We start from the raw sequence: 115343 nt of genomic DNA, 5'->3' as shown, positions 1-115343 counted from the left end.
TTGACCCTTAAAGTGCGTTCCTTTGAAGGCCATATGTTCCAAGAAATGGGCCAACCCCAATTGTTCTTCATTCTCCAAAACAGACCCTACATTTTGAACCAAGTAGTAACTGGCCACATTGGCCACAACATCGGTATGAAATAGATAATAGGTCATGCCATTGGCCAGCGTATCCGTGCGGACATCTTTTTGGGCAGGCATTGCACTATCCAAATCCTGTCCATGTAAGCCAGCGTTGGTCAACACGAATAGCATAACTGCGAATAAAGGTTTCTCTATAAACATTTCTTCTGGGATAGGGTACGTATGTTTTTGTGCCCTTTATATACATGGACGTCCGCGACATTGGAACAACCCAGAACCAAAGTGTTAAAAAAATGTTAATTATAAATACTTTCCATACACCTCGAAGGAGTTTAACAATGTGTACAAAAAGCAGTCTGGCATCGAACTTTGTAATTTTTTTTTTTTGGATCGTTACCAAACCGTAAAGGACTTTTTTCCATGCTTTGAATACGTTTTGGATAGTGGCATAGATACACAGTTCTTATCCATTAAAATATTCCGACAAAAAATACGGAATGAATGTTCCGTAATTGATTATATTTGCGGAACGATTATTCCATAATTAATTAAAATAACAAAAAATGAGTCGATTAAAAGACAAGATCGCCGTAGTTACAGGAGGTAGCGCGGGCATTGGATTTGCAACTGCAAAAACATTTATTGAAGAAGGTGCCCAAGTGGTCATCACGGGCCGTAATCAAAAAAACCTTGACGAGGCCGTGGGAAAACTCGGTGGACAAGCCACCGGTATTCGTGCCGATGCGGCAAAGCTTGCGGATACTGAAAATTTAGTGGCCCAGGTACAGTCAAAATTTGGAAAAGTTGACATATTGCTGGTCAATGCAGGTGTTTCGTTTCAAGAACCCGTTGGACAGCTTACCGAGGAGGTTTTCGATACTATTTCGGACATCAACTTTAAAGGTGCCGTGTTCACGACCGAAAAATTTGTTCCGATACTCAATGATGGTGCTGCCATCGTTCACCTAACTTCAGTCAGTGCCTATACCTATGCCACGGGAACCAGTATCTATTCCGCGAGCAAGGCTGCATTGACGGCCTACAGCAAATCCGCAGCCGTTGAACTGGCGCATAGAAAGATCAGGGTCAATACCGTGGCGCCTGCCATGACAGAAACGGACATGATCTACAGGGGAGACTTGGGAACCGAGGAAGTACACAATTTCCTAAAGGAGAAATTCATGCCCTTCAATAGATTTGCCCAACCTGAGGAAGTGGCCAAGTTGATCACCTATCTTTCCGCTGATGACGCTTCATTTATTTCGGGCGCTGAATTCACTATTGACAGTGGCGCTTCCGTGAATGCGGTACGCCTATAATTTTTTTATCAAAAAACGGAACATTCGTTCCCGAATTTTTATCTTTGTATGGTGGGGTTAACCTTCCATACAAAGATTTTACAATGGCAAGACCCAGGGTATTTGACGAACAAGAGGTCCTCGACAAGGCCATGGACCTGTTTTGGCGAAAAGGCTACAATGCCACTTCCGCACAGGATCTGGTCGACAATCTTGGTATCAGTCGCTCAAGCCTTTACGACACCTTTGGTGACAAGCATTCCCTTTTTGTCAAGGCACTGCTCCAATACCGAAAGGAAAAAATCGATCCCGCACTGCAGGGAACCGAAGCCATCGTGGATGTGGAAGCCTACATCCGATTCCTTTTCGGGTCCGTTAAGGAAGAGGCCCTATCCGACCATAGCTCCAAAGGTTGCTTTGTGGTGAATTCAGTGGTCGAATTGGCCCCGGTGGATTCCGATATCGCGACGATTGCCAATGCCATCATGCGTGATACGGAAGAGGCACTGTACAAGGTTATTCTGGAGGGACAGCGCAGGGGTGTATTTACAGATGAATATCCGGCCCGTTCCTTGGCCAGATTTATATTCAATGCACTTAACGGTCTGCGTGTGACGGTTAAATTTGATGCGGACAAGAAAATGTTCGAGGATATTGTCAATGTGTCACTATCGGCTTTAAGGGCTTGATTTTATTGCCCTCCCTATATAAAGCTTCCACGGGCACATAACAGGAATACCACCTTACGAAGACGTATTCCCGTTCAGCATGTAAAGCAAACAGCAATCCCCGACTATTTCTTCAAGGCCATTTGATCAAGTGAAGAAAAATTTGGAATTATTTTTTCACCAATTTCTTCTATCAATTCCCCTGCTGGTCGTGAGGCATATTTTAAGTTTAGCATGACATGGTTCACACCATACATTTCCAATAATTTTAAATGGGAATTTAAATATTCCAAACCTGATCTAAATCCGAGATGGAGAGGCGTTGGTTTGGTATTTGGGTCCGTTTTGAGGTCAATGTACAAAGATTGCATGAACGGTTTCCAATCGACTTGACTGTTTTTTAGTGCCTCCTTCCAGAGCTGCATCATGAGTTGCAGTTTTTTAAAATCCCTTGGATAGTATAACCAACCATCCGAATGTTTTGCTATCCAATCCAAGGATTGTCCAGAATGTCCGGTAACAAAAATTGGTGTCTTTTGACGATATTTTGGAAGTAGGTCAATCCCGCCATTGGTCCTGCCATAAAATTCTGAATTGTACTTTGGAAAATCTTCCTGTAAGGCCTTGATATACTGAAAACTGTCCCTAAAGAGTTCTGATTTATGTTCCAGTTGCCGATTGAATGCTGGATATTCAATAGGTCGGTCCCCAGAGGCAACACCCAACACCAAACGTTGATTTGAAAGTAGTTGAATACTGTTCATTGCCTTGACCGTGTGTACCGGATGACGTAATGGCAAAATGATACTGGCACTGCCCAAAGCAATTTTGGTGGTGTGATTCATTATGTGGGTCATATAGACCCAAGGATCATATAATTGTCCCGCATCACCAAAATTTGGATCATTGAACGGCACATCCCTAAACCATAAAGCTTTAAAACCGAGTTCTTCAGCTCGTTTGGCCAGTTGTTCTTGATTTTTCATGGTTGCAATGGAACCACTATAGGCTTCCAAGGGAAATACAAGTCCCAAGGTCAGTCGACCTTTGGTCGCAATTTCAGTAAATGCACTCATTTGAATAATTTAAATATTTGTTTCACCTGCTCATCGTACCAATATTCCCCATCCATAGTTTGGGAACTACCCTTCCGGACCCATTTTTCAAATGGTATTTTTGGGTCTCTTTTATTGGAGCATGCCCTTCCCACCAAAGGTTCCCTGGTTTAAAAAGGGGCCGCCCCAAACTTCAATCTTATTAAATGCTACAATTCCATTAAAAGTGAAAATAGTAGCTCCCTAAATCTTTATTGTGCCAATCGCACACCTGAAAATTGCCATCTTCGATCGGTCTGGAAAAAATTCCTGTACGTCCTGCGACTATGTCCTTTGGGTGTTGCCACCGACGCCCCTCGCAAGACCATTTGATCGACCATGAACTTCCCATTATATTCCCCTATGGCCCCCTTTGCCTTTTTGAACTTGGGATAGGGCAGATAGGCACTTTCCGTCCATTCCCATCGATGTCCCCATTTTATTTGATTGGAAGCCAACTCCCACTCCATTTCGGTGGGCAATCTTTTTCCTTTCCATGCAGCAAATGCGGCTGCTTCATAATAGCTGATATGGCAAACTGCTTCATTGGCATCAATATCCTCAAGGCCCTTGAAACCATATTTCATCCATTGTCCATCTATCCAATGCCAATACAAGGGCGCCTTGATCTGGTTCTTGTTCACCCAATCCCAACCCGATGCGTGCCAAAACCTGAAATCGGAATATCCACCATCTTCCATAAACTCCATATACGCGCCATTGCTGACTGGTTGCGGAGCAATCTCAAAAGCATCCAGATACACCAAATGTCTTCCCTTTTCATTGTCGAAACAAAAGCCTTTACCCTTATGCCCTATCCAACAGGCGCCTTCCGAAAAAGCAATGGGCGTTTCCCGTTCAATCTGTGGTTCATCAAAAATTGACTCATGGGAATAGGCAGGAAACAGGGGGTTGTGCCCCAAGATATATTTGATGTCCATATACAAAAGTTCCTGGTGTTGCTGTTCATGCTGTAGGCCCAATTCCAGAATATCGCACAGTTCCTTGGAAATGTCCGATTTCCCGAGCAGTAGATCGATATGCTCGTCCACGTAGTGTCGGTAACGAAACACTTCGGATACCGTAGGTCGGCTCATATTTCCCCTATCCGTTCGGATCACACGTGCCCCCAAGGTTTCGTAATAGCTGTTGAACACATAATTAAAGTTGGGGTCAAATTCCTTGTACCCGACCAAGTTGGGAAGCAGGACAAAGGTTTCAAAAAACCAGGTCGTATGTCCCAAATGCCATTTCGGGGGACTCACGTCCCCAATGGGCTGCACCACATAATCCTCCGTTTCCAATGGGGCACATATGGCCTCTGTTTGTTTTCTAACTCGTACATAGCGTTCCACCATTCGTTCTTCCCGAACTTTTTCTCTTGGCAATGTGTTCATAGCGTATTCCTTTACATTTCTTTTTTGATTTGCCAGACCGCATCCACAAACCACTTCTTGGAATCATGGATCATTCCGTAGAGATGGAATCCGGTCTGCTCGGCAAGGTTTTGGATTTCCGTTAGGTCGTACTTTTGGGATATCTCCGTACAGATAACTTCATTTTTATCAAATCCGATGGTATGTCCATCGATGCGCACTTCTTGTTTCCGTAAACTGACCAAAAAGCTCTTACATGCCCCACTGATGGGATCATAGGATGGATAATGTTCGAATTGGTCCAAATCAAAATCGGCCATCAGTTCCCGATTGATGCGTTCCAAAAGGTTCAAATTGAATTTCGAGGTCACCCCTGATGCATCATTGTAGGCATTCAATACCTGTTTTGGATCTTTTTTGAGGTCGAACCCGATCAGCACCATATCGCCCGGAGAGAGCAAGCTTTGCAATTGAGCACAAAAGCCCTTGCATTCATCCGGTTCCATATTCCCGATATTGGCACCCAAAAAAAGAACCACTTTTCGATTGTTGGAACGGGAACAGGCCTCTGCCAACATTTCCATATATTCCCCCTCAAAGCGTTGTACTTCCAAATCTGGGAATTCCGATTGCAAGGAACCGCCCAGAATATCAAGAATAGTACCCGAAATATCTATGGGCATATAGTTGAAATTTGTGTTTTCTTGGTAAAGGTGCCGTAGTAAATGAGTTGACTTGAACCCGTCACCTGCACCCAGTTCGATCAAATCGAAGGGTGTTCCGTCCATAGCGACCATCTTGCCGAGCTCATCGGTTTTATTCTTAAAAATGTCCAGCTCACAGCCCGTCAAATAGTATTCGGGAAGCACCATGATCTCCCTGAACAAGGCAGAACCTTTTTCATCATAAAAATATTTCGGGTGCAAATTTTTGGGAGAAGAAGACAACCCCTTCAGCACATCCTCCTTAAAGCGTACAAAGGTCTCCCTTTGAACTCCTGACACTAGCGTACTGCTTCCGTTTAAATCCAATTTTATCCTAATTTTTGGTTTCACTAATTTATAATCCACCGATTCAACCGGCCTTATCTTCGTCGGGAACAACTCCAAGTAGCCATAGATAAACTAAGGATTTTGTTCAATTATCAAAATCCAAGCCTGGTACATCCTTGAGCAAGGCATCAGACCTTGAGCTTGTTCAACATTTCATCCGTAATGCTTTCCGAATAAATGCCATAGCCATTGACCAGTTGCCCTTTTAACTTGTATTTATCCGAAGAAATGGCGTACAGGACGCTGGAGTCCCCGGGATCGCTCATTCCCTCGAAGCGGTAATATTCATCCACCTTAAATTCATCATGGAACACCTTGTATTCACCATTGCGGCATTCAAGGCAATTTTGTTTTAGGTTAAAATCCTCTACATAACCTTCATCCCTAAGTACGTTCATTGCTTGGCTCAACGTATCAAAATCTCTATTCATTATATTATTTTTATGGGTCACTATATTAATTGGTCTGGGTTTTGATCCATGCTGTAATAGCGTTAAGGACCACGGGGGCGATGGTCTGCTCAATTTTCGCATATTCCAGTGGGGACCCCGTTTCCGCTTCCTGAAAAAGATGGTTCAAACCCTTGAATTCCCTAGTGGTAACATTCGAATTTCCTCCCTTATTGATGGCCTTTTTAATGGCTGAAAGGTTCTCTTGGGGCGGAACCTGAAGATCCTTCTCACCATTGATGGCCAAAACAGGACATGTCACTTTACCCAGGTTACTCGATGGGTCGTAGCGTAGAAAATACTTTACCCATGGAGAGGTGAATTGGCCGATCTGTGCGCTAATGAGTTCCACCTTGGTCATGCCTTCCGGAACGGTTACTGCACCTTCTTCCTCCAAGATATCCCTGAGTTCCGATTTTAATCGCGTATCATCTTTGGAATTCACAATGGCATCAAACAGCTTTCCATTGGTCTCGAGCATCTGCTTGATTTCCGGTTCGGGCGTACCCAAAACCCTTTCGATCAATTCCTCCTGCAGTAACAATAACTTATCCCCTCGAATACCCGATCCTGCCATCAAGACCATAAAGGCAACGTCCTTGGAACCTGCCGCGACCATGGGTGCAATAAGCCCGCCTTCACTATGGCCAACGAGCCCGATGGCCTTGCCATCTATTTCCGATCTGGACTTCAGGTAGGTAATGGCACTTACCACATCAGTGGCAAAATCGGCACTGGTAGCGGAAGCAAAGTCACCGGTGGAAGCTCCAAAGCCCCTATCATCATACCGTAAAACCGCAATACCGTTTCTGGTCAAATGATCGGATAGTACCAAAAAGGGTTTGTGCCCCATCAATTCCTCATCCCTATTCTGAGGACCGCTTCCCGATATCAGGACAACGGCCGGAAAAGGACCTTTTTCCCGCGGGAGAGTCAAGGTTCCAGCAAGTGTGATATTGGCGTTCTTGTTTGGAAAGGTGACATTTTCAGCGATGTAAGGATAGGGCTCGGATGGTTCTTGAGGCCGAACAACAGCCATTTCCTCCATAGTTCGCTTCGTCAATGTCAACGGAAAATCTTGACTGTGCTGTGTAAAGGTTCCAACAATCGAACTGTCCTTTAGCACGCCCTGATAGGTAATCCGGGCTGACGGCAATCCAAAAGTGATCTTCGGTCCATCGACTTCCGTCGTTGTAACCGGCATGCCCTTAACGCCTTGGTCGGGACTGTCCAGAGTGGTAATATACCCCTCTGGGCCCTCGGTCACATTAAAGACGACCCGAAGACGCGTTCCTTGGACATCCAAGGTTCCGCCCCATGCACCCGTTACATCTTGGGCTACCAATGATGCTGTTGATAGCCATATGATCAATAATACTATACGTTTTTTCATATTACATTGATTTAAGGTAATATCAACACAAGTTATACTATTTATTTACCACGCCTTCCATAAAGGTCCGGATTTTAGGTATGATTTTATTTCCGTCCTCTTCCAGGGCAAAATGGCCGGTATCATAAATATTGTAGTCAATATTCTTCACATCTTTTTTAAAGGCTTCGGCGCCACTTTCGGGAAAATATTCGTCATTTTTTCCCCAAACAACCAATAGCGGCGGTTGATTGTCCCTAAGGTACTTTTGCCATTTTGGATATAGTTTCAAGTTGTTTTGATAGTCGTACCATAAATCCAAATTGACTTTATGGGCATGGGGACGGTTCATTCTCAAATAATCCAAATGCCAGCTATCGGGGTTCACATTTTCAGGATTGCGGGTTCCGTGGGTGTAGTCCCATCGTAAACCTTCCAATGTAAAAGCAGGTAACAATGCCTTTTCGGTACTGTCGTTCCTATTGGCCCAAAGGTCTTTGATTCCTTTCCATATTTCCCCAATACCTTCCTCATAGGCGTTTCCATTCTGTGTAATAATGGCCGTGATCTTTTCAGGATGCGCCGTAGCGATCCTAAAACCGACCGGAGCACCATAATCCTGCATCATTATCGCAAAAGAATCCAGACCTTTTAACTGTAAAAAAGTATCCATAGTTGCTGCAATGTTGTCAAAAGTGTATTCATAATCGTCCGGTGACGGAAAATCACTGTTCCCGAATCCAGGATAATCCGGAGCCACTAAATGGTATGCATCCGAAAGTTGGGCCAACACCTTTCGATATTGATGTGAAGAGGATGGGTATCCATGCAGCAGCACAATTGTGGGGTTTTCCGGGTTTCCAGCCTCTCGATAGGCAATGTTCAATCCTTGAACTTCCAGTGTTCTATATTTAATCTGTTCCATTTTGCTTTCATTTATCATTGTTTGCTTCTCTACAGTTGAATTCTCTTGACATCCCAATGTGAACATCAATAGTAACAGCAAATACGGTTTTACATTTTTCATGATTGGTTCGCTTTTCCGGTTATACATGCACCTGGCTTTCCACTCGTTGCTTCAAGTCGCTATTCATGCGCTCAAAACCTGACCTAGTACTGATTTCAAGTTGTTTTTTGAACAGGCTTACCAATAGCCCCCTAAAGGTTTCGCTATGGTTGAAAATGGTAGTGCCGTTTCCATTATCCACAAGTTCGAACGTATGTTCTCCATCAAATACACCTTTAAACCATAACTTTCCCAACCAACGAAATTCTTTGTTATGTTCAAAAACCAGTACTGTTGGTTTAAATGTCATATGCCTCCCTTCGGGCGATACAATGCTTACCAAGATTTGGCCACCAACTTTTGGTTTACCCGTAATCCTTTTTATAAAAGAATTCCAATCGGGGTAGTTTTCGAAGTCCATCAAGACCGCCCAAACTTTATTCGGTGGGGCATTTACAATGATTTGTGTCTTGATTTCCATAACGGTCAAATCAATTCTTGATTTTTATTTCAAATAAGAGGTTACCGAGATAGTTCCCGTAATCATTTTTTCAATGGGACATTTTGACCCCATCTCCAACAATCGTTCACGTTCTTCGGGTTGTAGGTTTCCGAACAGTTGGATTTCTTTCATAAAGGTCACCTCACCTGTGGCCATGTTCCTTTTAAAACCGACCTTGATCTCTACCTTTTCCAAATCCCATCCTTTCCTGTCCGCATACATTCGTAGGGTCATCGCCGTACAGGACGCCAATGAGGATTCAAGAAGTTCTGTGGGAGTAAACCCCAAATTTCCTCCACCCACATCCTCCGGTTCATCGGCGATGACAATGTGGTTTCCCGCTTGGATCTCCGTCTTATATTTTTGTTTCCCGATGGTGGCAACACTTGTTTTCATATGCTTTCAGATATATGGTTATTGATTTTGGCTAAAGTTTGTCATAGCCCTTGAATTTTTTACTTACGATGCGCTTCCACTCCGGGTGCCTTCGTATATAGGCAAATACAAACGGACAGAAGGGCAGTAATTCAATTTGCTTCTCTTCCAAATACCGCAAGGTCTTCTCGATAAGTGCACTGGCCGCACCCTGCCCAGATATCTCCGGGTCGGTCTCCGTATGTACCAAGGCAATTTGGTTGCCAAATTCCCCATAATTGGTGAATGCATATCGGCCCTCAATTGCTATTTCAAAACGTCTTTTTTCTTCGTTTTTGACCAGCGGTATATCCTTATATTCATATTCAGTTTTCATCAACCTGTTTATTCTCTATTATTTTAGATAAGCGGAATACATCCAAATCAGCTTTTCCTGCTCACTGATATAATCGTTCATCAAAGCATTGGTACCTGCATCGTTCAATGCTCCGGATTTATCCAATAAGATGCGTTGTTTGGATAAAAGGATTTGAAGCGATGCTATGATTTCCTGCACGGAACTAGGTCCGTCAGTGCTTTGGTCGCTTTCTTTGATTTTTGCCGTTTTCAAATAGGAGGTGAACGTATAATTCGGGGCAAAACCAAGGGTCAATATGCGTTCGGCCACTTCATCAATTTTATGGAAAAGGTCATTGTACAACTCCTCAAACTTTGAATGGAGCTCAAAAAACTTGTCCCCCTGAATGTTCCAATGATAGCCTCTGACATTCTGATAGAATACGGAATACTCGGCCAAGAGATCATTCAGTAAATTGGCCAATTCATTGCTTTTTTCGGTATTTAGTCCAATCTTGTTTATTTCCTTCATTTTTGTTTTTTTATACCCTTATAATTTCCCTCGTCCACGAATTACTTTTTAGGAGACGCCAGGGTTTCGAAAAACCCCTATATCATTACCACTAATTTCCAGTGGGCAATACCAAATGAAATCATAAGGTGGATATTTGATTTTTTCAGTAAATGACAGTGCCATTATAGCTGGCACTGCCATGATTTTTCAATGTATTGTGTTATTCTTCAAACAAGGCTTCGCGTAACATGGCCGAAGCCTGTATCAGCGCTTCCTGTACCCCGGGAATATGGGATAGAGGATTCAACATGCCATAATCGTGGATCATGCCCTGATACACCGTTGTGGTGGTGGGTACTCCCGCTTCATCAAGCTTTCTGCCATAGGCGACACCCTCATCGTAAAGGATATCGTTTTCAGCAACCTGGATCAACGCGGGCGGTAATCCTTTCAGCTCCTCCAGAGTGGCATTGACCGGGGAGACATATTTTTGCTTGCGATCTTCTGGATCGGGAATGTACATATCCCACATCCACTCCATGATCGGGGTGGTTAAAAACCTGCCTTGGCCATATTTTTTATAGGATGGACGGCTCGTATCGGAATCCACCAACGGCCACAGCAAAAGCTGAAAAGCAATTTTAGGGCCATTTTTCTCCTTGGCCATCAAGGAAACAACGGTGGACATGTTTCCACCCACACTGTTCCCAGCAACGGCCAATCTGGAGCCGTCGACACCGATTTCATTACCATGTTCCGCAACCCATTTGGTGGCCGCATAGCCCTGGTTGATGGCCACGGGAAACTGTGCATCCGGCGTTGGTGTATAATCGGGAAATACAGCCGCTGCCCCGCTTCCCACGACCAGATCCCTTACCAGTCGTTTGTGCGTCGGGTAATCGCCTAGCACCCATCCCCCACCATGGAAGAACATGAAAACGGGCAAGATGCCCTTTGCCCCTTTGGGCTTCATGATATGGATGGTGATGGTCTGGCCGTCTTGGGTAATCTCTCTTTCCGATTCTTCGATATCGCTATAGTCGTAGGATACCGATTTCTGGGCACCCACCAACACTTGACGGGCATCTAAAGGGGAAAGTTCCTCCAATGGTGGTCCATCTCCACTGTTCAATACCGCCAAAAATGCGCGGGTATCCTTTGAAATATTGGGGTCCTTTTCCCCTGGAACTGTTTGTGACATCATGCTGTTATTTAAAATGGTTAATAAGAAAAAAAATGCTGTTCCTGCTAATTTGAGCTGTTTCATAGTGTTTCTGTTTTTTGATTTAACATCGTATTAATCTATTTGCCTTAAGGGCCGTTTGACCTGGTCCACATAGCACCAGGCAAACCTGGACCAAGGTTTGGGCAAAATCGAGGTGACCACGGGGTGACCGGTTTCCTCAAAATGTTTTTGTGCATGCTGGTTCGGGGAAGCATTGCAGCACAGCACGGCTCCGCAGGTTTGACAAAGTCGCAAATGGTTCCATTTGCCCCCGGTCTCCACACAAGCCTCACATACCTTTTTACGGGTTGTCTTAAAATCTTCCCGGTCCAAATGCCCGCAATATTCTTCTACATTCTTCATAATACCCTAATCTTAGATATGTACTTTCAGATCGGCCAAATACTGGTGAATCTGGCTTATGGCCATGGAACCTTCCCCCACTGCGGAGGCGACTCTTTTCACGGAACCTTTCCTCACATCCCCGACCGCAAAGAATCCTGGTATGCTTGCTTCCAATGACTGTGGTTTGCGTTGATCGTATATGGAGCATTTGATCATGGCGGATTCCAAAACATCGGGACCGGTATAGACAAACCCCTTATCATCCATGGCCACGATCTGGTTCAGCCAATCGCTGCAGGGTCTTGCGCCAATGAAGGTGAACAGGTTGGAAATCCCAATGGTCTGGGTTTCCCCTTCTGACTCCAGTACCAGGGATTGTAAATGGTGCTCTCCGTTGAGTTGGACCACATTGCTGTTTTTATGGACAATGATATTGGGTGCGGAGTAAATACGCTGCACCAAATAATCGCTCATTTTGGACCCGAGGTCATCCCCGCGGATAATCACATGTACCTCAGCGGCATGGTCCGCCAAGAACAAGGCTGCCTGGCCTGCTGAGTTCCCACCGCCCACTACACCGACCAGTTCATTTTTACAGGCCGATGCGTTCATTCCCGTAGCGGAGTAGAATACGCCACTGCCCTCAAACCTTTCGATGTTCTCGATGGGCAATCTTCTATACTCGGCCCCAGTGGCAGCAATAATCGACCTTGCCTTGATCTTCTTGTTGTTGGAGGCACTCAACGTGAAATACTGTCCATTGTACTCCACCTGTTCCGCTTTGTGGGGTATGGAAATGTTACATCCAAATTTTTGTGCTTGGAGATAGGCCTTATTGGCAAGATCGTTCCCTGAAATCCCTGAAGGAAAACCGAGATAGTTTTCAATTTTTGAACTTTTACCTGCCTGTCCCCCTGGGGCATTGCCATCAATGGTCACTACGGACAAGCCCTCTGAAGCGGCATAAACACTGGCCGCCAAACCAGACGGCCCTGCCCCGACCACCAACACATCATAGATGTCGTCCCCAAAATCCATAAGTACCCCCGTCAATCGTGCCAGTTCGGCAAGGCTGGGATTTTTATATAGTTCCCCGGACATATTGATAAGTATGGGGAGTTCTTCCAAATCAAGATTAAAACTGTTCAATAATTCTTTGGCTTCCTCGGACGCATCGATATTGAGAAAGGAATGCCATATATGGTTCTTTTCCATAAAATCACGCAGGGCATAGGTGTCCTTGGACTTTTCAGATCCAATGATCTTGATACCCCCGACGTACTCCTTCAACATGACTTCCTGCCTTAGGAGAAATGCACTTAGAAGTATTTCCCCTATGCCACTGTGCTTGGATATGATTTCCTTTAAAACCTCTGGTTTGATCCGTAGGACAGAACTTCCCTCTAAAGCATGACCACTAAAGGGTATCCTTCTACTGGAGAGCATACTGTTGTCGCCCGTAAATTCATTGACCTCATGGGTCACGAGTACTTTATCACGATCATGGGTATCCTTAATGGCTACCTGACCCTCGAGTACGATGTAAAAATCATAGTCCCGATCGCCTACCTGGAAAAGTACCGTTTCGCTTTCAAAATTGATGATATCACCATACGCCTTAAGGGTAGTGATTTGTTTTTGTGTCAATATGGGAAATCTAGGGTCGGTCATCATAGTATTGTATTTTAGTATTAATGTGTTTTATTCTTATCATCAGCTATCGATGTTGTGCTTCCGCAAAAAAGCGTTGAGTTCCGGTACACTCGGGTTTTTGATAAAATCATTCCCTGCCATTACTGTGGGAAACTTGAGGACCCCATCATATAGCGACCGTATCTTTAGTTCTGCCACGGCATCCGTCTCCACGTTAAAATCTTCAAATGCTATCCATTTGCCCTGCAAATAATTGCGAATGGCAGCTGATTTGGGACACCAATCGGTCCCATATAATTGTAGTTCTGGCTTATCCATTTTTAATCATCATTTTTTGTAGGGTGGGATGTATCTTTTCTGCATTAGTAACTATAAAAGGGGTCACGGACATCAGGATGATGGATACCGCCAAAAATATCTGGTAATTGTTGGGACTGATCAATTCGTATTGCAATCCACTCTGTGCCAGGACAAAGGAAAACTCACCGATCTGCGCAATCGAAAATCCGACAGCAAGGGCCGTTTTCCATTCCAGCCCCAGCACCTTTACCGCCAAGATTCCGGCTACGGCCTTTACCGCAAAGGCGAACAAGGTCCAAAATACGATCCATCCCAAATCGGTCAGGAATATTTCATAGTTGAGCAACATGCCCATCGAGATAAAAAAGAAGCTCATGAACACATACCGAAAGGGTAAAAAACAGGTGATCGCCATGTGGTCATAATTGGTTTCCGCTATGATCAAACCTGCGATAAAGGCACCCAATGCAAGTGAAAGACCCAATTGCTCCGTGAGCAGTGCAATCCCAGTAACAAGAAAGATCAATGCGATCAAGAACACTTCCTGGCTTTGGATCTTCATGACGTTTTTCAGGAAATAGGGAATCACAAAACGGGCCAGTAGATAGGCAATTCCGCCCATCAATACCACTTTGCCCAATAGCCATCCAAAAGCGGACAACGGATTCCCTCCGACGCCAGCGATTATTGGGATCATCAGCATCAATGGTACGATCATGATGTCCTGGAACAACAAGACAGCCAAAATGAATTTCCCATGGGGCGTTACTATTTTATTGGTATCCTGCAATGTTTTTATGACAATGGCAGTACTGCTCAGTGCATAGAGAAACCCCCAAAAGATACTTTCCTCCCAACTGGGCCTCATGGTCAGCCATATGAGCACTGCGGTAAGCAGGATTGTAAAGAATACTTGCGCACTTCCCCCGCCGAGCACATAATGCTTGATTTTTTTGAGTTTATCGAACGAGAATTCAAGTCCGATGGTAAACAATAATAGGATGACCCCGATCTCAGCATACACATCGACCTCTTCCATATCGGTGAAAAAACTAGATGTATTGGGACTGAGCAATATTCCGGTGATCAAATATCCTATGATATATCGGATCTTAAGGAACCTGCATATAATGACCACAGCCGTGGCAACGCCAAAAATGGCACAGATGTTCAAAAGAATGTGGTGTTCCATGATAGTTGTTTTTACGACTCCCGGAAGCTAAGTGCTCCGGAAGGACAATTATTGATTTGATTTTTTAGAGCCTCCGCCGAGGCATTTTCCGGTGTTATCCAGGGTTTTGCCTTTGGGTCGTACACCTTGGGTAAGGTCTTGACACAGATGCCCGCGTGTATACATTTTTTGGGCTTCCAGATGACGGTCAGGTCCTCCCTTTGATATTCTTTGCTTATTTCCATGGTGTTCGATTATTTTAATACATCCTTGATCTCATCTATTTTTCTGAACATTGCCGAAGCAAAAGGGCACAACGGAATAATCTTGATGCTTTTTTCTCTTGCCATCCCAACAATTTTATAGAGCAACTGCTTGCCTATCCCTTTACCGCTATATTTCGGGTCAACATCTGTATGGTCTATGATGATCAATTCAGGACCTGCTATGGAAAAGGTCATGGACCCCACCCCTTTTCCGGTATCTTGGGCCACTGCCATCCCTTTGGATTCATATTCGATTACTTGTATTTCCATATTCTTTGCTTTTAAAATTTGACTTCTGTGGTCAACACCATATGGAATAATGTGTCGTCCATATTATTTTCTCGTAAAAAAGGACCTGGAAAAATCACATTGCCTTCCAGTTCCACTCCTATAGCATGGTTGAACCGATATCCCGCTATAAAACCCATTTGATTGGCAATAAACCTTTGATCGTTCAAACTTGGATAATCCAAGGTCATGGCGGCCCCGTATACCCCGTCCTCCAAGGAATAGCGCCAAAAAGCCGCATAGTCCACCTCCAGGCTCAGTTTATTGAACGTTGTGTTGACATAGGGGTGCACATCGATCAAGTTGGAGGGTCCGAAACGTGCCACCCTCCCAAAATAGGCGCCTCTTGGATACAGTGCATCAAAGGTGTTCATTTTGCCATCGGTGCTATTTTTATCACCACTGATGGCCTCGGTTTTGATGCCCACATCGAAGTCCTTGCCCAATACTTTTAGCTCAGCTTCGACTTGAAGGGACAAGGTCCATGCTGAAATATCCTGGTTCCCAAAGGAGCCCATTTGATACACTACCTCATTGTTATAGGTAAATCCTTTAACAGTGCCAACATGCCTGGCCCCAATCGATACCCTTCGCTCGTTGTCCGTCCCACTTTGGTAGATGGCCCCATCCTCTTTCTGATAAAGGACATAGGCATCCAAATAGTTGTCATCCGCAAAGTGGGTCGTGGTATACAGGCCGGAAAACGTTTCATCAAAAGTCCACTGGCCATTATCGAAAGCTCCAGGTTCCGGGCGCACCGGAACGGAGAAAAATGATAGGGCCTCAAAAACCTTTGTATGATACCGCAGTTCTGCCATATCAAAGGACCTTCTCACATTTGGACCTTCCCGAATATCCACCAATCTTCCGGAACCCAACCGTATATTGCGCCTACCCACTTCCAGAGTCCAAAGGGAGGAAATTTCATAGGCGACAAACAGTTGGTTTACATAAAGGACATCCTTATCGACCGGACTGAGATTGTTTTTTCCTTCAATCAAACTACTTCCCAATTCAGCAAAGGTCTCGAACCGATCACCAAGTTTAAGATGAGCATGGAACAACAACCTATTAAGAAACCATATGTTGTCCTGACGCCCCTCAGTACTGAACTCTTCATTGACAAAGGACTCTGCTTGACCTCTCCAACTACCCCCAAGGGTCAACTGGTTGTTTTCCGACACGTACAAATGTTTCAAAGAACGGTACCACGACAACCCATTTCGGTTATCCAACCTGGGCACACTATCGTTCTGTCGCAATAGGGCAAAACGATAAGTACCTTTCTCCTGCGCTAAAGCGACATCGGCTATAACAATCCAAAAGATTACTAATGATATCATGGCTTTCAGTACGTTCATAACAATTACATCATTTGGTCTACCTGCATATCCACTACATCATTAGTAAAAATCAGGTATTCCCTATTCCTTGATAAATTGCAGGTCGATAATCAATTTCACCGTATCGCTCACCACAATGCTACCGCTTTCGGTCACTGTACTCCAATTGAGGTTAAAATCCTTTCTATTGATTGCCCCGGTCATTTCGAACCCTGCCTTGGTCTGTCCATAGGGATCCACCGCTATTCCGTTGAAATCCACTTCCAATACAATTTCCTTGGTGACCTCCCTGATTGTCAAATCACCCGTCAACCTATTCCCGTCAAAGGATTTGGACTTAAAGGTGATTTCCGGATATTCCTTGACATTAAAGAAATCGTTCGACTTCAAATGGTTGTCCCTGTCCTTGTTTTTAGTATTGATGGAAGCCGATTTGGCCGAGAAATCGAAATCAGCGTCGATGAACCCTTCATTGTCGGAGACTATGGAGGCATCGAATTCTTCAAAATGGCCAGTTACGGTGGAAATCATCATATGCTTTACTTTAAAGCTGATTTCCGCATGTGCCACATCAATTTTCCAGTGGGTCTTTTGTTTTGTACTCATAAGATTTGTTGTTTACATTTTATGTTCAATTATTTACTTTGATATCCGCCATAATATTTTACCGGTGACCAATCTGGAATCACTTCCGGTACGGTTGGGTCCAGGGCACCGTACATGCCATCGGCATACACTACCTTGCCCGCGACTACGGTCAGTACCGATTTGAGTGTGTTGATTTCTTTTTCCGGTATGGTGAAGAAATCATCGGACAATAGGGTAAAATCCGCGTACATCCCATTTTCCAAGGTGCCTTTGACTGTTTCCTCATTGGAGATCCAGGCACTTCCCTTGGTATAGAGGTGCAATGCCTCTTCCCTGGTCAATCGGTTGGCCGGTTCGGCCAATGAATAATCCCCTACGGTTTTTCCAGTGATCAACCAGTACAGCGCAGGCCATGGATTATAGCTGGCTACCCGCGTTCCATCCGTGCCGGCCCCAACGGGAAGCCCCATATCCATCATTTTTCGGACGGGCGGGGCCTGTTTTGCCTTTTCCCCACCATAGCGCTCCACAAAAAATTCACCGGCATAGGCCAAACGGGCCTGAATGGCGATACCCCCGTTCAAATCCTTGATCCGTTGCAATTCCTTTTCCTGAACTGTTTCCGCATGGTCGAACAACCATCTTTTGGAAGCAAGCTTTCCTTCGGTTTCTTGATTGACCTCCTCCAACACATCCAACATATGGGCGATGGTCTCCCCGTAGGTGGCATGAATCCTGAACGGCCAGCCTTGGTCCACATGGAGTCGGATGACACTTTTGAGGTCTTCTCTCCATGTGGGTCGATTCTCCAACAAAGGTTGGGGCGCCAAAAAATTTTCAAAGTCACCGGCGCTCCACGCCAGGAACTCCCCTCCTCCTTCGAGCTCATAACCGTGATCCAAATGGATTTCCCCATTATGGCCCACTTTGTTGTTGGCCATCCACGCCTTGAATTCGGCATATTCCTTTCCCTTGTCCTGAGGAAACAAATAGTAGGATAAACGGATAGGCATTTCCCCTGCTTCTGCCAGACGTTTGGTCACTCTATAATCAATTGGGAACTTGTGCCCCCCTCCTCCGGCATCGATTCCACTGGTGATGCCGAAACTGTTCAATTCCCGGTAGAACTGTTTTGTGGAGTTTACCATTTCGTCCTCCGATAAAGCTGGCAATGAAGCGATCCGTGCATAGAGTATGGTCGGGTTGGGCTCGGCCAATAGCACTCCAGTAAGTTTACCGTCCGGCCCCTTCACAAAACTACTCCCTTCGGGAGCCTTGGTATTTTCATCGATCCCCAGGGCATCCAGACCAGCTTGGTTCAGCCATGCCCTACTATAAAGAAACAGTATTAAAGTGGGGACGTTCCCCGTAGCTTTATTGATTTCCTCCGGTGTGGGAAAGCGCTTTTCTTCAAATTGAAAGGGACTCCACCCCCCAATAACGCGGACCCATTGTCCCTCCGGGGTTCTTTCGGCCTGTTCCCTGAGCATTTCCAGGGCTCGTTTTAAGGATTTCACCCCATCCCAACGCAGTTCTGCATTATAGAAACGCCCCCCCCTGGTCAAATGCAGATGGGAATCGTTCAACCCTGGGATCAGCGTCCTGCCCTTGGCATCTATGGCAATGGTCTTTTTATTTTGCAAATCCATGATTTCCTCGGTGGTACCGGACGCAATAATCTTACCATCCTTGATGGCTATGGCCTCCTTAAAGGTTCGCCCTTCGTCCATAATGGCCACCTTGGCATTGACCACGATCAAGTCTGCAATTTCCGCACCCTCGCCTTTATCACGCTTACAGGCGATGCACAGAACTGTACACAAAAAAATGGTGAAATACCTCATAACTATTTGGCTATAAAGGATTTCTTCCTGTTTTCCAAGGAAGAAATCCTGGTTTGATGGATTAATGCTTTAACATTTCTCTGGCATACTGCACCCCGATACCGTAAGCACCGGCATATCGGACCACGAGATCGTTAACGGCCGTATAGGTCTCTTGACGCGCCCAATCCCTTTGTAGTTCCAACAGATATTGCAACGATGTCATGGGTTTGGCACCTGCCTGCACCATACGGGTCATAGCTTGATCGTGTGCTTCTTGGGTAACATCCCCAGAGGCATCGGTGATGACATAAACATCATAGCCCTCGGTCAAGGCGGACAGTACAGGCCCTACGATACAGACACTGGTCCAAAGACCGGCCATCACAATTTTCTTTTTGTTTTTGCCCGTAATGGCTTTATGGGCATTGACATCTTCCCAAGTGTTCATGGTCGTCCTGTCGACATACCCTGAAGTCGATTCTGGATAAAATTCTTGGATCTCGGGAAACACAGGACCGCTGAACGATTTTTCGGCCACCGTGGTGACTACTGTTGGCACCTTAAAAATTTTGGATGCGCCGGCCACAAGACCTACATTGTTCCTTAATTCGGTTGTTGAGATACTGTGGGTGGCAAAGGCCATTTGACCTTCATGATCGATCAACAGCAAAGCGTGATTGGTCGGGTTCAATAATTCGGGGCTTGGCTTTTGTGCCACCCCAATGGCGGTTAAAAAAAACGCACTTAGAAATACAATAATTCGTTTCATACTTGATTTGATTAGAGTGTCAATATTGACTTTTATATATATTAATTGTTGTGTCTATGCCATGGGAACCTCCATCAATAGGAGCTCCACATCTTTATCGGCTTGAATATCCAATTGATCTACCTCCCAGGTTCCAAAACCATCCCTACTGTCCAAGCCTTGCCCATTTACGGAAACTGTTCCATCGAGCACAAAAACATAAACCCCATTTTTCCTGGGATTGTTCAAAGGATATTTCAATCCTTTTCCTTTATCAAGCTTGGTCATATGGAACCAAGCATCCTGATGGATCCAAACTCCTTCATCCTCAGCGTTTGGTGATAATATCTGTTGGAATTGATTGTGTCGATCATGGTCATCCAAGGTAATCTGATCGTAACGCGGTGTAACACTTTCTTCATTTGGGACAATCCATATCTGAAGGAATTTCACCTCTTTATCGGTATTCTTATTGAACTCGGAATGAGATATTCCAGTTCCAGCACTCAATACCTGGATATCCCCGGATTTGATCACGGCCACATTGCCCATACTGTCCTTATGCTCCAAATCCCCTTCCAAGGGTATGGAAATGATTTCCATATTCTTGTGGGGATGCGTGCCAAAGCCCATTCCCGGGGCGACCGTGTCATCGTTCAGGACCCGCAAGGCACCAAATTGCATGCGTTCCGGATCATAGTAATTGGCAAAACTGAAGGAGTGTCTGGAATGTAGCCAACCATGGTTGGCATTGCCCCTTGTTTCCGCTTTATGTAAAATTGTCTTCATAATATTGATCCTTCTATGAGTTTCTATGATGCCATGAGTAGGACGAAATCCATGCCAATGTTTTAAATAGCTGTATTACAGATACTTATAAAAAAATCAATACAATAAAGCTTTCCCTCTTTTAATACTTTTCTAATATTTTAGAATTTATCAAGAATAACCGGCACCCATTTGCATCATTTGAAGTATGGTCACGCACTAGGTTTACAGTAAAAAGGATGTTGTCAGCAATTAATGGGTTGTTACAGATCATTGAAATATCTTGTGTACAGAACCTTTACAACCTGTGTGGCTATAGGTTACAAGTTGAGACCGCCAAGGCACATCACTTTTAGATCACACTTCAATATTGACGCGGTGCATATTCTGCGGGCATCATGTGCTCGAGAAAGCTCAAAAACGCACCTTTCTTTTAAAGATTCCTTAACATTTCTCAAATAATGGAAAAAATACTATGGTAATTTTTGAGCCTTTGTCCATAGGTAAGGGAAGCCAATACCAACCCCAAGATTTTTGCTTAAAAGCACGCACTTCTATCTAAACCTCCCGTCCACCCCCAGTAAAGTCTTTGTACTTTGGAAAGGAGACCTTTTTCCAGTTGCTGATAAGTTCCAATGTGCATTATTATTATTAAAAGGTACTTTGTGCAGAGTATTTATAGACCCATTACATTTAATCTTAAACAACAAAGCGGTCCAAGTATATCCACCTGAACCGCCTTTGACATCAAAAGATCCATGTTGGTTTATGAGCCTTTTTTTGATTATTCATTATGTCCAAAAAAACGTTGGTTCATGGAATCCATGACTTTTTCGATACCATCCCTTTGTACCCATCCGTATTCTGTTGTTGAGAGTTCACCTGCCGTATAGTGCAATTGTATTCTATGGTCCGTTACTGCTTTATGGACCACATCGGCAATGCTTTCAGGGGTATCCCGTTTGGCACTTGAATCCGCCTTCATGCTGGTTAGGTATCCATCAAAAATTTCTTGGTATTCCGGATGGTGGACCAACTGTGCATTCTTGCCAAAGTTGGTCTGCATATAGGCGGGAACTACCGTTTTTATTTGTAGTCCAAATCCTTTTAATTCGTAGGCCATTCCCTCCGTCCAGGTTTCCAAAGCCGATTTTGTTGCCGCATAAGCAGCCACAAACGGGTAGGGAATGTTTGCCGTTGAGGAGGTTATCGTAAGGATCGTCCCTTTTTTTCGCTTTCTAAAAAAGGGAAGAAATGCTTTGGTGACCAGCAGCGTTCCCAAAAAATTGGTGTTGATCTGGCCTACCAACTGATCGTCGGTAGTCCCCTCGAAGGGGCCCATGAGGCCATAAGCCGCATTATTGACCAGTACATCAATGGGACTTATCTTCTCCGCCTTTTCCGCAACCAAGGTAATTTCCTTTTTATCGGTGAGGTCCAACTTGAGCAAATGGACGTTCGGGAATTCCGTAAATTCTTTTTCCCTTTCCGGCTGGCGCATAGTGCCAATTACGGTCCACCCTTTTTTAGCGAATAGCTTGGCAGTTGCCTTTCCCAAGCCCGATGAAACCCCTGTGATGAAAATCGTTTTGTACATTTTTAAAGTTTTATCATTACTGATACAAAATTGTAGCCTTAAAAAATGAAAGGGTTTATCCTATGGTAAAAAAACGCCTCAACGAATATTCTTTCGTATCCTGCTCAGGGATTGTTGGGTGATTCCCAGATAAGAGGCGATATATTTCAGGGGGATGCGATTGACCAAGAAGGGATACTTCTCCATAAATTCCAAATAACGTGTTGTGGCATCCTGGGATATCAATGGGCTTACCCGTTCCAATTTTTTGGCCAGTGATTTGTTTGTAATCTTCTGGATAATATGCTCCCAACCGATGATCGTATCTGAAATTTCCTTCCAATCCGCATTGGAAATCACAAGCAGCTTTGCATCTGTGGCCGCCTGAATGTATTCCGTTGAGGGCACATTCTTCAAATTATAGAGCAAATGATTTTCTTCAATAAAGATCTTTGTGATTTCTTCGCCTTTGTTGTTATAATAGCAAATTCGAAGAATACCGTCAAAAATAAATCCGACTTGTTCCAAAACCTTACCTGCCTCTACAAAATAATCGTCCTTCTTAATTTCAATTTCCTTGGCCTTGTCTTCGATCAACTTGATTTGCTGCTCATTCAGATGGCCGAACTGAAGAATATATTCGATAAATTCATTCATAATACAAAGGTATCCATTGTGGGATGAAAGGGTTTACCAAATGGTAAAAAGTGCTTTTCGGACCAAGTAGCCTTGGGGTCAATCGATAAGATCAATACCCTTTTCTCAATGCTTTCAAACTTTCTAACTTACCCCAGGGCGACACAAGAAAGCTACGTTAGGAAGCAAAAAAGCCACAAATACGAATATCCGTGGCCTTTGTCCAATACAATGTTTATCCCATGACTATTTTAGCATATGGTTTATGGCTCCCCCATCTACCAAAAATTCGTTCCCAGTAATAAAACTTGCATTGTCCGAAGCCAAGAACAAGACCGTATCAGCGATCTCATCTGGGCTTCCCAGTCGTTGTAAGGCGGTGACCGTAGCCAAATAATCCTTTACCTCCGGTGTCACAACACCGTCAAGCCCTTCGGTCTCCGTAGGTCCAGGGCTTACCAAATTTACCCTGATTTTTCTTTCGGCCAGTTCATTTGCGGCTACCTGTGCAATCTTGTTCAAAGCTCCCTTTGTTGCCGAGTACACACTTGAATTCATTCCCGAGGCCGAGGCTACTGTCGATGATGTGAATACCACAGCGGCTCCGTCGACCAAGTGGGGCAACAATTTTTGTAGAGTAAACAACGGACCTTTGACATTGGTATTGAACTGTGCATCAAAGTCTGCCTCAGTGATATGTGCTATCGGCGCATAGGTAGCGATTCCTGCATTGAGAAAAAGTACGTCCACTTTGGTTCCACTTTCTGCGATCATTTCTTCCAATATGGTTATTCCTTCCAAATGGGATGTGTCCGATACTACCGTGTTCAATTTTGGACTGCCTATGGCTTCTGCCGCCTTTTGTAGCCTGTCCGCATTTCTACCCGTTATCCAAACCTCGGCCCCTGCGTTGATAAACGCCCTCGCAGTTGCAAATCCTATACCTGAGCTACCGCCGGTGATGATTACATTCTTGTTTTTAAAATTCATTTTTAATTCTTTTTGTTTAACGCAGTAAAGATAATCTCAATTGGTTATTTTTAGTAACTTTGTAATTACAAATAACAGTAACATAGGTGTAACAAAGTAACATTATGAAGTGTCAGTCCAAAGATTTTATCAAAGCATACGATAGCGAAATGAGAGCGGTTCAAGATTCCATGGACGTGTTGAGCGGCAAATGGAAGATTCCGATCATATCTTCCATCTGCTATTACAACAAAAGGCGTTTTTCCGATATTTTGAACGATATCGATGGGATTTCCAATCGTATGTTGAGCAAGGAATTGAAGGAATTGGAAATCAATCAATTGGTTTCAAGAACGGTATTGGATACCCAACCCGTAACGGTTGAATACAAGCTTACCGACCATGGTTTAACGCTAAGGACCATTATCAACCAGCTTACAGAATGGGGAATTGAACACCGTAAGGTAATCATAGCAAAATAGGTGTCATTTGATTGAATGGCCGTCAAGATGCATGTCCCTTAATTCAATGAACTTTTTGTCGAAGAAGATTGAAAGCGCTTTCGTTGGTCTTTTAATATGATATGCTGTGCTCCATTTTTCTTGCCCCGATATAATTAAATCTATAAAGTAGGGATAGCTGGATAGCTGGGCCAAGAATCAAAAAAAATAAATGGTGAAGTAAGAAATGAGACATGCCGATCAATTATTTTTCCGGAAATAAGGTCTTACAAAATAAAAGACCGTCAATAGGGTCACTACAACCACGATAACGATAAGCTCGTCAATGGCCACATGGGACAATAGACATAAAATGACAAAGCTTGACAGGACCGGAATACCATACCCATATGGAATTTTGAAACCACCCCGTGGTTCCTCATCGTGCATTCTGAGTTTGATCACAGCCAAGGAAACCCCTAGATAAATCAATAGAATGGTAGCGCTGGAAATAATGGCCAACTGCTCAAAACCTCCGAAAGATGCACAGAGAAATCCAATGGCTGCATAGGAGCCAATGGCCATAAAGGGAGTACTGAACCTCGGATGGATCTTGGCAAGTTTTTCCATGGGGAGCACCCCGTCCACTGCCGCTTGAAACAGCACTCTGGGCATGCTCAAAATGGAACTGCCCAAATAACCCAACATGGAAATAAGGGCCGCCAGTGTCATTGCGGCAAAACCAAATCCTCCGAACACCCGTTCGGCTACAGCTCCCAAGGGATTCTCCCTGTATGTGGGCAAAGTTGGACCGAGAACGCCCTGGGCCACGGTCTGTACAAGCACATAAAGCATAAAAATGATTAGGATGCTTACCAAAATCCCTTTGGGAATCGTCCTTTGTGGGTTTTTCACCTCCCCACTTATGGACAGTGCGGATTCTGCTCCCTGAAACGCAAAAAATAAGATCAATGTCATTTCGGCCACTTTTCTGAAGGAGGGCAAGGCTTGAATCTCAAGGTTTTCGATGGCCACATCTCCCCAAGATGCCATAATCAGGATAAGGAGCGGGATAAGTTTGGCAATTGTCGCCAATTTGACCACGGCGACCCCGTGTTTGGCACCCCTGAAGTTGACAAAGCCAAAAATCAAAAAAAGGAAAAAGAAGACAAGCATTCGTGCCGGTGGCCATTTGAACATGGGAAGTTGGGTGCCCAAAATATCAACAATGGCGTTGGCCACGGCGGCATCAGCCGCAAGGGTGGACCATACAAAAAGTATCGATGTCAAAAAGCCGATATATGGGCCAAAAGCAGTCCTAATGTATACATAGGCACCCCCAGATGCGGCAACCCTACTCCCCACTTCCGCAAAGCAAAGCATCACCAGAGCCACTATAACGATACAAAATAGGTAAGCAAAGACACTGGATGGCCCGAGGCCGGAAGCCACGATTGCGGGCAACACAAAAATCCCAGAGCCCACGACCATGTTGACCATATGTGCCGTGAAACCAATAACACCTATCTCCCGTTTTAATTTGACTTTTTCCATTTTATGGCAGATTAACCTGGTTTGATTGCCAAATCCCCAAAAATGGGCAAAAGTATATTTCCATGCATGGCTAATTTAAAATGACTCCTTTTGCTATTTGGCAAAGGAATTTCCAACGCTAATTGGCTTCATGCCCCTCCCTATTGTAGTTCTTGGATCTGCCTGATCATTTGACTGGTAAACCCCCATTCGTTGTCGTACCAGGCCATTACCTTTGCGAGATTTCCATCTACGACCCTGGTCATTTCAAGATCCACGGTCGCTGCAAATGTATTTTTGATCATGTCCGAGGAAACCAGGGGCTCTTTGCTGACATCGATGACTTTCTGATATCGAGGCGTTTCAGCTTCGCTTGTTAAAATCGCGTTTATTTCCTCGGCAGAGGTTGGGCGTTCCGTGATGAATGTTATATCAGAAATAGAGCCTATGGGTACCGGTACACGAACGGCTATTCCATCAAACCTGCCTTCATACTGGGGAAGTGCCTTTGTTACAGCAATTGCAGCCCCAGTTGATGCCGGTATGGTGTTAATGGCGGCACCACGTCCCATTCGTGGGTCTTTTTTTGATGGTGCATCAACCAATGCCTGTGATGACGTATAGGCATGGGTGGTGTTCAGGATCGCCTTTTTGATTCCTATCCTACGGCCAATGATTTCAATTATGGGCCCCGTGTTATTGGTCGTACAACTGGCACAGGAAAAGACCGATGTTTTTCCCTCTTCGGTATTCACACCATGAATTACGGTAGGGGTATCCTTGGTCGGTCCCGAAATCACCACAAATTTGGCTCCCGCTGCAATGTGCTTTTCAGCATCCTTTTTATTGGTGAAAAATCCCGTGCTCTCTATAACAATATCGACATCCAGCTCATCCCATTGCAACGCGGCAGGGTCCTTTACCATGGTGTATCTGATGGCACTGCCATTGATCACGATATGATCGTTCTCAACGCTTACTTCCTTGTCAAATCTCCCATAAACACTGTCATATTTTAAAAGATGGACTGCATTTTCCAGGGTCATAAGGTCATTTATACCTACGACCTGCAAATCCGGGGTGTCCAATAGTATTTTAAGGGAAGCCCTACCGATACGGCCAAAGCCATTGATTCCTATTTTTTTCATCCTAACTATTTTTGATTCTCGTTTAAATTATAAGCTAAATTCAGTTTCATTTGGGTCATTGTGAAACGTACCGGCCGGTGTCAATATATAAGTTCCAGACGTTGCAAACGTATCTTCCATGAACATAAAGTGATACACCTTTTCATCTTTCACTTTGGCAAGTAGCGAAAACGGGGAAGTGACCTGTTTATCAAGTGTTTTCAAGACGTAGGTAAAGCTTCCAAAAACGGCTACCTTTTCATCTTCTGAAAATAGGTCCTGTACCTCAAAACCTAGAATCGACCACAATTCATTGACACCGGCAAAAGTATCAATGAAGCCTTTTGCCCCTTGATGATGGGTCCCTGTCCAAGGCAGAATTTTCTTTAACTCAGGATTATTGAAGTTCAACGAGATATAGGTGGCCTTGGGATCTACAATCGATGCTATCACATCGGGATTTGTGGTATGGGCCAAAAAGAGTTCGATAGTTTCCAATGATGTTTTCATTTTTTATTTGATTTTGTTGATTATTGGCTGCCCCAATCATGGAGATCACACCTCAAATTCACTTCCCTTAGGGTCACTGTGGAACGTTCCGGCCGGTGTAACCCTAAAAGTACCAGCTGTTGCAAACGTATCCTCCATAAACATAAAGTGATAGATCTTTCCATTCTTGACTTTGGCAAGTATGGAAAAAGGTGAGGTGACCTCTTTGTCAAGGGTTCTCGAAGTGTAGGTGAAGCTACCAAAGACGGCTACCTTTTCACCTTCTGAAAAGATGTCCCGCACCTCAAAATCCTGAATTGACCAAAATGCATTGACACCAGCAAACGTATCGATGAAACCTTTTGCCCCTTCATGATGGGTTCCTGTCCAAGGTAGAATTTTCTGCAACTCGGGGTTATTGAAGTTCAATGAGATATAAGTGGCCTCGGAATCTACAATCGATGTTATCACATCTGGATTTGTAGTGTTGGCCAAAAAAAATTCGATAGTTTCCAATGGTGTTTTCATTTTTTATTTTTTGTTGTTAAATACCTATCCATATGCTAGTACCAGCTCCGGATATTTAGTACATATCCGTTCAATGGTTTCAAAATCCAATCCATCGAAATTGACGACTGTTTAAGAAAGCGAATTGGACGGATTGATTATTATTGATGCTGCACCGTACTCCGCAATCCTTAATCCAAATGCCAAACAACATGCCAACAATTTAAGTTTTTGATTTTTAGCGTTTTAACTTTAATTTTTATTAAGAAATACTTCTCTTATTTTTTACTTTTCCATTATTTTTGAAAAACAGGTCCGTTATGGGCTTCACCCTTAGGGTATGGATGATAGAAATTCAGGAATTTGAATAAAAAATCCTCTTAGATTTTTCCCATGATGTGAGATGTCTTTAAGGGAGCCCATGTCAAAATGATGCCCCAAACCAAGGCCAAGAGCCTAAAGACAAGATCCTGAAAGTTTGAAAAGATGCTGCTCGAGCGTAATCCATAATCAACCACTGGACCATAGCGACCTCAATCAAATATTTTAACTAAGTCACCTCTTTTACAGCTATCCTTCTGGTTAGAATTTAAATTGTGCGACCACAAATCCGAACACAATATTTTCACCAGTGGACACCTCCTTGAGATAGGCTCCGGAGTCGAACCAGCTCATACCCATTAATAGAGAGACATGCTTGTTGGCCCGGTAGGAAAAAACACCTGAAACCTGACTCCCGATATAGCGTGAAGAAGCATCATTACGCTCAAAAAACGGTGTCATATTGGGCCGGTAAATCCCTTCACCTGTACTGTATCTCCAAAGAAAGGCATAATCGCAGGCAAACATTGTTTTTTCAGAAAGGAACAGTTTTACGTTCGGGTGGATGTCCATGAGATTACTTGGGGCTATGGCTGCAGCCATACCAAAATAGGCGCCTGGGCCAAACATGGTATTCAAGGTTTGTTGTGAATTGTCCATATTGTCCTTATCGCCACTTATAAGATCTGCCTTTATTCCGATTTCCGGCGTGTATTTTATGGATTTAAAATGATAGGAAGTGGCCAAAGCGATGCTCCAGGCCGATATGCTCCTACTGTCTATCGAACCGAATTGGTAACCGCCTTCCAAATCATACCACCAGCTACCGCGGTCCTTAAAAATCCGCGCAGCGAGGGTATGTCTTTTTTCCATACCCGCACCGTCATAGAAGAGCGCGTTATTGTTATAGAAGCCCAAGTAATAGAAATTAAAATGCAATTCCTTTTTAGCGGTTGCCATGTCCGAAAATATACCCCAAAGCCGCAAATCCGGTGAGGAGGTATCATCAAAAATACCCACCTTATCCACCACGGCATGCAAATAGAACATATCGGTTTTGATGTCACCCCCATTATATATTGCTTTGATCCCATCAAAGGAACGTCTGGTATTGGGAGAATCCCTTAGAGAAATTAGCCTTGTAGAACCATAGCTTACCTCCTGCCTTCCCAAACGGAATGTAATAGCGATCTCACTAAAAGGTTGGTAATCTATAAAAAGTTGATGCAATTTTAACGGGTTTTCCTCCACTGGCAAAAGGATATCCCTGCTGTTGGCCAAGGCACTCTGGAGTTCCGCATAAACCCGAACATTCCCCGAAAGATGCAAATCGGCATGCAGCAGCCATCTGGTAAGCATGAACCCATCATCGTCCCTGAGGTCCGGATTCCAACCCTCATTGTCCATAAGAAGATATTGCACCCTAAAATCACCACCAAAACTGACATAGGCTTTTTTACCGATGCTTTTATATTTCAATCGATGGTACCAGTTCCCCAAGGAATCTTTTTCAAGGGCAGAATAATCTTCGTTAAACCGCATGGGTTGAAATTTTGGAAATTGCTGGGCCGTTAGGGAAAAACAATTCCAGAAAACCAAGAGGAGAAAGACACGCATTATTAAATTTTTATCTTAGGGAAGCATGTAAAACCTCTGAACTACACTAGAGGTTTTACTTTTTATCACTACTATTTTTCAATAAGTGGAATTACCTTGCTGCCGATCAACTCAATGGATTTCAACAATTGCTGGTGGGTGAGACCGGCATTGTCCATTTGAAAGGTAAACCGATCAATACCACCGAGGGCTTTGCTATGTTTCATCAATTTCTCTGCTACCTGTTCTGGACCGCCCACCACCAGAGCACCTCTAGGGCCGACCATGGCATCGAAGGATGCGCGTGTCACCGGTGGCCAACCCCGTTCTTTTCCCAACTTGGTCCATTGTTCCGCATACCCCGGATAATATTCCGCAAGGGCCTTTTCATTGGTCTCGGCCACAAAACCCGGCGAATGCAGACCCACCTTCAATGTCTCGGGGGAAAAACCCGCTTTGCTTCCCGCTTCGCGATAAAGGTCAACCAAGGGACGAAAACGCTCCGTTTGCCCACCGATGACGGCCACCATTAACGGAAGTCCCAAAGTTCCTGCCCTCACGAACGATTCCGGGGTACCCCCCACGCCCAGCCATACCGGCAATTTTTCCTGAAAAGCCCTTGGGTAAACCGGTTGGTTGGCAATAGCAGGACGAAACTTTCCTGACCATGTAATGAACTCTGATTCCCGAATTTGAAGCAACAGCTCCAGTTTTTCCGCGAAAAGGGCATCGTAATCATTGAGATCAAAACCAAAAAGAGGGTATGACTCGATAGCCGAACCACGTCCGACCACGATCTCTGCACGACCCCTTGAGATAAGGTCAATGGTGGCAAAACTTTGATAGACACGCACGGGATCAGAAGTACTCAATACCTTAACGGCACTCCCTAAATGGATCTGTTCGGTCCTCGCAGCGGCAGCCGCAAGAATCACATCGGGGGCAGAATCCAAAAACTCTTTCTTATGATGCTCGCCAATCCCAAAAAAATGAAGTCCGGCACTATCCGCCCCAACGATCCTGTCCAACAACTGTTCCATGGCATCCGCACTGCTAAGACTACTATCGTACATGGCAGACGCAAAACTGTCTATTCCTATTTCCATAATATCATTAATTATCCAATGAATCGCTGATCCATTTTTATATTGTTGTAATAAATTCTTCCCTTGGCCACCTTACTTTTTTAAGACGCGCATTGGAATCATTTTCCACATCGCGATAGCCCAATGACAGTAATGCAACACTTCGTAAACCTTTTTCCTTTAGACCGAGCATTTCATCAAAATTTTCTGCAATGAACCCTTCCATGGGCGTTGCATCAACCTTTTCCACGGCTGCGGCAATCATTCCGGTACCTAAAGCGATATAAGCTTGCTTTGTTGCCCAAATAAAATTGTCTTCATCACTTTTCAACAATAGCCTGTTCAATGCCTTCTCCTTAAAAACCGATAAGTCTTCAATGGGTATTTCCCGCACCTTTGCGATAAGTTCCACATACTTTTCTATTGTGTCCGATTTGATCGAATCAAATGCTGCAAACACCAATAGGTGAGAGGCTTGGTTGATTTGTGGATTAAATGAATGGGCACTCAGTTTTTTCCTTACATCCGGATTTTCAATCACCAAAATTTTATAAGGCTGTATTCCATATGAAGATGCGGAAAGATGGATGGCCTTCGTGATTTTTTCCAAGACATCGTCCGATACTTTTTTGTCACTGTACTGTTTGGTGGCATAGCGCCACTCCATTGCTTCTATCAATTCCATTTTTATGGTTTTAAATTCCTATCCTGTAAAAGATGTATGGTTCCCTTCATGGTATAAAAACTGCCATCGGCCAAGGTCGCATTGCTATAAATGATTCCGTTCTCATGGTCTTCGACATGGGTTACCGTGGCCCCTGACTTTTCTTTCCATGCCACCATATACACCTGTGGTCGAATTTCAGCTATGGTGGTTTCCACTTTTTCCGTATACCCATTTTTTGTTAGCCCCCCTCCTTCTAGAATCGTAAAAACCATGGATGTATCGGTTTCAAAGTAAAGCTCGGTCTTCAATACACCAACATCCATGACATATCGGTTACCTGTTAAGTTGTTTTTCATGTTTGTAACTGTTTTAAGATTGGATTAAGTTGATATCCATCTGTGAAAATGCCGTTTGACCAATGGTTATTTCGAGATATTGCCGTTACCATTGATATATCTTGGTCAGATCGGCACCCTCGGTCAAGTTTACCCTCGGTACACCATCATTGATTTCCACCTCAAATCCATCAAAAAGTTTTATGTTGTTGAAATCGATGGGCTCTCCCTCAATCATATAGCGAACTATCTGTCCTTCCAACTCCTTTTTGTCCACGTATGATGCCCCTGCGTTGATAAAATCATCAACCGTCAGCAACTCATCCCGCTTTTTTCCCATTTTCAAACCATAAAGGTCGAGCAGCATGTTCCTAAGGGTGAATTTTCCGTTGGATGCCTGCCTAATCTGATTATCAAGGTAAAATGCGTAGATGCATCCCCGTCTGTAGGGAAGCTTGCCATAATTGGCATAATCTGTCCAGTATTTCGCGGCAATGGAGTCGTTGTGCGCACCTTTGATCTTGCTTTCGTAATGTGGTTTCAGCGTTTCTTCATTCAGATAATGCAGAAAATCCTCCTCCCCATAAATTTTGCTGTTGGCCAAATTAACAATGGTGATATAATCGTTAAATCCTTCCCCGAACCATTGATTGTCAAAACTGTCGGCACCCAACATCATCTTGGTTCCAATCCAGCTGTGGGAAGTTTCATGTGCCGTAACATATATTCCCCTTGGGTCAAATTTTTTCCCCAGCTTCATAACAAAGCCGTTTTTGATTCCAAAACCGCCAGCTCCAATTTCCTTTTGGTTGTTTTGCAGTACCGTGACAGCCAAAAAATAGAACGGGAAATCGGTATCCTTCCAGAATCTGTGGATACTCGGGAAATAGCTTTTAAAAAAAGGCTGGAAATTTCCTTGGAGATCATTTCCGTATGTATCCTCAATTGTGGTCACACAATAGTAAGGGATGCCCATAACATTGTATTCCTTCACCTCAATATTATCTCCTATAACGAAGTAAATCAAATCTGATAGGTCGTCGTATTGAGCCGAAAGTTTGTCCCTTGGATTTTTCTCAGCAGGTCGGATGGAATTGAAATAAGTGAAACTTTCAGGATAGTTGCGCCATCTGAAAGATACCAAAGGATTACTTTCATCAGTCACATCCAAGGCAAACTGTACATTTACCAAGGTCAACATTCCTTTGGTGATTACAGGTCTGAACAGTTCCGTTTGAGTGGTCCTAGTGGGTCTGTCAACCGGGAGGGAGCCATCTATGCCATAGCTGATGCTGTGTTTTTTGGCACCGTTATGGTATATGGTGATCCGCCTGTTCGCTTTGTCCATCCTGAGCGTTTCAGGTTGGGCAACACGAATATTTGTGATCACGTTGAATATATTGTGCTGTCCGCCAAAATCCGGGTCTCCGAATATAAACACGGTACTGTCCTTTTGGGAGGCAGCATACGTCAGTTCAACCTCCAAATTCGAAGAATCTCCATCCCAGCTAAGTACATAATCCATAAAAGGCTTTGGCTGGGCATGGGAAAAGCTGCTGAAAATCAACAGAAAACTTAGTATGCCCTTGATTTTTTTTGACTCCATAATAGTTTGAATTACATCTGGTTTCATTTTTTAAACAATATTAATTCCATCCATGGCCCAACACCTCTCAAAAAGAAGTCATCGCATTTCCATTTGCCGATTTGTTCGCTGGAACCGCTTCCTGGACAACATCCCAGTGTTCTGCGATTTTACCTCCTTCCATCCGGAAAATATCCACCACAATAACAGGGGTTGGTCCCCAACCATAGACCAAACTATGCGTTATTACAATATCATTTTCTTCCACGATAATGCCTGGTTTCCAATGAAAACCGGCTTCCAGAACCGGCAACAAGTCCCGCAGTCCTTCATGGCCATTGCCCATTGAGGGGTTGTGCTGTTGATAGGATTCATGCCAATAGCGTTCTATGGCCGTGCTGTCCTTTTGGTGAAACAGTTCATCCATAGCCTTACACACGATTTCTTTATTGGTCATTGCTACTTGTTTTTAATTATGATAAAGTTGCATCCAAGCTAATTTCCAATTTGAGCGCATTGCTCACCGGGCAGGTTTCTTCTGCGGATTTTGCGATTTTTTGAAATTCCTCTTCCGCGATTCCAGGAATTCTTGCGGTCAGGACCAATTCAGATTTTGTGATGACCCCTTTATCCAATGTAATCGTTGATGTTGTTTTCAGTTCCTCGGGGTCATAGCCTGCCGCCGTGAGGTCCGCACTCAATTTCATGGTGAAGCAACCGGCATGTGCTGCGGCCATCAATTCTTCCGGATTCGTATCCGTTCCATTCTCAAAACGGGAAACAAAAGTGTAAGGAGTTGCTTTCAAAGCTCCGCTTTGTGAGGTCAGATGGCCTTTGCCTTCCTTGATCGTGCCGTTCCATACGGCTGTTGCATGTTTTTTCATTTTTATAACTATTTTAATTGTTAATACATTTGTTCATTATCTCTGATTCATACACGGTACACTGTGTGATAAATCTTCCTGTCTGTTTCGTATTCATTTCAACTTTTATCCAAATCGATGACTGGATATTATTGCCTATCGGCAAACCGTTGTTCATATGGTTGATATATGGGATGCGTAAAAAAATTATGCGCACCAAAAGTGAGTTGCTCCTTTTCCAGTGTTTCAAGATTGACTTTAAACAAATTCATGGTAGGTTGATTACCAGAGAGAAAGTCGGTTTCGGGCTTGCTTGCCCCACTGTACACAATTGATTTTCCGTCCAAGGAAAATGATGGTGTCAACTCTGTTAAATGGGGCGTGTTGGTAATGTTCCTCCTATTTTTGCCATCCGTGTCCATGATATGGATATCCCCTTTTAACGTAAAGCACATGACTTTTCCATCCGGTGAAATATCCGGGAATATTCCTGTGGTCGAAACGCTTTCCATATCCATTCCCTCCATGGACAATAAGAATGTAAAGCCTGCACCATCGGGGTCTGACACATATACATTCTTGAAGGTCGAATTTTTAACACCCTCCTTTTCATCGATATTGGAGACAAACGCGATACGTCCATCGGGAAACACCGTTGGAAAAAACTCCCAACTAGGTGATTTGGTAAGATTTGTAAGGTGCAAACTATCTTTTACGGCGTATATCTCGGCATTGCCATCTATATTTTTCAATACAAAAATGAGCTTTAAATCCTCGTGCCAATCCAAAACACCTTCATCCGATCTTCCTTTTGGTCTCAGCACCAATTCCCTATTACTGCCATCGGCATCGACGATATAAGTGCCCCTAACACCATCCACTGTTCCGGTGAAAGCAAATTGGCTACCATCTGGACTCCACACCGTTCTCCGGTACATACCACTTGATGACTCCTCAATATGCACTAAGGTTTGCACACTCCCGTCGTTTACGTTTAGGACACAGAGATTCATATTGTTTTCATCGAAAAACCCTATGCGATTTCCTTGGGTATTTCCCTGAGCAATTATTTTTGTGCCACAGCCAATATTCATTAGAATTACCGATAATAGGAGTATGTTTATTTTCATGTTTTTCATATGTTTATGATCAGTGTTGGCGTTTCTGAGTTTATGGCATTCCTTTAATTCTTCGTGTTGTAATAGCCCCCGAAATGGTTGAAAGCGGACCATTCTGGAAGTGTTTTGGGCAGTTTCGGAGCCAGATCGCTGTACTTACCTGCGCCAAAGACCACCCTGCCATCAACCACGGTCAATACGGATGAGATGGTTTTTATCGCTTCCTCTGGTATGGTGAAGTAATCTTTATCGAGCAAGGCAAAATCTGCAAAATGCCCTGGAATGATCTTGCCCATCTCGCCTTCTTGGCTTTCAAACCAAGTTGGTCCGACCGTGACAAGTTTCAATGCCTCTTCCCTGGTCAAACGGTTGTCCTTTGCGAGGATCTCCGAACCTGAAACCGATTTGCCCGTGATCATCCAACTGATACCGATCCATGGATTGTAGGAGGAGGCCCTAAAGGCATCCGTGGTAATGGCAAGTGGAATACCACTATCGACCAACGCTCGTAATCTAGGGGTTTGAAGTGCTTTCTCAACGGTATACGTCTTTATAAACCCATCACCGTGCATGGCCATTTTCATGTCCAAGGCTATCCCGCCCCCCAGTCGCTTTACCCTGGCAATATTTTCGGGAGTGATGGTTTCTGCATGTTCAATACTCCAACGCAGCCCATCCAAAGGTGTCTTTTCATTTATCGCTTCCAGGGCATCCAAGAAAGTGGTGATATTCTCGTTGTAACTGATGTGTAACCGAAAGGGTATTCCCTTTTCAATAAGTTTTGTAATGTCCTCTTTGATATACTTGTGCATCAATGCTTCATCGATGACCACCGCAGGTCTATCAAAATTCTCGTGATCGTGTATTTCCAATCGGAGTATTTCACCCGTGCCTTCATATTCATGACCGTGTGCCATGTTGGGATGCAGGTTTTCCCCTGCGCTTATTGGGTATTTTCGTGTTACAGCGTTAATTTCAGCATCCACCAAAGTGGGGCTGTCGGTATCACCGAACTGAAGGTCAACGAATGGCATTCTGATGTTCAGGCGATTCTCCTTGGCCAATTGCTGTATGGGTGCATGCCCATGGGGATACCCATAAATACTGGCCGCATCCACAGCCGTGGTGACCCCGAACCGGTTCATATCGTTTATGGCATTGGTGATGGAACTGAGTTGCTCCTTCTCCGAAGGTTGTGGCACCATGAGTTCCAGAGCGGCGAAGGTAAATGTATAGGAATGCACCACACCGGTATAATTGCCCTTTTTGTCCTTTTCAAATACGGTCTCCGGTGAACCTGGAAATTTATCCGTGCCCACTCCAAAAGCCTCCATGGCCAAATCGTTCAAATAAGCGCGGTTGTAGGCATACTGTACAATTGCAGGCCTATTTGGCACCGCTTTTTTGATTTCCTCGATGGTGGGCAACCGATTTTCCTTGAACTGGTATGGCGACCATCCCCCGATCACTTTCACCCATTGGCCTTCAGGGGTCCGCTTGGCCTGTTCGCCCAACATTTCCAAGGCAAGCTCCAAGGTAGGAACACCTTCCCATCGCACATTGTAGTTATAGCTCCTTTCATTCAGTATATGGGTATGGGCATCATTGATACCGGGTATCAAGCGCTTTTCTCCAGCATCGATAAGTTTGGTGTTGTTATCCTTTAACCCAAGTATCTCGGCATCAGTGCCCACGGCATAGATCCTGCCCCTTTTTACTGCCAATGCCGAAGCTTCGGGTTTGGTGAGGCTTCCTGTCGTAATTTTTGCATTGAACACGATCATATCTGCCCCCACCAAGGGTTCAGTGGATTGTGCACTGATGCTTACACTAAGGATAAATGCAGTTGCCAGAACGATTAATTTTCTCATCATTTGTTGTTTTTGCTTTAAGCTCGTTTTTGATAATTTATTTTTCCGTATTTCCCGGCATAAAAATCCCGGTACGCTTCAGCGATTTCAGACCGACTGTTCATCACAAAAGGTCCCTCGGCCACAATGGGCTCCGTATAGGGTTCTCCCCCGAACAGTAGCACATCGATGGGTCCTTGAATTTTATTTTCAATGGTGATTTCTCCTTCATCCCTATCAAACTCCACAAATTCCCCACCCTTAAATTCGGTATCATTGAGTACGACATTCTTGGTGGGCAAAAAAGCGGCCACTTCCATCTTGTTCTCCACATAAAGGGTAAAGTCTTTGCCAGGCTCCAATCTGACATGGTATAGGAACTGTTTTGAATAGTTGGGGATGGAAGCGTGTAAGTCTTCATAATCACCTACGATGACCTTTATCCAACCGCCATTGTGCGGCAATCCCTTTTGAGGTACCTCATTGGCATGGATGGCCAGATACGCTGGTTGCTCAGCCTTGACCTTTGAAGGAAGGTTGATCCAAAATTGAAAGGCATGGGTGCTATTGGTATCCGTATGCGAATCCACGTTCAAGGTCTCATCGTGCATGATGCCGTTTCCGGCCTTCATCCATTGTACCCCACCCGAATGTACCTTGGCGTAATTTCCAGCGCTGTCAAAATGCTCATCCTCCCCATCAATAATATAACTCAGGGTGGCAATGCCCCTATGGGGATGCGCCCCTGTTCCGCTATCCATGACGGCAGGTTGGAGCTTTGGGACGATATGGTCCAGAAAAACAAAGGGTCCAACGGCATCCGCATATCTATTTGGCAAAATCCTATGGATGGTCAAGTCTCCTATATCGGCCCTTTGACCCTGGGTTGAAAAACTAGTTCCTTTTTTCATTTCTTAAGTTGTTTAGTCCAGAAACACATAAAGTGCCTGGATTTTGTCATTTTGGAAAATGGCGATATCCATCCCCGTCTGCACGGGTGCTCCCCCTTTCGGGCCTATTCCCCAAAGCAACCTTCCTATATTGTTGTTGATCACTACAGGTTTGAGCAAACGAAAGACAAATTCTTCCGGCATATGTTTCAATACCTCGGTCACACTATCATTTATAGCCTGATGTCCATGGGTCCGGTGTCCCACATGGAAGAGTCCACTATCAGTCCCATACAGGGCTTGGATGGCACTCAGCCGAATCGCCTTGTTACGTTCGCTCCAAACCTTATTTAAATTCTCCTCCATAAGGGAGGCCAGTACTGTATTTGCCATTATTATGATTTTTATAGATGTACAACCGGTCCCGATATATCAAAACCGGTTGTCATGCATTTTACTTTTCATTGGGCACCGGTGTGGCCAAAAGTTGAAGTTCCCAGGCCAAAGCAATGCCACTGCCCCCACCATGCTCCAGAATTACCTCTGCGATTTTGGCAGCTGTTTCCATACGGGCCCAATCCCGTTGCCATTCAGCCGCAAGTGCCAACCAATTGATGGGCACTACACCTGCCTGAACCATCCGGCGAACCGCCATATCATGTGCTTCCGAGCTGACTGCACCACATGCATCCGTAACCACGAATACATCATATCCTTCGCCCATGGCTTGGATAGCGGGCATGGCCACACATACTTCTGTCCATAGACCCGCCAACACCAATTGCTTACGACCGCTTTCTTTGACAATGTCGGTAACCTTGGGATCCTCCCAGGTGTTGATAAAAGTCCTATTGATAGGTTTTTGATCTGGAAATACATCCAGGATACTTTTAAAGATATAACCACCCCGCTCTTCAACTACGGTAGTAAGAATGGTAGGGACATCGAAGGCTTTCGCCGCTTTGGCCAGGCCTACGGTGTTGTTGATAATCATCGTTGGTTCGTGGCTGTTCAAATTGGCCATTTGATAGGGTTGATGGTCGATCAATACGAGTATGCTGTCCTCAGGTCTAAGAAGTGCCTCAAGGCCGATTTTTGTTGTTCTGTTCATGATTGTTACATTTTTTAGTTCCTGTTATTTTTTGTTGACCATCCATTCGTCCGCCTAAATGCTTCAATTTGGATAATCATACTGTCATCTTAGGGCTATTTTTGTGCCATTTACATATACAATTGATAATCAGATACATACATATAATTCAAAAAACATAAACTCTCCTTAATATCATATTATTCTATTATATTAGAAATTAAAGTATCTTTAACCGAAATCAAACGCTATGAAAAATGAAGGATGTGCTCGATGAGTTTCAGCTCAAGGCAAAGTTGATGGATCAATTGCCATACGAAGTGGTCTGGGTGGGTCCGGATGCCAAGTTTATTTATGCCAACGAGAAATTTTGTAATACCATTGGTTACAATAGCAGGGAATGCGGCACATTATCGGTTCTGGATATCAACACGACCCTCACGCCGGAAGGTTGGAAAGCCCATTGGAAGGAGGTCATGGAAAAAGGAAGTCTGAACTTTACCACGGTCCACAAAACCAAGAAGGGTAGATTTTATGATGTGGAAGTATACGTCCAAAAATTCTCATATAACGGAAAAAACTATTTGTGTGCCATTGCCAAAGAAATTACAGAGCCCAACTTTCACAAAAAGATCATAGACAACACCTATGAAATCGGAAACATCGGTGGATGGGAATTGACCTTGCTTGACGGGTCCATTATGGCCACCCCTTGTGCTATGGAAATTCTCAAGGTCAAGGACTTGGAGGGACTCACTCCCCCAAAGGTCATCCATAAGTTTAAGGACAGTGGTCGTTACAGGTCCTTGTTGGGAGGAGTCATCAGAAATGGGACTGCCTTTGATGAAATACTGGAAACCAATGATTCCCCACCCAGATATGTCAGGGCCGCGGCAAAGCCTATCTTAAAAGGGAACAAAATATACAGGGTATTTGGCATTTATCAGGATATTACCGAAATAAAGCAAAAAGACAGTGACTTAAATTTCCATAAGGCCGTTATGGAAAATGCCCGTGACTTTATTGCCGTCTTCAATAAAGAAGGGGATGTGATTCATTGCAACAAATCCCTGATGAAACATTTGGGATACAGCCAGGATGATATGTTGAACCAAAAAAAAATATTTGAACTGGATCCCGGGGCCAGTCGAGAATGGTGGGACGCCCATTTTCAGGAAATCATCGACAAAGGTTCGCTGAATTTCGAAAGATTGTTGTCAAGGGCGGATGACACGCAGTTCCCAATCGATGTTACGGCGAACCATTTAAGATTTAATGGACAGGATTACAACTGTGCCGTGGGAAGGGACATCACCGCAAAAAAAATGCGCGATCTGGAATTGCACGAGGCACTACAAGAAATAAAGGCCCTGAAAGAACGTCTCGAAATTGAAAATGAATATCTGCAGGAGGAGATCGGCAATAAAATCAATTTCAAAAGCATTATAAGCAGCAGTGAGACCTATAAAAGCGTACTTATACAAGTGGAGCAAGTGGCCCCTACCGACACCACGGTATTGATCACCGGGGAGTCGGGCACCGGAAAGGAATTGTTGGCCCGTGCCATCCATAGCAATAGTAAGAGGGGAAACCGTCCGTTGATCAAGGTCAATTGTGCCACCTTGGCCAAAGAACTCATCGAAAGCGAGCTGTTCGGGCATAGAAAAGGTGCCTTTACCGGGGCCACGGCCCATAAGGAGGGCAAGTTCACCCTTGCCGACGGGGGCACCATCTTTTTGGACGAAATCGGTGAGTTGCCCTTGGAGCTCCAACCCAAATTACTCAGGGTCATCCAGGAAGGTGAATTCGATGAACTGGGCGGTACCAAGACCATCAAGGTCGATGTGCGAATCATTGCCGCAACGAACAGGGATTTAAAGGAAATGATTCGGGAAGGCAGTTTTAGGGAAGACCTGTTTTATCGTTTGAACGTATTCCCTATCCACAATATCCCCTTAAGGGCAAGAAAACCGGACATTCCGATACTGGCGCAATACTTTTTGGAAAAATATTCCGTAAAAGCAGGAAAGGCCTTTAAGCGTTTGGCACCACAAACACTTGAAAAGCTCATGGCGTACAACTTTCCGGGCAATATCCGTGAATTGGAAAACCTGATCGAACGTGCCGTCATCATCGAAAACGGTACTACGCTCAACCCGGGCAATTGGCTACCGGAACAGGAAAACTTATCGCTTTCCAATGAATTCAAATCCTTGGAAGCCAATCAAAGGGAATATATTATCGGGGTATTGGAACATACACAATGGCGCGTAGGGGGACCGAGTGGCGCGGCAAAAATTTTAAACGTGAACGACAAGACCTTGTTCGCCAAAATGAAACGACTCGGTATAGAGAAACAAATTTCGGCCAAGTAGTTATTTGGCGAAAACTTTACCATATTGATGAATGATCCGGAATGGCAAGCCGTAACCATGGATGGGTGTTTTCGTATCGCCCCCCTATCAGCTATAAAGACCGGTTGCGATGCATAACATATGATAAATCCAAATCATTAGATGTAAACTAAGCAATGTAGCAATTTGAGTTAATAGGAATCCAACATGAAAGACAAGATGCAAGATGCCCTGATCAAAGGGCAGTTAATGGAAAAACTGCCCCATGAAATGTGCTGGCTGGATGAAAAGGGCAACATCATCAACGCCAATGCCAAGTTTCGCAGTGCATTGGGCTATAGTAAAAAAGAATGCGAAAACTTATCAATTTCGAAAATCAACATTACCGTAACTCCCGAAAGCTGGCGAAAACATTGGGAGGAGGTTCACACGAACCGTAATGTACGTTTCACGACGATCCACAAGACCAAAAAAGGGAAATTCTATGAAGTCGAGGTCAATGCCCAGAGCTTTACCTATGATGGAAAAAAATACATATGTTCCATCTTACATGAACTGGGAGAGACCGGTTTTTACAAAAATCTGATCGAGGACACCCAGTCCATGGCGGATTTGGGCGGGTGGGAGCTCAACTTATATGATGGGTCCATCTTGGCCACGCAATGTGCCCTGACAATATTCAAGGCCAAGAACCCAGAAGACCTGGTCCCTGCCAAGATCATCCATAAATTCAAGGACAGTGAAAAGGTCAGGTCTTTACTTGGGCAGGTCATCAACAAAGGAATTGCTTTTGAAGAGCTATTCGAAACCAACGATTCCCCTCCCCGTTATATCAGGGCCATGGCCAAACCCATCTTAAAAGGAAATAAAATCTATAAGGTTCTTGGCGCCTATCAAGATGTGACAGAATTCAAGAACAGGGAAAGTGACCTGGGCCTTTTGAGCACCGTGATCAACAATGCCCAAGATTTGATCTATGTATACAATGAACAAGGGGATTTATTATACTATAGCGAATCCTTGATTCCCACGTTGGGCTATAGCAAGGAGGAACTGGATCAAATGAGCATGTTCGATCTAGATCCTGCCGTCACGGATGAATTTTACAATGCGCATTTTGATATGTTAAAGGCCAAAGGCTCGCATCGGTTCGAATGGTTGATCCACAGAAAGGACGGGACCATTTTCCCTGTGGACATCACTTCAAGTCATTTGACCTATAAAGGAGAGGATTACTGTTGCTCAGTGGTGAGGGACATTACCACCAACAAAATGCACGAACTTCAAATTTATGAAGCTTTGGAAGAAATCAAATCCTTGAAAGAGCGCTTGGAGATCGAAAACGAATATTTGCAGGAGGAAATCGGCACTAAAATAAATTTCAAAAACATCATATGTCATAGTGATGCCTATAAGCGTGTACTTGTTCAAGTCGATCAAGTGGCCCCTACGGAAACAACGGTATTGATTACCGGTGAATCCGGAACGGGCAAGGAATTATTGGCAAGGGCCATACACAACAATAGTAAAAGAAAAGAACGTCCCCTGATCAAGATCAATTGTGCAGTCCTTCCCAAGGACCTCATCGAGAGTGAACTGTTCGGGCATAAAAAAGGTGCCTTTACAGGGGCTGTTGCCGACAAGGTGGGCAAGTTCACCCTTGCGGACGGGGGAACCATCTTCCTCGATGAAATCGGTGAATTGCCTTTGGAACTGCAACCCAAACTACTGCGAGTAATACAGGAAATGGAGTTTGATGAGTTGGGCAGCACCAAAACAAAAAAAGTCGATGTACGTGTCATTGCCGCCACCAATCGGGATTTGAAGGAAATGATTCGTGATGGCAGGTTCCGGGAGGATCTCTATTACCGACTGAATGTATTTCCCATACACAATATCCCCTTGCGGGCCCGGAAGGAAGACATTCCGGTGCTGACACAGTTTTTTTTGGAGAAATATGCAATGAAGGCCGGCAAAGTCTTTAATCGTGTATCAAAGGATACGATAGAAGCCCTGTTAAATTATAACTTTCCAGGGAACATCAGGGAATTGGAAAATATGATCGAGCGTGCGGTCATCGTGGAAAACGGCCCGACCCTAAAGCCCGGAAATTGGATACCGCATAAGGATATTCCAGCATCGAGCGTAGGCTTTAAATCCTTTGAGTCCATTCAAAAAGATTACATCATCGAAGTCCTCGACCATACCAATTGGCGGGTCAGTGGTCCCAGTGGAGCGGCCAAGATATTAAAGATGAAGGACAAGACCCTTTTTGCCAAAATGAAGCGATTGGGCATCGAAAAAGTAGTCAGTCTAAAGCAAAGAAACAACTTGTGAAGACTGAATAATTACTGGTGCTCCATAAAAAATATCCTTCCAAAGAATGCGATCAGGTCCCATTCGATATAATCACAAAGGTATTGGGCCACAAAAATTGAAATCCAACGCTGCTTAGAACAAAAAGGGAAACCCGAAATGAGCTTCCCTTTTCCAATCTTCCATTTGGAGAGACTATTTCACAACAGTTGCCTCAAGCTCAACGGTCAAGGTTTCAAATAGACTGACCACTTCCAATAGTGTCAACGCCTGTTCCATACCCTGCTTTTCCACCCATTCCTGTAGGATATTGAAGTGGGGCCATAATGCTTCGGTGGATGTGGTATAAATGTTCAATCGGACAATGTTCTTGCAGTCATAACCCGCCTCTTCGATCACTTTTTCAAGATTCTTAAGGGCCAATTCCAACTGGGTCTTCATATCGGCATCGCTCGATATTCCCTCATCATCAATGGCCGTTTGCCCGGAGACATATAAGGTGCCTTCCGGGTTTTTCACTTCAACGGCTTGATGGTAACTTCGTTCCTTTTGCCAAGTCCACGGATTAATTGTTCGTTTTTCCATTACTTCCATGCTTTTGTCTTGCGAATACATCGCGGTTATCAGATTATAAAAAAGGACTGTTACAATGATTTTCTTCATTCCTTCTTTTTTTAATTATTACTGATACAAAATTACGGAGGCTACATGTGCCGCACCTGTGACCTATATCACAATTGCTAAAACGGGCAGGCTGAAACCCGTTATGAATAAAACCGGCTCAATGTTTCTCTGGATACCCCTAGAAAGGCGGCCATCTGACTTTTGGAAACCCGTTGTATCAGCGATGGGTATCGCTTGAGCAGCATGGCATACCGCTCTTCGGCACTGGAACCCAACAGCGACAGTATGCGTTGCTGGGAGGCAATATGACCAGATATGGCCTTTTGCAGAAAAAAGTGTTCCATACGCGGAAACGAGCCACAGAGATTATGGTAATCTTCCAAACTTATGTGGAGCACCTCCGTATCCTCAAGACATCTTAGGGACATCGTCGCCCTACCCTCTTGGTAAAAAGCATAATAATCCGTTTCCCACCAATCCTCCATGGCAAACGACAGGATATGTTCCTTCCCGGATGCATCACTATAAAGCAGCTTTAAAAGGCCGGATACCACAAAATAGGTATACGGAACCTTATCTCCCTGTCGAAACACAAATTCTCCTTTAGTAAACCGTTGGGGTACAAAATAGGGTGCAATCAAATCGAAGTCCTTAATGGACAAGGGCATGATTTCCTCTATATGTCTTCTAAGCTCCAATTTCATACAATCGATACGCTACTATAATCCGGAAGGATTTCCTTTGTTAAGGCATAGAGGGAGCAATTTCATGTCACTATCATCCGATATGCCCCGGAACTTCAGTCAACAATATGTTAACATTATTTTTTTTCTGATATGGGACAAAAGTAAAAAGAATCCGCATAAGTTTGTTCTGAACAAACTTCGACCATCAATAAATTGCAATGGAGACGGAAACCGAAAAATTAAATGCTGCCAAAAAAGCCATAACACATATAGAAAATGGCATGGTGGTCGGCCTGGGCTCTGGATCCACCTCGTCCCTTATGATCATGCTATTGGGAGAGCTGGTTGCAGACGGACTGCAGATAAATGGCGTTGCCTCTTCCCTAAAATCGGAACAGTTGGCCTCCAAATTGGGCATACCACTATTACCGCTCAACCAAACGACCACGATTGATATCAACATCGATGGTGCGGATGAGTTTACAGAGGAACTCCAACTCATCAAAGGGGGCGGCGGGGCACTCCTACGGGAAAAGATATTGGCCCATTACTCCGACTTGAACATCATCATTACGGATTCGAGCAAGAAAAGTGAACGATTGGGAGGTTACCCACTCCCCTTGGAAGTGATTCCCTTTGCAGAACAAAAAATCATCAAGGAACTCAAGGATATGGGACTGGCCTCAAACCTTCGCATGGAAGAGGGAAAAGTTTACAGAACAGACCAAGAAAACAGTATTTTGGACTTGGATGTCTCCAACTGGGATGATATAGAGGCCCTGGAAAACCTATTGCAAGCAATGCCGGGCATTGTGGAAACCGGTCTGTTTCTGAACAGTACGGATCTGGTCATTATGGGCATGGGGAACCAGACCTTTGAATTTAAAAAATGAACGAGGGGCCAAACCTTAAAAACCTACTATTCCAACATCGAATGAATACCATACAATCCATTAAAGCAGTGCTATTTGATCTGGATGGCACATTGATACAAACAGAAGTCCTAAAAGCCGATTCCTATGCGATGGCCATTTCGGAACTGACCCAAGGAGCGGTCGATAAAAAACAGGTATCGGACATCTTCAATCAATTTGTTGGCTTGTCCAGAACAGAGGTGGTCCAAGGCCTCGCAAAACACTATTATAAGGAACTTAGCACCCATTTGTCATCGGACGATTTGGAAACCATTGGAGAAAAGCTCATTGAAAAGCGACTTGCCCTATACCGGGAGATTCTGGATAACACCGAGCTGTTGTCCAAACATTTTTGCACATACACCCTTGGGCTCTTCCATAGGCTAAAAAGGGAAAACTACACCTTGGTACTCGCCACCATGTCACATTTGCCAGAGGCCAAAAAGGTCACTGAGGCCATTGGCATCTACGATCAATTTGATCTGGTCCTGACGCGTGATGATGTAGCCAACGGAAAACCGGCACCGGATATTTACAAAAAGGCCAAGGAGCATTTCGGGCTAAATTCAGAGCAATGTCTGGTCATTGAGGATTCCCCTAACGGAATCATGGCCGCACAAAATGCGGGAATGCCCGTTTTTGCGGTCACAAATTCCATCACAAGGAAATCGGTACACGATTGCAAACTCCTTGATCCAAGGTTTATCGTTGACGACCTGACCCAATTGGAAACGGTCGTCTGTTCTTACCTCGAGTCAAGGACGGACTAGTGGGAACCCATAGCACGTCCTTTTTATTGCTATGCCTTTTAAACAAAAAGTTCATGATAATCCATGTCCAAATATAGCATCGGGTCTGGATAGTTGTAGACGATGCCATTGGATATATGGACATTGAGCAATTGCGGTATGTATTGCATGACCTGATTGGTCCCTTGAAGATTCTGTGGTGCTTCCATAGTGTTCATTTATTGATAAGGTTCAACTTTTTAATAGCCTATCAGTCGCACATCCGGTTGATTCCTTTTTCCAAATCCATGGATTCTTCTTATGAGGGCATTGGAAAATTCTATGTCCAAATGAAGAGCGTCGGTCCCGCTACCATTTGAGTAAGGAAACCAACAATTCATTCTTTTGGTCAATTCTTCAACCACCATTGTTCTTTGGTTACAACAGTAGTATATCACAAAGTTTTATTAAAAAATATGTAGGTATTTAGGTAATTACCTAAATTTGTACCCACAAAAGAAAAGCACTATGGAATTGTTGGAAATTATAAAGTCATTATCAAATGAGACTCGTTTGAATATTTTGGAATGGTTAAAAAATCCTTTTGCCCATTTTCCGGAAGAAGAATTGAGCCAAGACACACCTGAACTAGGTGTATGTGTTTCCGATATTGCCAAAAAGGCCGGAATGTCGACTCCCACGGTTTCAGACTATTTAAAAATGATGTCGGCCGCGAATCTATTGATCGCAACACGAAAGGGACAGTGGACCTATTATAAAAGAAATGAAAAAACGATTCAAGATTTAGCAACACATATTAAAAATAAACTATAAAAATTTTTTTGTCTAACTTTTAGGTATTTACCTAATTATATAATTACATAACTATGAAAGCAGCAGTATTAAAAGAATTCGGCCCTATCGAGAATTTTGAAATCACCGATATCCCAACTCCTAAACCGGGGTTCAAGGAGGTTCTGGTCAAGGTCTTCGCCACCTCGGTCAACCCATTGGACTACCAAGTACGCCGCGGGGACTATAAAAGTGAATTGGAATTGCCCGTCATCACAGGCCACGATGTCTCCGGCGAGATTGTGGAGGTCGGTCCGGGCGTTGAAAACTTCAAGGTCGGTGACCAGGTCTATTACACCCCCGAAATCTTTAACGGGCCGGGAAGCTATGTGGAGTTCCATGTGGCCAACGAGGCCATCATTGGACTAAAACCAAAGAACCTCAGCCATCTAGAGGCCGCTACCCTGCCCTTGGCCGCCGGAACGGCATGGGAAATGCTCGTGACCAGGGCACAGCTCAAGATCAACCAGTCCATACTGGTACACGGCGGTGCCGGTGGCGTGGGCATCCCCACCATCCAAATAGCAAAGGCCATGGGGGCGACCGTATTTACAACGGCCAGAAAGGCACATCATGAATTCCTCTTGGAACTCGGCGCGGACCATGTCATCGACTATGAAAACGAGAATTACATCGATACCATCCTGAACCTCACGGCCGGAAAGGGCGTCGATGTGGTAATCGACACCATAGGGGGCAATACCCTATCCGACAGTGGAAAGATCCTCGCACAGATGGGGCAAGTGGTCACCATCGTAGATATCGCACAACCGCAAAACCTTATCGAGGCCTGGGGGAAAAACGCATCCTATCACTTTGTCTTTACAAGACAGAACAGAAACAAACTCGACGAGCTCACCCGTTTGGTGGAGAACAACAAGCTGAGACCGGTACTAAAAAAGGTGTTCCCTTTGGAAGAAATCGGTAAGGCCCACAGCCTTTTGGAATTCAAAACGGGGGATAAAAACTTCTATGGAAAAATAGGTATTGAGGTTACAAAGGAAATGTAAGCAGTTTTCAATATCCAACGACGACCTTCTCTAGCCACTACAGGCATCTCATTTAGGAGGAGGTCGTTGCTTTTTGGACGACTTACAGTTACTCTTGTTTGAATATTGCCATTACAGGAAACAACAGAAATTTATACTGAAGGAAACCTGACTGGAGCCAACTTGCCAAAAAAAACATTTACACCATGAAAACAATTCGATACATTATAATGACAACCCTTTTACTTGCCTTGGTGGCCTGTAAGGTTAAAACAAGTACCATTGGTTATACTGTTGAATCCAAGACGGCTGCCAAAACACATAATTTGGAAACGGTGTATACCGACAGTATTTACCAGTTTACAGGGGTGGCCGTATCACAGGACAATCGCTTATTTGTGAACTACCCCTATTGGCTGGACCAACATGCCCACTCCGTAGTCGAGGTAAAACAAGGCAAGGCCTTGCCCTACCCCAATGAAGCTTGGAACAGTTTTAAAAAAGGAGAGGACGGACAAAACAAATTTGTCACGGTACAGGCGGTCTACACCGATGACCGAAACTATCTATGGATCGTGGATGCGGCCGGGATTGGATTAGGTCCAGTTTACCAAAGAAGCAACAAGGTGATCAAGATCAATTTGGCCACGGATGCCATCGAACGGATCTATAGGTTTCCCGAGGATATCGTTCACGACCATGTATATCTCAATGATATCAGGGTGGACAATCAAAACGGTTTTGCGTATATGACGGATTCATCTGCTGGTGGTTTAGTGGTATTGAATATCACATCCGGGGAATCAAGATACGTCCTAGCTGGAGCCCCTGCCGTCCTATCGGACAGTAGCTATACGTTCAGTCCTTTGGGCGAGGAACTTACTGCCTCGGACGGTCAACCCTTAAAGGTAAACAGCGACGGGATAGCCCTAAGCCCAGATAGGGAATGGCTTTATTTCAAACCGCTTACCGATAACAAATTATACCGTATAGCCACTTCATTGCTAAGGGATTTTGAAACACCCATGAACACTATGGAAAAAGGTGTACAGAATCTCGGCAAATTCACCACCACTGACGGCATGATCTTTGACACCAAGGGCAATCTTTATTTTGGTGACCTAGAGAATAACAGCATCATCAGAATTACACCAGAACTTCAAATGGAGGAATTGGTTCGGGACAGTGATCAACTCATTTGGCCTGATAGCTACAGTATTTCCAAAGATGGGTATTTGTATATCACAGCTTCCCAAATCCAGTTGATGCCTTGGTTTCATCAAGGGGAAAACAAAACCAAACTGCCCTATAAGGTGTTCCGGTTAAAACTATGAAAACGGTTAATATCCGTATAGTGGAATTGGAAAAAATGTCTGTAACAAGACCCTAAAACAGTATATAAAAACATTCAAAAGAATATAAAAATGAAAGCAATTGTATTACAAGCACCCGGGGGTACAGAAAACTTGGCCTTACTAGAGGTCGATAGACCGAACATCACATCCGGGGAGGTATTGATACAGGCCAAGGCGATAAGCATCAACCCTGTCGATACAAAGACCCGTAACGGAAAGGGCATATATGGACGCATCAAGGAGGAAAGTCCACTTATCTTGGGCTGGGACGTTTCAGGTACGGTGGTCCAGAGCAAAGACCCCAAGTTCCAAATCGGCGACGAGGTGTTCGGGATGGTGAACTTTCCCGGGCATGGCAGGGCCTATGCACAATACGTAGCGGCCCCGGCATCACAGCTCGCACTCAAACCCCAGAACATCACCCATGAAGAGGCCGCCGCAACGACCCTGGTGGCCCTGACCGCTTGGCAGGCCCTGGTCTCCAACGCCAAGGTCCAAAAAGGCCAAAAGGTCCTTATCCATGCCGCTTCGGGGGGAGTGGGACACATCGCGGTACAGATCGCCAAACATTTGGGGGCAACGGTGGTCGGCACATCCTCTGCAAAAAACAGGGATTTTGTACTGGGCCTGGGTGCCGATGGCCACATTGACCATAACGGCTACGACTGGGGCGCGCACCCCAGGGAATTTGATTTTGTCCTCGATACCATTGGAGGTGAAAACATCGACCGTTCCCTGGAAGTGACCAAGGAAGGCGGTACGATCATCAGCATCCCCACCGGCCTGAACGAGGAAGTGACCGCTAGGGCAGCGGGCAAAGGGGTAAAAGGGTATTTCATCCTGGTGGAATCCAATGGCGGGGACATGGAACAGATCGCATCGTTCTTGGAACAGGGCGTCCTGAGACCGCACATTTTCAAGACCTATGGTTTTGATCAGGTACAGGAGGCACATCAACAACAGGAGACCGGTAGAACCGTTGGGAAACTGATTCTCACTCCATAACATCGGAACCTATGCGATGCCATAAATCATACCATACGGCTATATGTGGGAAAGAATCCCAGAAATTGCTTCCTGGAATTTGGGCGGGCTTCGTGCCCCCTAAGGTAGAGAAGAAGAGTTATAGGGAGTATCTCAAAAACCCAAGGCCTTTTGGAGGGATAAAAATCAACTCTTAAGCACTATCTGATCCTTATTTTTCAGTGGCCTTCGCTTACAGGAACCTTCATACTTACCCAGTACCTTAAACACTCTATAACGTGTAATGTAGGGAAAAAATATCATTGTAGAAGATGACCATAAAAAGGGAGCTGTTTCCAGCTTCCTTTTTTTGTACTAACGGTGCTCTGATCGCTGCAAAATCCAAGTCCCTTCATATTCTAAGTGCTCCATAGCTGCATTCCAAAACCAAATTCCTTAAAATTAAAGTTGATGCGGGCACCATTACTGCCACTGAACAAAGACACCCGTGAAGTAATCAGGTTAAGACCGTTTACATAAATACCGCCACCGTAAGAGGTATGCCATAGATTGGAAGTGTCCTTGGCCGTCCAGACCCGGCTATAGTCAAAACCACCATAGACTCCGACGACTATTGGAATGACATTGGTTTTAAACCTTTTGATGTTCAGCCGTAGATCGGTGTTTTGATAAAGCGAAAAATCCTTTCCAAAATTGATATGGCCCTTTAGTTTTGAGCCCAGCACCAAGATACCGGAAGGATGAAATAGAAAGACTTGGTACCACATACCCAAATCCTGTTTTCTCACCTTCTTGGGTCAGGTAAGTTGTGTACCCCGAATATGCTTTAGGTGAAGAATTAAACCCTTTAAAGCTCCTGAACTCTTTATACCCCCCAAAAAGCTTGAGGGAGGGAATGTCCCCAGTTTCTAAGTCCTTGGACTCCGCCTTTCCACATAAAACAAATTTCAAATTTATTAAATATGAGAAATTTATTAAAGAATAGAATTCAATAGAAGCCAAAAAATGACCTATTAAACTGACTATCAGTAAATTAATTTTTTGGTACAATGTTAGTAATTAGACTAAAGCGTAATAGCTCATTTCCCCCTTTAAAATTGGAAACAAATACTATTGGACTTACTCAAAATAAGCATTGAGATCAACGGGGTGTAACATATTTACCTTAAAAGATGGATGGTCAAATTCTGATTCAAAACTAGCATTCAATTCAGTTCTGCCGTAAAACGCAACCAACTAAAATTCAGAAACTTAAGAAACCAACAATATTGGAACAATAACACAAATTCAAATAAATAACAACTACTCGATTAAAATCTAACTCTATGAAAACCATTAGCAACACAAAATACGTAAAAAGCATCCTTGCATCGGGACTGATGTTATTCGCTGCGGCCGGATTACGGGGTCAGGAACCTAAAGTAAAAAAATCTGTTCATTTTAGTGGATCAATTGATGCCTATTATCAGACAAATTTGACCGCGCCCGATACTACGCAACAATCTTTTGGAACCGCATTTGCAGATGAATTAGGTTTTGCACTGGGTATGGTCAACATTATTGCAACATATGAGGGCGAAAAAACTGGTGCTGTTGCGGACATTGTTTTTGGGCCAAGAGGTGATTTTGCTACGGGTGGATATAATTTGAATCAAATTTATGCCTATTGGAAGGTAAGTGAGTCAACAAGGTTAACGGCGGGTCGTTTTAATACCTATCTGGGTTATGAGTTAATTTCACCGGTAGGAAATTTTAACTATAGTACCTCTTATTTAACCTCCAATGGTCCATTTTCACATATCGGGGTAAAAGCTGATTTCAGCCTTTCTGACGATTTTAGTTTAATGCTTGCCTTTATGAACGTTACAGACATTAATAGCAATTTAACAGGTGTTTATTCGACCGGAGCGCAATTGGGATATGCTGGGCAGTTTTTAAATTTTTATTATGATGGGGGTGAATTTCTAGGCTTTGAAATAGATTATACAGCGGGTTTTGAATTAACCGACAATCTATATTTAGGTATAAATGCCGCATATGCGGATAATGATGGTGAAGGCTTTTCCGGCGTTGCGCTTTACCCACAGTATGCAACCTCCGATGACTTCTCAGTTGGCTTGAGAGGTGAATATTTTTCAACCAAATCTGAAGCCGTTTCTGACAATCCCAGTGTTTTGGCATTGACACTAACCGGAAGTTATACCGTTGAGAATTTAATTATTAAGCCGGAAATTAGACTAGACTCTTGGGGAAGCGATTTTGAACCCTATTTTGACGCTGACGGTGCAAATTCAAAAAGCCTATCTTCTTTTTTAATTGCCATAATCTATTTCTTCTAAATAGAATGAATAAACGTAGTTAAACTTACATTTTTGAATTAAGGAAAACCGTTATGAAATGCAGTTTTTTTGCTTCACTGTTTATTAAAAGATTGCATTCTGGTGCTGCCAATCCACCAAGGTTAAATAACAAATCAACATTTGGGGCACCAGGGTCTTGATTCTTAATATATATCGTAACCGTAGTGTCGGTTCCAGCCCATTGCGCCGAAAGCACAATTGCATTTCTCAAATAATGGAAAAGTATGACAAATAGGAAATACAATCATTTCATTTTTAAATATAACGTGTTGATTTACAAATATTTATGTCTTTGGCATAGAAATGGTCATCCATGAAGCGTGTCCAAATGGCAATACAATAAATTTTATGCATTAGAGCACCGTAAAGACACCTAAATCCTAAAGGGGAACATTAAATTAATGGTGTGGTTTCTTGATCGATCAAGAATTATGAACACTGAGTAACTTATTAATCCAATAAAAATTGAAATGAAGCATATCAAATTTATTCTCTTTCTATTGGCCATACCCTTCCTGCTTTTCCGTATGAAAATGGAGCATTCCAAAATGGAAAGGGAGAAAAAAGAACGAATGGACCAACAATGAAAGTTAAAGACAAGGATTTGTCGGTGGCCACGGTAACTGGGAAGGACAGCGAAATCAACTAAAAAAATACAATCATGAAAGCAGCAGTGTTATAAGGGTTCTACCCCACTGATAATTTCTATGGAAAGATTGGCGTACAGATAAACAATTAAAACAGGCATTAAACCAAGATCGGATATGAGTAACCTAGACATTTTTAAAAAAGCGAACAAAGTATTGGGAGATGGAAACTATGAAAAATTCATCACCTACTGTAGCGACGACATCAAATGGGAAAACGTAGGTGAGCGTACCTTTCAAGGAAAGATTGAGGTACTTGAATACATAGGCTCCACATATGATGGAGTGGTATTTACCACAGAAAATTATATCACGGAAAAAGAATTTGTTGTGGAGCTTGGCCAGATCGTATTTGAACAGGACGGCGCACCAAAAAAAAGTTCCTTTTGTGACGTTTGGAAATTTAAGGATGGCTTGATCCATCAAGTAACTTCCTTTGTGATTTGAGCATGCTTAGTGAACAACCAACAGATGAAAACAACAGCATATGAAAGCAATTGTATTACAAGCACCCGGGGGTGCAGAAAACTTGGCCATACAAGAGGTCGATAGACCGAACATCACATCCGGGGAGGTATTGATACTGGCCAAGGCGATAAGCATCAACCCTGTCGATATAAAGACCCGTAACGGAAAGGGCATATATGGACGCATCAAGGAGGAGAGTCCCCTTATCTTGGGCTGGGACGTTTCAGGTACGGTGGTCGAGAGCAAAGACCCCAAGTTCCAAATCGGCGACGAGGTGTTCGGGATGGTGAACTTTCCCGGGCATGGCAGGGCCTATGCGGAATATGTAGCGGCCCCGGCATCACAGCTCGCACTCAAACCCCAGAACCACCCATGAAGAGGCCGCCGCAACGACCTTGGTGGCCCTGACCGCTTGGCAGGCCCTGGTCTCCAACGCCAAGGTCCAGAAAGGCCAAAAGGTCCTTATCCATGCCGCTTCCGGGGGAGTGGGACACATCGCGGTCCAGATCGCCAAACATTTGGGGGCAACGGTGGTCGGCACATCCTCTGCAAAAAACAGGGATTTTGTACTGGGCCTGGGAGCCGATGGCCACATTGACCATAACGGCTACGATTGGGGCGCACACCCCAGGGAATTTGATTTTGTCCTCGATACCATTGGAGGTGAAAACATCGACCGTTCCCTGGAAGTGACCAAGGAAGGCGGTACGATCATCAGCATCCCAACCGGCCTGAACGAGGAAGTGACCGCTAGGGCAGCGGGCAAAGGGGTAAAAGGGTATTTCATCCTGGTGGAATCCAATGGCGGGGACATGGAACAGATAGCATCGTTCTTGGAACAGGGCATCCTGAGACCGCACATTTTCAAGACCTATGGTTTTGATCAGGTACAGGAGGCCCATCAACAACAGGAGACCGGTAGAACCGTTGGGAAAATTGTGGTACGGCCATAAATAAATCAAAATCAATTTTACGGGCAAAAAAATGAAAGAAAAATATATTGGCATTACGGTGAAAGTACGTATGTTCACCTTACACAACAGATCTGTGTACCTAAATTGATATTCGAAGAACAATGAAAGCATCAGACCTATTTATCAAAGCTTTGGAAAACGAGGGAGTTGAATATATTTTTGGCCTTCCAGGAGAGGAAAATCTAGCCTTTTTGGAGTCCATAAGAAAATCCGAAAAAATCGAGTTGGTCCTTACAAGGCACGAACAGGGTGCCGGATTTATGGCTGCAACGTATGGCAGGTTGACCGGTAAGGCCGGGGTCTGTCTCTCTACGCTCGGTCCCGGTGCCACCAATTTAGTGACTTCTGCTGCCTATGCCCAATTGGGGGCCATGCCCATGGTGATGATCACCGGGCAAAAGCCCATCAAAAAGAGCAAGCAGGGAAAATTTCAAATTCTGGATGTCGTCAAAATGATGAACCCGCTCACCAAGTATACCAGGCAGGTCACCCATGGTTCCCATATCCCTTCCATCGTTAGGGAAGCATTTCGGTTGGCCCAAGAGGAAAGACCCGGAGCGGTTCATATTGAGCTTCCCGAGGACATTGCAGAAGAGGAGGTGCAAAACCCTAGGATATTTGAGGTGGTCGATTTTAAGATTCCCTATGCCGGTGACAATACCGTGCAACAGGCTGCCGATATGATTGAAAGGGCGAAACGGCCCATCGTACTTATTGGTGCAGGGGCCAATAGAAAAAGGGCAAGTATTGCGCTTACACAATTTGTTGAGACCTTGGGGATTCCTTTTTTCAATACCCAAATGGGAAAAGGAATTATTGACGAACGCCATCCACTATACCTAGGAACAGCTGCGTTGTCCGATCACGATTTTTTACACGAGGCCATTAAAAAAGCGGACCTTATTATCAACGTTGGGCACGATACCATTGAAAAACCCCCATTTTTTATGCAACCTGAGGACAATCGCAAAGTGATTCACCTCAATTTTTTTCCGGCAGAAATAGATGAGGTCTACTTCCCCCAGTTGAATGTTATAGGAGATATTGCCCATAGTGTCTCCCAATTGACCGAGAAGTTAAAACCCATGGCCAACAGTTGGAATATGGATTTCTTTCTCCAAATAAAAGCAAACGTCAAGGAGCGGCTGACAACCTACGGAGAGGACGATCGCTTTCCCATTTTACCCCAGCGTTTGGTAAAAATCATACGTGATGTGCTCCCGGATGATGGTATTGTCACTTTGGACAATGGGATGTATAAAATATGGTTTGCCCGGAATTACCCGGCCTATGTACAAAATAGCTTGCTCCTGGACAATGCTTTGGCGACCATGGGAGCCGGTTTGCCATCGGCCTTGATAGCAAAGCAGTTACATCCGGATAAAAAGGTGATATCCATAAACGGGGATGGAGGATTTATGATGAACTCCCAGGAATTGGAAACCGCAATACGCATGCAACTTGACCTGATCGTCATCATTTTGAACGATAATGCCTATGGCATGATTCAGTGGAAGCAGGAGGATCTAGGATTCAAGAAATTTGGTTTGGACTATGGAAACCCTGACTTTGTAACATATGCCGAAAGTTTTGGTGCCAAAGGCTATCGACCAGGTTCGGTAGCAGAATTCCAGCAAACCTTGAAAAACACCATGAATTCCAAAGGGGTCCATCTTATTGATCTGGCCATAGATTATTCCCTTAACCATGAGATTTTGAACAAGTTGATAAAACAATATTCCAGTGAACTTAAATAAAAATATGATGAGCAACGCAATAACGATCAACCCTGCGACCGGGGAAAATATAAACGAATACGAAAGAATAGCGATTTCAAAAGCTAAAGAAAAGATAGCTTTGGCCAGGAAAGCCTACACTTCTTGGAAACAAACAAGCTTTACGGAACGGTCGCAACACATGCATGCGCTTGCCGATCACTTCGAGGAAAACAAAGAAGCCTATGCCCGGTTGGCCACGACCGAAATGGGAAAAACCATTGTACAGGCAAGAAAGGAAATTGAAAAATGTGCTTGGGTATGCCGCTTTTATGCGGATAATGTGGAAAGGTTTCTTGGAAAGGAAACAGTGGATACCGAGGCGAAAAAGAGTTATGTTACGTTTCAGTCCATGGGAGTCATTCTGGCCGTGATGCCTTGGAACTTCCCGTTTTACCAAGTCATCCGCTTTGCTGCACCTGCACTTATGGCCGGGAACACCGGGGTTTTGAAACACGCCTCCAATGTGCAGGGATGTGCATTTGCCTTGGAAGATGCCTTTATAAAAGCGGGATTTCCAGAAGGCGTATTTACCAATCTGAACATCAATGCCAAAGATGTCAAAGGGGTTATAGAGGATAAAAGTATCGTGGCAGTTACCCTTACAGGAAGTGACCCAGCAGGACGGTCGGTCGCAACCGTTGCCGGTGCCAATTTGAAAAAAACGGTTTTGGAACTTGGCGGAAGCGATGCCTATATCGTTCTGGATGATGTGGACCTTGAAGAAGCAACAGATCTTGCAGTGCTGGGAAGATTGCAGAACAACGGGCAAACCTGTATAGCGGCCAAACGTTTTATTGTCCTCGACGCCATTTACGATGCGTTCCTGAAGATGTTCACCACCAAAATGGCAAATGCTAAAATGGGAGACCCCATGGACGAATCCACCTATTATGGACCAATGGCGAGAGTGGATTTGCGCGATGAAATACACGAACAGGTCACAAAAACCATTGCCCAAGGTGGTCGACTTTTACTTGGGGGAAAAATCCCGGAAGGAAAGGGAGCTTACTATCCTGCCACCATCTTGGCAGATGTACATCCCGGAATGGAAGCTTTTGACAATGAACTTTTTGGTCCCGTGGCCGCTGTAATCAGGGTTAAGGACGAGCATGAAGCCATTGCATTGGCCAATACCTCCCAATTTGGTCTCGGGTCGGGAGTGCTCACATCGGATAGGGAACGTGGCGAAAGAGTGGCATTGGAACTTGAAGCGGGCAGTAGCTTTGTCAATAAATTGGTGGCTTCAGACCCTAGGCTGCCCTTCGGAGGCATCAAGAACAGTGGCTATGGAAGGGAGCTTTCCAGTTATGGTATTCGGGAATTCGTCAATGTGAAATCCGTCTGGGTGGCTTGAGTCATGGTGCGTAATTCTATCGTATAAGGCATGTGACATGGAAACACCTGACTTCACAAAAAATAAAATCCAGAGGGGCTAGCCCCTCTGGATTGATTTAACCTCTTAAAAAAGTTAAGCTGATTTAGGCAAATCCTTATCAAAAAAATCTGTGATTAACCCTTTATTCGTCAAGCAAGGCATAGGTAAAGTCCAAAGTGGTCTGTACTACGCTTCCATCCACTTCAGAAATCTTATAATCGACAGAAAACGTAAACTCGGTAAAGTCCTCGTTAAGTTCCAAACCGGTGCTTTGAACACTACAAGATGAGACAAGGTTCAGCGTGTTCGACGCAAACCTCCACGTTCCATCCGAACTAAAGGTATTCTCACAGTCCTCAGCTGTTTTGCCTTGTTCATAGGCATACGTCCTATCCGTTTCAAAAGTATAGAATGCATCCTTTTGACATGCACTGTATTGAGCGAACAGGTCTTTTGAAGGGTTGTCGGTATCATCATCCGTCAAATCAAGCGCTTCTTCGGCCTTGATGGCCTTAAGTTGCCATTTCCCTACCAATACTTCCTCGCCAGTTCCCAGGGAACCTGTAAAATCCTCCGGACAATTGGTTTCGTCATCCGAATTACAGGACCAAAATCCTACCATTAAAAACATCATTGCAATAGTTCTTGAATACATCTTTTTCATTTTAATTTTAAAAATTATTCGTTGGGTCAATGATGGGAGAAATTGAAAATGGTTGTGTGCATATTTTGGGGAAGTTTACGCTTGATGGAAAATGTTCACAAATTCCCATGGCCTATTGCCTTTAATTTAATTGTTTCTAATTAAACTATAGACGCCTTTTCCTTCAGCTATGAATTGGCCATTCTGAAAAGCTTTCATTTGTGTCACCAATATTCTATTCCCAAGTTTAACAGTTGTACCCTCTACGGTAATGTCTTGGGCCTTGGCACCTTTTAAATAATCTACTCTTAAATCTATGGTCGCTAATTTATCTTCAGAAGATGTTATAAGTGTAGCACCTACAAGCCCTCCGACAGCATCTAGTATAGCAGCAATAATGCCTCCGTGCCAACGATTGTTTCTAAAATCGCCAATTAATTCTTGCCTGAAAGGAATATTAATTTTTGCATAATTCTTTTTTAGAACTTTTACTTTTAACCCTAAAAATTTGTGCATTGGAATTTTTTCTTCGAAGACTATTCTTATCGGTTCAAGATTTTTGTCAACCATAGATTCTTATAAGTTAGATTTTTCCAAATGTTCCTTTTCCAGTCGCTCTCGTGTTGATTTTATCAACAACTCTCTTTCATTATTCACTTGAGTCAAAAAAACATTGTTAACATCACTTTCACTATCGTATAGACCACCCCACATAACCATATCCAACATAATCGGGAGCATACTTATTCCCTTTTCGGTAAGGCTGTATCTAATTCTTGACTTTTTGACGCTATCTATTTCCTTACTAATAATACCGGTTTCTTCCAAGTGTTTTAATCGGTCTCCCAAAACACTTGTAGAAATTTTTTCTCCTGATTCTAAAAATTCATTGTAGTGCCTTTTTCCATTAAACATTAAATCTCTGATAATTAGTAAAGACCATCTATCTCCAAAGTGCTCCAGAGAGTAGTTTATGGGACAATGTGATTTCATTTTCATTCTTCAAATATATTAAATCACACATATTTTAACTTTGAAATTAAAAGTTAATTATTTTTTAACTTGCTTTTTAAAAGTTAAAATGTAGTTTTGTATTGAACATAAAATTTAAATGTCAAGATGAAAAACAGCAAAAAATCAAAAGAAGGATTAGAAACATTAGCATTCTACAATATGGCCTTTGTAGTCTCTAACATTGACGATTCAATAAAATGGTACTCCAATAATCTAGGATTTGAATTAGTAATGAAACAATCCATTCCAATTCCAGAAGGAAAGGTCGAAATGGCTTTTATGGAAGGAGCAGGTATGAAAATTGAAATGATCGAAAACTCAAATAACCAATTGATTGAGGCAATTCAAAAAGATTCTAAAACTGATACCGCACTTACAGTAATTGGTTCAAAGGCGTTAGTGTTTCATGTAGAGGATTTGGAAGCAACAACGAAGGAACTTGAAGCTAAAGGAGTTAATTTTGTATGGAAGATGCGGTATTTAGCCGAGGATAGCCTTCTTTGTACATTGATTTTAGATATTGATGATAATCGCATTAATATATTCCAACGAAATACAATTGCATGAATTATCCCCATAAAAAATAATAGCATTTTACCACAATAGATAACAACAATTGCTGCTATCTTAGTTTCCAAACATTCTGCAATTGATTGTAATACAATACGTTGGGACGGATTTTAAAAGCCTACCCTCCACCAAGTAGCAAATTTGCTTCTAATAACTGCTCTTGGCCGGAAGCTGCCAATGAACTGTAGTTAAATTATGCACAATAAACGTACCGAACCATTCACCGAACTCTACACCTTTTATTTGGTTTTATTTGAAATCAGATGAATGCATAAAAAACAAAAAGCACTGTTAATCTACTGATTGACAGTGCTTTAATACCACCTATTTAGTGGTTCGTCGGGGTGGCAGAAACCACATCCGTTTTATAAGTATTTAAATATCAATGTTTTAACACCCTAATCTTAAGGCCATTCCCGTTAAGAACACGGAAAGCAAAAAACAACTTTTGAACACAATTTTATTGTGCCTAACTATCAATAAAAATAGTAATAATATTCTAGTTTTTGGTTTGCAATTTAATTAGCTTTATTATTTATACTCAAAACAATTTTATTTCAAAGCATTGATTATCTACCCTGAAAAGCGGAACCGACACTCAGCCATCTGAAACAAATTAAATCCGTAAGTTCAAATCGAAAAAATATTGATACCTAACAATACTCATTCTTCAAAATTTTCGTTACCTAAAAAAGGTATGAATCTGAAAATCCGCACGATAGTTTAAGAAAATTGATTTGCAAGCAAGCTCGTGGCCAAATGTTAAATTTTGGCATTCTTTTATAAATTTTCAATCGATATTCGTTTTTTATTGAATTATTTTAGCCTATTCGAAGAAAGTGCTCCATTATTTATGTTGGAAATAATTCAAATAATCGCCCTTATTCAGGGCCTATTTCTTTTAAGCGTTCTGCTGGTCAAACAAGAAAGTTACAAGCGGGTAAATTTCTTACTGCTTCTTGGGTCCATTGTTGCAATGCTTTTGAACATTGTCGGAGATGATGATTTCAATCTATTTTTTCCCAATGCGAATTGGTATTTTTTCCAATCCCCTTTGATTATCACACTGTTTTTTTTACTGATAAAGTATCACCATTCCAAACAAGATAAGTTCCAAAACAGGGATTTTCTCTATTTTATTCCGTATGTGTTCTTTATCACGCTCCAAATCATAGATGACGTTAACGGCTTAGGTAAGAACATATGGTTAATGATAGGTGAAATTCTGGCAGGCGTAACCCTATTGGTCTATTTAGGGTATACCATCTATACGATCATCAAAAACAAAACGGAACGATGGATGCTGTTCTTTATAGTGCCCTATGCTTTTCTGAACTTAATAGACGAAGTTTCATTTATAGTAACGAGCAGCCACGATAATTTTTCCTTCTTGGAAAGTTATGGCATTATTGGAATATCTGCGGTATTGCTCTACATGATCCTATTTAAGCTGGTCGTGTCCCCAACATCCGTACTTCCAAAGGCCGATATCAAGGCCTATAAAACTTCAAGTCTCACTAAATCCAAGGCAGAGGCCTATAAAAGGGAATTCTTGAAGCTTATGGATAAAGAGAAGCTTTATATCAATAGTAACCTAACGGTCAACCAAGTGGCGCAACGAATGGGTATCCCAAGACAGTACCTATCCGAAGTCTTGAACGTGTACTTAAAATCAAATTTTCAGGACTACATGAACAAGTACAGGGCTGAAGAATTTGTGGAATGTCTCAAAGATGAAAAGTTCAAGAATTATTCCATCATGGGCATTGCCAACGAAGTGGGTTTCAAATCCAAATCCTCTTTCAACACTACATTTAAAAAAATATACGGAGTTACCCCCAGTGAGTTTAAAAAGACGTTGCCCTCAATAATTTAGATCTTACCCTTATTCGTAATTCCTAATAGAAGGATCAGTCCCTACCCCCGCTTTTAATAACCTCAAAGTAATCAAAGAAGCCTCCTCATTTCTTTAACTAAAGAATTCTTTCTTTACCTAGAAATCGATAGCCCATCTGGTTTTGCCCAATCTGCAACGTTTTTTTTGCATTCCTACGGTTATTGAGCCAAAACCTGAACCTATCAATTTTCACTTCGCCAAAAACAAAAAACATTCCCAAATGGTACTCTTGGCATCTTTCCAAGTACGAAAAGCGCATTTAGAACCTTTTGAAAGCATACTGTCCATCGATTTTAACAACCTAAAAATCAGTTGTTTAAATTCATTATCACTATAAACAGGTACTGAAAGCGGATTCAAGACCTACTTCATTTTAATCGCTTTGGATGCAGGTCTAATTTTACCCCGGTTGAATGAAAACCTTAATCAAAAAACATCTAACAATTATGACAAAAACAAAGCGATTAAAACCCTTCAGGTCCAAAAAAAGACAGGCCTTATTTGTGGTGATTCTGTTGTGTCCGTTATTCTTTTTTGCACAGACCAAATATACCATCAGTGGTGTGGTCAAGGATGTGGTCAACGGTGAAACACTCTTAGGGGCAACTGTCCTCTTAAAAGGTACTTCCATTGGAAGTACGACCAACGAATATGGTTTTTATTCCATCACAGCACCTGAAGGTGCTTACACCTTGACCATTTCCTATTTGGGATTTACAACATTTGAAAGAGCTATAAACCTTACCGCTGACCAAAAGTTCGACATTGAACTCAAAGAGGACGCCGCTCAATTGGATGAAGTGGTCCTCACCCCTGAAGAATCAAAGAAAGTGGACCTTCAGACACCACAAATGAGTGTGGCAAAGCTCTCGACCAACGAGATCAAACAGATACCTGTTGTTTTGGGTGAGGTGGATCTGATCAAATCCATACAACTATTGCCAGGGGTTACCAACGCCGGTGAAGGTGCATCGGGCTTCAATGTACGAGGCGGTGCGGAAGACCAGAACCTCATTCTTTTGGATGAAGCGATCATTTACAACGCCTCCCATTTATTTGGTTTTTTCTCGGTCTTCAATGCCGATGCCATCAAAGATGTCAAACTTTATAAGGGCGGCATTCCTGCACGTTTTGGAGGTCGAGCTTCCTCCGTTCTGGATATACGTCAAAAGGACGGGAACAGTAAGGAGTTTGAACTCACTGGGGGCATTGGTGCCATTTCCAGTCGTTTGGCGGCGGAAGGGCCCATGTTCAAGGACAAAGGTTCGTTCCTAATGGCCGGCAGGGCGGCCTATGCCAATATATTTTTGGCCTTGACCGGTGAAGATAGCAGGGCCGGATTTTACGATCTGAACCTAAAAACAAATTATGAAATTGATGAAAAGAACCGACTGTACCTATCCGGTTATCTTGGTAATGACAACTTCAACCTAGCGGGATTTTTCACGAATTCCTACGGAAACCTTTCAGGCAACCTACGATGGAACCATATTTTCAACAACAAGTTATTCTCCAATACATCCTTGATATACAGTCGCTATAATTACAATTTGGAAATACCCATTGAAGGAATCGATTGGGCCTCGGATATCAGCAATTACAATGTGCGCTATGACCTTGGGTATTATGCGAGCGATAAATTAAAATTTGATTTTGGGGTCAATGGTATCTACTACAACTTCAATCCGGGCAAACTCAACCCGTTAAATGCAGAATCGGGTGTCAATCCAGAGAAATTGGACAACAAATTCGCTTTGGAAGCTGGAGCATATGCAGGTTTGGAACATAAAATTTCGGATAGGCTCACCGCGCAATATGGCTTGCGTTTCAGCTACTTCAATCGATTGGGGGAGCAAACCTTAAACAATTACGCCAATAACCTACCCGTGGTCTATAACGAAGAATTGGGCATCTATGAACGCGCCGACCCTATTTCCACTACCCCTTACGGAAAGGGAAAAAGCATAGCTACCTTCAATAATCTGGAACCTCGGTTTGCCCTTTCCTATCAGTTTGACGAGAAGTCTTCTTTTAAGGCAAGCTATAACCGAATGGCCCAATACCTACATTTGATTTCCAATACCACATCGGCCACGCCCTTGGATGTTTGGGCTCCTAGCGGAAAGTTTATCAAACCACAGATTGCAGACCAATATGCTGTAGGTTACTTCAGAAATTTCCGGGAAAATATGTTTTCCATTGAAGCCGAAGCCTACTACAAAACCATCGACAATCGGGTGGATTATATCAATGGCGCAGAACTTATAGCCCAAAACACCATTGAAACCGAAATCTTGACCGGTGAGGCCCGTGCCTATGGTCTGGAGCTGTTAGTACGAAAGAACAAAGGCGATTTTACAGGCTGGGTGTCCTATACATTGTCAAAGTCGCAACAGCGCACACCCGGTGGAGCAGCGGGCGGATTGGGCATCAACAATGGGGAATGGTATAACTCGAACTGGGACAGGACCCACGACTTTTCATTTACCGGAAGTTACAAACTCAACGAAAAATGGCGATTTGGGGCCAATTTGGTATTCCAGACAGGGCGACCTGTCACCTATCCCAACGGACAGTTCATATACAACGGATTATCCGTAGCGACATATTCCGAACGAAATGCAGACCGATTACCGGCCTACCACAGACTGGACCTTTCCGCAACCCTTACACCTCGAAAAAATAAAGATAGAAAATGGCAAGGCGAATGGGTATTTGGCATTTACAACGCCTATAACCGCATGAACGCAGCCTCTATTTCCTTTGGTCAAAATCAAGAAACCGGTGTAAATGAAGCCACACGTACTGCCATATTCGGCATTGTCCCATCAGTAACCTACAACTTTAAATTTTAGAACAATGAAAAATAGAACTATAACCATATTCAACAAAATTGGGGCACTCCTTATACTACTCGCATTATTGAACTCGTGTACCGATGTCATAGATGTCAATGTCCCCAATGCCGGCGCACGATTGGTAATCGATGCGTCCATCAAGTGGCAAAAAGGCACCTCTGGTGAAACACAGACCATTCATCTCAGGGAATCAACTGCTTATTTTGATAAGAATCCAGATGTCCCAGTCACGGGTGCAGAAGTAACGGTGACCAAACAAAACGACGGGTCGATAGTTGTGTTTGCCGACCAGAACAATGGCAGTTACACGGCAACCGACTTTGTTCCGGAATTGAATGCATCGTACACTTTGGAAATCCTGTACAACGGCAATTCCTACACAGCAACCGAAACCATGATCGCGGCCCCAGATATCAATCGAATAGAACAAAGCCTTGAAGGATCTGATGATGATGCGGAAATTCAGCTTCAAGTATTTTTTGACGACCCCGGAGCTGTTGAAAATTATTATTTGGGTGAATTTATTCCCTCCAATTTACCGATACCGTCCCTTGCCGTCATTAGCGATGAATTTACGGATGGTAACGAAAATTTCATTGAGAACGATAATGAAAACTATGTTGCCGGAGCTACTATAGACATTAATCTGTATGGAATTTCAAAACGCTATTATGACTATTTGAACATTTTTATCCAACAATCGGGAAGTGATGAAAACGGGCCCTTTCCAACCACCCCGGTTCAGTTAAAGGGAAACTGCACAAATGTCAACGACCCCAAAGAGGAGGTATTGGGATTTTTTAGGTTGGGTGAATTTGATACGACCTCATATACAATTGAACAGCAATAGGATATAAGGTGGTTCTAAGGAACAAAATTGCGTATTCGGAACTTTTGATGATTTGTACACGCATCCTGAACCACCTTTATTTTCCAGCCGCTTTCCGCAGACAGATTTGTTTGAAGAATACGAGGGAATCCCATGGACTCGCAGGAAGCTCAACACATAAATTTTAGAAATGGATCCGAAAAAAATCTTCATCACCATAAAGAGGAAGGCATTTGGGCTTCTTTCAGGTTGTTTTACAAACAAGATAGGTGAAACGGTCAGTAATAATGATGCCATAAAAAAGATTCTAGTCTGTAGACCGAATCACAGGCTGGGAAGCTTGTTGTTGCTTCAACCTTTAGTCCAGGAATTGGAATCAACATTTCCGAATAGCAAAATTGATCTGCTGGTCAACCAATCCTGTGCAATTCAACTGTTTCAAAATTATGACATCGTCAATCAAGTCATTGCATTTCCGCGGAATCCCTTCAAAAGTCCCATAACGTATCTAAATACATTTGTTCGGTTCAGAAGCAAGAAATATGATCTGGCCATAAATGCCGCCAAGGAATCTTGCTCTGGAAAACTGTTTACGAGCATTTCAAAGGCAAGCTTCAAGTTCGTGGGTGATGGCGAAGCGGATAAAAAAGAAAGACATATCGCGAAGCAAGTGATCCACTCCTTGAGGGATTTTTTGCCCATTATGGGAATCAAGGCAAATGAGGGGCTACCGCCCAACCTGGACCTGAGACTTGCGAATGATGAACTGATACATGGCGGCAGTTTTGTGTATGACATCGTCCAAAACGCACAACCGACCATTTGCTTATACACGCACAAAAGCTATAAAAAAACATGGTGGCTTGATTTCTATGAACATTTACAGAAAGCATTTCCGGATGTAAACATCATTGAAATACTTTCCAAAGAAAATAGCTCCAAGATTGGTTTCAGGGCCCCTGTTTTGTATTCCAATGGTGTTAGGGAATTGGCGGCTATGATTGCAAATACTGATGTTTTCATTGGAGCCGATAGCGGAGTAATGCATTTGGCCAGCTCGTCGCTTACCCCCACCATTGGTTTATTCTCCGTCACGGATGCAGAAAAATACAAGCCTTACAACGAGGGCAGTGTCGCCGTAAACACCAATGAGGTTGAACTCGATGCTTTGATGGCAGTTGTTAAAAATTCGCTTTATCCAAACCTAGACACTTCAGCTTGAGACGCATAGACAACATCACAATTTTACAGAGAAGTCTGTGCGGTTTTAGAGCTCTGGTTGTGCTTGTATTTTTGGGTTCGTCATCAGTATATGGGCAGGTGGAACCTCTGACGCCATCGCAAAATGCCCATAAAACGGCAGGAGATGTTTTGCTTGTTACCATGCCAGCTTTGGCCATGGGCTCCACACTCATTTGGCAAGATGGTCAAAAAGGAACCTATCAATTTTCCAAGGCCTTGGCGGGTACCCTTGCAGTAACCTATGGTTTAAAGCTGACCATAAACAAAGAGCGGCCAAATGGTGAAAACAACAATAGCTTTCCATCCGGACACACTTCCGTGGCATTTGCGAGTGCTGCATTTGTACAAAAAAGATACGGGTGGGAATATGGCATTCCAGCCTATCTCTTGGCAGGGTATGTTGGGTATACCAGGATCGAAGCAAACAAGCATGATGGTGTGGATGTGGTGGCAGGTGCCGCAATAGGAATTGGTATGGGTTATTTGTTCACCAAAAGGTATAAAGGACAGAAGAAACTCAGAATTTCTTCAGGCTTTATGGATAACACCCCTACGATTGGTCTAACCTATAAATTTTAATGCCTATGGGGAAAGATTACTTAAAAAATAAACAAAAATGCGTAAAATACCAATATTCATACTATTTCTGTCCGTTTTAAAGGTTAACGGACAAAACGTGTTAGTGGACTCAACAGCTTCTATGGTTCACGGGCAAAACGCTTCCATTGACTCTACAATAAATAAGAAATCCAATGCATTCAATTACAAATCCCTCATCATCCCATCTGTTTTGATCGGATATGGAGTTATTGGACAGGAGAGTCTTACTTTAAAGGATATCGATAACAGAACAAGAAATGAATTTAGGGAGCATGATGACAGGAAATTAAACATAGACGATTTTTCCCAATATAGTCCGTTTGTATCCGTATATGCCCTAAATGCGATGGGCATAGAAGGTAAGCATAATTTTAAGGATAGGACCATTGTTTTGGGAACGGCATATCTCCTTATGGGAGGCTCTGTAAACATCCTTAAAAGAACCACAAAGGTCATTAGACCGGATGGCTCCTCCTCCACCTCCTTTCCCTCAGGGCATACGGCCACAGCATTTATGGGTGCGGAGTTTTTGTATCAAGAATATAAGGATATATCGGTTTGGTACGGAGTTGCCGGCTATGTGGTAGCTGCCGGGACAGGTCTGTTCCGATTGCACAACGAAAAGCATTGGTTGACCGATATTGCCACAGGTGCTGGTATCGGAATTTTAAGCACTAAAATTGCGTATTGGTTGCATCCAATCATCAAGAATACCCTTTTCAAGGACAAGGAAAAAACAACAGGAATTGTGATGCCCTTTTATAATGGAAGGGAATATGGATTGGGGCTAACGCTGAGATTTTAAAGTAGGTTGAGGCATCAACTGTTTCTCCAGCACTTGTATTTTTTTCAATTGAACAATGCCCTGTATTGCAGCGGGGTTTGTTGCGTCTTTTTTTTGAACATTGTACTAAATGATTGGGGACGCTCATAACCTAAATCAAAAGCGATTTCCTTAACACTTAAATTGGTTGTTGTAAGTAGTTCTTTGGCTCTGTCAATTACGGATTCCTGAATATGTGTTTGCGCATTTTTTCCGGTAACATTTCTCAACAGATCACTCAAATAATTAGGGGATACATTGAGTTTTTCGGCAAAAAAGTCGACTGTGGGCAGACCCGAAAGTGCAGCATCACTTTTTAGATAGGAATCGATCAATTCTTCCATCTTGGCCACTAAATCGGTACTTACAGCACTTCGTGTCAGAAACTGCCGATTGTGAAAACGCTTTGCATAATGGAGAAGCAGGTCGATATGGGAAACGATTAGATCTTGGCTATAATGATCAATATTATTTTTCAGTTCATCCTGCATTTGATGCATAAGGTTCATCATTGTTTTGTCCTCTTTTTCCGAAAGGTGCAAGGCCTCGGCAGTGGAGTAAGAGAAGAACCCATAATTTCCAATGACCTTACCCAATTCATAATGCCGAATGAGCTCGGGCTTGAAAATGAGCATATAACCCGACACTGGGTCATCTGTAGGATTCGTAACCGAAAAAATTTGACCAGGTCTGGTAAAACTCATGACGCCCTCATCGAAATCATAATGACCTTGTCCGTACTTGAATTTTCCCGAAGCCCCTTTTTTACAGGCCACACAATAAAAATCATAGAAAAAGCTGCTCCAAACCTTATTATCATCAAACTTTAGCAATTCAAAATCAATCACACTTATCAAAGGATGATCGGGCTTTGGAAGGCCAAATAAACTATGGAGTTCAGAAATTGATTCAATTTTATAAGGAGCAACTTTTTTCACGCTTAGATTATTCAAAATCAGTGGATAAAGATAAGTCTTTCCATTGTTCCATTTCTTCCCTTTCCTTTCTACGGACTTCCAGTATAGCATTGTAGCTATCAGAACCCAAGGGAAGATGCAAAGGTGGATTGGACATTCCGGTAATCTTAAGTAACACTTCCGCCAATTTTTTGGGATCTCCCAGTTGTTGGCCATCAAATCCCGTAAACTGTTCAATCTGTTTATCTAGATTATAGGCGTCAATTTTGTTTTGTGCAACATTGAGGGTTTCCTCGCTCATAAAATTTGTACGGAAGGTTCCTGGAGCCAAAATAGTCACTTTTATGCCAAAAGGAGCCACTTCTTGGGCTAGGGCTTCAGATAGCCCAATAACCGCATATTTAGAGGCACTATAGCTCCCATTTCCAGGATAACTCATGTAGCCCATCATTGATGCCGTGTTGATAATATGCCCAGACTCTTGTTGACGCATAGTTGGAAGAATATTTCTGATAATATGGGCCATGGCAAAAACATTTACATCCATTGTTTTCCTAAACTCATAATCGCTTAGTTCTTCAATATTTCCCAAAAGATTATAGCCTGCATTATTGACCACAACGTCTATTCGTCCAAATTTTTCAACGCCATTGGAAATAGCATTTTGTATATCCTTTTCATTCGTGATGTCCAATTCTACAGGAAGTAAATTATCCTTGTAATCGCCAATTTTTTCTAGGAGGAGATCCGTGTTTCGGGAAGTTGCGATGACATACCCTCCGTTTTCCAAAACTGCTTTTGTTATTTCAAGACCCATCCCCTTGGAGGCTCCTGTAATAAACCAAACTTTCTGTGTGCTCATACTATTTGTTTTTTTACAAAACTACAGGGCACATAGATGTATGACGTTTTCAAATCAAGGATAAACGTTTTTAAATTCAAGATAATGGTATAGATCTCATCGGTAGAGGATTATCCTATTTAAGTTCAATCCAAGAAATCCGAGATTGCCCTTGCAATTTGGTCGGGTCTCTCCTCTTGGAGAAAATGACCGCAATCCTTAATTTCCATCATTTCATGTTCATGAGCATTATGGGACAGAAAATTATCCAGAATGTCATAATTAGCGGATGATGCTATTCCCATTGTCGGTTTTTTAATTTTAGAAGCGTTTTTATGTTCTGCAATATCTTGACCAAAGGTTTGGTACCAGGCATTGGCCGCTCTTATATTTTCCTTATGGTTATAGTGTTGAAGGTAGACGGAGCGGTCAAAATCACTGATACCCTTTTTATTGACGAGCAACTTTTCAAAAAGGTGGTTCAACAACAACTCAAAACGTCCTTCCAGTAGTTGGGCCGAGAGATTGTTTAACTGGTTAAAAGCGACCCACCAGGGGTACACGGGCATCCCTACGGGCAACATAGGAAGCTTATACATATTTTCATCAGGGGGAGGCGTATCCAAAAGAATCAGTTTACCAATGGCTCCTGGATAATTGACGGCAAACGAATAGGCTACATTGGCTCCAATGTCATGTCCTGCCATATGCACCTTATCGTATCCTAAGGCAGCTATCAATTCCATGATATCATTGGCCATATGCTTCTTGGCATATCCTTCTTCAGGTTTATCACTATCGCCCATCCCGCGCAAATCGACCGCGATTACGGTATACTTTTCCGCCAAGAAGGGCATAATATGGTGGTATGACCACCATGTCTGGGGCCAACCCGGTAACAATATCAATGGATTACCGCTACCTCCCATGACATAGTGGATGTGTATGCCATTGACCTTTTCCAAGCAACTGGAAAAACCTGGCATTTGTTTTATAAGATTTTCTGTTCTGTATGGAGTCATATTGATATAATTTTATTCTTTTAATGCGATGGCCCCCTTAAAGGAAATCCATGCAAAATTCTTACTATCGTTCTTGGCGACATCCCCGGATTCGACGGCAAAGATTGCAGTCTCAATGATCGATCCGAACAAATTAAAAATCCAGGGGATGGTCAGTTCCGGGTTGATTCGTTCAGCCTTTTGAAGTTCGTTGATAAGGTTCAACCATTTTGATTTGACGTCATCGGATTCAAACTCTTTTTTCATCTCCAGATCAGAGAAGTTGCTGCGTTCGTAGATTCTTTTAACGAATGCATAATTGGCCCCTTGCTCAATAGCGGCAAAAAGCATGTTCCTTATTTTTTTAATGGGATCTGGATCACTTTCATAAGCTGTCGTCATCGCCATGTTACAACTAACCAACATCTCATTTTTGCAAGAATCGATCAAGTCCTCACGATTTTCAAAATAGCGATGCAATGTTCTACGGGAAACCCCAGCTTCTTCTGCAACCTTCTCCAAGGTATCCGATGGGTTGGTCCTAAAACATCTCACTGCGGCAGATATAATTTTAGTCCTAGTACTTATCATGTCACAAACATATGCAATATGTCTCATTTACGTGACATATTTTTAATTAAATTTGTTGACTCAGTATTATAAGGGGAAGTTTAGGAGACAAATTTTGCAACTAACATACCATATTGGTTTCTTCATCTTCCTGAATCTGTTGTTGCTTGAAATAAACCGATATAGGAGTTTTTATTTCCATAATTTTCGTCTGGTGGTATGTGAAACTTCAAAAGGGGAGATTAGGAGACCTAGTAATTTTATGCATCCCGTAGCCAATTATTCCAGCTCTTATGGATAAAGATAAAAAACCTTTGACGTTGACATTCGGATATTTTATTATTTTTGTAATAAATATTACAAAATGAAGGGAAGGCCAAGTATTCATCAAGACAAGGACGTAATCCGAAAGGCCCAAGAATTATTTTGGGAAAAAGGATTTAGTGCAACATCCCTGTCCGAATTGAGCAAAGCAACCGGGGCCGGGGCCGGGAGCCTTTATAACACGTTCAAAGGAGGAAAAAAGGAACTTTTCAAAAAATCCCTCCAACAGCGAAGAGAGGATTTAAAGGAGTTCCGTCGTCAATTGGAAAATAGCGACAATCCCACGGAGTTGATCAAAAATCACTTTCGCACCATCGTGGATACTGATCATAGGTCCCATTTAAGGGGTTGCATTGTGGCCAATACCATCATTGAAATGACTTTTATTGATGATGAATTGGAGAATGAAGCGATAGAAATTTTAAAAGAAACAGAAAAGCTGTACACGGCTACCATACTAGAAGAACAAAAAAAAGGAAAGATCAAATCAAAAATACCGGCAACTACATTAGGGAAATATCTAATTAGCCTTTGGTGCGGAATCAACTCATTACGGCGTATTTACCCAGATCAAGAAATTTTGGAACAGCAAATTGAATTACAGCTACAAATAATCAACTAAAAAAAATTTGATTATTTTTTTAATAATCATTACAAAAATAAAATGGATTTAAAATTAAAAGGTAAAAGAGCATTTATTAGTGGATCGACACAAGGCATTGGTTTTGCCATTGCACAACAATTAATAAAAGAAGGGGTTGATGTAACCATAAACGGAAGACACAAATTAAGGACGGAAAAGTCAAAAGAAAAACTACAAGAGCAATTCCCCAAGGCAAACATATCAGCACTATCGGCAGACTTTTCCAAGAAAGCGGAAGTCGAAAAACTTCTAACGCAACTTGAAGACATTGACATTTTGGTCAACAATGTTGGAATCTTTGACGTAAAGGACTTTGAGAGTATTACAGACGAAGACTGGTACACATACTTTGAAATAAATGTAATGAGCAGTGTCAGACTTTCTCGCCAACTATTGCCCAAGATGCTGAATAAAAAATGGGGACGAATTATTTTTATCAGTAGTGAATCAGGAGTGAATGTACCTGAAAATATGATCCATTACGGAATGACAAAATCAGCAATGTCAGCGATCGCCAATGGACTTTCCAAGTTGACCAAAGGAACAGAGGTTACCGTAAACACTATTTTGGGCGGACCAACCTATTCCCATGGGGTTGCAGAAGTAATTGAGCAAATTGCAAGGGCTCAAGACTTGGATATTGAAGCAATGAAAACCGCAATTTTACAACAATCAAATCCTCATATGCTATTACAGCGATTTATTGATCCAAGTGAAATAGCCTATTTAGTAGCATACGTATCCAGTCCTTTATCCCTTGCGACAAACGGAGCATCTTTAAGAGCAGATTCCGGAGCATTAAAAACCATTTGAGATGTACACAGAAAACATCAGCAAATCCCTGTAATCTGATTCTTAAAATCCCCTCCTGCCCTATTTAAGAATGTGCTCTGGAAATTCCTTGATTACAAACCGTAAATCGGAAAAAATCATTGGTAAAAACTTCTTGATAATTTCAGGGAAGTGTTTCGCAGTATCGCGGGCCTAACCGATATTAGTCTCCTCCTCCAATAGATTATCCATAATCTTTTTGAGGAACTTTGTTTTGTTCCTTTTTACTTCCTGGAGGAACGGCGAACTATTATCGGTGTCAGGGATATTCTTCCCTCCCCATAACGCAATTTCAATTAAAACGGGTATTAAATCAACACCTTTTGGGCTCAATCTATACAGTCCTTTTACCTTATTACCCGGGTAAGGTAATTTGATGATTATTCCGTTATCCTCCAATAGTTGTAACCTGTTCGCCAATATATTCGTTGCTATTTTTTCCGCAGATTTTGTGAAATCCCCGTAAGTACGGGATTTATGTAACATTAAATCCCTAACGATCAGTAACGACCATTTGTCTCCGAAAATATCCAATGACGAACTTATAGGGCAATCGGAACGCATTTCAGTTGTTTTCATAAATTTTGATATTTTTTACTTGCATATTAAAAGTGATTATATATTTTTGTACTTGCATTTTGCAAGTATTATAATCAACTTAACACTTGCATATTGAAAGCAAAATTAATTATTTAAAGTAAAAAGATATTACATCATGACAAAAATTTTAGTTACGGGTGCCACAGGCGTGGTTGGAAAAAGTACAATTGAACATTTGTTAAAGAAAAATGTTCCCGCAAGTCAAGTTATCGGACTTGCTCGGAATAAAGAAAAACTGAAAGACTTAGCAGCGAAAGGCGTGGAAATACGTGAAGGTGATTATCTTGACTACAATTCCTTACTACGTGCATTTGAAGGTGTTGACAAAATAATGCTAACCAGTGCAATAGCTTTTACAGACCGATTTACCCAACACTATAATGTTATTACCGCTGCCCGACAAATGGGCGTAAAGCACGTGGTCTATATGTCCATTATGCGCAAAGAAGGTTCTGGACGTATTATGTCCGAAGTCACGGAATCGGACCTTTTTACGGAACAAGTGCTCAAATCCTCAGGGCTTGATTATACCGTTGTATATCATCCACCTTTTGCCGATCTTCTATCGGCCTACTATGGTCCAAATCCTTATGAAAATGGGATAAACGTTCCAGCCAAGAATGGAAAAATGGCACCTGCGACAAGAGATGAATTGGCAGAAGCCCATGCTGAAATACTTTCTACCCCCGGACATGAAAATAAGACCTATTCATTAGGTGCATCACATACGATTTCGTTTTCTGAAATAGCAAAGATTCTTTCGGGACTAAAAGGAGAACCTGTTTCTTTTAATACCATAACAGCCGAAGAATATATGGATGGCATAGTTGGCCAAGGGGTCCCTCGTCATGTTGCCGAATTTATTACAGGTTGGGTATTGGCCATTGAAGGAGGTGAATTCGAACATCAATCAGGTGACTTAGAGCGATTATTAGGCAGAAAGACAAAAACTTTCAAAGAGCTCATGGAACCAACTTTAGTTTAAAATAATTCCAAGTTTTAATAAACGAAGTGGCGGAGCATATATGTTTTCAGTCACATCGCTTTAATACTAACAAAGTAAGACTCTAAAAAAACACATGAAAATAGGAATTATTGGTGCAGGGCAGATAGGCAAGGCACTTGCAAAGAAATTGATAAAAGCAGGCTATCCCGTTACACTTTCGAATTCAAGGGGTATTGAATCATTACAGCCCCTTGTGGAAGAACTCGGAACATTAGCCACGGCTGGTACAAACGAAGATGCCTGCAATGCAGATGTAATAATTTTAGCTGTGATGTGGTGGCATATACCCGATGTCCTAAATAAGCTTAAGAAACAGCTTAAAGGAAAAATAGTCGTTGATGTAAGCAACAATTTTACAAAGGACGGCGATTCTCCCAAATTGGAAAAGCCAACGGGTGTTATCGTTGCAGAAACCACATCCGTTTTACAAGTATTTAAATATCAATGTTTTAACACCCAAATCTTAAGGTCATTCCCGTTAAGAACACGGAAAACAAAAAACAACTTTTAAACACAATCTTAATGTGCTTAACTTTACAGAAAAGTAGTAATAATATTTCATCTTTTCGTTTTCAATTTTACAATTGAAAATTAAAATTAATGCAGGTTTAGGCAGATTGAAAGGTTTGATGCGGAACTTGGCTCTCATATTTCCCTTTCAAACGAAAATGAGATGGGCATCACCATGCTTTTCAAAAATGCGAGAGGTTCTGTTACCGAACCGGCCACTACTTATTATGATGAAAATTTAAAATCGAATAGACCTCCAAGTTTATTTATCCATGGCAATGGTTCCTTCGGTCACAAAGAATATGGAAATTTTAACCCCCTTTTCACTTTTGATGGACAATGTGGCATTGAGTTGTTTGCACAATCCCTTAATTAGAGAGAACCCAAGGGAGGAAACATTTTTGACATTTGGAATTTCAGCGAATCCTACACCGTCATCACATATGGTCAGAAAACAACCAAATTTTCCCTTTCGCCTCATCTGAATCTTGATGGTTCCTTTTTTGTTGTTGGGAAATCCATGCTTTATTGAATTGGTTATCGTCTCGTTCAAAATCAGGCCTATCGGAACCGAACGTGATGTATCCAACATAATGGGTTCCACATTCAAATCAAAAAGGATCTGATCGGGATGTTCAAAACTTTCTTTGAGATGGTGCACAAGATCCTCCATATAGGAAGCAATATCAATGCTATCCAGATTATCGGTCTTATACAATTTTTGATGTATCAACGAAATGGCGAACAATCTGTTCTGACTGTTTTGTATCGCTTTTTGGGCATCCTCGTTCTTCAAGAAATAGGATTGGGTATTTAGAAGGCTCATCACGATTTGCAAATTGTTTTTTACCCGATGATGGACCTCTTTGAGCAACCATTCCTTATCCTCCACCAAAACTTGCAACTGTACATTTTTATCTTCTATCTCTCCTTTTTGAATGGCCAAAAGCCGGTTGGTCCTCTTGTTTAAAAAATAACTGTGAAGCAACAGTCCTATAATTATCAAGAACAAGACCAAAATCCCAAGGGTAAAGTTTTTGGTCAGCGTGGTCTGCCGCAATCTACTGGTCTGGACAGCACTTTCGTTTTGCAGCTTGGATATTTCATTTTCTTTCCTAGAGGTTTCATACTGTATTTCCAGCTCTTCTATCTGTCTGCTTTTTTTTTCATTAAAAATGGAATCGTTGGTAAGCTTATATTTTTGATAGGATTCAATGGCCGCGGTGTAATTACCCTGTGCGGAGTCCACCCGAAAAAGTGAATGGTAGAGTTCTCTTCTTCGAGACATGGCGGTATGTCCACTGAAGAAGGCCAGTGCCCTTAGCAGATGTATTTTGGCTTCGGGATATTGATTTTTGGCGAGATATGTATTTCCCATCTCTTGGTTCAACTCAGAAAGATAAATGGGCCATGGTCCTTCCATTTGCCGAAAAAAATATTGGCTCTTCTTATAGTTGTCCTCGGCAAGTTCGTACCTTTTAAGTGAACTATAGACCATACCCTTCGCACCGGCTATCAAGGCCATTGGTTCCAAATCCTTGGGTGGAAACTTATTTTCAAATTCCTGTAATTTCAACAGGGCGTTATCCCCCTGACCAAGAATGATCATACTTTTAATTAAATAGTGAAGGAACCTGTAAGGCATATTATCGTCGTATCCAAGGGACTTGTTAAACTCCCACTCATAAAGAGCCCTGTTGTACCATTTGATGCTCTCCATGGGATTATCCAACTCTCTATAAATATCACCGACAACGCCCAAATATTTGGCGAGTTGATAGGGTTCATTGATTTCCTCTGCATTGTCCACACATTTAAGCGCATAAAAAAGGCCTTGGTCCAAATCTCCCCTTAACCGATTGGTAACGCCAAGCAAATAGTAAACAGGGTGTAACCTGGGATGGTTCATTTCTTGATATTCCTGGAGTATTTCACGAAGTTCCTTGTCCGCAATGTTCAATTCCCCTTGGCACATATGCATATCCGCAATGGCTTCCCGTACTTCAAGTGTACCAAGCTTTCCTGATTCCCCAAGTTGGGAATAGAGTGAAAAGGCATTTTCATAATATTTGAGCATTTCCGTGTACTTGGCCGCATTGCTTACATTGTAACGCCACATCATAATACCCCGTCTGTACCAAGTTTGAGCCTGCATCTCCACATCACCGTTGGCCTCGTGCCCATCGATTACTTTCTTGAAACATTCATCGCATCTCACGAGTTGCTTTTTTCTGAAAAACACTTCACAATAACCGGCCAAAGCCTTTAGCTCAGCTTGCCTATCATGAAGAGTTTCTGCAAAATCCATGGCTTTTCCAAAAAAAAATGCCGCACTGTCCACGGAAGCTTTCTGCGCGGTATTTCTTTCCAGATACCATTTCCCTAAATCCAAATGAAGATTGAAAAGTGTAGTGTCCTCCTTTGTTTTGTCGGTTGCAAGCTGACGTCTAAGTTCTTTGATCTTTATTTCTGGATCAAGGACCTGTTGGGCCCTAAGTGGAAGCAAAGACACAAGCATAAAAACTACCATAGTTATAAAAAGTGCCTTGTTCATAGAACGCTTGATCAAATTAATTTGGAGAATCCCATACCAAATTTAAATCATAGATTGGCTCCTTTTACATTGGCTTTGGCCTATCCAAGACTTAATAAAACTTACTATTTACTTTTTTGCATATATTGGTTCTACCTTTTTCAGATTTTCCGCCATCAATTGGGCATTGTTGTGTAATCATCGTTTAATTGCTCTCAATCCATTCCAAGCTGTAACGAGCTTCATCCTTCCAAGTGGGAAGCCCCAGCACAAAATGGTTTTTGCCCTCAAATTCCTTATAATGCGTAATGCTTCCATTTTGCTTGTACTTTTTAAAATTGGAATAATTCAAGGAGGCCGGAATGATATGATCAGTACTCCCCGAAATGAACAAAAGAGGCGGGTGTGGTTTGCTGAAATCCACCTTTGCAACACTTGATAGACAATCCCTCAACAGCCTTCTTGATTCAGGTATCACGTTTTCGTCATAGGATCTCTCCTGTTCTGCAAGGGACATTCCATTGGTAAAGGCGTATTGCCACTGTTCCAAGGTCATCAAATAGGTCTTGTTTGCCGATTTAAACAATCCCAATGGTGCCCAATGTGATTTCAAAAAGGAGAATTTCAACGAAAGAACGCCTTGGGCCGGAACACTATGGATGGCAATTCCTGAAGCCGCAACACCTCTTTGCAATAATACCTGAACCATCAACCCTCCTGTAGAATGACCAATCAATATTGGTTTTTCAGGGAGCGAAGTGATGAAATCCTCATAATAATCCAACAATTCCGATAACCGAAGCTCGGTCAACTTTTTATAGTCTGGATGTTTTTCCCTGAGCCTCTCAGGCGTGTCGTCCTTATGTAACCAAGGAGGGTTGTAGCAGGTGTACCCTGCATCTTCGAAGAACTTTTTCCAATTGTTCCATCCCAAATGGGTCACAAAGGCCCCAGTAATAAATACTATGGTTTTTGAAGGCTGTTTTTTCATATGCTTGGATTAATTTTATTCCCGTCTAATCAATATTGAATGAATTCCCAACAAAGTCAGCGATGTATTCCGAGCTCAATTCGGGATACTGGTGTTGGGGCCCATGACCTGTTTTTGTGAAGATGACCAACTGTGCGTTCCTCATCTGGCGGAGCAGCAGGAACCAATTCTCAATGGGAAAGCTTACATCATGGTCCCCATGAAGTACCAGCACAGGCATTCCGGTTTCCGTCAATCGTTTTCTTAGTTTCTCTTTATCCTCTTTATAGGCATCCCCGGCGACAAAATACATATTGAACACTTCCTTAGCGGTAGGTATTTTGCCCACATCGATGCTTTCATAGATTCTATCATGGGAGACTTTGCCCGATTCCACACTGAATTTGGATTCGGGTTCAAAAAAGAGAATGATTTCATCCTCCAGCGTGTAGTTTGGCAACAAGGCCTTTTCCAGAAAGATGGACTCAAAGGTATGGGGGTTTTTACCGGGGGGGTTGCTCCCGATGAGGATAAGGTGTGAAGCAAGCCCCTCATATTCCAATGCAGCCGCCTGTACCACAAACCCGCCAAAGGACCAACCTGCCAAGACTACTTCATTCAACCCCAATTCTTGAATTATATCATGGAGAATTTTGGCAAGTCCAGTAATATCCTTCGGGAATTTCCCTGTAGAATATCCTATTTCGGGATAATCAAAAATGATCACCTTGAAGTGTTCTGCCATCGAGGACAGAAATAACGGGTCCCAAGTGTCCAAAGTGCCCCTAAAACGGTTACACATGATCAGGGGTCGCCCTTTGCCTATTTCTCGATAGGCTATCTTGGCATCAGAGAGTTCTATATATTTTGTTTTCATTTTTAGTATGTTGTTATTAATAGGTTAATAGACTTTAGAAGGAATCAACAAAATCAGTTTCCTCTTCACAGGAAAATGTGGCCTGAATTATTTTTCATTTAGTGCAAAGGCTATCTCACTGGCCGCATAACGAAGAGCAGATTGCACTTCGGGCAAGTGCGCCAAGGGGTTGAGCAGCCCATAATCGTGAATCATTCCCTGCATCCTAACCAACGAAACGGGTACCCCTGCCTCATTTAGTTTTCTAGCATACGCTTCGCCCTCATCCCTTAGGACATCGTTCTCTGCGGTCTGTACCAAGGTAGGTGGCAACCCCTTCATGTCTTCTAATGTAGCCTGGAGTGGACTGGCGTATTTCTCCTTTCCTTCCGCTTTGGTTTGCAAATAATGGTCCCAGAACCAAATCATCATGTTCTTGGTCAAGAATCGGGATTCGGCATATTGGTTATAGGAGGCCGTCTCCACATTGAAGTTCGTTACGGGCCAGAACAGGACTTGGAACTTAATCTTTGGCCCATTTTTGTCCTTGGCCATCTGGGCCACCACTGCTGTTAGGTTTCCTCCAGCACTGTTACCGGCAATGGCAAGATTTTTTCCATCCAGATTGACCTCGTTTCCATGCTCTGAAATCCACTTTGTTGCTGCATACGCTTCATTGATTGCGGTGGGATACTTTACTTCGGGAGATCTTGAATATTCCACAAAGACCGAGGCCACTTCAGAATAAACCACCAAATCCCGTACAAAGCGCTTGTGAGTTGCGAAATCGCCCAAGACCCATCCTCCCCCATGAAAAAACATAAAGACAGGCAACTTCCCTGTTTTGCCCTCGGGCCGTACGATGTAGATCTTTACGGAAATCCCATCTTGAACAATGGTTTTTTCTTCAACGCTGATTCCTGAAAGGTCAACTTCCACAGAAGATTGGGCCCCTTCCAAAACTTTTCTGGCATCTTCCGGGTCCATGGTCTCCATGGGATCGCCACCACTACTGTTGAGGGCGTGGAGAAATGCTTTGGTTTCCTTTTCAATGGCAGGGTCCACATCGGGATTTAGTACTGCCTGTGCAGATGCCGTTCCTGTGATCACCGTAAAACAGGTAACTGCCAGTTTTGATTGAATTGATTTTTTCATGACTTAATGGTTTATTTTCCAAATGGAAGCCAAGCATGGTGCCACATATTCATTTAATTGATTATCAGCATCTTGGTGAATTTTATCACTTCCTCTTTGTTGTTATTTCGCCAATTCGAAAATAAATGGCCGTATTTGGATAGTCCATCCAAACAAAAAAGGTGGTAATCCAATGATTTCCACCTTTTTTGATTCAATACAGTTTTGGAGTCACCCCAATCATTTTTAATTCAAACCTCATTCGGTAAAATGCTGCGTGTACCAAGCTACCGAAAGTGCAATATCTTCCTTGGAAAGGTTGTGCCCTGCATCAACCAAATAGGACTCCACCGTATATCCTCCTTCTTGTAGGTATTCTGCAAATTCCTTGACGTGAACGATATTTACCGTCCCATCCGTACGACCTGAACTAAGGAAAACGTAGGATTGATGTTTAAGGGAAATCTGCGGTAGCACTTGGAAGGGTTTCATGGGCCTGAGCAAGATGGCCCCTTTCAGAAACACGGGATACAATAGTAACAGGGCCCCGGCAATATTGGCTCCATTGGAATAACCGTAAGCAATAAGTTTGGAACTATCAAAGCCTTCCTTCTTCGCTACTTCAATCAGAAAGTTGGCCAGTTCATGGGTTCTAAAGGTTAGGTCCTCCTCATCAAAAATGCTCATGCCCAATCGCCTGAAAAAACGGGGCATTCCATGTTCAAGTACATTTCCCCGAACACTTAAAATATTAAATCCGTCCCCGTATTCAGAGGTCAAAGGAATCAAATCTTCCTCATTGCCTCCAGTACCATGCAGCAGTAGGAGTGTATTCGCATCTGGAATTCCATCTGGTCTGTAGATGTATTTCAAAGGTGTGAAGTCCATGCTAGTTGATTTTGACCAGTTTTTCTTCCAACATACGTCTAAGGTGCTCGTGCTTTTCAGGGAGCTTTAAGCCCATGCCTAGGTTCTCTTCGGATTCGTCCACGGTAAACCCAGGATTGTCCGTGGCAATTTCAAACAAAACGCCACCGGGTTCCCTGAAGTAAAGCGAATGAAAGTAGTTTCTATCTATGGGCGGGGTGATGTTCAATCCAGCCTTTTCAATTTTTTCCCTAAAATGTAGCAGGGTTTCATCATTTTTGACCCGAAAGGCAACATGGTGCACGGTTCCATTGGCAACATGGCCCCGTTTCTCCGTTGGGATTTCAACCAGTTCGACCAATGCGGCATTGGGGACGGTTCTGGTCACATAGCGATAGCGATTCGATTCTTGTGAATGTAATTCATAACCGAAAATGGAGGTCAAAACTTCAGCCGTTCCTTGAATATCGTTTAATGTGAGAGTGATGTTATGAAAACCTCGGGTCGCGTGTTCCGCGCTTATCCCTTCGGTGGTCCATGGCGTTCGCTGGTCATTTTCAGTTTCAAACAGCTCAAATTTCAAACCATCTGGATCTAAAAAGGAAAGGTATTGTTGATTGAATTTTTGTGCAGGTTTGTTGTAAATGACATTATGCTTTTCAAAACGGTCCATCCAAAATTCCAAACTGCCCACAGGTACGGAATAGCCAATTTCAGTTGCCATCCCGGAACCTCTTCTCCCTGTGGGAATATTATTTCCCCACGGGAAAAAGGTCAAAATGGTACCTGCGTTACCAACCTTGTCCCCAAAATAAAAATGATAGGTGCCGGGGTCATCAAAATTTACGGTCTTTTTAATGAACCGAAGGCCCAAAACTTCAGTGTAGAATTTGTAATTGTTCTGGGCATCGCCCGCTATGGCCGTGATATGGTGCAGCCCCAATATTTCCTTTTTCATGATCAAGATTTTTAATAGTTCATATTTTGAATTCCAATCCTCAATTGTTGGTCTGGGCGACAATCTGCCAAGAAAGGAATATCAAACCAAAGAGCGTTTTCATTTTTCCAAATTGTGCTACTTCATTTTGAGCTTGTCCATGATGCCTGTGGATAGTCCCTCGCTATATACGCCATAGGCGTCCACCAGCAAACCTTTGACCCCACATGTGGTACTAATGGCATAGAGAATTGACGTATCATCTGGGTTGGTATCGCCTTCAAACCGATAAAAACAGTCCACATGGAACTCCTCGGCCATAAAATGCTTTTTTAATTCTGGGCAGGAAATGTGGTCTTTTTTGAGATTAAAATTGAACCAGTATCCTTTATCCTGCTTGCCCTTTATCGCTTCGGACAATGTATCATAAGTGATCATTTGTATGATTGTTAATGTTGATATCCCCCAAAGTATTTCACTGGGGACCAATTTGGAATGACTTCGGGCATAGGAGGGTCCAATGCTTTGAATTCGTTTTTTGCAAAGACCACGGTTCCATTAACCACCGTGAGATCGGAAGTAAGCTCTTTGATATCTTCCTCGGGAATGGTAAAGTAATCATCGGATAGGATGGCAAAGTCGGCATACATACCTTCTTTGATATATCCTTTCGCGCTTTCCTCATTTGAAAACCAGGCACTACCATGGGTCATGAGTTCCAAAGCCTTATGTCTGGAAAGCCTGTTGTCCTCGTCATAAAGCTGCAGACCACCCCATGTTTTGCCCGTTATGGCCCAGTAGAGTGCTAGCATGGGATTGTAGCTCGATACCCTGGTGCCATCCGTCCCGAGCCCCAACGGAATTCCGGCATGAATGATCTTGGAAATGGATGGCGTTTGTTTTGCTTGTTCTGCCCCATATCGGTCCACAAAGTATTCCCCTTGAAAAAACATCCTGTTCTGAAGGGCAATGCCGCCGCCCATTTTCTTTATCCTTTGGATATTGGTGTCATCGATGGTTTCTGCATGATCAATGATCCACCTTACTCGGTTTAGGAATGGGTATTTTTGATCCACTTTTTCAAAAACATCCAAAAACCGTGTAATGGATTCATTATAGGTGGCATGAATTCGGAAGGGCCATTTGTTTTTGGCCAAAAGGGTCACGATGGAATCCAGTTCCGTTTCCATGATTTCCTTTAATTCTGGCCGTGGTTCCAAAAAATTCTCGAAGTCCGCGGCCTCCCAAGTCAAGTTCTCCCCTGCTCCCATAAAGGTGTAGCCATTGGGTTTGAACATATCATCATTGGAGCCGGAACGTAACGTGTCCGCCCATTTTTTGAAAAAGGATAGTTCTGTTCCCTTATCCACAGCAAATAGATAATATGAAGTTCGGACCGTAAGTTTCCCTTCCGAGGCCAACTGTTTGGCTATTTTATAGTCATTGGTATAATATTGTCCACCGCCCCCGGCATCAATGGCGCTTGTAACGCCAAGTCGGTTCAGTTCACGATAAAAATGCAAGGTTGAATTGACTTGCTCCTCGGGGGTCAATTTGGGCAACTGCGTCAACGTTTTGTACAACAACAATGCACTTGGCTTTGCCACTAAAAACCCAGTGGGTTTCCCATTTTCAAGTTGGACTTCCCCTCCGGGAAAATGAGTTTCACTGTCATACCCCAATGTTTCGATGCCTTTTTGGTTCAAATAACCGTAAGAATATAAGTAGAGAACATACACAGGATGATCGGGAACAGCTTCATTGATTTCCTGTAATGTCGGCAATCTTTTTTCCTCAAACTGATGTTCCCCCCATCCGCCAACCACTCGTATCCATTGTCCATCGGGTGTTCTATCGGCTTGTTCTTTGAGCATGTTCAATGCTTCCTTGATGGACCGGACACCATCCCATCGCAATTCGGAATTGTAGTTGAGTCCTTCCCGTATCAGATGGGTGTGGGAATCATTGAGCCCGGGGATGACCGTTTTTCCTGTAGCATCAATGACCCGGCTGTCATCCCCTATCAGTTCCAAAATAGCTTTGGAAGTTCCTATTTTTAGAAAGTTCCCGTCCTTCACCGCAAAAGCCTCAGCAAAAGTACCCTCGACCTCCGTGGCGACCTTGGCATTGAACACGATAAGGTCGGCGGTCTCTTTTTGCACATCCTTTTTTTTCTTGCAGGATATGATCAAAAACGTAAACAACAGAAGAACTAGGATTTTGGACTTTTTCATCGCTTTGTTATATATGGACTACATCCTTGAAAAAAGAACACCTCAATGGCTCAACATGGTATGGGCATAGATAATCCCAATGCCATAACCCCCACCATATTTTTTGACCAAATCGGTAACGGGCACATAGGTTTCCTGCCGGCCCCAGTCCCGTTGCAATTCCAATAGATATTGAATGGAAGTCATGGGCTTTATGCCTGCCTGCACCATTCGCGTAACTGCTTGGTTATGGGATTCTATGGAAACATCCCCTGAGGCATCGGTGATCACATACACCTCATACCCATCACTTAGGGCGGACAAGGCAGGGCCAACGATACATACGCTGGTCCACAGGCCCGCAAGCACTATTTTCTTCTTGCCCTTGCCTGTAATGGCTTTGTATGCATTGGCATCTTCCCAGGCATTCATGGTGGTCCTGTCAATAAAATTGGAGGTGGCTTTGGGATAGAAGGATTCAATTTCGGGAAACACGGGGCCACTAAAGGATTCTTCGGCAACAGTGGTGACCACCGTGGGCACCTTGAATATTTTTGAGGCCCCGGCCACCATTGCGGTGTTGTTCCTGAGTTCATCAATGGTAATGTTCCGAACGGCAAATGCCATTTGGCTTTCATGGTCTATCAACACCAAAGTGTGGTTTGTGGGATCTAAAAGTTCGGGGCTAGGCTTTTGGGCAAATCCTGAATGGGTCATTAGAATTGCCAGTGCGATAAAAATTTTTGCTTTCATTGTACTCTAGTTTTGGTTAATACGGAACGTCGGACAATTAAAAAGCCAAACCGTCAACTATTTGTTTTTCAGTATTTTACGGATTGCCTGGATGTGTTCTTTTTGTGGTATTTCGCCAAAAAAGGGATGGATTGTCTAAATATGAAGGTTTTCTTTCCTTTTATCTAAATGCTTAAAAAGTGATCTAAGGCATTTATTAGGTGGAGGTGGTTGCTAAGGCCGTTCCCTTACAATTTGCAAAAAGTACGGAACTGGTTTGGGGTAAAAAATCAAAAGGGGGCATCTTTGACCCATGTGGATATGTATCTGTATGCGTTGATGCGAGGATCGTATCACGATAAATTCAGGAAGATATTGCACATAATAAAGCCTTGAAATCACATGTTGATTTCTTTTTTATCAATCCCCAATTTGCGCATCTTGGAGTTTAAGGTCGATGTAGGGATTTTTAACAATTCCGCGGCTCCGTTCTTTCCAAACACCTTGCCCTTGCATTTTCTTAGGATGTGTATGATGTAGTCCCGTTCAAGCTCGCTGATGGACCGTACTCTTTCCAAATCCCAACTCTTTGACTGCTGACCGGATTTGTTAAAAGGCAAGTGAACGTCCCCAATGGTATCCCCGTCTGCGAGCAGGATACTCTTTTCAATGCAGTTTTCCAGTTCCCTTATATTGCCCGGCCAATCATATTCTAATAAACTCTTCAGTCCATATTCGTCGATTTCCATGGGTTCCTTTCCCTGTGACGTGCAAAATTTATCCACAAAGTGCCGTGCCAACAATGGAATATCCTGTTTTCTCTCCCGCAAAGGGGCCAAAAGGATGGGGAAAACGTTCAATCTATAATAAAGGTCAAGCCTAAACCGCCCCTCTTCCACTTCCTTGTCGAGGTTTTTATTGGTTGCGGCGATGATTCTGATATCGAGTTTTTGGGGTTTGGTAGCGCCCACCTTTTCAATGGCCTTTTCTTGGAGCACCCGCAGCAGTCGCACCTGCAGGTTCAGGGGCATTTCCCCTATTTCATCCAAAAAAATGGTACCCCCATTGGCTTGTTCAAACTTTCCAATTTTTGTGTCCAACGCCCCCGTAAAAGCGCCTTTCTCATGGCCAAAAAGGATGGATTCTATCAAATTCTCCGGCAGTGCACCACAATTTATGGTAACAAGAGGATAATCCTTCCTTTGTGAAAGGCTGTGGATGGCCCGGGCTATCAATTCCTTTCCGGTTCCACTTTCGCCCAATATAAGCACGCTGGTTTCCATAGGGGCCACTTTGCGAATAAGATCAAAAACAGTCAACAACTGCGGGCTGTTTCCAACAATACCCTCAAAACTTTTGGGCGAATCCAGTGTCTTGCCCGGAGATGGTTTGGTAACCTTTGCACTTTGATTTTCGATTTGTTTGGCCCCTAAACATTTGGCAAGGACCTCACCAATTTGGGGCGTCAGTTTAACCAACACCTCAATATCATTGTTGCTATAGATATTATTTTGTTTGTGGAAAAAATTCAAGTGCAACAGCTCCCCTGAAAATGGAATGGGAATCGACATTTGGGATTTCAATTTGAATGCGTTGACAATCAATTCCTTGAATGGATTCTGACCGAATGAAGCTGTCAATTCTTCGGTATCCAAAATTGTGGGGACCTTCTCGTATGTTGATTGAAGAAACTTTTCGTTCAGTACTTCCTTGCGCATTGAAGTGATGGAGGATAGTTGGTCGAACCCGATGGATTGGTATTCATTCAGTCCCAACCTGAAGCACCCAAAGGGATGCTGCCCAAAATACGTTGGATTGGGCGTCAGTTCCAAATAGTCAAATGAAATATAGGGCCTGAAAACTTGGGTGAATTCTGTGCAAATGCCTTTTGTGGCATCGAATCCCTGCTGGAGCGTATTGATCCCATCAACGAGGTTCTGCTCCAAGATTTTGCCCATGTTCTTGGAATGCTCATGATGATAGAATGCAATTTCCAAAGCCACCAACACATCCTTGGCCCTAAAGGGCTTTACCAGAAATCCATAGGGTTTTGTGGGTTTGACTTCTTCCAAAATGGCCCTATTGGAGTTGGCGGATATAAAAATGAAGGGGATATTCTGTTTTATCAACTGTTTGGCCAAATCGATACCCGTCAATTCCCCTTTCAAGCGAATATCCAGCAAGGCCAAATAGGGTTTGCTTGCAGAAATCTTCTTCATGGCCAGCCCATAGGAATCCACTATTCCGGCTACCTCATACCCTGCATTTCGAAGAATGTTGGACAAATCATTGGCCACAATGAATTCATCCTCAACAATGAGTATTTGTTTCTTCATGACAATCCGCTAAAGAACCGATTAAATTTAAATAAAAAACTTACTCGCATTGATTTTGACTTTACCTGTTTGGTCATATTTCGTCAATTTTTGAACAGATTTGTGCTATTTCGCCAAAGCAATTGCACAAACAACTCTAGTTTCTATCTGATTTGCCCAGAAAAGAGGAATACATCCAAACCGTTTTTTCCTGTTCGCGAATGTAATCGCTCATCAGGGCACTGGTTCCCTCATCACCTGTCTCGCTGGCAAGCTCCAGTAGTTTGCGTTCAATTTTCAATAAGGTTTTGGTTCCCTGCACAATAAGGCTGACGGCTTCATCCCCATCGGAAATGTTGTTGCGTTCAGGTATTTCAGAAACCTCCAAATACTGGGAATAACTATGCATGGGCACTTCCCCGAGCGTAAGGATTCGCTCCGCTACTTCATCAATATTGGTGAGGGCAATAGTGTAGAGTTCCTCAAATTTTGCGTGCAGCTCAAAAAATTTATTGCCCTTGATGTTCCAGTGAAACCCTCGGGTATTCATGTAATATACTTGATAGTGCGCCAATAAACGGTTCAGGTGGAACGCAATTTCTTTGGACTTGTCTATTTCCAGACCAATTGGACTCAATTTCTTCATGAAAGATTGATTTTAGATGTGTTGTTCAAAATTTTTCTACATAAATCGGCGGGGCAAAAAACATTCCATTTTTCACAGGATAAGGGCTTCGGTATAAAGGGGTTTGGAAAAGCCAGAAATTAACGCTATATGAATAATTAGCGATTTAAAGATATAGTTCATCGTCTGATATTCTCACAAGATTCTCAATACCAACAAGTTGTGATTTGGTCTAAAAATGGTCTTCCCTTTGAAACATTAAAAACTTTAATCATGAAAAAATGCTTTCTTTTAGCACTGATGGTTTTGGTTGGACCAGCTGCAATGTCATTTTGTGGCAAATGTTATGAAAACAAAAACCTTCAGATTGAATCCACCAAAGTCATCCGAAACAAGGATTTGGGAATCCTAGTATGGGAAATCAAGGTAAAGGGTAAGGCAGGGGACACAACCCCGAAACCTGTCGGTCAATTGAACGGGGCACCTGTTTTGGGATACGTTTTCCCCACCACCTTAAAGCCGCAAGATGTTGGATTTAGCGATACGGAGGGGATTGTGGCCATGGCGTTGACCTCCCATCCCGATTTTGATGACACCCCAATGTGGGATGAGGATGCGGATAGGGATTACAACAACGATGGCATCATTTGGCATCCCCATTGGGTGGTATTGGTGGAAGATGACAGGGTGGCAGGGAAACTGTCGGTAAAACAATATGATAAGAACGATACATCGGTAAAGCTGCCTGCGAACAACCCGGGAATGCCAATGTATATGGACAGTCCGGGGTTTAATGTGGTGACAACGGGAAATACTATCAAGGTAATCGTTCCGGAATACAGGGTGAGCTTTAAAACCGATTTCAAGTTTGATGCGGTGGCGTGCTATATGGAAGTCAATACCGGAGATCTGGCATCTTCAAATCATTCCGGCAATGCCGGCACCAATAAGCCCATGCTTGGTGTTTATCAAGTTTATTCGGTGGCCAGCGGAAATCTTTCATTGCCTTATCGAGTCAAATAATACATTTTAGCACACTAATTGGCTATTTAATAAGAGTAAACAGAATCATTTACGGACAGATTGAAAGAACTGGCAATACTGGTATTGCCAGTTTTACATTTGATAAAGTCGGAATGGCAGGCCCATCCCTTTAAACGTAAATAGTTGATTTTAATTATTTTACATCGTTAACCGAGACCAGTTAACCGAACCCTGAACCGTGTTCAAATCGGAACATCCAGAGGCAAAACTTATGGGAGTTTTACACCCCTAATTTAGGTATTTTTTTGATAAGCAACGAATTAAGGTTCAATGTATCTAATAGATAATTCAATTCCTTATAGCATGAAAAAGCTTGCCATATTCCTTTCAATGATTTTCTTAATGACCAATCAGTCTTGTGACAGCACAGATGAAGAAATTGACCTTCAAGGTAACAACCTTTTTGAACTTCAGTATATCAATGCAGGTATGTCGGGAAAAATCATCGAGAAGAAGGACTTGGATTTCAATGAATTCATTGAGCTTTATTCTGACAATCACTTTGTCAAAAGAAGGGTATACCTCGATAGCACCAGTATTGCAACGGGCAGTTATACTTTGATTCAATCAGAAGACTCTAAGTATTATGAATTTGAGTATGAAGAAGAAAGTTATTTGATTCAAAACTGTGGTAGCTCGCTTAAAGAGCATATTTCTATTTTGAACAAAAAGGAAATATTCAATGGAGGTTACCTTCCATGTGATGGTCCGGGTTTTGGATATAGATTACTAGCCAAGTAATAAATGTTAATCTCTAATAAGAAGCATCTGTTTTTCCAATTTCTCTAATTAGGGATGACTGGAAGAAAGTAGCATTTTCAACCACCTTACAGTCAACACTTTATCCTGTGTTCTAATACTGATTAACCGAACTCTAAACTGTCTATAAAACAGCACATTCATAGGCAAAACTTATGGATGTTTTGCAGGTTGAATTTAATAAAAATTTCTTCAAAAAGGGACTTAAATAATCAGCAGATAATATTGCGTCGTAACCTTTTCATATTTCCAGATAATTATTTGCCGTTGTTCATCTTTCTATGGGCAAGTATTTAAATGGAAATCAGCTTACCTGAAAATTCTTACTTTTAAACCATTAGTATTTTGTTAGAAAGTGCAATTAGATAACTTTTACCACTCATAGAAAAGTAAAGAAATAACCATAAATCAACTCACATGAAAAACCTATTTGCACTTGCATTGGTTCTCATATTTTTCAAGACAAATGCGCAAGTAGACAAAAAACCACTTCAACAAAAAGTATCTGAAAAGTCTGAAAGTTCCAATTTTGACAGTATCGTAAAAGCTCTTGGTTATAAAGAAGGAGATGAATTACTCGTTTGGACAATATTCACCATCAACAAGGATGGAAAAATTATCAATATTAAGGCCCGCGGCCCTCACCCTATTCTAGAAAAAGAAGCTATCCGAATTTTAGAAAACACTCCTGAGAATTGTACCAGAAAACTTTAAACCCAAGGAAGAAGAACCCCGGTTTTCATTGCCAATTACTTTTGTCATAGAAACGGACAAACAAAAGTCCAAACGCCTCAAAAGAGAGAATAGGAAAAGTAAAAAACTAATGGAATAATTCCCAAATGAGTGTTGAAAATCTTTAATCACATGGTCTTTTATGAGTGATAACCTTATAGTCATACTGATACTATTTGTATACTTTTCACCACTATTTTACCAACTCGGAGTCGTATTAAAAGAAAGAAAAAGGGGAAACTTAGTACCCCTGAAAAAATTTCTGAAAATTGTAAAATACAGTCTTGTGATTCTTTTTACGCTTATCATAGGGTTTGCAATTTTAAGCCATACCAATTATTTGAATTATGAGAAGCCGTTGACTTTTGATCAATATGATCAAATTACATTTGAAAACTTTAGAGGGTTGGAATTTTTCAAGAAATCATTGTACGGAAATGAACAATTCGCTTATGTGGTCGTATCAATAGACAGCAAATTCGAAAACAATTCTGTAACCGTCCAATCATTGTTTTACCCCTCCCGTTCTTTCGTTTACAACCAAAATACTAATAGCAAAGAGCTATTGACCCATGAAAAGTACCATATTAAAATAGCGGAACTTTTTTCTAGAAAAGCAAAGAAAAAAATATCCGAACTACCTAGTTTTGATAAAAAAAGTATCAACGAAATCCTCAAGCAAGCCAAATTGGATGAAAGAAAGTATCAAAAGGAATACGACTATAATACTTTTCACAGCTATGTACTTAGTGAACAAAAAAAATACGAGAAAGAAATAGACAGTTTATTAGATTTACTGACCAATTATAAAAAACCAAAAATTCAGTTTGATGCCAAAAATTAAATTTACCCTGCTGACCCTATTATGCGTTGTGCTTACCAGTTGTAAAACAAAAGAAAAACATGAATTCCCGCTTGAAAAAAGATATTGGGATGAAAACGATTATAAGGAAGTTGTATTTGAATTAAATTACGCTTATGATGAAGATGAAAAACTTCCAACTTTTGATAATCCTCAAACTAAACCTATTGTAGAAAAGTTAACTGATCAACAAAATTTTATTGTCGTTTTGGATGATCAAGAGTTAGGTTTAAAGTATAAAAACCAAATTGCCGAAAAGTTCTTTAAACAATGGCAAGAAATGAGTGACATCTATAGCGTCACTGATAGAAAAGACCAATACCCATATGAAAAAGAGTTTCTTGCTGTATGGCATTTTGGATTAGCACTCCAACTAAAATATTTCAAATTGGGAAACGATTATATATTGGAAAGTGCTGACGATCCCAATTCAATTAGGGTTACGAACAAAGTAGAATCAAATGTAAAAACGCTAATAAGAAATTATCTGATCTATTTGGACTTGATAGACCATGAAGATACATTTACGGAAGAAGGTAAAGGCATATTGGCCGAAGGTATTGACAAATACTTTGCTCAGTTATTAAAATTATATCCTGATTCGGATTATAGTGAAATGAAACAAAAATCTGAATCAATGCTGAAGAAAAGTGAGTCCGATCAAATTAAGTCCTCATTGAATAGCCTTATAGAAACCATTGACCAATTTAAGAAAGCGGCTTGATAATCATGTTAGTTTTGTAGAATACCTGCCCCAAATATCGGGGTGTCTACAGTATTTTAACCCATATAAATAAGTTAGGCACCTTATTATGCCAAAAAAATTAACTCTATTCATTCTCATAAACTTCTCCCTTTTAACATTCGGGCAACAAGAGCGAACTGATTTGAATGATTTCTTCACAAAGTCAGAGATTGAGGACTTAAATCTGATTGCCGAATTTTTTCAGACCGAATTATGCGGGATTGCAGATAGCACAAAGTTCGAGAGTTGTATCAAAGAATCTTTAGCAGACATAGCAGATTGGAAACAAACTTATATACAAGACAAAATAAGTTGGAGGAAGCATAAAAAATTATACTCAAAAATATCCGATTCAACCTTTCAAAGAATCTGGGGCCTTTGCAAGACATGGAGAACAATTGAACCGAAGTATGAATATAAAAGTATATGTTTCAGTCAAAATGAAAATTTCATCACGTTCTTAAAGAAAGTCGGGGAATCTAATCCTTATTTAGAAAGTTATGCGGAAAAACTAGAAAAGGTTGGGTCTTTTGAATCTGGGAATTTTCTGGTCTGGAATATCATAGAACATCCCCAAAATTGGCATTTGGGAGACAGAAAAGTTCAAATCGTTCTTGCGATTCATTTTCTGACCCAAAATGACAAACAAAAAAGAGATAAAAAAGCATTACGTCTTGAGAAACGTGATATTAGAAAAATGAAACGAAACCGAAAAAAGAAAAATAGAAAAAAGACTTTGCCTGACTACGGTTTCAATTTATTGAGGTCTAGGCCTAATTAACACAAAGTTCAATTAAGATAGCTTGGAGATAATCATATACCTTCTTGTTGCAGTTTTTATCCTTTTATCAATAGGACTTGTCTATACACTGGTAAAAGACTTCAAAGAGATTGTCCTTGGATTGGTTAATATGTGTAAACCACAACTATTTCATCCATTAACCTGGCTTCTAAGTCCAATCTGGTTTATTGGATACGCATTGGAAAAGACGTTTGGATGGGACATCATTGAAAAATATGATGGTAGTGATGGTCTTGAAAAATACTCTCACACTGAAATATTGCCTTTTGATTTTTCAATGGGTGACAAATATATTATTGCAAAGACATCCCAAAAGAATGTAGAGTTATTGCTCAAAGACTTTCTGGACTTTTGTGATGGGAAACTGAATATAGAGAACTTCCAGATAAAAAACACCGACCCTATCACTGTTCAATGTCCAAATCAAATAACTTTTAATGATTTCAGTATATTGACACAACATTTTTGTAATGACATTGAAGATAGTTGGGGCGTTTTCAAATCTGGTAGGCTCGATTATTACTCTTATTCCGACAAAAAGACGGTACATAATATTGTTGGGCAGACTGGAGATGGACAAAAGTTTTCCATTTATACTTTGGATGACCTGTATAAAGAGCAACATTTAAAAATTAATGATAACCTAAAGGTGAAAAAATTTGACTGGAATTTAATCAATAATGGCCCTTTATTAAAGTTCAAATAAACGATAACATACAACAATACATTGGTATAAATGATTCCTGAGAATTTTAAAAAAGCTTGGACTTTGGTAGATGATAATCTAAACCCAATTAGCTTGAAATATCTCTCTGGATTAGGTTTGTCGCAAAGTTCAATTGACTTTTTTGTGAAATCAGGTTTTCCAGACAGTGCAGCTCCATTTCTTTCATTTTCGAAAGAATCTGACAATGTATATGAAAGTGTCCAAAGGCTTACGAAGGTTTACGACATTTTAGAACCGAATTTTAATGAATACATCGTTATTGGTTCCTGCAACGATGGAGACCCTATTGTTATAAATACCAAGGAAAATGACCAAATTGAATTTTTGGACCATGAGAATTCCTTTAACCCAAATCTATTCAATTCTAATGTTTATTCCATGGCAAAATGTTTACTGGCGTATCGTGATTTTGTAATTAGTTTACAAGAAAAAAATGGAGCGGATGCTTATTTTAATTCAAACTTTACGGATGAACAGTTTGAAAGGTTGAAGACTGATTTGACGAATGCTGATGAAGTAGCTTTAAAAAATAATAGCTTTTGGTCAATGCAATTGATTACGGATTTAGAATTGAGGGAATCATGCAAGAACGAATAAAGGGTAACTAAAGTTCAAATAAACGATACAATTTTTAATCCAATAAAAAGTGAGTATATTCTCTTATCATTTAGCCGAGATTCCCTTTTTTGAAGCGATAAGAGGCATATTCTCCACTCCTATTTCCAAAAACACCAAAGGACTGATTCACTCCGAATATATGACCGTGATGACCTTAGGTTCTCCCATCATTTCAACCTCCAGAGTTTTAATAGGACAAGTAGCGGTTTTTGCACAATGGGAAAATGAAATTGCACTTCAAAACTATTTGGAACAAACCAGTTTTGGAAAAATATTGGCTAAAGGTTGGCATGTACGATTGACTTTTATAAGGGAATGGGGAAAATTCAGTGGATTCAAAATCCCGCAGCATAAAGATAAATTGGAAAGCCCAAATTCTCCCGTAGTTGCCGTGACCATAGCCAGAATGAAGCCTTTTGCCGTACCGCGGTTTATTCATTGGGGAAGGCCTGTGGAAAAACTGGTAAGAGACCATCCAGGGACTACCCTTTCTTTAGCATCAGTGAAGTTTCCAAATACTGTTTCAACTTTTTCAATTTGGAAAACCGAGAAAGAAATGACCGACATGGTTCATGGACATAGTGCTGTGGAAAAACCAAAAAGACACAATGCTGCAATGAAAGAAAGAGAACGCAAAGACTTTCACTTTGAATTCACGACTTTAAGGTTCAAACCTATTGCCGAATTTGGTACTTGGAAGGGCCAATCGAATTATATTCCCAAAACTTAAAGAATTTTAGGGTAAATGGGAACACCGCATAAAAAACAAACTTTTCAAGATTGGATCACACAGCAATGGGTCATTCTTTTTGGCCATAGAATTGACAGAATAAATCACCAATGGCTACTCGGCCCTTTTGGTGGGACAAATGGTATTGGTCTCAAATTCATCAGTCAATTAGCGGAAAGTAAAAATTTGGTTATTGATGACCAAACAGAAGCAAGGGGATTGATCCAATCAATAGACCAACTAAATATACCTGAAAACGAATTGGCAACCCTGTCCCAAAGTGTAATTGATTTTTATGAAAACACATCCAATTATGACCTTCAATTAAAAGTCAAGTGGAATCCATTCTTTAAGGTTTTTGGTGTTTTACTTAGAATAATTTTCAGTAAAAGAATAGAGCAATTAAATGTTCCTATTGAAAACATTGCGGATTCTAAAGGATTGAAAAGCGAAATAATCCATTTGCTTGATAAAAAAACGAATGAACTAAAACGGACAATCTGGCTCAGATCATTTAAGACAACTGGGCAAGTAGTATATTCAGGAGTATATGAAACTTGTACCCTCCCTTCGGGTCAGGCGTGTATAAAGGCAATTTTTCCTTTACCAAATGGAAGTGCAACAGTCATTTTAACTCCCAGAGTCGGTGAGAATGGCGACCTAATCTTGGAGTCATCGGGAAGACAAATTGGCGATAGTGGATTTTACTTTTTGTTAGAAGACTCAAAAGGAGAACTATGGGCAAAATTCATCAAATCATTTAAAGATAAACTGGTAGTAACTGGCGAGAATGGAAAAATAACTGCTATACAAACGCTAACTTTATGGAATTTAAGGGTTTTGCGTTTTGAATACAGTATAGAGAGTATAAGGCCCAAGTAACTCTAAACTTAAATGAACAATGCCGAAGATTGAATTGAAAACTGAAATTAAAGCCGATATAGAAATCGTTTTTGATTTATCCAGAAGCATTGATTTGCATAAAATTTCAACCGAACAGACAAAAGAAGAAGCAATAAAAGGCAAAACTTTCGGTCTCATTGGCAAGGGTGAATGGGTAACGTGGCGAGCTAAACATTTTGGATTCTATCAAACCCTGACTTCTAAAATTGTTGAATTTGAAAGACCAGAATACTTTGTAGATGAAATGGAAAAAGGGGCCTTTAAAAGTTTTAGGCATCAGCATTATTTTACAAAATCTGATTTCGGTACCTTGATGATTGATTATTTTGAATATAAGTCACCATTAGGCTTTTTGGGAAACCTTGCTGATAGCTTGTTTTTGGAAAAATACATGAAGAAACTACTGGAAAAGCGAAATCAAACGATAAAAGAGTTTGCGGAATCAGAAATGTGGAAAGAAGTACTTAAGAAATAAAAGTCCAAATAAACGATAATATGAAGTTCAAGAAATCTTTACAAATGGCCGTTTGTCTTATTGTTATTTTTCAGTCAGTTTCGTGTAATTCTCAATCTACTAATAGTTCCAACATACAGGGAAATTGGTTTCCAGAATATCTGGGAGATATTAACGAAGCTTATACGGAATTTTATATTGATGATACAAGCGTTTATTATTTTAATCCTACTTCAGAGACAATTTCAACCAACGAATATTATATCACAAATTCAAAATTATATTTCGGAAAGGACAATGGTGATTCTGCCAAGCTCATGGGTACTGTATCTATCAAAAATGATACTTTAACTATTGTTAACGAAGCAGGAAATAGTTCATTCTTGAAACAAAATGAATTACCAAGTTTGGAAGATTTGATTAATGATGATACTTCCTTAGATATTTTTTTCGAGGGATATATTAATCGTGAGGCTGTTTGGAATGAAAATAAGTACAAGCCGTAATAGAAATAAAGTTCAAATAAACGATAGAAAAACAACTCTCCAAATCCTTTTAAAAATCAAGAAATTTATATCGATATCACTGCTTTTTACCACGTTGTTTCTGTCATGTAATGATTCTGGAAAAGAACAAAACTTGACAAAGGAACAAATAAAGGAAGTCCATCAATTTGTTGGAAACTTGAACAGTGCCCTTAAAAATTTTGAATTCGATTTCATTAAAAAAGCTTGGAACCATACCCTATTCAAACAGAGAATTGGAAAATTGGGCAATATAGGTCACGGGGTATTTAACCATGTATATGAAACTACGGTAAAGGGAAATGTTGAAAACCACAATTTGGACTTGATCAACAGGGTCAAACATTCAGGTGCCACTTTGAAGCATATCAAAACCAACATCATAGACACCTATGCAGAAATAACTTATATTCTTATCGAGGATGGATATTATCATTTAACGCGGTACAGGGTTGATTTCCATGAAGGGAAACCATATCTGACCGACATATATAGCTATAAAGATGATCAATGGTTTAGTAAAAGCATGCGGGATGTGGTGCTATTGAACACAAAATACACAGCCTTCTCCCCAAAACGGCATGAAGCAAATAGGGCACTGGTGAACTATCGCAATGCAATAGACAGTGGCGATTTTGAACTGGCACTGCTCTCTCTTGAACAAATTCCGCCAAGCCTACAGATTACCAATGAATTTAAGATTGCCAAAATCAATACGGCCGCAAATATCAGCGATTCACTTTTACTAAAAACCATTGAAGAAGTTGACGATTCACAAAACGTGAACAATATTTACGTGGATTACTTAATGGCATTATACTTAAATGATTCACTTTATCAAGATGATGTGAACGTCAGGATGCGTATGGAAATTGGGATTTCAAAACCTTTGTTAGATTCTCTAAATACAGAGGGCCTAATATGGAACTAGATTCAGCAGAAATCGCTGCAATAATTTCAATCTAAATAAAGGGCAAACGGAACGCAGAGAAGTGCTGCAAGCACCCCAAATCTTACCCCCAACTTTTGCGCATGGATCCTGTCGGGTTTTTGTAGTGTTCGGGTAGATAAGCGTAAAGCAAAAACCCGGTAGGGCGCAACCTACTTCTTGGATTTCAGTAGCCCATGTCCTCTCCCGCTCCCCTGGCCTTATCAACACCCCTTCCAAGAGCTTTGATGATCTTGGCCGCCATTTGCACTTTATTGGTCGGTATACTTGGTGCTTTGACACCCATCGTTTTAAGAAGTTTAAAGGCCATGTCCTTTTCCTTGGTGGGCAGTCCCATTACCTTGGCAAAGAACTTCCCCGGTTCTTTGGCATGGGCCTTTCTACCAACATAGGATTCCACATAGTTTCGCTTAAACCCTGTTGTCCTATCAAAGGTCTTTTCGGCTGCTTGGTAAAAACTGTCCCGATCAAATCCCCTCTTGACCGTCTTTCCGTTCAGTTTCACTTCGGATGCCTTGTGCTTGGCCAATGGGGAAAGCGTATAGGTGTTCGTCACGTCCCTTCTGCTCACGATAATATGGATATGGGTCTGTGGCCCTTCTTTATTCATCCCTGCGGCCACCAGTTGCCCGTTCTGTTTGTGCGGGGCCAATCTTTCCTGCTCTTTGATCCTTTTTTCAAGGGCTTTGACATTCCCGATGGACTCGCCCCGTTCCACTTTCCGTATCTCGTTCCTGAGCCTTGCAATTTCTCCCCGGTAAGGTGCATTTTCCTGTACCTGTTTGTCAAATCCCCGATAGGTACGTTCATGCTCGATCTTGGCGTAATATTTCAGGTTCTCGGCCTTGACCTCTTGGTTACGATGGAAGCTCTTGGCATAGTCCTCCATGAGCTTCCTTGTGTATTCCCTTAGCAGGTTTGGGTCATTGCCAATGGCCTTGAGTTCCCTTTGGTTGGGACTTACCACTAAGGAATAGAACTTGGGGTCTTTCTGCCTCAGTTTGGCCGTATTGGCATCTATTTCATCGATGACCGTTTGAGGGCTTACGCTGTCGTTCTCTTGGTCAAAGAATTCCTCCCTTTGTTCGGGCAATCTGTCCTCGTTTTCCTTTTCCAGATAGTCCACATAGTTCCCCACACTGGAGTTATAGGTACTGCCCATTTTCTGTGCTGAGATGGTGAGGTACATGACTGTTATCTTAATTGATGTTTAATACTTTCAAAATCCCCGATGCTCATATTGATTTTTAGATAGGGCTTTCCCATCATCGGCTCCACCTTTTCAACGTTGTTGAGGATTTCATTGCAGCGTTTTTTATATTCATTGAATTCTTGCAGCATTCTATTGTGCTCAACTTTTGGAACGGTATTCCTTGGCTCCAAAAAATCCTTTCGCTCTTTCTGTATCTTGACGGGTTCAGGTTTGGGTCTCTTCCCATCCTTTACATAGGCCTCATAAAGGATGAGCACCATTTCATAGGTGGGCCGGATACTGGTCTTTTCCATGTTCTTGATAATGGCGATGAGCCTATCAAATTTCTTCATCATCTGACGCTCCAATTTTTTGATACTGTCAAGGATGATCTTTGTTCCCTCACCAAAAGGGTCAAGGTTGTTCTCCTTGAAGTATTGCATCATTCCATCCAACACTTCGCTATGGGACTTGTTGAACCTTTTGGAATAACTGCGAAAACGTGTGGCCGTTTCCTTCTTTACGGTGATATTGGAATAACCACCGCTTCCTTTCTTTGTTCTATTATTGGTTTTTTGCTTTTCCATAGGTGCGATTTTGTTTTTTAGTGAAATTGCGTCAATTTTTTCGTCAAAAATTTCCAGTGTTTATAGGGCTTCCCAAAGGGTTTACTGTAGATTTTGGAAAAGTCTACTGTAGCCCCTGATTTTGTACAGTATTCCAAAATCACTTCAATTGACTGGTTTTCAACTTGTTGAAGACCCGAAAACAACCGTGATGGCGCAATTTGCGCATCACCCTCTTGCTATTCATTTGTCCCGCGAGCGGGACCGAATAAATACAGCTTGATTGAAAATCAGCTGCCACATAAATATTCTTTGGTTTGTACGGACTTTTGGAAAGTCAAATCAAATAATCAATGCCGTACTATTTGTGTTCCAAGACACTTTATAAATATATTCAATTTTATTCATTTTCTTGTTGTCCAACAACCAAGGTAGATTTTACATATGAATGAGGCTTGGTATCCTCTGTGACAGAAATGGGAACATAACGGAAAAGACAATTATAAAACGGAAGCTTTGTTCTCCTAATCTAATTTAGTCTCGGTAATAACTTTTGTCTTGGAAAGAGAATCATGAAATTTATATCCTTTTCTTTCAAAGAAAAAGGATATTGGATCAAATGGGAATAACCTAATTAATGTCCTAATAAAAATCTGTTTGCCATTCGGCTTATGACCATATAAATCAACAACCTTTGTGTTTGTAATCATTTTTCCAAAAGTTTTTTGAATCCTGGTCTCCATAAGGACATAATATCCTAAGTAAAAAAATAAGCTAAGACGGAAAATCAATCTAAACTTATTCTCCATCATATCTCCAAGAAAAATTGCCGACAAAGAAACAATCGAAAAAATAATCAATGTGTCAATCAAAAAGTTGATAAATCGTTTCGTTTTTGAGGCGGTGTAGACATCGACTCTTTCCAATTCGACTTTATTTGTCATTAATTCGGACTTTATTCGCTGAAAATATTCTTCATTGATGTTCCGCAATTCAATTTCTTTTTCAGCGGCTTCAACAGCTAGTGATTGGTAGTTTTCGCGTTCACTAGTCACTATCTTAATCAACTCATCATCTGTACGTTCAGACATTACTCTTGCAAATTCGTTTTCCATATTAGGCTTTTATATAACCGCGTTTAGATTAAATTAGGGACAGTTACCCACACACTTACCATTATTGTCCAAGACAATCTTCTTATCATTTTTAAAAGCGTAAATAGGTTCTCCTTTCTTTTGGAGATCAGTTGAAAGTGCATCATAATAGTACGGAATAATCAATTTTCCCTTTTTATTTATGGCCCCAACCAAACCATCTTTTGTTACCTTACTGAGAACCCCGTTTAAATATGATATTTCATCATAACTGTTTTTGACCTGTGACTTTCTGCCAGTTTCATATATAAAGATTGAACTTAATCCTGTTGACTCTAAGACACAATAATCATCGCTTACATCGGTTCGAATAGTTCGATATTTTGGAGATTGAATCTCTTCACCACTTTTGGCAATCAATCCTAAAAGTCCCTCGTTTGTTGTTACTAAAATTGAAGACGACAACGATCTATTCTCTATTTTGTCATACATTTTAGAAGCTTCATAGCCACTCTTCCCATCCAACAAAGTAACCTTTCCCTTCTTGTCCCCTATAACAATTCCTTTTCCAATAGAATAAATTCTAGTATAGATAAATGGGGTTATTTCTTCCTGTTTATAGTTGAGCAACCCGTAATTACCATCTCTCATTGCAACGATGTCAAATGTGTCCCTGCCTATCTCCATAGAGTTGGATATTTTAGCATACTTGTTTGAATAAGTAATCTTTCCACCAATTCCGTTTAAGAAAAAGAACATCCCATCTTCCTTTACCATTACACCGAGATAATGACGTTTCATGTACTCATATTTCGGCGCAACAATATACTTTCCATTTTTATCGACCAACCCCCAGAGACCATTTTCTTTTACTGCGGCATATTCCTCCAATACATAGTTTACTTCTTCAAAATCAGTTTCGTTTTCTAATATAAAATTTGAATCAACAGTACGGGTCATATTTCCACCAAAATAGGTCTTTGCAACTTTCCATGTTTTCTCCTCACAACTGAATGGGGCATTTGAAAGTTCAATATCAATCCCATAATCCAAAATGACATCTGAATAATAGTCACCGTTTAATTTAGATTTACCGTGAGCATGTGATCTTATCATCACCTTTTGACCTACATAACTGAAACGTACTTTATGAAAAAATTTAGTTTTTTCTGGAAATACAATGTTTGCTTTAATAATCTTGACAAAATTCTCGTAGAGACATTTTTCCTGAGTATTTAATTCTGTAACTAATTTAGTTGTAAACATCTCTTGGCCATATCCATGGAATATTGATAATGACAATAACATAATGGTCTTAATAAAATACTTCATAAGCTTAGTTATTATGAGCCTGCCCAATAGCTCAACATATCACATCAAAAGAATAGGGCATATCAATCCAATGGTATAGTTTATAAATCTTTAAAATGTAATGTTATTCTCCTTTTTTCAACGTTTTATGTAAAAAGAAAGTATATATGAGTAAAAAATATACACTAAAAACCGTTTTATGGCCAAACCTTCAAAAATTAAAACACCTTTATTGTTTTTAAATTCATTTTGATTTCAATTGGAATCAAACGGAAGAAAACATTTGTCTGAAAAATGTTGGCTTTTTTTGCTAACTCGAAGTAAATGTGAATGTATTACAGTCGTCAATTTAACACTAAGCAGAAATTTTTATTACTTCCCGGTTGTTTGCTTATCATTTTGCAGTTCCATTTGGCCGATAAGGTTCTGCATATCCTCTCCTATTTTATGTTCCAATACCTTTGCATAAATCTGGGTAGTGGACAGTTTGGTATGGCCGAGCAGTTTGGAGACTGTTTCTATCGGGACTCCATTAGATAGGGTTACCGTTGTTGCAAAAGTGTGCCTTGCCGTATGGAATGTGACCCTTTTATGGATTCCACAGGCTTTACTGATCTCCTTCAAATAAAAATTCACTTTCTGGTTGCTGAAAACAGGTAAAAGGATATTGTTGATTTTCCTTTCAGAAGATCCTTCATATTTCTTGATGATATCCCTTGCCTGAGGTAGCAATGGTATTTTGAGTCTTTCATCGGTCTTCGTCCTTGTGGTAAACAACCAATCATTGCCGTCTATTCCTTTGATAACATTGTCGGGACTAAGTGCTTTTACATCTATATAGGATAGGCCTGTATAGCAGGAGAACAGGAATACATCCTTTGTCTTTTCAACGCCTTGTTTTGTAAAACTGGTTTCTTCTATGAGTCCAAGTTCCCTTTTTGTCAAATGCTCCCTTTGGGCTTTGACAAAATGCAGTTTATAGTTCTCAAAGGGATCCTTTGATACCCATTCCATTCTTACCGCCAACCTTGACATTTTCTTTAGGCGTTCCATGTGCTTCATGGCCCCATTATTGGTACACTTGGTTCTTGTCGATGGCCTGTACTTTCTTAGATACTGTTCAAAGTCGGATATAAAACGGTAATTCAATTTTTTGAGCTTAATATCCTCCACACCATATTCCTCCTTTAAAAAGAGATTTATGCACCGTTCGGTAATATGGTAGTTCTTTCTGGTTCCGGGGCGCAATGAGGTGTGCATGGTTCCATTGTGGTAGGCAATCAATTGTTTCAAAGTTTTGCCTCCATCATCTTCCCCAAAGAACCTTGCTTTTATGGCTAATGGAGTTATTACCTTCTCTTCCACCATCAATAGCCTATGGGCCTCATGTAGGCCTGTATAAATATGGTCCAGGTACTTGTTAAGGGAAATCACATAACTGGAAAATCCCTTGCCCCTTTTACGGCTATTGTCCCATAAATTAGATTTGATTTCCCGATTTATGCTAAAATCGGTGCGCTCACCGTCGATGGTAATCCTACAATAGACAATCCGGTTCTCGGATTGCATCTTGTGCTTTCTTGTAAAGAAATTGATTGTTAAACGATTGTTTTTCTGCATGTTGTAACCTTTTAGAGTGTGAATACTGTGAAAGTCAAAACACAAGAAAAATGGCTCTAAAAGTCATTTAAAGTTACAACAAGAACTGTAAGTGTTTGCTCCCGATGGGAACACGCTTGATATGATTTTATATGGTTTTAAATGAATTCAAACGATATGTCTAAAAACACAAAACACTGAAAATCATAAGATTAACAGTGTTTTAATTTTACTTAAATAAGTTAAGTCGGGGTGGCAGGGATGGAATCCCCATCATAACCCACTATATGCCAGAATCTTAATTTTCAATTTCTCCAACAGGACATCCTATAGGACATCGTCGTGTGAAAAATGGGCTTTCACATTATAAATGTAGTGAATTGGTTTCAATTCGGCGCAATGATTATTAGGGAAAAGAATACTTCATGAAATGATGGATCCTTGGCCCACATATCAGGAATTTCCACTGCCAAATGCTTCAACGGCCTCTTTGATATCCTCCTTTATAAACTCCCAGTATTTTCCACAGAGGCAAACAGGGTCAAAGTCATCGTTTGCCCTTTCAAAATTGGTGAAATTATGTATAATCAATGCCCTGTCATGGCCATAAGGGTATCGCTGTTTGTGCAATTGTAACATCTCCCCTATCCCATAATCATTAAGCAGTTCATGCAGGTCCCAAAAATCCTTTTTCCTTCCCTCACGCTGTACCACATCCAACTTCATGGCAATGATTTCTTCAACAGAGGCCAAACGGATTCCATCCTCGATTATTTCAGGAGTTATAAAATCATCCGTGTGGAACACATCCAGCTTTACGGCATTGTCCTTGTCGTTACCAATTAGATAGGATTTTCCCATCCCAGGGAACAAATCCCGAATATCGCCCACGTAAGGGAATTGCCCGTCCAGATACTTATCTATGGCCTTAAAATCAATGGAACCGTAGGGCTTGTCACTAAAAAGGTCTATATCCACCGATTCGCGATGCCCTAAATGCAGGCTCAGGGAGGTTCCCCCAACCAACCTAAAGCCTTCAAATTCCTTGGTGCCCATCAGTTTGACAAGGCTCTCTTTTAGCAAATCGCTTACCGTATTGTAATGTAGCACATTGGACAGTTTAAAGTGAAGTTGCTATTTTATTTATGGATTTGGCGATCAAAGTAACTTTTCCGTCTCCATAGAAACGGGAAATCTCTTCCCGCTCTTCCACATTGCCCCGCTCAAGGACACGACGGATAACGGCCTTGTATTGCCCGTCCCAATCAATACTTTCGATATCGGTATCCCAGAAAAGGGATTTTCGTAAAATCTTAAAATTTGGTGTTCTTGACCTTTGTCCTTCTTTCTCTTTTTTGATATCATAAAAAGCCTGTAAAAGAACAAGGCTCCCCTCCTCCAACCCTAATTTCTCCTCTATTTTAAGGGCAAGAGCAGTATTAAGGCCTCGTCTTCCCTTGGTAATGGCGTTCAGGGTCTGGGGGTGTTCATCTATGGACAGGGCAAAAGGACGCTGTTTGAGCGAGCGCTTTTTAAATTCCCTTTCAAGGACCCTACCAGGGTGTATCCCCCTATATTTTTCTGTATAAGAAGTCATATATACAAATATAAACAAAATTGTTTACATTTTAATGCAATATGTATGCCATTATAGCCCATGGAATTTAAGTACTATGGAACCTTATAACCCTTGTTGACCATTCTTCCAAACATTCGTTTCGAGATAAAAGCATCCACAACTTTGTCCTAATTGAAAAGGTCGGTTCACTTCCCGACGGGTATTGTTCCCTAATTGTAACTGGATTTCCAGGTATTTCCATCCATATATTTGGAAAAAACAAGACCATGGAAACTATGAAAAAAACAATATTTCCTCTATTCTTTTCTTTGTCGATTCTTGCATGTAAGAACAAGGAGCCCAAACCATTGGTTTCTATGGAAATTCCCAATGAAACTTTTGTTTTGGACGGAATTACCATCAACGATCCGCATACTGTTGAAAACCTGCGTTTGTTTATCCTAACGGGAAGGGAGAACATTTTAGGGAAACCATACAAGGTGCTGTCGGAAGCCATGTCCCAAAAGCAAGTTGACGTAAAAGAGACCGGGTCCGTCAATCAACTCACCATAGACAACAACGGTGATGATCATGTGTTCATACATTCCGGGGATATCTTAAAAGGGGGAAAACAGGACAGAACCATTGCGTACGATGTAATTATACCGCCAAGGGCCCAAAATATTCCTTTGGAAAGCTTTTGTGTGGAACAGGGCAGATGGGAACAACGGGCCGATGAAGAGGTGGTAGCCTTTAGTTCCAATTCAAAAATGCTGTCATCCAAAGACCTAAAGTTAGCGGCCAAACACGACAAAAACCAAGGTAGGGTATGGAGCAAGGTCTCCGAACAAAAGACCCATTTAAATGAAAAGCTTTCCGTTAAAAACGGATATGCCATAAACGTAGCCGATGAAGTCTCCGAGACCAGTTTGCAGTTGGCTTTGGAAAATGAAGAGTTGAGCAAGGCCAAGGAGGCCTATCACGATGCGTTAAAAGATTTGATCGACACCCCGGATGCCCTCGGCTATGCCTACGCCATCAATGGGGAAATACACGGCGTGGAAATCTACAATAACACCCGACTTTTTAAGGATTTATGGGACAAAATACTGGAGTCCGTTGTCGTGGAAGCTATTGGCAAAGAGGGGGAGGAAAGCAGTACACCAAAAACCAAAAAAGATGTTTTGGACTTTATGAAAGCAGGAAAGTCAAACGATAAAAAAACAGTCAAGAAACTTAATCGGCTTACCAATTTTGAGACTCTTGAAAATAAAGCTGGACATCTTGTTTTTACGACCACGGATTTGGAATGGAAAAAATGGGTTCACAAAAGTTTTATGGAAGTCGATACTACGACTTACGACCGTAAAATGGGGGTTGACAATATGCGATTTCAAAATCACGAATAGTTGCCTGATACGGTATGATGGAAAATTCAGTGATAGGTAGGTTGTTTAGACCTTTATTTATTGGATTGGATATCTGAACTCAGAACTACTACCCTACTCCCGTTCCGTTCCCTCGACTCGATTTCAAGATGCTCCCTATCGCCCAGAACAAACTTGGGCATAACGAACACGAACCTCTTGTAAAGCCCATCCATGATGCTCTCGGGCATATCATGGACATACAAAGGTCTTAATCCAGTCCTTTGATGGGAGGCCTTTTTGGTCCTGTTGCCGTTTACGACATAGATATGGCAATAATCGATGTCAAAATTGATGCCCGAAGCGTTCCTTACCTTGACCACCAAATAGGTCTCGTTGCCATCATAGGCCATTTTCTCCAATTGCAGTTTCATCCTCTTTTTGATTGTGGTGGCCAAGGGTGGGTAATCGGACTTCAATAAGTACTCACTGGCCCTTTTAAAATAGGCCTTCTTTTGCATACCAAGAGTATCAATCCTTGGGACTTCCATTGTAGGGTCCGGGTTCGGCACTCCATTTCCGATACTTTCATGCTCCCATATGAAACGGTTCAAGATGGGCAGTTCCCTGGCATATTTGAGGATATAGGAATACACCTTTCCGTCATTAGTAACTACCAGAAGATTACTCTCCGTTCCGGGCTTGGCCTGTAACAGCCCAAAGTGCTGTTCCTTTTCCCGGTTATAAGTAAATACAAAATGGGATGCCCCAGTGATTCCTTGTCGAATAGGTTTGGGAAAAAACAGGGCCACATTTTTTTGGTCGTTGGCATATAGGGTGTCAATGGATTGCTGTGCCTGGAGGGCGAAGGAGTTGAATGTTATAGCAAGGGTTATAATGAAGATTCGCATGGTCATAGATTTTCTTTTAATACTTTTTCGATGTCAATTGGTTTTCCAAAGACTTGGGCTGGAGTGGATTTTGGCAGTTTTAATATGAGCCGGTAATTGTCCAATATGGTGACCTTGACACTTCGGTGGTTCTTTTGGAAAATCTTTTTGATGCCTTTGGCCCCAGTATTGGTAATACCGGATATATCGGGCATGCCCGGAACATTGACATCCCCCACCATATCCCCAATGACCTCATGGGCGACCTCCGACCTAAAGGTGTTCACGATATAGATGCCTTCTTCCCCATCCTGCATATCATGGGCCGTGAGTTTTACGGGAATGTGTCCGATGTTGGAAATCTCCACCATGGTCCTATGGGGCTTAAAACTGACAAAGCCGTATAGTTGGGTATTTCTTGGATAGAACTTTCCATAAATGATGGCATCCTTTGTTAACCGCATTTTTAAGCGGTAATCTTTTCGCACGGTCTGGGTACCATCGACCCGGACGTAAATAAATGCATCCGTATTTCCAGATTCAAGGGTTGCATTCTTAATGGGATAAGAAGCGAAGAACAATTGGTGTTCCAATTCCAATTCCTTTGCCGCTACCTCCCTATCCTTTTTATCGATTTCATTTAAGGTGTCCTTTTCCCTTTCTAGAGAGGGTTCAGGTCTTTGGGCTCTATTTCCGATATGCTGATACCGCTGGTCCTCATACCGTAACTGGCCCATTTGGTAGATGCTGTCAATAATGCGTTGTTTTTCATATTCCATGTAATCGGGATTGAAATACCCTTTTTCGTCCACCATATGGTCCGGATAAATCGACGGGGCCGTAACCTCCCGTTCCTTTTTGATATCGTCCAGGGCCTCCAGTTTGGTCTCGTACTCCTTTTGACCACCCTCTAGTTCCGGTACGGGAATCTGGTTGGCGTCCATTGCAGGCACATCGTCATCGCCTAGTACCATTACCGAATAGCCTATCAGAAAAAGGAGGGTGCAGAGCAGCACGGCCGAGAATACGATTTTGTTCTTTTCTATTTTCATCGATCTATGTTTTCAAAATGCCCACCCGCCTGTGGTCGGGCAGGTTATGGGCCTTCATTTGGTTCCATTTTTCGTAAGGTGTTCTCAAAAAAATCCGTTATCAACAACCCATGGGTATTATGGGGAAAGTTCCGGTCTACATGGACCAGTTTCCCCGTGGTCACCAATTCATAGGTATCGGTCACCTGCCCCCGATTGATCTCAAAGACCGTCCTGGTCTCAAACGCATAGGGTTCTTTTTTTATATCAATCTTGGTATCGATAGACAATACACGTTGCACCAAGGAATATTGCAACAACCGATTGTAAACCCCATCGGCCTTTTTCTGCCGATAGAGGGCATCCACTGAGGAGTTGCCCAGCCACAGGGCCTTTTCGAGGTTTCGTTCATAATTACTAGCATCAATATGATAGAAATGGGTATGGAAAAGTTCCAGATGGGCCTGGGCCTCCACCATAAGGTTTTCGCGCTGCGATACCAATTTCAAGGGAATCACTTGGCCTTCGGTACTGATGGCAAAGGCAGAGTCAACCGCCTGTCGGTATAGTTTTACCATCATAACTATGGCGGTGATGCTCGTCAAAGTGGCCCCGGTCACCACGGACAGTACGACAAAACGGTTCTGTTTCAATACCTGGTAAATGTTCTTAAAGGGTGTCTTCATTAGTTGATTGTTTTTTATGATGGTCTATCCACCGTTAAAGAGGCGTAACGTGAACGAGATGGATTTCCGATATAGCTTGAATTTCAACAGGACGATAAACCCGATGGATCCCAATTGCAGCACGGGCGCAAAAAATGCGCTGCCCCAATCCGTTCCGAACAGGTTGCCCCAAAAGTTGGTATTGATCTCCGTGTACAGATTGTTGATGAACACATTGACCAGAAAAAAGGCCGGTACGATCATATAAACCCCGGCATATAGCTTAAAGAAGGTATAGGCCAATGACCGAAATCGTTCGAATACCGCCAAGCTGATGACCAAAGGAAAGAAGGCCTGCATGATCCCCAAAAGGAAAAAACGTTCGGCAAGGAACAGGGGATAGATAAAAATGTCCAACAGCCACAGGAACATCCCGATGATAAAGGCCAGTATCTTTAATCCATAGAGTGGGGTCACCAAAGCCTCGTATAACAGTGCCATGGCCTTTTTGGCGGCCTCCAGGGCACCCACTTCCCGTTCCAGGTCCACGTCCTGTAGCTGTAACGGGAGGAGTGCCGGGGCCGTGTCTCGATAACTCGATTCAATGGCCACCAATATGCCGTCGAAGACTTCGAGTACCTGAGTGGAGAAAATGACCACAATGACCACGGCAAAGTTACGGGCCAGATCTGCGGGTTTCAGCCCCCAGGTATAACCTTCGTTGGTGGCCACGCCCTCGTTGTACTTCTTCAGGATATTGATCAAAAAAAAGAGTACGGCCAGGGCTTTCATCCCCGTAAGGGTATATCGGGAGAAATCACTGTCCTTTATCGTCCGGAAGACCGTGTCCACATACTCCAATCCTATGCCCAATGCAATCCCCAACATCTATTAGAATTTTGCTTCCCGTTCATTGATGACATCCTGCATCCTTCTAAAAGCGATAATCTCCCGGTACCTTCGGGTCTTGGCCTCGATCTCGGCCACCATTTCCCTTGATTCCAGTTCCTTGCTCTTCAGGATGGCGGCACGTTCCCCATCGGTCATCTTTAGGTTGTTGTTGGATAGGACCTGGTCGATATATTCCAGACCTGCTGTGGAGTTCTCGATGATGGCATTGAAGGAATCGGAGATGCGGGTCACTTCTTCGGGCTTGATATAGGGAGAGTTCAATATCTCCCGAAGATCGTTCTGTACCGTTTCGTAGAGCAGTTGGTTGTTCCTGGCCAGTTCCTTTACCGCTTTTAACTGTTTGATGACATTGTTCACCTTATCGATGTTCTCCTTTTGCTGTTTCATAAATTTGACGGTCTTCATCAGGTTGGAGGTCTGCTTGCCGGATTCCAACAGCGATTTGATAAAGCTGATAAAGTTCACGTTGTCGTACACGGGCATCCCCTGGGCCGTGGCACGGCCGGGCATTGATAGGGCAAAGACCAATGCAAGCCCTAGGGTCGTTCTCTTGATTCTCTTTTTGATGTTCGTTTTCATTGTATATGGATTTATGGGTTACTGATTTTTTTGGGTGTTTAAAAATTCCTTTATGGCCCGCTCCATATCATTCGTCCTTTCATAAATCCGCATTATGCGGTCGGATTCGTGGCCGTCGGTGAGGTAGGCAGCATAGACCTCTGGGGGCACTTCCAAACGGAAGATGTTGCTTTCTTTGCCGATCTTGATAAAGATCTCGGTGTACTTGCGTTCCCCTGTCAGGTTGTTGCGGATGGATTTGAGCTGGTCCAGGTCATGGCTGGACAAGTTCAACCGCCTTTGCAGTTCGTCATAGCCTTTTTCGCTCCGCAGACTGTAGATGACCTGCGTATTTTCAAGGATGCTGGCCGAGGTGGAATTCTGGGGTAATTGGTTGATGGATTGCAAAATGATGCCAATGGCCCCGTTCTGCTTTCTAATGGCCTGGTAATAGAACTCCACACTTTCCAGCACATTATCGAACTTCAATTGCTTGGCGAACTCATCAAAGAGGATGATGCCCCTTTCCGAACGGTTCCTCCAGATGGTACGTTGGATGGCCGATTTGATGAGCTTTAGCATCACGGAAAGGATTTCCTTGTTGTCCCTTACCTCGTCCAGTTCAAACACGATGAGCCGTTTGTCCTCGATCTTATAGCTCTGGTCCTCGCCCACGTTGAACAGGAAACTGTAGAGTCCACCCTCCACATATTCCGAGAGGATGTGCAAAAAGTCGTAGACGCCAAAATGCGTTTCCTTGATCCGCAGTTCCCTGATAAGGGTATCCTTGTTGTCATCCACGAATCGATAGAGGGAGGCCAGGGAATGTCCCTTGCGTATATTTTCATAGTAGTACAGCAGCACCTTTTTCATGGCCACTTCCCGGGCCTTGGACACATTGCTCTCTGCAAGGAGTTCCAAAAGGAAAACAGCCAAATCCTCCAAACGTTCCGGGGTCAGGTCGGCCTCTTTGGAGATGTAAAAGGGATTGATGCCAAGGTTCTTCCCCTGTTCGTACCGAAGGATGATATGTTGGTCGGGATACAGCTTGGCGAACTTGGCATAGGAACCACCCAGGTCGATGATGACCAACCGGACATCCATCTCGAAGTATTGGCGCAGGATATTATTGGCCAAAAATGATTTCCCCTCGCCCGTGGGGGCAAAAATGGCAAAGTTCCGTGCCTTGATACGTTTTTTTTGTTTGTCCCAGACATCCTTCAACACAGGGATGTTGTACTGCCTGTCATTAAAGATGATGCCGGAGGTATCCGACCTATAATTGGAGTTGTTGATATAGAGACAAAGGGCATGCTTGAGATCGGTCACGTACAGGTCCTCATTGGAAAAATTGGTGGCGTGACAGGGATAAGAGTTCAGAAAGTAATGCTTGCGCTCCTCGCCCCTGGGATAATAGGGAACGATGTCCAGTTCCTTGAACTCCGCATTGATCCGTGAGGCTATCCGTTTTAATTGGCCGACTTCCGAATGCCAAAAAATAATGTTCAGATGACCTCTGATTATGCGTGAGGTGTCATCCTCGTTGATACGGTCAACGATATGCTGGATTTTTTTGAGCACCACTTTGTTCTGGGTGCCAAAATTGGTACTCTTACTGAGCTCCTCTATTTTCTTGTCCAACAGTTTTCGCCATTTATGTTTGTCGTCCAGATAGAGGATTTGGTTGACGATATGGTTCTCGTCCAGATCGAGCCCCAATCCATCAATAAAGCCCTGGTGAAAGGTGAAATCGTCAGAGGTGAACCTTTCATTGGTCTTGCTGCTCTGTACCCCACCACCGAAACAGCCCTCGTTGTTGACCGCAATGGCATCGAAAAAATGGTCACCGATCTCGATTTGTTTTCTGTCCAATTGGATATCGGTATCGAAACCTTGGTTAAAGCCGTTAAAGTAGGCATGGGCATGCTCCAGAATTTCATTCTCCTTTAATGGTCTCAGGGACACCCTGCGACTGTTGTTGATAAAGGAAACGGCATCGTTCACCGCGGTGATGAACCCCGCCACTTGAACATCTAGTTTGCGATGTAGCCCTTTTTCGGTCTTTCTAAAGGGGTTGATATATTTAGCAGCCTTCAGCGTTTTGTCCAAAGGCAATACAAAAAAGAGATAGCTCTGATGGTTCAAATGTTCCCGTCCCTTAAAGTAATCATGGGTCGCCTTTCCCAAAAAGGTTTTGCTAGGGAACTGCTCGGCATTATATCCCAATTTTTGATAGACATCCTGTTTATGGATGACAGTACCCGTAGGAAGGGACTTGAAAGCCTGAAACCAGATTCCGTGCAGCTCTGCGAAATCGACTTCGGAAAGGGAATAGATTTCCGGTAGTTCCGCCTTGTAGCATAAGACCACATTGCCGTTGCTGGCAAAGACCGTATGGTTCTGAATGTCCAATATGGGATGATATGTTCTAAGATTGATCTTATTCATAATAAATGGAGCTGAGTCTTTTATTGCTGATGGTCTTTGGGAATGTTTTTTGTACCTGTACCAAGTGAGGCCGTCGGGTCATATAGGTGAGTGCCCCGTATAGGGTTATGTTGAATACCGACACGGACAGGATAATCGCTAGGCTAAAGGAAAAAATGATGATGAGCAGCGAACCGATGATCGAGACCATCATCAGGGCAAAGAGCGAGATGGGCAGTCCCATGATGATGGCCCGTTTACGGATGTTCCTGTAGACCTCGTACTTTTTCATATTAAACTACGATGCCAATGAGGTAAGTAAAAATGCCTACTACGGCTCCTGCAATCAGTACAAAGACGAGCACTCTTGTAATGCCCTTTTTTAAATCGGCGTTCTCACCAAAAAAATGTCCGGCATTAAAGAGGAAGCCGATCAAAAAGATGACCCCTAGGATGATGGGGAAGATGGCCCTGATGGTATCGGAAACATCGTTGACGGAATCCTCAATGCCCCCGATCTGGGCAAATGATGGGGTGGAAATCAGGGTTAAAAAAGCGGTAAGTTGTGTCGTTTTTTTCATACAGTTTTGCTTTTGGTTTTAGAGCAATTTTGCTGTATGAAAAGTAGAGTTTAAATCAATATAAATTATTGACATTCAGATGTTTGAAAATAAAATATTATTTGATTATGAATG

At 42.3% G+C, this 115343-nt stretch carries 122 protein-coding genes (1 of these 122 only partly in view); 42 read left to right on the top strand and 80 right to left on the bottom strand.

Going from position 1 to position 115343, the window contains the following annotated elements; all coding sequences use genetic code 11:
• Positions 1–285, bottom strand: partial view of a M16 family metallopeptidase gene (locus GVT53_RS04515; RefSeq protein ID WP_166247626.1) — the start only. 2538 nt of this gene lie to the left of the window's left edge; only the first 285 of its 2823 coding nucleotides appear in the window; its start codon is at positions 283–285; its stop codon lies beyond the left edge, outside the window.
• A gap of 362 nt (positions 286–647) precedes the next feature.
• Between GVT53_RS04515 and GVT53_RS04510 the strand changes: the two genes are divergently transcribed.
• Positions 648–1403 carry an SDR family NAD(P)-dependent oxidoreductase gene (locus GVT53_RS04510; protein WP_166247625.1) on the top strand — a complete coding sequence of 252 codons (756 nt, stop codon included), beginning with the start codon at positions 648–650 and terminating at the stop codon, positions 1401–1403.
• Positions 1404–1486: 83 nt separating this feature from the next.
• Positions 1487–2071, top strand: coding sequence for a TetR/AcrR family transcriptional regulator (locus GVT53_RS04505; protein WP_166247624.1), 585 nt, complete (start codon positions 1487–1489; stop codon positions 2069–2071).
• A gap of 104 nt (positions 2072–2175) precedes the next feature.
• Here GVT53_RS04505 and GVT53_RS04500 read toward each other — a convergent pair whose 3' ends face one another.
• The 25 genes from GVT53_RS04500 to GVT53_RS04380 form a co-directional block, all read right to left on the bottom strand.
• A complete protein-coding gene (locus GVT53_RS04500; protein ID WP_166247623.1) occupies positions 2176–3126 on the bottom strand; it encodes an LLM class oxidoreductase in 951 nt (316 codons plus the stop codon).
• 230 nt (positions 3127–3356) lie between these two features.
• Entirely contained in the window at positions 3357–4541 is a 1185-nt protein-coding gene (gene egtB, locus GVT53_RS04495; protein ID WP_166247622.1) for an ergothioneine biosynthesis protein EgtB, read from the bottom strand.
• Positions 4542–4552: 11 nt separating this feature from the next.
• Positions 4553–5575, bottom strand: coding sequence for an L-histidine N(alpha)-methyltransferase (egtD, locus tag GVT53_RS04490; protein ID WP_240905142.1), 1023 nt, complete (start codon positions 5573–5575; stop codon positions 4553–4555).
• 125 nt (positions 5576–5700) lie between these two features.
• Positions 5701–6003, bottom strand: coding sequence for a phosphoribosylpyrophosphate synthetase (locus tag GVT53_RS04485; protein WP_166247621.1), 303 nt, complete (start codon positions 6001–6003; stop codon positions 5701–5703).
• A gap of 25 nt (positions 6004–6028) precedes the next feature.
• Positions 6029–7414, bottom strand: a complete 1386-nt coding sequence (locus GVT53_RS04480; RefSeq protein WP_166247620.1) for an alpha/beta hydrolase family protein — start codon at positions 7412–7414, stop codon at positions 6029–6031.
• Positions 7415–7451: 37 nt separating this feature from the next.
• On the bottom strand, positions 7452–8420 hold the full coding sequence (locus GVT53_RS04475; protein ID WP_166247619.1) for an alpha/beta fold hydrolase: 969 nt from the start codon (positions 8418–8420) through the stop codon (positions 7452–7454).
• A gap of 19 nt (positions 8421–8439) precedes the next feature.
• Positions 8440–8880: an SRPBCC domain-containing protein gene (locus GVT53_RS04470; RefSeq protein ID WP_166247618.1), complete on the bottom strand. Its 441-nt coding sequence runs from the start codon at positions 8878–8880 to the stop codon at positions 8440–8442.
• Between the two features lie 24 nt (positions 8881–8904).
• Positions 8905–9297 carry an OsmC family protein gene (locus GVT53_RS04465; RefSeq protein ID WP_166247617.1) on the bottom strand — a complete coding sequence of 131 codons (393 nt, stop codon included), beginning with the start codon at positions 9295–9297 and terminating at the stop codon, positions 8905–8907.
• Positions 9298–9328: 31 nt separating this feature from the next.
• Positions 9329–9652 (bottom strand): GNAT family N-acetyltransferase, encoded by a 324-nt coding sequence (locus tag GVT53_RS04460; protein WP_166247616.1) that lies wholly within the window; start codon positions 9650–9652, stop codon positions 9329–9331.
• Positions 9653–9670: 18 nt separating this feature from the next.
• Positions 9671–10144: a Dps family protein gene (locus tag GVT53_RS04455; RefSeq protein WP_166247615.1), complete on the bottom strand. Its 474-nt coding sequence runs from the start codon at positions 10142–10144 to the stop codon at positions 9671–9673.
• A 202-nt stretch (positions 10145–10346) separates the two neighbouring features.
• A complete protein-coding gene (locus tag GVT53_RS04450; RefSeq protein WP_309474620.1) occupies positions 10347–11330 on the bottom strand; it encodes an alpha/beta hydrolase in 984 nt (327 codons plus the stop codon).
• A gap of 93 nt (positions 11331–11423) precedes the next feature.
• Positions 11424–11714, bottom strand: a complete 291-nt coding sequence (locus GVT53_RS04445; protein ID WP_166247614.1) for a UBP-type zinc finger domain-containing protein — start codon at positions 11712–11714, stop codon at positions 11424–11426.
• Between the two features lie 12 nt (positions 11715–11726).
• Positions 11727–13370 carry an FAD-dependent oxidoreductase gene (locus GVT53_RS04440; protein WP_240905138.1) on the bottom strand — a complete coding sequence of 548 codons (1644 nt, stop codon included), beginning with the start codon at positions 13368–13370 and terminating at the stop codon, positions 11727–11729.
• Positions 13371–13409: 39 nt separating this feature from the next.
• Entirely contained in the window at positions 13410–13667 is a 258-nt protein-coding gene (locus GVT53_RS04435; RefSeq protein WP_166247613.1) for a glutaredoxin family protein, read from the bottom strand.
• Positions 13660–14841, bottom strand: coding sequence for a cation:proton antiporter (locus GVT53_RS04430; protein WP_166247612.1), 1182 nt, complete (start codon positions 14839–14841; stop codon positions 13660–13662). The genes GVT53_RS04435 and GVT53_RS04430 overlap by 8 nt, the downstream gene beginning before the upstream one ends.
• Positions 14842–14852: 11 nt before the next feature.
• Complete coding sequence (locus GVT53_RS04425) at positions 14853–15065, bottom strand: (4Fe-4S)-binding protein (RefSeq protein WP_166247611.1); 213 nt, start codon at positions 15063–15065, stop codon at positions 14853–14855.
• Positions 15066–15074: 9 nt separating this feature from the next.
• Positions 15075–15356, bottom strand: coding sequence for a GNAT family N-acetyltransferase (locus GVT53_RS04420; protein WP_166247610.1), 282 nt, complete (start codon positions 15354–15356; stop codon positions 15075–15077).
• An 11-nt stretch (positions 15357–15367) separates the two neighbouring features.
• Entirely contained in the window at positions 15368–16735 is a 1368-nt protein-coding gene (locus tag GVT53_RS04415; RefSeq protein WP_166247609.1) for an alginate export family protein, read from the bottom strand.
• A 63-nt stretch (positions 16736–16798) separates the two neighbouring features.
• Positions 16799–17323, bottom strand: a complete 525-nt coding sequence (locus tag GVT53_RS04410; RefSeq protein WP_166247608.1) for a YceI family protein — start codon at positions 17321–17323, stop codon at positions 16799–16801.
• 29 nt (positions 17324–17352) lie between these two features.
• Positions 17353–19149 carry an amidohydrolase gene (locus GVT53_RS04405; protein WP_166247607.1) on the bottom strand — a complete coding sequence of 599 codons (1797 nt, stop codon included), beginning with the start codon at positions 19147–19149 and terminating at the stop codon, positions 17353–17355.
• Positions 19150–19210: 61 nt separating this feature from the next.
• Entirely contained in the window at positions 19211–19900 is a 690-nt protein-coding gene (locus tag GVT53_RS04400) for a hydrolase (protein ID WP_166247606.1), read from the bottom strand.
• 54 nt (positions 19901–19954) lie between these two features.
• Positions 19955–20668: a pirin family protein gene (locus GVT53_RS04395; protein WP_205791886.1), complete on the bottom strand. Its 714-nt coding sequence runs from the start codon at positions 20666–20668 to the stop codon at positions 19955–19957.
• A 763-nt stretch (positions 20669–21431) separates the two neighbouring features.
• Positions 21432–22244, bottom strand: a complete 813-nt coding sequence (locus tag GVT53_RS04390; RefSeq protein WP_166247605.1) for an SDR family oxidoreductase — start codon at positions 22242–22244, stop codon at positions 21432–21434.
• A 78-nt stretch (positions 22245–22322) separates the two neighbouring features.
• Positions 22323–22880 (bottom strand): Crp/Fnr family transcriptional regulator, encoded by a 558-nt coding sequence (locus GVT53_RS04385; protein ID WP_166247604.1) that lies wholly within the window; start codon positions 22878–22880, stop codon positions 22323–22325.
• Positions 22881–23105: 225 nt separating this feature from the next.
• A complete protein-coding gene (locus GVT53_RS04380; RefSeq protein ID WP_166247603.1) occupies positions 23106–23849 on the bottom strand; it encodes an SDR family oxidoreductase in 744 nt (247 codons plus the stop codon).
• Between the two features lie 104 nt (positions 23850–23953).
• Here GVT53_RS04380 and GVT53_RS04375 point away from each other — a divergent pair, with 104 nt between their 5' ends.
• On the top strand, positions 23954–24310 hold the full coding sequence (locus GVT53_RS04375) for a winged helix-turn-helix transcriptional regulator (RefSeq protein ID WP_205791883.1): 357 nt from the start codon (positions 23954–23956) through the stop codon (positions 24308–24310).
• A 219-nt stretch (positions 24311–24529) separates the two neighbouring features.
• Here GVT53_RS04375 and GVT53_RS04370 read toward each other — a convergent pair whose 3' ends face one another.
• The 16 genes from GVT53_RS04370 to GVT53_RS04295 form a co-directional block, all read right to left on the bottom strand.
• Positions 24530–25822, bottom strand: a complete 1293-nt coding sequence (locus GVT53_RS04370) for an APC family permease (RefSeq protein WP_166247602.1) — start codon at positions 25820–25822, stop codon at positions 24530–24532.
• Positions 25823–25962: 140 nt separating this feature from the next.
• Positions 25963–26949: a type I glyceraldehyde-3-phosphate dehydrogenase gene (locus GVT53_RS04365; protein ID WP_166247601.1), complete on the bottom strand. Its 987-nt coding sequence runs from the start codon at positions 26947–26949 to the stop codon at positions 25963–25965.
• Between the two features lie 27 nt (positions 26950–26976).
• Positions 26977–27438 (bottom strand): nuclear transport factor 2 family protein, encoded by a 462-nt coding sequence (locus tag GVT53_RS04360; RefSeq protein ID WP_166247600.1) that lies wholly within the window; start codon positions 27436–27438, stop codon positions 26977–26979.
• A gap of 45 nt (positions 27439–27483) precedes the next feature.
• Positions 27484–27945 (bottom strand): nuclear transport factor 2 family protein, encoded by a 462-nt coding sequence (locus GVT53_RS04355; protein WP_166247599.1) that lies wholly within the window; start codon positions 27943–27945, stop codon positions 27484–27486.
• Between the two features lie 561 nt (positions 27946–28506).
• Positions 28507–29787, bottom strand: coding sequence for an alginate export family protein (locus GVT53_RS04350; protein WP_166247598.1), 1281 nt, complete (start codon positions 29785–29787; stop codon positions 28507–28509).
• A gap of 146 nt (positions 29788–29933) precedes the next feature.
• On the bottom strand, positions 29934–30947 hold the full coding sequence (locus GVT53_RS04345; protein ID WP_166247597.1) for an LLM class flavin-dependent oxidoreductase: 1014 nt from the start codon (positions 30945–30947) through the stop codon (positions 29934–29936).
• A 37-nt stretch (positions 30948–30984) separates the two neighbouring features.
• Positions 30985–31611, bottom strand: coding sequence for a nitroreductase family protein (locus GVT53_RS04340; protein ID WP_166247596.1), 627 nt, complete (start codon positions 31609–31611; stop codon positions 30985–30987).
• A 2-nt stretch (positions 31612–31613) separates the two neighbouring features.
• Positions 31614–31949 (bottom strand): MoaF-related domain-containing protein, encoded by a 336-nt coding sequence (locus GVT53_RS04335; RefSeq protein ID WP_166247595.1) that lies wholly within the window; start codon positions 31947–31949, stop codon positions 31614–31616.
• Positions 31950–32034: 85 nt separating this feature from the next.
• Positions 32035–33534 carry a gluzincin family metallopeptidase gene (locus GVT53_RS04330; protein WP_166247594.1) on the bottom strand — a complete coding sequence of 500 codons (1500 nt, stop codon included), beginning with the start codon at positions 33532–33534 and terminating at the stop codon, positions 32035–32037.
• Between the two features lie 67 nt (positions 33535–33601).
• A complete protein-coding gene (locus tag GVT53_RS04325) occupies positions 33602–33970 on the bottom strand; it encodes a nuclear transport factor 2 family protein (RefSeq protein WP_166247593.1) in 369 nt (122 codons plus the stop codon).
• A gap of 16 nt (positions 33971–33986) precedes the next feature.
• Complete coding sequence (locus tag GVT53_RS04320) at positions 33987–34397, bottom strand: OsmC family protein (RefSeq protein ID WP_166247592.1); 411 nt, start codon at positions 34395–34397, stop codon at positions 33987–33989.
• Positions 34398–34525: 128 nt separating this feature from the next.
• Positions 34526–35506, bottom strand: a complete 981-nt coding sequence (locus GVT53_RS04315; protein WP_166247591.1) for a TolB-like translocation protein — start codon at positions 35504–35506, stop codon at positions 34526–34528.
• A gap of 53 nt (positions 35507–35559) precedes the next feature.
• Positions 35560–37368, bottom strand: coding sequence for an amidohydrolase (locus tag GVT53_RS04310; RefSeq protein WP_166247590.1), 1809 nt, complete (start codon positions 37366–37368; stop codon positions 35560–35562).
• Between the two features lie 14 nt (positions 37369–37382).
• Positions 37383–38255, bottom strand: a complete 873-nt coding sequence (locus GVT53_RS04305) for a pirin family protein (RefSeq protein WP_166247589.1) — start codon at positions 38253–38255, stop codon at positions 37383–37385.
• 12 nt (positions 38256–38267) lie between these two features.
• Complete coding sequence (locus GVT53_RS04300; protein ID WP_166247588.1) at positions 38268–38627, bottom strand: hypothetical protein; 360 nt, start codon at positions 38625–38627, stop codon at positions 38268–38270.
• Between the two features lie 61 nt (positions 38628–38688).
• Positions 38689–39345: a hydrolase gene (locus tag GVT53_RS04295; RefSeq protein ID WP_166247587.1), complete on the bottom strand. Its 657-nt coding sequence runs from the start codon at positions 39343–39345 to the stop codon at positions 38689–38691.
• Between the two features lie 236 nt (positions 39346–39581).
• Here GVT53_RS04295 and GVT53_RS04290 point away from each other — a divergent pair, with 236 nt between their 5' ends.
• Both GVT53_RS04290 and GVT53_RS04285 read left to right on the top strand, forming a co-directional pair.
• Positions 39582–41699, top strand: coding sequence for a sigma 54-interacting transcriptional regulator (locus GVT53_RS04290; RefSeq protein ID WP_166247586.1), 2118 nt, complete (start codon positions 39582–39584; stop codon positions 41697–41699).
• Positions 41700–41885: 186 nt separating this feature from the next.
• Positions 41886–44015 carry a sigma 54-interacting transcriptional regulator gene (locus GVT53_RS04285; protein WP_166247585.1) on the top strand — a complete coding sequence of 710 codons (2130 nt, stop codon included), beginning with the start codon at positions 41886–41888 and terminating at the stop codon, positions 44013–44015.
• Positions 44016–44189: 174 nt separating this feature from the next.
• On the opposite strand, the gene GVT53_RS04280 is transcribed toward GVT53_RS04285, so the two are convergent.
• Positions 44190–44579: a RidA family protein gene (locus tag GVT53_RS04280; RefSeq protein ID WP_166250413.1), complete on the bottom strand. Its 390-nt coding sequence runs from the start codon at positions 44577–44579 to the stop codon at positions 44190–44192.
• A gap of 179 nt (positions 44580–44758) precedes the next feature.
• Positions 44759–45322, bottom strand: a complete 564-nt coding sequence (locus GVT53_RS04275; RefSeq protein ID WP_166247584.1) for a Crp/Fnr family transcriptional regulator — start codon at positions 45320–45322, stop codon at positions 44759–44761.
• A gap of 200 nt (positions 45323–45522) precedes the next feature.
• Between GVT53_RS04275 and rpiA the strand changes: the two genes are divergently transcribed.
• Positions 45523–46197 (top strand): ribose-5-phosphate isomerase RpiA, encoded by a 675-nt coding sequence (gene rpiA, locus GVT53_RS04270; RefSeq protein WP_166247583.1) that lies wholly within the window; start codon positions 45523–45525, stop codon positions 46195–46197.
• A 41-nt stretch (positions 46198–46238) separates the two neighbouring features.
• Positions 46239–46988, top strand: a complete 750-nt coding sequence (locus GVT53_RS04265; protein WP_166247582.1) for an HAD family hydrolase — start codon at positions 46239–46241, stop codon at positions 46986–46988.
• A gap of 38 nt (positions 46989–47026) precedes the next feature.
• On the opposite strand, the gene GVT53_RS04260 is transcribed toward GVT53_RS04265, so the two are convergent.
• Positions 47027–47176 (bottom strand): hypothetical protein, encoded by a 150-nt coding sequence (locus GVT53_RS04260; protein WP_166247581.1) that lies wholly within the window; start codon positions 47174–47176, stop codon positions 47027–47029.
• Between the two features lie 298 nt (positions 47177–47474).
• Between GVT53_RS04260 and GVT53_RS04255 the strand changes: the two genes are divergently transcribed.
• The 4 genes from GVT53_RS04255 (at position 47475) to GVT53_RS04240 (ending at position 51147) form a co-directional block, all read left to right on the top strand.
• Complete coding sequence (locus GVT53_RS04255; protein ID WP_166247580.1) at positions 47475–47780, top strand: ArsR/SmtB family transcription factor; 306 nt, start codon at positions 47475–47477, stop codon at positions 47778–47780.
• Positions 47781–47833: 53 nt separating this feature from the next.
• On the top strand, positions 47834–48808 hold the full coding sequence (locus GVT53_RS04250) for a zinc-dependent alcohol dehydrogenase family protein (RefSeq protein WP_166247579.1): 975 nt from the start codon (positions 47834–47836) through the stop codon (positions 48806–48808).
• Positions 48809–48993: 185 nt separating this feature from the next.
• Positions 48994–50121, top strand: coding sequence for an L-dopachrome tautomerase-related protein (locus GVT53_RS04245; protein WP_166247578.1), 1128 nt, complete (start codon positions 48994–48996; stop codon positions 50119–50121).
• 90 nt (positions 50122–50211) lie between these two features.
• Positions 50212–51147 carry an NADP-dependent oxidoreductase gene (locus GVT53_RS04240; RefSeq protein ID WP_166247577.1) on the top strand — a complete coding sequence of 312 codons (936 nt, stop codon included), beginning with the start codon at positions 50212–50214 and terminating at the stop codon, positions 51145–51147.
• 377 nt (positions 51148–51524) lie between these two features.
• On the opposite strand, the gene GVT53_RS04235 is transcribed toward GVT53_RS04240, so the two are convergent.
• On the bottom strand, positions 51525–51914 hold the full coding sequence (locus GVT53_RS04235) for a hypothetical protein (protein ID WP_166247576.1): 390 nt from the start codon (positions 51912–51914) through the stop codon (positions 51525–51527).
• A 537-nt stretch (positions 51915–52451) separates the two neighbouring features.
• Between GVT53_RS04235 and GVT53_RS04230 the strand changes: the two genes are divergently transcribed.
• The 6 genes from GVT53_RS04230 (at position 52452) to GVT53_RS04210 (ending at position 58707) form a co-directional block, all read left to right on the top strand.
• Positions 52452–53465 carry an outer membrane beta-barrel protein gene (locus tag GVT53_RS04230; RefSeq protein ID WP_166247575.1) on the top strand — a complete coding sequence of 338 codons (1014 nt, stop codon included), beginning with the start codon at positions 52452–52454 and terminating at the stop codon, positions 53463–53465.
• A gap of 785 nt (positions 53466–54250) precedes the next feature.
• The gene (locus GVT53_RS04225; RefSeq protein WP_166247574.1) at positions 54251–54580 is read left to right on the top strand and encodes a nuclear transport factor 2 family protein; all 330 of its coding nucleotides are present in this window, start codon (positions 54251–54253) and stop codon (positions 54578–54580) included.
• 40 nt (positions 54581–54620) lie between these two features.
• Positions 54621–54977 carry an alcohol dehydrogenase catalytic domain-containing protein gene (locus GVT53_RS21195; protein ID WP_309474629.1) on the top strand — a complete coding sequence of 119 codons (357 nt, stop codon included), beginning with the start codon at positions 54621–54623 and terminating at the stop codon, positions 54975–54977.
• Positions 54978–54999: 22 nt separating this feature from the next.
• Entirely contained in the window at positions 55000–55554 is a 555-nt protein-coding gene (locus GVT53_RS21190; RefSeq protein WP_309474630.1) for an NADP-dependent oxidoreductase, read from the top strand.
• 122 nt (positions 55555–55676) lie between these two features.
• Complete coding sequence (locus tag GVT53_RS04215; protein ID WP_166247573.1) at positions 55677–57332, top strand: acetolactate synthase large subunit; 1656 nt, start codon at positions 55677–55679, stop codon at positions 57330–57332.
• Between the two features lie 7 nt (positions 57333–57339).
• Positions 57340–58707: an NAD-dependent succinate-semialdehyde dehydrogenase gene (locus GVT53_RS04210; protein WP_166250412.1), complete on the top strand. Its 1368-nt coding sequence runs from the start codon at positions 57340–57342 to the stop codon at positions 58705–58707.
• Between the two features lie 163 nt (positions 58708–58870).
• Here GVT53_RS04210 and GVT53_RS04205 read toward each other — a convergent pair whose 3' ends face one another.
• The 3 genes from GVT53_RS04205 to GVT53_RS04195 form a co-directional block, all read right to left on the bottom strand.
• Positions 58871–59383: a DUF5004 domain-containing protein gene (locus GVT53_RS04205; protein WP_240905136.1), complete on the bottom strand. Its 513-nt coding sequence runs from the start codon at positions 59381–59383 to the stop codon at positions 58871–58873.
• Between the two features lie 135 nt (positions 59384–59518).
• On the bottom strand, positions 59519–59941 hold the full coding sequence (locus tag GVT53_RS04200) for a hotdog fold thioesterase (RefSeq protein WP_166247571.1): 423 nt from the start codon (positions 59939–59941) through the stop codon (positions 59519–59521).
• A gap of 6 nt (positions 59942–59947) precedes the next feature.
• Positions 59948–60370 (bottom strand): winged helix-turn-helix transcriptional regulator, encoded by a 423-nt coding sequence (locus GVT53_RS04195; RefSeq protein ID WP_166247570.1) that lies wholly within the window; start codon positions 60368–60370, stop codon positions 59948–59950.
• 120 nt (positions 60371–60490) lie between these two features.
• Between GVT53_RS04195 and GVT53_RS04190 the strand changes: the two genes are divergently transcribed.
• The 7 genes from GVT53_RS04190 to GVT53_RS04160 all read left to right on the top strand — a co-directional run bounded on the left by GVT53_RS04190 (position 60491) and on the right by GVT53_RS04160 (position 69186).
• Positions 60491–60952, top strand: coding sequence for a VOC family protein (locus tag GVT53_RS04190; RefSeq protein ID WP_166247569.1), 462 nt, complete (start codon positions 60491–60493; stop codon positions 60950–60952).
• Between the two features lie 856 nt (positions 60953–61808).
• Positions 61809–62831, top strand: coding sequence for a helix-turn-helix domain-containing protein (locus tag GVT53_RS04185; RefSeq protein ID WP_166247568.1), 1023 nt, complete (start codon positions 61809–61811; stop codon positions 62829–62831).
• Positions 62832–63298: 467 nt separating this feature from the next.
• Complete coding sequence (locus GVT53_RS04180; protein WP_166247567.1) at positions 63299–65707, top strand: TonB-dependent receptor; 2409 nt, start codon at positions 63299–63301, stop codon at positions 65705–65707.
• 4 nt (positions 65708–65711) lie between these two features.
• Positions 65712–66560, top strand: coding sequence for a DUF4249 domain-containing protein (locus tag GVT53_RS04175; protein WP_166247566.1), 849 nt, complete (start codon positions 65712–65714; stop codon positions 66558–66560).
• Positions 66561–66729: 169 nt separating this feature from the next.
• On the top strand, positions 66730–67761 hold the full coding sequence (locus GVT53_RS04170) for a glycosyltransferase family 9 protein (protein WP_166247565.1): 1032 nt from the start codon (positions 66730–66732) through the stop codon (positions 67759–67761).
• Positions 67758–68360 carry a phosphatase PAP2 family protein gene (locus GVT53_RS04165; protein WP_166247564.1) on the top strand — a complete coding sequence of 201 codons (603 nt, stop codon included), beginning with the start codon at positions 67758–67760 and terminating at the stop codon, positions 68358–68360. The genes GVT53_RS04170 and GVT53_RS04165 overlap by 4 nt, the downstream gene beginning before the upstream one ends.
• A gap of 37 nt (positions 68361–68397) precedes the next feature.
• On the top strand, positions 68398–69186 hold the full coding sequence (locus tag GVT53_RS04160; protein ID WP_240905134.1) for a phosphatase PAP2 family protein: 789 nt from the start codon (positions 68398–68400) through the stop codon (positions 69184–69186).
• Between the two features lie 44 nt (positions 69187–69230).
• On the opposite strand, the gene GVT53_RS04155 is transcribed toward GVT53_RS04160, so the two are convergent.
• The 4 genes from GVT53_RS04155 to GVT53_RS04140 form a co-directional block, all read right to left on the bottom strand.
• Complete coding sequence (locus GVT53_RS04155) at positions 69231–70142, bottom strand: helix-turn-helix domain-containing protein (protein ID WP_166247563.1); 912 nt, start codon at positions 70140–70142, stop codon at positions 69231–69233.
• Between the two features lie 7 nt (positions 70143–70149).
• The gene (locus tag GVT53_RS04150) at positions 70150–70983 is read right to left on the bottom strand and encodes an SDR family NAD(P)-dependent oxidoreductase (protein ID WP_166247562.1); all 834 of its coding nucleotides are present in this window, start codon (positions 70981–70983) and stop codon (positions 70150–70152) included.
• A gap of 125 nt (positions 70984–71108) precedes the next feature.
• Complete coding sequence (locus tag GVT53_RS04145; RefSeq protein ID WP_166247561.1) at positions 71109–71984, bottom strand: alpha/beta fold hydrolase; 876 nt, start codon at positions 71982–71984, stop codon at positions 71109–71111.
• 12 nt (positions 71985–71996) lie between these two features.
• Positions 71997–72581, bottom strand: coding sequence for a TetR/AcrR family transcriptional regulator (locus GVT53_RS04140; RefSeq protein WP_166247560.1), 585 nt, complete (start codon positions 72579–72581; stop codon positions 71997–71999).
• A gap of 316 nt (positions 72582–72897) precedes the next feature.
• Here GVT53_RS04140 and GVT53_RS04135 point away from each other — a divergent pair, with 316 nt between their 5' ends.
• Together GVT53_RS04135 and GVT53_RS04130 are read left to right on the top strand one after the other, a co-directional pair.
• Positions 72898–73479: a TetR/AcrR family transcriptional regulator gene (locus GVT53_RS04135; RefSeq protein WP_166247559.1), complete on the top strand. Its 582-nt coding sequence runs from the start codon at positions 72898–72900 to the stop codon at positions 73477–73479.
• A 42-nt stretch (positions 73480–73521) separates the two neighbouring features.
• On the top strand, positions 73522–74313 hold the full coding sequence (locus GVT53_RS04130) for an SDR family NAD(P)-dependent oxidoreductase (RefSeq protein ID WP_166247558.1): 792 nt from the start codon (positions 73522–73524) through the stop codon (positions 74311–74313).
• Between the two features lie 171 nt (positions 74314–74484).
• Here GVT53_RS04130 and GVT53_RS04125 read toward each other — a convergent pair whose 3' ends face one another.
• Positions 74485–74910 carry a winged helix-turn-helix transcriptional regulator gene (locus tag GVT53_RS04125; RefSeq protein WP_166247557.1) on the bottom strand — a complete coding sequence of 142 codons (426 nt, stop codon included), beginning with the start codon at positions 74908–74910 and terminating at the stop codon, positions 74485–74487.
• A 136-nt stretch (positions 74911–75046) separates the two neighbouring features.
• On the opposite strand from GVT53_RS04125, the gene GVT53_RS04120 reads away from it, so the two are divergent.
• Positions 75047–75916 (top strand): SDR family oxidoreductase, encoded by an 870-nt coding sequence (locus GVT53_RS04120; protein WP_166247556.1) that lies wholly within the window; start codon positions 75047–75049, stop codon positions 75914–75916.
• 94 nt (positions 75917–76010) lie between these two features.
• On the top strand, positions 76011–76448 hold the full coding sequence (locus GVT53_RS04115; protein WP_166247555.1) for an NADPH-dependent F420 reductase: 438 nt from the start codon (positions 76011–76013) through the stop codon (positions 76446–76448).
• Positions 76449–76709: 261 nt separating this feature from the next.
• Here the strand turns inward: GVT53_RS04115 and GVT53_RS04110 are convergent, their stop codons facing one another.
• The 11 genes from GVT53_RS04110 to GVT53_RS04060 all read right to left on the bottom strand — a co-directional run bounded on the left by GVT53_RS04110 (position 76710) and on the right by GVT53_RS04060 (position 89650).
• Complete coding sequence (locus GVT53_RS04110; protein ID WP_166247554.1) at positions 76710–79001, bottom strand: tetratricopeptide repeat-containing sensor histidine kinase; 2292 nt, start codon at positions 78999–79001, stop codon at positions 76710–76712.
• Positions 79002–79185: 184 nt separating this feature from the next.
• Positions 79186–79971 (bottom strand): alpha/beta hydrolase, encoded by a 786-nt coding sequence (locus GVT53_RS04105; RefSeq protein ID WP_166247553.1) that lies wholly within the window; start codon positions 79969–79971, stop codon positions 79186–79188.
• 25 nt (positions 79972–79996) lie between these two features.
• Positions 79997–80827, bottom strand: coding sequence for an alpha/beta fold hydrolase (locus GVT53_RS04100; protein ID WP_166247552.1), 831 nt, complete (start codon positions 80825–80827; stop codon positions 79997–79999).
• 87 nt (positions 80828–80914) lie between these two features.
• Positions 80915–81961, bottom strand: a complete 1047-nt coding sequence (locus tag GVT53_RS04095) for an alpha/beta hydrolase (protein WP_166247551.1) — start codon at positions 81959–81961, stop codon at positions 80915–80917.
• Between the two features lie 237 nt (positions 81962–82198).
• Entirely contained in the window at positions 82199–82828 is a 630-nt protein-coding gene (locus GVT53_RS04090; protein WP_166247550.1) for an alpha/beta hydrolase, read from the bottom strand.
• A gap of 1 nt (position 82829) precedes the next feature.
• A complete protein-coding gene (locus tag GVT53_RS04085) occupies positions 82830–83765 on the bottom strand; it encodes a ring-cleaving dioxygenase (RefSeq protein ID WP_166247549.1) in 936 nt (311 codons plus the stop codon).
• A gap of 117 nt (positions 83766–83882) precedes the next feature.
• A complete protein-coding gene (locus tag GVT53_RS04080) occupies positions 83883–84182 on the bottom strand; it encodes a phosphoribosylpyrophosphate synthetase (protein ID WP_166247548.1) in 300 nt (99 codons plus the stop codon).
• Positions 84183–84193: 11 nt separating this feature from the next.
• Complete coding sequence (locus GVT53_RS04075; protein WP_166247547.1) at positions 84194–85978, bottom strand: amidohydrolase; 1785 nt, start codon at positions 85976–85978, stop codon at positions 84194–84196.
• A gap of 42 nt (positions 85979–86020) precedes the next feature.
• Positions 86021–86710 (bottom strand): hydrolase, encoded by a 690-nt coding sequence (locus GVT53_RS04070; protein WP_166247546.1) that lies wholly within the window; start codon positions 86708–86710, stop codon positions 86021–86023.
• Positions 86711–87087: 377 nt separating this feature from the next.
• A complete protein-coding gene (locus tag GVT53_RS04065; protein ID WP_166247545.1) occupies positions 87088–89025 on the bottom strand; it encodes a sigma 54-interacting response regulator in 1938 nt (645 codons plus the stop codon).
• 136 nt (positions 89026–89161) lie between these two features.
• Positions 89162–89650, bottom strand: a complete 489-nt coding sequence (locus GVT53_RS04060) for a Dps family protein (RefSeq protein ID WP_166247544.1) — start codon at positions 89648–89650, stop codon at positions 89162–89164.
• 252 nt (positions 89651–89902) lie between these two features.
• Between GVT53_RS04060 and GVT53_RS04055 the strand changes: the two genes are divergently transcribed.
• The 13 genes from GVT53_RS04055 to GVT53_RS03995 all read left to right on the top strand — a co-directional run bounded on the left by GVT53_RS04055 (position 89903) and on the right by GVT53_RS03995 (position 99460).
• The gene (locus tag GVT53_RS04055; protein ID WP_166247543.1) at positions 89903–90652 is read left to right on the top strand and encodes a hypothetical protein; all 750 of its coding nucleotides are present in this window, start codon (positions 89903–89905) and stop codon (positions 90650–90652) included.
• Positions 90653–90976: 324 nt separating this feature from the next.
• The gene (locus GVT53_RS04050) at positions 90977–91414 is read left to right on the top strand and encodes a hypothetical protein (protein WP_166247542.1); all 438 of its coding nucleotides are present in this window, start codon (positions 90977–90979) and stop codon (positions 91412–91414) included.
• A gap of 435 nt (positions 91415–91849) precedes the next feature.
• Complete coding sequence (locus GVT53_RS04045; protein ID WP_166247541.1) at positions 91850–92146, top strand: energy transducer TonB; 297 nt, start codon at positions 91850–91852, stop codon at positions 92144–92146.
• 304 nt (positions 92147–92450) lie between these two features.
• Complete coding sequence (locus GVT53_RS04040; RefSeq protein ID WP_240905132.1) at positions 92451–93008, top strand: hypothetical protein; 558 nt, start codon at positions 92451–92453, stop codon at positions 93006–93008.
• Positions 92995–93750 carry a hypothetical protein gene (locus GVT53_RS04035; protein ID WP_166247539.1) on the top strand — a complete coding sequence of 252 codons (756 nt, stop codon included), beginning with the start codon at positions 92995–92997 and terminating at the stop codon, positions 93748–93750. Before GVT53_RS04040 ends, GVT53_RS04035 begins: the two co-directional genes overlap by 14 nt.
• 88 nt (positions 93751–93838) lie before the next feature.
• Positions 93839–94552, top strand: a complete 714-nt coding sequence (locus tag GVT53_RS04030; protein WP_166247538.1) for a hypothetical protein — start codon at positions 93839–93841, stop codon at positions 94550–94552.
• Positions 94553–94574: 22 nt separating this feature from the next.
• On the top strand, positions 94575–95279 hold the full coding sequence (locus GVT53_RS04025; protein WP_166247537.1) for a hypothetical protein: 705 nt from the start codon (positions 94575–94577) through the stop codon (positions 95277–95279).
• Positions 95280–95309: 30 nt separating this feature from the next.
• Positions 95310–95897: an SUKH-4 family immunity protein gene (locus GVT53_RS04020; RefSeq protein WP_166247536.1), complete on the top strand. Its 588-nt coding sequence runs from the start codon at positions 95310–95312 to the stop codon at positions 95895–95897.
• A gap of 49 nt (positions 95898–95946) precedes the next feature.
• On the top strand, positions 95947–96648 hold the full coding sequence (locus GVT53_RS04015; protein ID WP_166247535.1) for a hypothetical protein: 702 nt from the start codon (positions 95947–95949) through the stop codon (positions 96646–96648).
• A gap of 15 nt (positions 96649–96663) precedes the next feature.
• On the top strand, positions 96664–97530 hold the full coding sequence (locus tag GVT53_RS04010; RefSeq protein WP_166247534.1) for a hypothetical protein: 867 nt from the start codon (positions 96664–96666) through the stop codon (positions 97528–97530).
• Positions 97531–97549: 19 nt separating this feature from the next.
• On the top strand, positions 97550–98026 hold the full coding sequence (locus GVT53_RS04005; protein ID WP_166247533.1) for an SRPBCC family protein: 477 nt from the start codon (positions 97550–97552) through the stop codon (positions 98024–98026).
• Positions 98027–98046: 20 nt separating this feature from the next.
• Positions 98047–98511: a hypothetical protein gene (locus tag GVT53_RS04000; protein ID WP_166247532.1), complete on the top strand. Its 465-nt coding sequence runs from the start codon at positions 98047–98049 to the stop codon at positions 98509–98511.
• A gap of 133 nt (positions 98512–98644) precedes the next feature.
• Entirely contained in the window at positions 98645–99460 is an 816-nt protein-coding gene (locus GVT53_RS03995) for a hypothetical protein (protein ID WP_166247531.1), read from the top strand.
• 184 nt (positions 99461–99644) lie between these two features.
• On the opposite strand, the gene mobB is transcribed toward GVT53_RS03995, so the two are convergent.
• From mobB to GVT53_RS03960, 7 genes are all read right to left on the bottom strand, one after another.
• Positions 99645–100667 carry a MobB family relaxase gene (gene mobB / locus GVT53_RS03990; protein WP_166247530.1) on the bottom strand — a complete coding sequence of 341 codons (1023 nt, stop codon included), beginning with the start codon at positions 100665–100667 and terminating at the stop codon, positions 99645–99647.
• Positions 100668–100672: 5 nt separating this feature from the next.
• Positions 100673–101257, bottom strand: a complete 585-nt coding sequence (locus GVT53_RS03985; protein ID WP_166247529.1) for a BfmA/BtgA family mobilization protein — start codon at positions 101255–101257, stop codon at positions 100673–100675.
• Between the two features lie 503 nt (positions 101258–101760).
• Positions 101761–102351, bottom strand: coding sequence for an RDD family protein (locus tag GVT53_RS03980; RefSeq protein WP_166247528.1), 591 nt, complete (start codon positions 102349–102351; stop codon positions 101761–101763).
• A 33-nt stretch (positions 102352–102384) separates the two neighbouring features.
• The gene (locus GVT53_RS03975; protein ID WP_166247527.1) at positions 102385–103662 is read right to left on the bottom strand and encodes a WG repeat-containing protein; all 1278 of its coding nucleotides are present in this window, start codon (positions 103660–103662) and stop codon (positions 102385–102387) included.
• Between the two features lie 351 nt (positions 103663–104013).
• Positions 104014–105261, bottom strand: a complete 1248-nt coding sequence (locus tag GVT53_RS03970) for a site-specific integrase (RefSeq protein WP_166247526.1) — start codon at positions 105259–105261, stop codon at positions 104014–104016.
• A gap of 432 nt (positions 105262–105693) precedes the next feature.
• Entirely contained in the window at positions 105694–106350 is a 657-nt protein-coding gene (locus tag GVT53_RS03965) for a nucleotidyl transferase AbiEii/AbiGii toxin family protein (RefSeq protein ID WP_205791881.1), read from the bottom strand.
• A gap of 10 nt (positions 106351–106360) precedes the next feature.
• On the bottom strand, positions 106361–106837 hold the full coding sequence (locus GVT53_RS03960) for a helix-turn-helix transcriptional regulator (RefSeq protein WP_166247525.1): 477 nt from the start codon (positions 106835–106837) through the stop codon (positions 106361–106363).
• Positions 106838–107175: 338 nt separating this feature from the next.
• Here GVT53_RS03960 and GVT53_RS03955 point away from each other — a divergent pair, with 338 nt between their 5' ends.
• Positions 107176–108207 carry an ARPP-1 family domain-containing protein gene (locus tag GVT53_RS03955; protein ID WP_166247524.1) on the top strand — a complete coding sequence of 344 codons (1032 nt, stop codon included), beginning with the start codon at positions 107176–107178 and terminating at the stop codon, positions 108205–108207.
• Between the two features lie 53 nt (positions 108208–108260).
• Here the strand turns inward: GVT53_RS03955 and GVT53_RS03950 are convergent, their stop codons facing one another.
• From GVT53_RS03950 to GVT53_RS03915, 8 genes are read right to left on the bottom strand one after another with little or no spacing between them, the layout of a single operon-like run.
• Entirely contained in the window at positions 108261–109076 is an 816-nt protein-coding gene (locus GVT53_RS03950; protein ID WP_166247523.1) for a DUF4138 domain-containing protein, read from the bottom strand.
• 2 nt (positions 109077–109078) lie between these two features.
• A complete protein-coding gene (gene traM / locus GVT53_RS03945; RefSeq protein ID WP_166247522.1) occupies positions 109079–110107 on the bottom strand; it encodes a conjugative transposon protein TraM in 1029 nt (342 codons plus the stop codon).
• 44 nt (positions 110108–110151) lie between these two features.
• Positions 110152–110772, bottom strand: coding sequence for a conjugal transfer protein TraK (locus GVT53_RS03940; protein ID WP_166247521.1), 621 nt, complete (start codon positions 110770–110772; stop codon positions 110152–110154).
• Positions 110773–110796: 24 nt separating this feature from the next.
• Complete coding sequence (locus GVT53_RS03935) at positions 110797–111639, bottom strand: hypothetical protein (RefSeq protein ID WP_166247520.1); 843 nt, start codon at positions 111637–111639, stop codon at positions 110797–110799.
• Positions 111640–111642: 3 nt separating this feature from the next.
• Complete coding sequence (locus tag GVT53_RS03930; protein WP_166247519.1) at positions 111643–112242, bottom strand: conjugal transfer protein; 600 nt, start codon at positions 112240–112242, stop codon at positions 111643–111645.
• 18 nt (positions 112243–112260) lie between these two features.
• Complete coding sequence (locus GVT53_RS03925; RefSeq protein WP_166247518.1) at positions 112261–114669, bottom strand: TraG family conjugative transposon ATPase; 2409 nt, start codon at positions 114667–114669, stop codon at positions 112261–112263.
• Entirely contained in the window at positions 114662–114940 is a 279-nt protein-coding gene (locus GVT53_RS03920) for a hypothetical protein (protein ID WP_166247517.1), read from the bottom strand. The genes GVT53_RS03925 and GVT53_RS03920 overlap by 8 nt, the downstream gene beginning before the upstream one ends.
• Position 114941: 1 nt before the next feature.
• A complete protein-coding gene (locus GVT53_RS03915) occupies positions 114942–115229 on the bottom strand; it encodes a hypothetical protein (protein ID WP_166247516.1) in 288 nt (95 codons plus the stop codon).
• Positions 115230–115343: the final 114 nt, after the last annotated feature.

It is taken from the genome of Flagellimonas oceani, assembly GCF_011068285.1.
Classification (GTDB): Bacteria; Bacteroidota; Bacteroidia; order Flavobacteriales; family Flavobacteriaceae; genus Flagellimonas; species Flagellimonas oceani.
This window is presented reverse-complemented; position numbering and strand designations above follow the sequence as displayed.

Bases quoted from the DNA above. Each gene is read 5' to 3' on its own strand.
- GVT53_RS04510 (WP_166247625.1), top strand. From the start codon at position 648: ATGAGTCGATTAAAAGACAAGATCGCCGTAGTTACAGGAGGTAGCGCG.
- GVT53_RS04505 (WP_166247624.1), top strand. From the start codon at position 1,487: ATGGCAAGACCCAGGGTATTTGACGAACAAGAGGTCCTCGACAAGGCC.
- GVT53_RS04500 (WP_166247623.1), bottom strand. From the start codon at position 3,126: ATGAGTGCATTTACTGAAATTGCGACCAAAGGTCGACTGACCTTGGGA.
- egtB (WP_166247622.1), bottom strand. From the start codon at position 4,541: ATGAACACATTGCCAAGAGAAAAAGTTCGGGAAGAACGAATGGTGGAA.
- GVT53_RS04485 (WP_166247621.1), bottom strand. From the start codon at position 6,003: ATGAATAGAGATTTTGATACGTTGAGCCAAGCAATGAACGTACTTAGG.
- GVT53_RS04480 (WP_166247620.1), bottom strand. From the start codon at position 7,414: ATGAAAAAACGTATAGTATTATTGATCATATGGCTATCAACAGCATCA.
- GVT53_RS04475 (WP_166247619.1), bottom strand. From the start codon at position 8,420: ATGAAAAATGTAAAACCGTATTTGCTGTTACTATTGATGTTCACATTG.
- GVT53_RS04470 (WP_166247618.1), bottom strand. From the start codon at position 8,880: ATGGAAATCAAGACACAAATCATTGTAAATGCCCCACCGAATAAAGTT.
- GVT53_RS04465 (WP_166247617.1), bottom strand. From the start codon at position 9,297: ATGAAAACAAGTGTTGCCACCATCGGGAAACAAAAATATAAGACGGAG.
- GVT53_RS04460 (WP_166247616.1), bottom strand. From the start codon at position 9,652: ATGAAAACTGAATATGAATATAAGGATATACCGCTGGTCAAAAACGAA.
- GVT53_RS04455 (WP_166247615.1), bottom strand. From the start codon at position 10,144: ATGAAGGAAATAAACAAGATTGGACTAAATACCGAAAAAAGCAATGAA.
- GVT53_RS04450 (WP_309474620.1), bottom strand. From the start codon at position 11,330: ATGATGTCACAAACAGTTCCAGGGGAAAAGGACCCCAATATTTCAAAG.
- GVT53_RS04445 (WP_166247614.1), bottom strand. From the start codon at position 11,714: ATGAAGAATGTAGAAGAATATTGCGGGCATTTGGACCGGGAAGATTTT.
- GVT53_RS04440 (WP_240905138.1), bottom strand. From the start codon at position 13,370: ATGATGACCGACCCTAGATTTCCCATATTGACACAAAAACAAATCACT.
- GVT53_RS04435 (WP_166247613.1), bottom strand. From the start codon at position 13,667: ATGGATAAGCCAGAACTACAATTATATGGGACCGATTGGTGTCCCAAA.
- GVT53_RS04430 (WP_166247612.1), bottom strand. From the start codon at position 14,841: ATGGAACACCACATTCTTTTGAACATCTGTGCCATTTTTGGCGTTGCC.
- GVT53_RS04425 (WP_166247611.1), bottom strand. From the start codon at position 15,065: ATGGAAATAAGCAAAGAATATCAAAGGGAGGACCTGACCGTCATCTGG.
- GVT53_RS04420 (WP_166247610.1), bottom strand. From the start codon at position 15,356: ATGGAAATACAAGTAATCGAATATGAATCCAAAGGGATGGCAGTGGCC.
- GVT53_RS04415 (WP_166247609.1), bottom strand. From the start codon at position 16,735: ATGAACGTACTGAAAGCCATGATATCATTAGTAATCTTTTGGATTGTT.
- GVT53_RS04410 (WP_166247608.1), bottom strand. From the start codon at position 17,323: ATGAGTACAAAACAAAAGACCCACTGGAAAATTGATGTGGCACATGCG.
- GVT53_RS04405 (WP_166247607.1), bottom strand. From the start codon at position 19,149: ATGAGGTATTTCACCATTTTTTTGTGTACAGTTCTGTGCATCGCCTGT.
- GVT53_RS04400 (WP_166247606.1), bottom strand. From the start codon at position 19,900: ATGAAACGAATTATTGTATTTCTAAGTGCGTTTTTTTTAACCGCCATT.
- GVT53_RS04395 (WP_205791886.1), bottom strand. From the start codon at position 20,668: ATGAAGACAATTTTACATAAAGCGGAAACAAGGGGCAATGCCAACCAT.
- GVT53_RS04390 (WP_166247605.1), bottom strand. From the start codon at position 22,244: ATGTACAAAACGATTTTCATCACAGGGGTTTCATCGGGCTTGGGAAAG.
- GVT53_RS04385 (WP_166247604.1), bottom strand. From the start codon at position 22,880: ATGAATGAATTTATCGAATATATTCTTCAGTTCGGCCATCTGAATGAG.
- GVT53_RS04380 (WP_166247603.1), bottom strand. From the start codon at position 23,849: ATGAATTTTAAAAACAAGAATGTAATCATCACCGGCGGTAGCTCAGGT.
- GVT53_RS04375 (WP_205791883.1), top strand. From the start codon at position 23,954: ATGAAGTGTCAGTCCAAAGATTTTATCAAAGCATACGATAGCGAAATG.
- GVT53_RS04370 (WP_166247602.1), bottom strand. From the start codon at position 25,822: ATGGAAAAAGTCAAATTAAAACGGGAGATAGGTGTTATTGGTTTCACG.
- GVT53_RS04365 (WP_166247601.1), bottom strand. From the start codon at position 26,949: ATGAAAAAAATAGGAATCAATGGCTTTGGCCGTATCGGTAGGGCTTCC.
- GVT53_RS04360 (WP_166247600.1), bottom strand. From the start codon at position 27,438: ATGAAAACATCATTGGAAACTATCGAACTCTTTTTGGCCCATACCACA.
- GVT53_RS04355 (WP_166247599.1), bottom strand. From the start codon at position 27,945: ATGAAAACACCATTGGAAACTATCGAATTTTTTTTGGCCAACACTACA.
- GVT53_RS04350 (WP_166247598.1), bottom strand. From the start codon at position 29,787: ATGCGGTTTAACGAAGATTATTCTGCCCTTGAAAAAGATTCCTTGGGG.
- GVT53_RS04345 (WP_166247597.1), bottom strand. From the start codon at position 30,947: ATGGAAATAGGAATAGACAGTTTTGCGTCTGCCATGTACGATAGTAGT.
- GVT53_RS04340 (WP_166247596.1), bottom strand. From the start codon at position 31,611: ATGGAATTGATAGAAGCAATGGAGTGGCGCTATGCCACCAAACAGTAC.
- GVT53_RS04335 (WP_166247595.1), bottom strand. From the start codon at position 31,949: ATGAAAAACAACTTAACAGGTAACCGATATGTCATGGATGTTGGTGTA.
- GVT53_RS04330 (WP_166247594.1), bottom strand. From the start codon at position 33,534: ATGGAGTCAAAAAAAATCAAGGGCATACTAAGTTTTCTGTTGATTTTC.
- GVT53_RS04325 (WP_166247593.1), bottom strand. From the start codon at position 33,970: ATGACCAATAAAGAAATCGTGTGTAAGGCTATGGATGAACTGTTTCAC.
- GVT53_RS04320 (WP_166247592.1), bottom strand. From the start codon at position 34,397: ATGAAAAAACATGCAACAGCCGTATGGAACGGCACGATCAAGGAAGGC.
- GVT53_RS04315 (WP_166247591.1), bottom strand. From the start codon at position 35,506: ATGAAAATAAACATACTCCTATTATCGGTAATTCTAATGAATATTGGC.
- GVT53_RS04310 (WP_166247590.1), bottom strand. From the start codon at position 37,368: ATGATGAGAAAATTAATCGTTCTGGCAACTGCATTTATCCTTAGTGTA.
- GVT53_RS04305 (WP_166247589.1), bottom strand. From the start codon at position 38,255: ATGAAAAAAGGAACTAGTTTTTCAACCCAGGGTCAAAGGGCCGATATA.
- GVT53_RS04300 (WP_166247588.1), bottom strand. From the start codon at position 38,627: ATGGCAAATACAGTACTGGCCTCCCTTATGGAGGAGAATTTAAATAAG.
- GVT53_RS04295 (WP_166247587.1), bottom strand. From the start codon at position 39,345: ATGAACAGAACAACAAAAATCGGCCTTGAGGCACTTCTTAGACCTGAG.
- GVT53_RS04290 (WP_166247586.1), top strand. From the start codon at position 39,582: ATGAAGGATGTGCTCGATGAGTTTCAGCTCAAGGCAAAGTTGATGGAT.
- GVT53_RS04285 (WP_166247585.1), top strand. From the start codon at position 41,886: ATGAAAGACAAGATGCAAGATGCCCTGATCAAAGGGCAGTTAATGGAA.
- GVT53_RS04280 (WP_166250413.1), bottom strand. From the start codon at position 44,579: ATGGAAAAACGAACAATTAATCCGTGGACTTGGCAAAAGGAACGAAGT.
- GVT53_RS04275 (WP_166247584.1), bottom strand. From the start codon at position 45,322: ATGAAATTGGAGCTTAGAAGACATATAGAGGAAATCATGCCCTTGTCC.
- rpiA (WP_166247583.1), top strand. From the start codon at position 45,523: ATGGAGACGGAAACCGAAAAATTAAATGCTGCCAAAAAAGCCATAACA.
- GVT53_RS04265 (WP_166247582.1), top strand. From the start codon at position 46,239: ATGAATACCATACAATCCATTAAAGCAGTGCTATTTGATCTGGATGGC.
- GVT53_RS04260 (WP_166247581.1), bottom strand. From the start codon at position 47,176: ATGGAAGCACCACAGAATCTTCAAGGGACCAATCAGGTCATGCAATAC.
- GVT53_RS04255 (WP_166247580.1), top strand. From the start codon at position 47,475: ATGGAATTGTTGGAAATTATAAAGTCATTATCAAATGAGACTCGTTTG.
- GVT53_RS04250 (WP_166247579.1), top strand. From the start codon at position 47,834: ATGAAAGCAGCAGTATTAAAAGAATTCGGCCCTATCGAGAATTTTGAA.
- GVT53_RS04245 (WP_166247578.1), top strand. From the start codon at position 48,994: ATGAAAACAATTCGATACATTATAATGACAACCCTTTTACTTGCCTTG.
- GVT53_RS04240 (WP_166247577.1), top strand. From the start codon at position 50,212: ATGAAAGCAATTGTATTACAAGCACCCGGGGGTACAGAAAACTTGGCC.
- GVT53_RS04230 (WP_166247575.1), top strand. From the start codon at position 52,452: ATGAAAACCATTAGCAACACAAAATACGTAAAAAGCATCCTTGCATCG.
- GVT53_RS04225 (WP_166247574.1), top strand. From the start codon at position 54,251: ATGAGTAACCTAGACATTTTTAAAAAAGCGAACAAAGTATTGGGAGAT.
- GVT53_RS21195 (WP_309474629.1), top strand. From the start codon at position 54,621: ATGAAAGCAATTGTATTACAAGCACCCGGGGGTGCAGAAAACTTGGCC.
- GVT53_RS04215 (WP_166247573.1), top strand. From the start codon at position 55,677: ATGAAAGCATCAGACCTATTTATCAAAGCTTTGGAAAACGAGGGAGTT.
- GVT53_RS04210 (WP_166250412.1), top strand. From the start codon at position 57,340: ATGAGCAACGCAATAACGATCAACCCTGCGACCGGGGAAAATATAAAC.
- GVT53_RS04205 (WP_240905136.1), bottom strand. From the start codon at position 59,383: ATGTATTCAAGAACTATTGCAATGATGTTTTTAATGGTAGGATTTTGG.
- GVT53_RS04200 (WP_166247571.1), bottom strand. From the start codon at position 59,941: ATGGTTGACAAAAATCTTGAACCGATAAGAATAGTCTTCGAAGAAAAA.
- GVT53_RS04195 (WP_166247570.1), bottom strand. From the start codon at position 60,370: ATGAAAATGAAATCACATTGTCCCATAAACTACTCTCTGGAGCACTTT.
- GVT53_RS04190 (WP_166247569.1), top strand. From the start codon at position 60,491: ATGAAAAACAGCAAAAAATCAAAAGAAGGATTAGAAACATTAGCATTC.
- GVT53_RS04185 (WP_166247568.1), top strand. From the start codon at position 61,809: ATGTTGGAAATAATTCAAATAATCGCCCTTATTCAGGGCCTATTTCTT.
- GVT53_RS04180 (WP_166247567.1), top strand. From the start codon at position 63,299: ATGACAAAAACAAAGCGATTAAAACCCTTCAGGTCCAAAAAAAGACAG.
- GVT53_RS04175 (WP_166247566.1), top strand. From the start codon at position 65,712: ATGAAAAATAGAACTATAACCATATTCAACAAAATTGGGGCACTCCTT.
- GVT53_RS04170 (WP_166247565.1), top strand. From the start codon at position 66,730: ATGGATCCGAAAAAAATCTTCATCACCATAAAGAGGAAGGCATTTGGG.
- GVT53_RS04160 (WP_240905134.1), top strand. From the start codon at position 68,398: ATGCGTAAAATACCAATATTCATACTATTTCTGTCCGTTTTAAAGGTT.
- GVT53_RS04150 (WP_166247562.1), bottom strand. From the start codon at position 70,983: ATGAGCACACAGAAAGTTTGGTTTATTACAGGAGCCTCCAAGGGGATG.
- GVT53_RS04145 (WP_166247561.1), bottom strand. From the start codon at position 71,984: ATGACTCCATACAGAACAGAAAATCTTATAAAACAAATGCCAGGTTTT.
- GVT53_RS04140 (WP_166247560.1), bottom strand. From the start codon at position 72,581: ATGAGACATATTGCATATGTTTGTGACATGATAAGTACTAGGACTAAA.
- GVT53_RS04135 (WP_166247559.1), top strand. From the start codon at position 72,898: ATGAAGGGAAGGCCAAGTATTCATCAAGACAAGGACGTAATCCGAAAG.
- GVT53_RS04130 (WP_166247558.1), top strand. From the start codon at position 73,522: ATGGATTTAAAATTAAAAGGTAAAAGAGCATTTATTAGTGGATCGACA.
- GVT53_RS04125 (WP_166247557.1), bottom strand. From the start codon at position 74,910: ATGAAAACAACTGAAATGCGTTCCGATTGCCCTATAAGTTCGTCATTG.
- GVT53_RS04120 (WP_166247556.1), top strand. From the start codon at position 75,047: ATGACAAAAATTTTAGTTACGGGTGCCACAGGCGTGGTTGGAAAAAGT.
- GVT53_RS04115 (WP_166247555.1), top strand. From the start codon at position 76,011: ATGAAAATAGGAATTATTGGTGCAGGGCAGATAGGCAAGGCACTTGCA.
- GVT53_RS04110 (WP_166247554.1), bottom strand. From the start codon at position 79,001: ATGAACAAGGCACTTTTTATAACTATGGTAGTTTTTATGCTTGTGTCT.
- GVT53_RS04105 (WP_166247553.1), bottom strand. From the start codon at position 79,971: ATGAAAAAACAGCCTTCAAAAACCATAGTATTTATTACTGGGGCCTTT.
- GVT53_RS04100 (WP_166247552.1), bottom strand. From the start codon at position 80,827: ATGAAAACAAAATATATAGAACTCTCTGATGCCAAGATAGCCTATCGA.
- GVT53_RS04095 (WP_166247551.1), bottom strand. From the start codon at position 81,961: ATGAAAAAATCAATTCAATCAAAACTGGCAGTTACCTGTTTTACGGTG.
- GVT53_RS04090 (WP_166247550.1), bottom strand. From the start codon at position 82,828: ATGGACTTCACACCTTTGAAATACATCTACAGACCAGATGGAATTCCA.
- GVT53_RS04085 (WP_166247549.1), bottom strand. From the start codon at position 83,765: ATGAAAAAGGAAATATTGGGGCTGCACCATATCACGGCCATAGCGGGC.
- GVT53_RS04080 (WP_166247548.1), bottom strand. From the start codon at position 84,182: ATGATCACTTATGATACATTGTCCGAAGCGATAAAGGGCAAGCAGGAT.
- GVT53_RS04075 (WP_166247547.1), bottom strand. From the start codon at position 85,978: ATGAAAAAGTCCAAAATCCTAGTTCTTCTGTTGTTTACGTTTTTGATC.
- GVT53_RS04070 (WP_166247546.1), bottom strand. From the start codon at position 86,710: ATGAAAGCAAAAATTTTTATCGCACTGGCAATTCTAATGACCCATTCA.
- GVT53_RS04065 (WP_166247545.1), bottom strand. From the start codon at position 89,025: ATGAAGAAACAAATACTCATTGTTGAGGATGAATTCATTGTGGCCAAT.
- GVT53_RS04060 (WP_166247544.1), bottom strand. From the start codon at position 89,650: ATGAAGAAATTGAGTCCAATTGGTCTGGAAATAGACAAGTCCAAAGAA.
- GVT53_RS04055 (WP_166247543.1), top strand. From the start codon at position 89,903: ATGAAAAAATGCTTTCTTTTAGCACTGATGGTTTTGGTTGGACCAGCT.
- GVT53_RS04050 (WP_166247542.1), top strand. From the start codon at position 90,977: ATGAAAAAGCTTGCCATATTCCTTTCAATGATTTTCTTAATGACCAAT.
- GVT53_RS04045 (WP_166247541.1), top strand. From the start codon at position 91,850: ATGAAAAACCTATTTGCACTTGCATTGGTTCTCATATTTTTCAAGACA.
- GVT53_RS04035 (WP_166247539.1), top strand. From the start codon at position 92,995: ATGCCAAAAATTAAATTTACCCTGCTGACCCTATTATGCGTTGTGCTT.
- GVT53_RS04030 (WP_166247538.1), top strand. From the start codon at position 93,839: ATGCCAAAAAAATTAACTCTATTCATTCTCATAAACTTCTCCCTTTTA.
- GVT53_RS04020 (WP_166247536.1), top strand. From the start codon at position 95,310: ATGATTCCTGAGAATTTTAAAAAAGCTTGGACTTTGGTAGATGATAAT.
- GVT53_RS04010 (WP_166247534.1), top strand. From the start codon at position 96,664: ATGGGAACACCGCATAAAAAACAAACTTTTCAAGATTGGATCACACAG.
- GVT53_RS04005 (WP_166247533.1), top strand. From the start codon at position 97,550: ATGCCGAAGATTGAATTGAAAACTGAAATTAAAGCCGATATAGAAATC.
- GVT53_RS04000 (WP_166247532.1), top strand. From the start codon at position 98,047: ATGAAGTTCAAGAAATCTTTACAAATGGCCGTTTGTCTTATTGTTATT.
- mobB (WP_166247530.1), bottom strand. From the start codon at position 100,667: ATGTACCTCACCATCTCAGCACAGAAAATGGGCAGTACCTATAACTCC.
- GVT53_RS03985 (WP_166247529.1), bottom strand. From the start codon at position 101,257: ATGGAAAAGCAAAAAACCAATAATAGAACAAAGAAAGGAAGCGGTGGT.
- GVT53_RS03980 (WP_166247528.1), bottom strand. From the start codon at position 102,351: ATGGAAAACGAATTTGCAAGAGTAATGTCTGAACGTACAGATGATGAG.
- GVT53_RS03975 (WP_166247527.1), bottom strand. From the start codon at position 103,662: ATGAAGTATTTTATTAAGACCATTATGTTATTGTCATTATCAATATTC.
- GVT53_RS03970 (WP_166247526.1), bottom strand. From the start codon at position 105,261: ATGCAGAAAAACAATCGTTTAACAATCAATTTCTTTACAAGAAAGCAC.
- GVT53_RS03960 (WP_166247525.1), bottom strand. From the start codon at position 106,837: ATGACTTCTTATACAGAAAAATATAGGGGGATACACCCTGGTAGGGTC.
- GVT53_RS03955 (WP_166247524.1), top strand. From the start codon at position 107,176: ATGGAAATTCCCAATGAAACTTTTGTTTTGGACGGAATTACCATCAAC.
- GVT53_RS03950 (WP_166247523.1), bottom strand. From the start codon at position 109,076: ATGCGAATCTTCATTATAACCCTTGCTATAACATTCAACTCCTTCGCC.
- traM (WP_166247522.1), bottom strand. From the start codon at position 110,107: ATGAAAATAGAAAAGAACAAAATCGTATTCTCGGCCGTGCTGCTCTGC.
- GVT53_RS03940 (WP_166247521.1), bottom strand. From the start codon at position 110,772: ATGAAGACACCCTTTAAGAACATTTACCAGGTATTGAAACAGAACCGT.
- GVT53_RS03935 (WP_166247520.1), bottom strand. From the start codon at position 111,639: ATGTTGGGGATTGCATTGGGCATAGGATTGGAGTATGTGGACACGGTC.
- GVT53_RS03930 (WP_166247519.1), bottom strand. From the start codon at position 112,242: ATGAAAACGAACATCAAAAAGAGAATCAAGAGAACGACCCTAGGGCTT.
- GVT53_RS03925 (WP_166247518.1), bottom strand. From the start codon at position 114,669: ATGAATAAGATCAATCTTAGAACATATCATCCCATATTGGACATTCAG.
- GVT53_RS03920 (WP_166247517.1), bottom strand. From the start codon at position 114,940: ATGAAAAAGTACGAGGTCTACAGGAACATCCGTAAACGGGCCATCATC.
- GVT53_RS03915 (WP_166247516.1), bottom strand. From the start codon at position 115,229: ATGAAAAAAACGACACAACTTACCGCTTTTTTAACCCTGATTTCCACC.